This window comes from Paenibacillus sp. Paensp111 (assembly GCF_059492195.1).
In genome coordinates, this window is the sequence record NZ_CP168527.1 from 3,700,001 (window position 1) to 3,815,343 (window position 115,343).

The following is a 115,343-nucleotide window of genomic DNA, read 5'->3' on the forward strand; positions in this document are numbered from 1 at the left end:
TGGCTGACGAGCTGGGTTATAAAGTTATCCAGTGGGATACCGATTCTCAAGACTGGATGAATAACGGCGTTGACACGATTGTGAACCGGGTAGTTACAAAGTCTCATCCTGGGGATATTGTGCTGCTTCACGCCAGCGATTCAAGCAAGCAGACCCATGAAGCACTGCCCGTTATCATTGATGAGCTTCGCAAAAAAGGGTATGAGTTCGTTACCGTATCTGAACTGCTTAATCAATCGAGCGCCAAAGGCTCTGAAGTCCGGGATCAGGCTTGGGTAGATCAGCAGGTGGATACAGCGGCCGGACTTTAGTTCTGAATATCTCGGTTAAGACCTTAAGACCCCCGTTCTAACGGAGGGTCTCTTTGTATTTCAGCCTGTTATTCGGAGCTCCTATTCATACACAAAAGCCCGGCAAGAGTGCCGAGCTTTCCGGATACAGGTGCCTTAAGCACTCTTCTTCACTAACTTATGTAAAAGCAGGATTTGATAAGCATTACAAGCAATCAAAGGAACCAGAATTAATGTTGTAGCAAAATTCACCTGGATTTTGAGTACACCCACCATTTCAACAATGGTCCCGGCAATCATAAAAAACAGGGTCGGAATCCAGGCATTCGAGTTCGTAGCCTTGACTTTAAAATAAGAGATCACTGCGCCCACCAGTAGGATGATCACGCCCAAAGTGATATCTCTGTTATCCCCTGACTCGCCGCTAACAAAGATACGGAAGAACATCAGTTCAAGCAAAGCCAGTGCAGTAAGCACAAGCTGAATATACTGCCACGTTCTCCTGGAGAACACTCCAGTCCCCATATAGTTCATCATCAAATAGGCGAAAAAGCCCATTTGTGAGTAGACACTGACCATGATCCCTACACCTATAAGTATTCCCATATAAATAAAAAAGTCTGCTGTATTCTTAAATCCTGTACCCTGACTAAGTTTAAGAATTTCTCCCGCAATCAGTGCACAACCCGCACCTAATGCAAGCGTTGTCCAAAATAAATAAAGCCATCTTTTTAAGTTCAATGTCGCTTCGCCCCCCACTTCGATTTATTTTACCAACGTTTATGATAAAAAACCATTCCTTTACCGACATAATTCCTTTTTGACGTTCACATACTACCCACAATGATGCTTAGAAGGAGGCAAGGAACCATGAAATGGACGAAGTCCCGCCCATTATTGTGTATTGTATGTATGATTATTCTCCCGCTCACAGCATGCGGTTCAGACCAAGGGTCCTCCTCTTCTTCCCAAGGTGGGGGCTATAAAGACACCAAAACGATGGTTCTGGATATTCTCAAGACGGATGATGGCAAAAAAGCAATTATGGAGGCGCTAAGCTCTGGCAGCCAAGGCTCAAGCAGCGGTGAAAGCGGGGGAAGCGGAGGCGGCGGAGAATCAGGGTCTGGCGATTCCGGTTCCTCTGGCGGTGGCGGTGGCGGAGGCTCAGGCTCTGGAGGAGGAAGTATGGGAATTAAAATGCTCCTCGCGCCTCAGACAGCAGACCAGGTTCGAACTGCGGTGAAGGATACGATTACCTCCCCAGAATATAAGAAAGAAATCGAGAAAATTATGACTGATCCGAAATTTGCCGGTGATTTCGCTAAGGTCATTAATTCACAGAGCAAGCAGCTCCACATGCAGCTGATTAAAGATCCGACCTACCAGAAATCGATCAGTGATATTATGAAGTCCCCGGAAATTTCGAAAATGTTCCTCGACCTTATGAAGACACCGGATTACCGAAAGCAGTCCATGACTGTCATGCAGGAGTCCATGCAGAGTCCTCTTTTCAAAATGGAGGTTATGGACTTATTAAAAACTGTAGTTCAGGAGCAGTTAATACCTAAAATTGAGAAAGAGCAGGGCGGTGAGCAAGGACAAGGCGGGCAGGGAGGACAGGGAGATAATCAGTCCAAACAAAGCAACGGCGGGGGCAGCAGCAGTAAAAGTGGTGGCGGTGGCGGTGGCTAAATCGTCACAAAAAAACAAGACTGGCCCAAAGGGTCAGTCTTGTCCGCATTTTTGGATGACTTGAGCTGCTATGTCTGCGTAGATTTGTCCAACATTGCTGTTCTCTTTGTATACAGAAGGCGAGTAGTCCGCTTCCGAAATATGGTTATCCGGCGCTCCAAGCGGGATTTGGGCAAGCAGTTCGCTGTGAAGATTCTCCGCTAGCTTGGCTCCTCCGCCACGCCCAAATATATAATCGCGCTTTCCGCAGCCCGAGCATTCATAATAGGCCATATTCTCCACTACTCCCAGCACTTCGTGCTTCGTCTGTACAGCCATGGCTCCTGCCCGCGCAGCTACAAACGCTGCGGTAGCATGAGGGGTCGTAACAATAACCTCACGGCTCTGTGGCAGCATCTGATGCACATCCAGAGCAATATCACCGGTACCTGGCGGTAGATCAAGAAGCAGGTAATCTAGTTCTCCCCACTTCACGTCGGTTAAGAACTGGCGAAGCATTTTCCCAAGCATAGGTCCACGCCAAATTACTGGACTATTCTCCTGGATGAAGAAACCCATGGACATGACTTTAACGCCAAATCGTTCAACCGGTTTAATTGCTCCGTCCAGTACTACAGGAGACTCTTCAATTCCCATCATATCAGGAATACTGAAGCCGTATATATCGGCATCAATCAAGCCCACCTTCTTCCCCTTGCGGGCAAGAGCTACGGCCAGATTGACGGTAACGGTTGACTTCCCTACTCCGCCTTTACCACTGGCTATGGCAATAAAGCTCACCTTGGAAGCCGGATCAAGCAGCGGCAGATCCTCAAGGCCCTCCCCGCGTCCTTTATAGCGTTCAGAGGAGGATTCAGGCTGCTGCATGCCTGCTTCTTGTCTCTCATGTTCTGAAGCTTCTCTGAACCGGATGTGCACATCATGAACTTCAGCTGCAGCGAGCCGATCCTTGATCTCATGCTCCAGTGCGGACTTTGTCTCCTCATCTGCTTTAACACACACTACAGTCAGCGAGACGCGGGCTTCTTTCACCATAATATCCCGGATCCACTGCAATTCGACTAAGCTTCTCTTTGTTGCAGGCTCCATAACGGTACGCAGTGATTCCTGTACTTGTTCTCTTGATAACAATATCAGCACCTCGACTTTATTTCAGAGATATATGTCCTAGTCATACCCAGTCCATTATACCACTATGAGGCGCCTCCTGCGGAAGAGCTCGTTTTCTCGCCTGAACTATATCTGAGAATGCCCTTATAAATAGATGCAGCTACTTTACGCTGATACTCCTGCTCTGCCAGCAGCTTGGACTCCACCGGATGCGACAAGAAGCCTACCTCGACAAGTATGGAAGGAATCTTCAGTGACTGCAGGATATAAATATGATCCGCACTCTTAGCTACCCGATCGGTGTTCTCCAAATTCCTTCTGAGTTCCTGCTGAACGAAATCGGCCAGTGTTCCGCTCTCTGCCTGTTTATCCGGAAAGAACGTCTGAGCTCCACTCCACCTGTCCGAGGGAAAGCTGTTCATATGGATGCTGACGAACATTTTGGCTTCCTTCTCCTTGATAAAACGAAGCCGCTGCTGAAGATCTTCGCTCTTCCGCTTCTTATACCCTTTGGTGCCTGGATCCGCGAGGTCCTTGTCTTCTTCTCTGGTCATGACCACTATAGCCCCGGCCTGCTGCAGATAGTCACGCAAATAGAGCGCTACAGCGAGGTTAATATCCTTCTCGATCAATCCCTGCTTGCTCACCGCTCCCCCATCTACTCCGCCATGTCCGGCATCCAGAGCGATAACCTGACCCGCCAGCGGAAGTCCCCAATAGTTCCACACCTTCGAGGAAGGCACCTCATAAGCAGCTATTCCAATTATTACTGCCAGCAGAGCAAGTCCAATCAGGGCTCGCTTAATGTGACTCAGCTGTATCCAGACCGTAACCTGATCCTTCTCTCGTCTCATCAAAAAAGTCCACCTCCGCACCCATAAATGATTCTAATCATCTATATGGGACGAGGTGGACAAATATAACCTTAGGAATTCACGTGTTCTTTCATACCTTCAATGAGTACCTGGGCTACTTCAGGACGTGTAAACTCTGGTGGCGGGCAAATCCCTTCACGCAGAAGTCCGCGTACTTTCGTACCCGAGAGGGTCATATGATCTTCTTTCGGATGCGGGCAGGTCTTGCTTGAAGCCATATTCCCGCAGGTTGTGCAGAAGAAGCTGTGCTCGAAGAACAACGGGGAAATCCCTAGCTCATCAGCAGTAAAATTGGAGAAGATCTGCTGAGCTTCGTAGGTTCCGTAGTAATCCCCTACACCAGCATGGTCGCGGCCAACGATGAAGTGCGTACATCCATAGTTTTTACGAACCATGGCATGGAAGATCGCTTCACGAGGTCCAGCATAACGCATAGCAGCCGGGAATACTCCAAGGAATGCTCTGTCTTTAGGATAATAATTCTCAAGAAGAACCAAGTAGCTCTTCATCCGTACGTTAGCCGGTACGTCATCGGATTTGGTCTCGCCCACAAGCGGGTTCAGGAACAGACCATCCACAATTTCCATCGCACTCTTCTGAATGTACTCATGAGCACGGTGAACCGGGTTACGGGTCTGGAAGCCAACAACCGTTCTCCAGCCCTTGTCGGCAAAGATTTGGCGTGTCTCGGAAGGAGTGAAATAGAACTCTTCAAATTTAGCCGGCTTTGGACGGTTCAGGACTTGAATCGGCCCGCCCACGTAAGTCGAAGACTTCTCGAACAGCTTCTTGACTCCTGGGTGTTCCAGATCATCGGTCTTGAAAACGTTTCTGGCCTCTTCAGCTTGATCTACCTGATAAATGCTCTCGACATCAATCAAACCGTAGGTAATTCCGTCCTCACCGATTAAGGCAACCTTGTCCCCAACCGAAAGTGACGCAGCATCGGCTTCCTCGACTGCCAGAGTAATCGGAATACTCCACACCGTTCCGTCTGCAAGACGCATACGATTTACAACTGACTTATAGTCTTCTTCATTTAGGAATCCGGTCAGTGGAGAGAAGGCTCCCACTCCAATCAGATCCAGATCAGATATAGCCCAAGAGCTGATCGTCAGAGATTTAAGCTCCTTAGCAGTCTGTAAAAGCTTGTCCCGTTCGTCCCCCTCTACAACACGTTGTACGAGGGTGCCTCCATGCGGCAAAATGGCTGTCATATCATTCGCTCCTGTCTATTATTTATGAAGTCCACATTCTGTCTTCTCGGAGTTAGACCAGCGGCCTGCACGCGGATCTTCACCCGGCATTACAGCACGTGTACAATATTCGCATCCGATACTTGGATAGTTCTGATCATGAAGCGGGTTATAGGCAACGTTATTCTCACGGATGTAATTCCATACATCTTCTGTGGTCCAGTCAGCAATAGGATTGAATTTGATCAAGCCAAATTTATAGTCATATTCCACTTTCTTGGCATTAGCGCGTGTAGGCGCTTGGTCACGACGAATTCCTGTGATCCATGCATCATAACCGGACAGAACGCGGGTTAGCGGTTCTACTTTACGGATATTACAGCAAGCATTCGGATCACTCAGCCATAGTTGCTCTCCATGCTGAGCAGCCTGCTCTTCAGGTGTCAATTTCGGTGATACACGTACAAAATCGATGTTATACTTCTCAGCCATCTTGTCACGTGTCTCATAAGTTTCTTTGAAGTGGAAGTCTGTATCCAAATAAAAAATATCCGCTGTAGTGCTGATCTTGCGCAGCATATCCACAATAACTACGTCTTCTGCACCAAAGCTGCAGGCAAAAGTGATATTAGGAAAAGTCTCAACAGCCCAAGCGATAATCTCTTGCGGAGTAGCTGTTTCCAGCTCTTCTGCTTTGATCTTGACCAGTTCTTCTTTCTCCATCAAGTTCATATTGTATTCCCCCAAATTTGTTGTAATAAAGATCTAAAGCGATAAAGTCCAACTAAACGAATAAGAATTACTGTTAATAGTATAAAACACTTGGATTTGATGTCAATGGCTTAGCGCGAATTCGAATATAAATCCATAAGAATTGGACTCAAGTCTGTCAAAAAAATAGACACCTCCTAAGTCGTAGGGGCCGACTCAGGAAGGTGTCCATTAAATCCACAGTAAATTCCGGGCAAAGGAACTTACATTTTGTGAATCAAGTTATAGAGCACTTGGGAAGCCTCTGCACGGGTAGCCTGCTTTTTAGGTGCGAAAATATCTGTTGAACGTCCCTTAAGCAGTCCTTCCTTCACAGCAATACCCACGTAATCCTGTGCCCAAGTGCTGATGTCCTTGCTATCCTGGAAGGAAGCCGTTCCAGTGCCATTGTTCTTACCCGAGGTCATGTTATAAGCTTTGACAATCATTACGCTCATTTCTTCCCGTGTAATCTTCTTGTCAGGACCAAACTGAGTCTGGCTGATGCCGTTAACCAGACCGTTGCTGTAAGCAGCCGCAATGGCATCCGCATACCAGCTGCCTTGGCTTACATCATCCAACTGAACCGGCTTGGCAGCCTTCAGGTTCAGCTGTCTGACCAGCATGGCCGCGAACTCGGCCCGGGTGATCTCTTGTTCCGGGGCAAAGCTTGTATCGGTAACCCCATTCACTACGTGCTTGGCCGTAAGTTCCTTGATGACCTGGCTAGCCCAGTGGCCCGCTGACACATCACTATAGGATTTATCGAAAGCAAATACTCCATATTTACTGAAGTGGGTAACTTCCGCTGTCATCGTATTACCGGATAGCTTCCCGCCTACATATTGCATGCTTCCAGTGTCCGGGATGTAATACACCCCAAGCAGAGCTTGGTTCGCTTGTCCCGTTACCTGAAAGTTCAATACAACCGGCTTCGTGAATTGATCCAGCTTGGTTGTCTTCCCACTGCTGTCCTTAGCGGAAAGGGTTAGTTCCAGAATTGGACTCGCTGGCTGCACTGTTCCCCCGTTGGTGCTATTTGCTGATGAGATTTGGCTGGCCTGCTCAGAGGAAAGCTGATTAACCTGCAAGGAGATCTGCGAATCATTCTGCTTATCTGACGGAATTAGCTTCGACAGACTATCCACAACTTCTTTGGGAATCGTTAGCGAGGCCGTTCCCCAATTAAGCTGGACTGGGCTATCTCCGGCAAGCTGGCCTAGATTTCCTGGCAGCAGGACTTCTGTGCTAGTTTGGTTCTGAGGAATGCTGACATTGACACTGAGCACTCCATTCTGTGGCTTAGGCAGATCTGTTGGCTTGATGACCACCGAGATTGGAGTTTGATTCGGCTTAGGCGTTGTTGTATCAGTGCTTGGTGTAGTAGGCGTGCTTCCGCCATTATTAGGAGTACCCGGGTTTGCTGGGGGTGTGTTTCCTCCAGCCAGAGAAAGTGAGTAGACTCCAAATCCTTTATCATCTGTTTTGTTCGTATATTTGATATCAGAGTAGTTACCCAGATACTTCACCGCTTCCGGAGAAGTTGTAAAAGTAACGTTCACCTTGTTATTCACCGGGAGGATCGACCAGTTGTTATCTGCACTTGGGTTAATGTCCTTCTGCTCGGTGATATAGTTCATCAGAATTTGCCGGTTCTCATCAGCTGAGTCAACAACCAGCTCCGCACCCTTTAAGCCAGGGAAGTTACCACCGCCGCCTGCACGATAATTGTTCGTCACCACGATGAATTCCTGATTAGGATCGATAGGCTTGCCATTGTATTGCAAATTCACAATACGACTTGAGTTTGCGTTATTTACGGTGCCATCTGCGTTGTATTTAGCAGGCTTGGTTACATCAACCTGATAAGTCACACCATCAATAACATCAAAGTTAAATACCGCAAATTTAGGATTAAGGAGTGACTGTTCTTCTGTCTTGGCTGGGTCGATCTGATTGAACATTCCCGCCGACATTTCAAGCCATTCTTTTACCGTGGAGCCTTTGATTTTAACAGCTTTCAACGTGTTATCGTACAAATACAGATCGCTGGCACTCTTAATGGCAATGGGGCCTTTAGCGATATCTGTGTATTCCGCCGGACCATTTCTCCCTGCCTTAAAAGGAGCTCCTACCGATAAGACCGGCAGGTCCTTATACTGAGGGGCATTTTTAGCAATATAGTTCTTAACGAACCATTCTTGGGCTTTGGTCACGATTTGTACGGATGGGTCATCTTTCACCAATGCGAAATAACTATAAATTGGCGCCGACGTCTCTCCAATCGGTCCATTCGCGTATTGAATCGTAGCTTCATGCTCAGCCTTAACTGCATTCTCAACGGCAGGATCAGCGTCTACCAAAGGCTTCTTATTTACTTTGTCATAGATTTCTCTGTTAGAAGATTGAGAGTTGGATACTTTCCAGTGTCCTTCTCCATCTTTCGTCAGCGTTAGATCAATGATACCTAGTTCAGCACCGCCGTAACCCGCCTGCACAGCAGCTACACCATTAATGGTACCTTTTACATTATCGACACCAGCAACTGGATTGCCATTAGCATCTTTAAAAATAACATCAAGCGATTTGTTGTCGCCTGTAGGGAATACCTTATGGGTATGAGAGAAAGTAATGGCATCGATCCCTTTCACTTTGCTCAAAGGAAGGATGGCATTCTCAGCCATCGTGTTCGCCTCTGCATTTGCATCAAAACCGGAATGGGTCAGCGCGATGACAATATCGGCTCCTTCCGCTTTCATTTGTGGAACAAATTTCTCGGCGGTAGCTACAATATCCTTGGTTGTTACTTTCCCTTCAAGGTTGCCTTTATCCCAATCCATAATCTGTGGGGTAACTAGACCAAGCACCCCTACTTTAACAGTCTGGGTATTACCATTCTCATCAATATAGGTCTTGTCCAAAATTTTGTATGGAGTAAAGTTGTTCTTATCATTGTCGGGATTATTGTCATGGTCATCGACGTATACATTGGCATTCACATAAGGGAAGCTTGCCCCTTGAATGGACTTGTCCAGGAAATCAAGGCCATAATTGAATTCATGATTACCAAAAGTGGCGATATCGTAGCCCATCACATTCATGGCTTTGTACACAGGGTGAACCGCATTCTCGCCTTTTAGCTGATCGATCTTGGCCATATAGGTTCCAAGTGGAGTTCCCTGAATCAAGTCACCATTGTCGACAAGGAGGGTATTCTTCACTTCTTCACGCGCCTGCTTCACTAAGCTAGCGGTCTTGACCAACCCTACTGTAGGTGAAACCTGGTCCTTATAATAATCGTATGACATTAAATTCGTATGAATATCGGTTGTTTCCATGATCCTTAACTTAAGATCAGTGTTATCTACAGGAGTAGTGTCCGCGGTTGGGGTGTTAGTCGGGTCTTGATTAGCTGAAAGGAGGGCCGCAGATGATGTCTGCTCAGTTGACGATACTCCTGCATTGGAGGCAGCCGCCGCATGCATCTGTCCTGCTAGAAACTGAGTTGATAATACACAGACAGCAAGCGTACTGGTTGCTGCCTTCCTGAATCCTTTTCGAAAATTGAATTCCATTCCTTGTTATCCACCCTTCTAGGTTACTGTTACTTGGGGGAGTTATCCCTTATTATTAATTTAATTTTTGTATGTTAGCTAGGTTCTCTTTTATTGTTTATTAAAGTGGTTATGTAAGTAAAAATAAGTAAATCATTTAATCGACGACAAAAAAACCACTGTTTTGTTAAAATCAGCGGCATTAAATATAAATATACGGTTTATCTGCAGAGAACAAAAAAGCCCTTGACCGAATGGCCAAGGGCTTTGCTGTTGATTAACGTTTCGAGAACTGTGGAGCGCGACGAGCGGCTTTGAGACCGTATTTCTTACGCTCTTTCATACGTGGGTCACGAGTCAAGAATCCTGCTTTTTTCAAAGCTGGACGGAACTCAGGGTCTGCTTTAAGCAGAGCACGGGAGATACCATGACGGATCGCACCCGCTTGACCGGAAATACCGCCACCATGTGCAATAACGATTACATCATAGTTAGTCAGTGTTTCAGTCAGGTTCAGAGGTTGTTTAACGATAAGTTTAAGTGTTTCCAAACCGAAATATTCATTGATATCACGTTTATTGATGACAATGCGTCCTTCACCCGGTACAAGGCGAACACGAGCTACCGAATGTTTACGACGACCTGTCCCATAGTATTGTACTTGTGCCATGAAACTGTCCTCCCTTTTAATTATCCGCGAAGTTCGTAAACTTCAGGTTTTTGTGCTGCATGTGGATGCTCAGTGCCAGCGTATGCTTTCAGTCTCAGCTTCATTTTCTCACCTTGGCGAGTTTTAGGAAGCATGCCGTGAACAGCAGATTCAATCATGCGTTCAGGTTTAGTCTTGAGGAGATCCTGAGCAACTGTCACTTTCAAACCACCTGGGTGCAGGGAGTGACGATAGTATTTCTTATTCTCCAATTTCTTACCTGTCAAATGAATCTTCTCAGCGTTGATTACGATAACGAAATCACCAGAATCAACGTGAGGTGTGAATTGTGGCTTGTGTTTGCCGCGAATAAGAGCAGCAGCTTCACTTGCCAGACGGCCCAATGTTTTGCCTTCAGCATCAATAATGTGCCAATTGCGCTCTACTTCATTTGGCTTAGCCATATAGGTGGTACGCATGAAAAGATCCTCCTTCATTCTCGTCCGAAATCTAAGTTTCTATGATACAAATGTTCAGCTGTAAAGCTCATCATTCTATCATATATATCTTCGTTCGTTGTTAGTTGTTGTAGTTAGTAAAGCTAAAAAACGTTGTTATGGCGGTTTTCTTAATTGGGGGCTGTGGGATAGCCGTTAAGAAAACACAAACTTTATTTTACAGCATACAACTTTATTAAGCAAGTAGTTTTTCAAAACAAAGTGCGCGTTTTAGCAAAATTATTCAGGTTAATCGAATAAGTCTCCGAATACATCCAAAACGGACTTTTTCTTCTTAGGGTGTCCATAGTTCTTATGGTTGCCATTCTGAGGATAGTGAGAGTCACGGCGGTCTTTGCTGTAGTCAGATCTATAGTCATTCTCATGAGGTTTACGGTACTGCTCCCGGTCGCGTTCACCGTACCATTCATCAAAGGCGGGACGTGCCTCATTCACCTGACTCATCAGCTTATCCAGCTCTCCTCTGTCGAGCCAGACTCCTTTACAGCTTGGACAGACATCGATTAGAACCCCATTCTTCTCTACTTCCCTAAGCTGTACTTGATCACAAATCGGACAAAGCATATGAATTCCCTCCTAGAGTAGACGCATTTCTATCCTTCTGTATACGTCTAAGGCAGGCTCCAGGTTTCACTCAGGGGAATTAGCTGCATCCTCCTCCACCTCATCCAAGGCAAAAGAAGGCGGCTCTGGCTTGTCCTCCATAAAGTTGTACTCTACATTCCAAAGCATCAGGCCTTTCCCCTCTGCCGTAGGACCGGCGGCACTGCGATCTCTAGCCTCCAAGATCCGCTGGATATCCAGCGGATTACGCTTGCCTTCACCCACTTGAAGGAGCGTACCTACAATAATCCGGACCATATGCTGCAAGAATCCATTCCCGGTGATGAAGAGCTCGATGACCCCTTGATCTCTGGGATGACCCTCGCGGCACATAGATGTATCCACTTCGATATGGGCCTCGTATATCGTCCGCACATGATTCTGCTTGGTAGAGTGACGCGAAGCGAATGAAGTATAGTCAAACGTACCCACAAGGTAGGTCAATGCCTCTTTCATCGCATCAATATCCAGAATTCCTGGATGATGCAGCTGGAGATGACGTATGAATACATGCGGGTACTGGTTCGCGTTGATGGTGTACCGATAAGTTTTACGCTTAGCTGAATGCCGGGAGTGAAAGCCCGGCTTCACTTCTATAGCATCAAGAATAACAATATCTTTGGGCAGTCGGCCATTCAGGGCAAGACACCAGCGATCCAGAGGAATAGCTGATTGCGTATGAAAGTTAAACACCTGCCGGTAAGCATGAACACCCGCATCCGTTCTTCCCGAACCGATAATTTTGATCTCTTCTCCGGTAAGCTGTCGTATCGCCTCTTCCAAGTGATCCTGTATGGTATTACCATCGGGTTGTGATTGAAAGCCGTAATAGTTCGTTCCGTCAAAGCTGACGGTCATACAGAGATTGCGCATCGAAGTCCCTCCTTAGTCCCCCAAGGGGGGATTCCAAAGGGCTGCGCCCTCTGGACACCTATTAAAGGATGGTGATCCTTAAAACCTATTTTCACAACCCTCCCAAACCCTCCCTTGCCTAAGGGAGGGCCCCAAGGACTCTGCCCTCTGGACACCCTGGTGAGTGACTTAAGAGCAATAGAGATGGTTTTTGGCGAGTGCGTGCTTGGATTCGCTTGTCGTCCCCTACGGGGACCCGCTTGGGTTGGTGGTGCATAGTTACAAGCTGAATTGTGGCGGAGGGAGGCTTATTAGCGCGTGAAAGAGCTGCATGGTGCAGCGAGCCGCTTGCCGTCCCTCCGGGACCCGCTCCACTTCTTCGAATCCACCTGCAGGGTCTATCCCTCGGGAGGTCGGGTCCGCAGGACGCGCTGACCGGGAGGTGATCCGCTTCCCAGAATAGCCCACGAAGATTGCTCCTGCAGGTCGTGGCCGGTAAGCCACGCTGATCAGGGAGCCACACGCTCCCCTGAACTCACCCCCAAGATTTGCCCCTTGGGAAGTCGGGTCCGCAGGGCCCGCTGACCGGGAGGTGCCCTGCTTCCATGAATAGCCCCAGACAAACTAAAACTCTCTGGAAGTCGGGTCCGTAGGGCCCGCTGACAGAGAGTAACTTAGCTTCGGAGCTATACTTGTACAACATAGGAGCAGCTCTATAATAGAGCAAACCCCGCGCAAACCAGAAGGCTCGCCCGGGGCTGAAAGCCGCGGGATTGAGCCGGGCTCCACCGCGAAAGTCGCTCTCTATGAGTATCCCTTATCCATCCACAAGAAACTTGCGGGTGTCCAGAGGGCTGCCGCCCTTTGGGGTCCCCCTTACAAGGGGGATTTAGGGGGTAAGCTCAACATTATGCGCGGTCTACCAGTTCCAAGTAAACCATAGGTGCGCCGTCACCACGACGAGGTCCCAGTTTCAGGATACGAGTGTATCCGCCTGGACGCTCAGAGTAACGAGTTGCGATTTCCGAGAACAGTTTTTGGATTGCATCCTGTTCACCATCAACGGATTCGCGGCGTACAAATGCAGCTACTTGACGACGAGCGTGCAAGTCACCACGTTTTGCTTTCGTAATCAATTTCTCCGCAATAGAGCGAACTTCTTTCGCTTTTGCTTCGGTAGTTTGGATACGTTCATACAAGAACAAATCTGTTACCAAGTCACGGAACAATGCTTTACGAGCGCTGGAATCACGTCCCAATTTTTGATAAGCCATGTTTTTCCCCTCCTTTGCTAAACGTTAGCAGGCTATTCTTCTGTACGGAGTCCCAAACCGAGTTCCTCGAGCTTCTCTTGAACTTCTTCCAAAGATTTGCGGCCCAGGTTACGAACCTTCATCATATCTTCTTCAGTCTTCGTAGTCAGCTCTTGTACTGTGTTAATACCAGCACGTTTGAGGCAGTTATAAGAACGAACGGAAAGATCAAGCTCTTCTATCGTCATTTCAAGCACTTTTTCTTTTTTGTCTTCTTCTTTCTCAACCATGATTTCAGCGTCCTTCGCTTCGTCCGTGAGGCCCACGAACAAGAAAAGGTGCTCGGTCAAAATCTTAGCACCGAGACTAACCGCTTCTTCCGGTCTAATACTTCCATCCGTCCACACTTCAAGCGTAAGCTTGTCATAGTTGGTTACTTGACCAACACGTGTGTTCTCAATGGAGTAATTGACACGGGAAATCGGAGTATAGATAGAATCAACAGGTATCACACCAATCGGTTGATCGTCGCGTTTGTTCTTATCTGCTTGAACATAACCACGGCCACGATTGGCAAAGATACGCATGTGGAGTCTGGAACCCGGTGCCAGGGTCGCAATGTGAAGTTCTGGATTCAGAATCTCCACATCACTATCTGCACGGATATCACCTGCAGTGATTGCTCCATCGCCATCAGCATCAATCTCGAGAACTTTCTCCTCGTCAGAATGAATCTTCAGGGAAAGAGCCTTCAAGTTCAGAATGATTTCCGTAACGTCTTCCATAACACCTGGGATCGTAGCGAACTCATGCAGAACACCATCGATTTGAACCGAGGTTACCGCTGCACCTGGAAGCGAGGAGAGCAAAATCCGGCGTAATGAGTTGCCGAGAGTTGTTCCATATCCACGCTCAAGTGGTTCCACTATAAATTTACCATAGGTGCCTTCCACGTTAACGTCTACGGTCTCAATTTTTGGCTTTTCGATTTCTATCACTGCAATACCCTCCTTCGAAACGTCGTTTCTTCTGAAACTGTCACCTTTTTGTGAGTCTATCATGTAGTATGCCTAAACAACCATTCTTACCAAGTTGCGATGGGGTTATACCACACTAGAGGTTGACTTCATTAGACACGACGACGTTTTGGAGGACGGCATCCATTATGCGGCACTGGAGTAACGTCTTTAATCATGTTAACTTCGAGTCCTGCAGCTTGAAGCGAGCGGATTGCAGCTTCGCGGCCAGCGCCAGGACCTTTAACCATGACTTCAACGGACTTCATTCCATGCTCCATTGCAGCTTTAGCAGCGGTTTCCGCAGCCATTTGAGCGGCAAAAGGAGTCGATTTACGGGAACCTTTGAACCCTTGACCACCAGAACTTGCCCAAGAGATCGCGTTACCGTGTGGATCCGTAATAGTAACGATCGTATTGTTGAATGTGGAGCGAATGTGCGCCACGCCAGATTCGATATTTTTACGGTCACGACGTTTAGTACGTACGACTTTTTTCGGTTTAGCCATTGTCTGTTATCCCTCCTTCTTATTTCTTCTTGTTCGCTACAGTACGACGAGGTCCCTTACGAGTACGGGCATTCGTTTTAGTACGTTGTCCACGAACCGGCAATCCACGACGGTGACGAACACCGCGGTAGCAACCGATCTCGATGAGACGTTTAATATTTAAAGAAATTTCACGACGCAGGTCACCTTCAACCTTAACCGTTTTGTCGATAGATTCCCGGAGTTTGCTTACTTCGTCTTCTGTCAAATCCCGAACGCGAGTGTTCGGGCTGATGCCTGTTGTGCTCAAAATTTTCTGGGAAGTCGTTTTACCGATTCCGAAAATGTAAGTCAAGGCGATCTCAACGCGTTTATCACGTGGCAAATCCACACCAGCTATACGAGCCATTTTACGCTACACCCCCTTCTTAACCTTGTCTTTGTTTGTGTTTCGGATTTTCGCAAATAACCATTACATTGCCTTTACGACGAATGACTTTGCATTTTTCGCAAATTGGCTTTACAGAAGGTCTTACCTTCATATCAATTACCTCCTAAAAGTTTTACCTGAGTAAAACTAATTTCGAAAGCATACGGCTGGTTCTGACAAGCAGAACCCACCTCCAAAGTTGTTAACATGGTTTACATTAATTCACATTAATAAAACCCAACTTTGCTATCATACCACGAAACTATACTCATGCGGTATGGAATCTATTTACGGTAAGTTATACGGCCCTTAGTCAAATCATAAGGTGATAACTGTATAACCACTTTGTCCCCTGTCAGAATACGGATAAAGTGCATCCGCAGCTTACCAGAAACGTGAGCAAGAATCTGATGACCGTTCTCAAGCTCAACCTTAAAAGTAGCATTCGGCAACGGCTCAATTACCGTTCCTTCAACTTCAATGACATCTTCTTTAGCCATAAGTCAGTCTCCTTTCTCTTCAGCTTTGGTTTCGGTGAATTGGACAAACGTGCTTATTGCATGACGCAATTTGCCGTTCGTTACCCGACCACTTTCATTTAAACTATTAACAACTTCGCTGCTAATCAAGTCCAGAAATTCTAAATGCTGAATGTTCTTCCGTTTTGCCTGATCAAACTTTCGTTTGTTACCATCAGCGATCCGGACAAACTTGTCATCCAGAAGCTCAACAACAACTCCGATCCCTCCAGCATCTTTGCCTTTGAGAATTCTTGCGATTTGACCGATCTGCGGGTCTGTGCGGTGTGTCAAAAGGATCACCTACGCATTCAGTTTCGTAAGAATTTCGAGGCCATCAGCTGTGACAGCCACTGTATGCTCAAAGTGAGCGCACCAGGAACCATCAACCGTGACAACCGTCCAATTATCTTCCAGCGTCTTGACATAACGCTTTCCGATATTGACCATCGGTTCTATTGCAAGCACCATCCCAGGTTTAAGCCTAGGACCGCGATCGGGAACTCCGTAGTTTGGAATCTGAGGTTCTTCATGGAGCTTGGCTCCAATCCCATGACCTACATACTCTCTGACAACAGAAAAGCCTGCATCCTCAATAACTTTTTGAATCGCATGCGATATTGTAAATAAGCGGACATCCGGTTTGACAAGCTCAAGACCGGCATACAGGGAACGCTCTGTTACATCAAGAAGCTTTTGAACTTCATCAGTAATTTTACCTACTGGATAAGTCCAAGCCGAGTCACCATGGTAACCCTTATACTCCGCTCCGATGTCAAGACTGATGATGTCGCCTTCGTTTAATTTACGCTTGCCGGGGAATCCATGAACCAGCTCTTCGTTAGTCGAAGCGCATATGCTGTAAGGGAAACCATTATAGTTTTTAAAAGATGGCACTGCATTTTGACTCCGAATGTACTTGTCAGCGATTTGATCAAGTTCTCCCGTCGTAATACCGGGCTCGATCGCTTGTGCCAAGATCCGGTGCGTTTCCGCAACGATCCGCCCTGCTTCTCTCATAAAGCCAAGTTCCGTTTCGGATTTACAAATGATCATTCAGCTAACCTCTCAGTAAAGATACGATTTCTTTGGATACCGTATCGATTTCCAGTTCACCATCGACTTCGCGAAGCAAACCTTGCTGTTCATAAAAGTTAAGGAGCGGTGCAGTTTTGGTGATATATTCGTCCAGTCTTGTACCTACGCTCTCTTCGTTATCATCGGAGCGCTGATACAGCTCACCGCCGCATTTATCACATACACCTTCCTGTTTAGGAGGATTAAAGACCACATGATAGGTAGAGCCGCAAGATTTGCAAATGCGACGTCCTGTAAGACGCGCCAGCAGCTTATCACGATCTACCTTCAGGTTGACAACATGATCCAGTTTGCGACCGAGTTCCGTAAGCAGTTGATCCAGCGCTTCCGCTTGCGAAAGGGTTCTTGGAAAACCATCCAGTAAAAAACCTTTTTCGCAATCGGACTGCTGAAGACGCTCACGAACGATGCCAACTGTCACATCATCTGGTACCAACAGGCCCTGATCGATGTATTCTTTAGCTTTAATCCCAACGGGAGTTCCTTGTTTGATCGCTAGACGAAATGCATCGCCTGTTGAAATGTGAGGAATGCCGAATTCACCGATAATGACTTCTGCTTGTGTTCCTTTTCCTGCCCCAGGAGGCCCCATAATTAAAATGTTCACGTCTGCCACTCCCTCCAAAAATAGCTTGAGTGCAAGAACATAACAATAGGTGCCGGTTCGAGTCTAGAAGAGCCCGGCCGGAACCTATCGCCTACTTATTAATAAACCCTTTGTAATGGCGCTTCATCAATTGGCTTTCGATCGTCTTCATCGTATCCAGCGCAACGCCGACCACGATTAGAAGGGATGTACCTCCAATTTGAATTGAGCTAGGTAGTCCAGCCCAAGAGCCCAAGGCTATCGGAAGTAGTGAAATGAGTGCCAGGAAGATTGCACCGGTCATTGTCAAACGTGTCATAACACGAGTGAGGTAAGTGGCCGTTGTTTTTCCTGGACGAACTCCCGGAATATAGCCTCCGTTCTTCTTCATTTGGTCCGCCATTTGAGTCGGATTCATTTGAACAAAGGTGTAGAAGAACGTGAAACCAATAATCATTATGACATACAGCACCATAGCAAGAGGTGCAGCTTTCTGCATCGAGAAATTGTCGATAATCCACTGAGCCCATTTATGCGTAGACCAGAAACCAGCGATAATCGTTGGGAACTGAAGAAGGGATACAGCAAAGATAACAGGAATAACGCCAGCCGCATTGATCTTCAATGGGATATGCGTGTTTTGTCCACCGTACATCTTGTTGCCTACAACCCGTTTTGCATATTGTACCGGGATCTTGCGGATCGCCTGCTGAATGTAGATAACACCGACAATAATCAGTATTACTACCAGAGCGATGATTATGAATTTAGCAATATTCAAGAAGGTTTGCCCTTCTGCAATGAAATCAGAGTTAACCAAGCTTTGAATGTGACCTGGAATACCTGCAATGATACTCGCGAAGATAATCAGCGAAATACCATTACCGATTCCCTTCTCTGTGATTTGCTCACCCAGCCACATCAGGAATGCAGTTCCTGCTGTAAGCACGATGGCAATCAAGGCATAGTCCGCAAATGTAGCATTTGGAACCATTTGTGTGCCATAGATCCGGTTGAATCCGATCGACATTGCAAAGGCTTGAATCAGACCTAGCACAATCGTTAAGTAACGCGTAAGCTGAGCTGATTTCTTTTTCCCCATCTCACCCTGTTTGGCCCATTCCGCTAACTTCGGAACGACATCCATAGACAAGAGCTGAACGATGATGGAAGCCGTGATATATGGATAGATCCCGAGCGCCAGAATTGAGAATTGTTTCAATGCGCCGCCCGAGAACGTGTTCAGGAGGCCGAACAATGCATTACCTGCTTGATTTGTTGCCGTGAACACATCTGTGTTAACACCCGGTACCGGTACAAAGGTACCAATCCGGTAGATCAAGAAAATAAACAGTGTAAACAAAATCCGGTTGCGTAAGTCCTTCACATTCCATATATTCTTGAGGGTTTTAAACATTAGATCACCTCGGTTTTACCGCCGGCAGCCTCGATCTTCTCTACCGCAGATTGAGAGAACTTATTTGCTTTTACAGACAATTTGACCGTAACTTCACCGTTGCCAAGAATCTTAATTCCGCTTTTCGCGTTCTTAACGATCCCTTGTTCAAACAACAGTTCAGGAGTAACTTCTGTATCAGCCGCAAAGTTGTTAAGTTCCTCGATGTTCACAATCGCATACTCTTTACGGGTTGGGTTAACAAAACCACGTTTTGGCAAGCGACGATAGAGCGGGTTTTGTCCGCCTTCGAAGCCCGGGCGAACACCACCGCCGGAACGAGCGTTTTGACCTTTGTGACCACGTCCAGATGTTTTACCCATACCGCTGCTGGTACCGCGTCCTACGCGCTTGCGCTCTTTGCGGGAACCAGGAGCTGGGGAAAGCTCATGTAACTTCATCGTTCGTTGCACCTCCTTCATAATTGTAAGCTGAATCTATATGTCTTAGTCTTGAATTTCTTGTACAGATACCAAGTGAGTCACTTTGTTAACCATGCCACGAATAGCTGCGTTGTCATTGTGAACTACTTGTTGATTGATTTTGCGAAGTCCCAAAGTGTTAACGGTTGTACGTTGGTCTTCTGGACGGCCAATCAAACTCCGTACGAGGGTAATTTGAAGTTTTGCCATTTAGATTCCCTCCTTAACCGAGAAGTTCTTCGACGGTTTTGCCGCGCAATTTCGCAACATCTTCAGCACGCTTCAGACGGGACAAGCCCTCCAAAGTCGCGTTGACCATGTTCATGGAATTCGAAGAACCTAGGGATTTTGTCAAAATGTCGCCTACACCAGCAAGTTCAAGAACTGCACGAACTGGTCCGCCAGCGATAACTCCGGTACCTTCCGATGCCGGCTTCAAGAGAACGCGGCCGGCACCAAAGTGTCCGGTCACAAGGTGAGGGATAGTCGTTCCAACCAGGGGAACGTGTACCAGATTCTTCTTCGCATCTTCAATACCTTTGCGAATTGCATCTGGAACTTCGCCTGCTTTACCGATACCAGCACCAACCCAGCCATTGCCGTCACCGACAACTACTAGTGCGCTGAAACTAAAACGACGTCCGCCCTTTACAACTTTAGCTACACGATTAATATTTACAACTCTTTCAGTCAGTTCTAAAGCGTTAGGATCTACACGCAAGTCGTTAACCTCCTTTTAGAAATAGTCTTAGAATTCAAGTCCAGCTTCACGAGCCGCATCAGCCAAAGCTTGAATCCGTCCATGGTACAAGTAACCTCCGCGGTCGAATACCACATTTTTAACGTTTTTATCTTGAGCGCGCTTAGCGATGAGTTCTCCAACTTGACGAGCAGACTCAACACTACCGCCATTTTTAACATTAGCGCTAAGCTCTTTATCAACAGTAGAAGCAGACACAAGAGTTACGCCTGCTACGTCATCGATCAGTTGAGCATAGATATGTTTGGAAGAACGGTATACGTTAAGTCTTGGACGTTCAGCCGTTCCTTGGATTTTTTTACGCACACGCAGGTGTCTTTTCAGACGCGCTTTGTTTTTATCCGCTTTTGTAATCATGACTTCCATTTCACTCCCTTCGGTTTACCATACAAGCTGTTTCAATTCAAGCCGCAATCGGGTTAACTGAGTTAAGAAGCTTACTTCTTCTTACCAGCTTTACCTTCTTTACGAATAATACGTTCGCCTTCATACTTGATCCCTTTACCTTTATAAGGTTCTGGTTCGCGTACGGAACGGATTTTAGCAGCGTATGCACCTACGCGCTCTTTATCGATTCCTTTAACGATGATCTTTGTGTTAGCAGGAACTTCAAATTCGATGCCTGGTTCCGGAGAGATTTCAACCGGGTGGGAGTAACCCACGTTCAGGACGATCTTGTCGCCAGATTTGCTTGCACGGTATCCAACCCCAACCAATTCAAGGTTCTTAGAGAAACCGTCGGTTACGCCGCTCACCATGTTGCTAACAACGCTACGCGTTGTGCCATGAAGGGAACGGTGAAGTTTATTATCGGAAGGACGTTCAACTGTGATTTGGTTCTCTTCCACAGTTACTTTCATGTCCTTGTGAAGTTCACGAGTCAAAGTACCTTTAGGTCCTTTTACCGTAATTACGGTGTTATCAACTTTGATATCAACACCACTTGGTACATTTATTGGTTTGCGACCAATACGAGACATTTGCTGCACCTCCTTGTTTTGTGACTTTAATTACCAAACGTAGCAGACAACTTCGCCGCCAGCTTTGGATTGACGAGCTTCTTTGTCGGTCATAACTCCCTTGGATGTGGAGATGATCGCAATACCCAAACCGCCGAGGACACGAGGAACTTCATTGCTCTTCGTATACACGCGAAGGCCAGGCTTACTAATTCTTTTCAATCCGGAAATAACACGCTCGTTATTGGATCCGTATTTCAAGAAAATGCGGATAATCCCTTGTTTATTGTCATCGATATATTCTGCATCACGGATAAAACCTTCACGCTTCAAGATTTCAGCGATTTGTTTTTTGATCGTGGATGCAGGCATTTCCACAGTTTCGTGACGCACTACATTCGCGTTACGAATACGTGTAAGCATATCAGCAATTGGATCTGACATAGTCATTCGTGTAAACCTCCTTCCCGTTGTTGATTGTTTACCAGCTTGCTTTTTTCACGCCAGGGATCTGGCCTTTATAAGCTAATTCACGGAAACAAATTCTGCAGATTTTATATTTTTGCAGCACCGAATGTGGACGACCACAACGCTCGCAACGTGTGTATGCACGTACTTTAAACTTAGGTGTGCGTTGTTGTTTAACTTTCATTGAAGTTTTTGCCACTTAGCCTGACACCTCCCGAATCGATTCCAAGAATCGAATTTTTCCTTACTTTACAAAAGGCATTCCGAGTTGAGTCAGCAATTCGCGGGACTCTTCATCAGTTTTAGCCGTAGTTACGATAACGATATCCATACCGCGCACTTTGTCAACTTTATCATATTCGATCTCAGGGAAGATCAATTGTTCCTTGAGGCCGAGTGTGTAGTTACCACGTCCGTCAAACGCTTTGTTTGATACACCGTGGAAGTCACGTACACGTGGAAGTGTTACATTGAACAGCTTGTCGAGGAAGTAGTACATACGCTCACCGCGAAGTGTTACTTTCACACCGATTGGCATGTTCTCACGAAGTTTAAATCCGGCAATGGATTTCTTCGCACGAGTGATTACTGGCTTTTGACCAGAGATCAACTGAAGATCATTCACTGCAGAATCAAGTACTTTCGAGTTGGATACAGCGTCACCAACACCCATGTTGATAACTACCTTCTCGATTTTTGGCACTTGCATAACAGTTGTATAGTTAAACTTTTGAACCAAAGCTGGGGACACTTCATTCAAATAACGTTCTTTCAATCTTGCTGCCATGAATCATGGACCTCCTTTCATTCAATGCTGGATTAGTCGATCACTTCTCCGGACTTCTTAGCTACACGAACTTTTTTGCCGTTATCCAATACTTTGTAACCGATACGAGTTACTTTTCCGCTCTTTGGATCGACATGCATAACGTTCGATGCGTGAATCGGAGCTTCTTGTTCAATAATTCCGCCTTGTGGGTTGAGTTGATTTGGCTTTTGGTGTTTCTTAACCATATTCACGCCTTCCACAAGCACACGGTTCTCACGAGGATAAGCAGCGATGACACGGCCTTTTTTGCCTTTATCTTTACCACTGATCACGATAACCGTATCGTCTTTTTTGACGTGCAGTTTATTGTTGTGAGACTCCAGAATCTTTTTCAATCTAGGCATTTGTTACACCTCCCGGTTGCATGGATATAAGGGACTAACTTTATTTAGATAACTTCCGGAGCCAAGGAAACGATTTTCATGAAATCTCTATCACGAAGTTCGCGAGCAACAGGTCCGAAAATACGAGTACCACGTGGGCTCTTGTCATCTTTCACTACTACAGCTGCATTCTCATCGAAAGCGATGTAAGAACCGTCTTTACGGCGAACAGAACGCTTAGTGCGAACTACTACCGCTCTTACTACATCACCCTTTTTGACAACGCCGCCTGGTGTTGCTTGTTTCACCGAGCAGACGATCAAGTCACCGATTTGAGCAGTACGACGACCTGTACCACCCAGAACGCGGATACACATCAATTCCTTCGCTCCAGAGTTATCAGCAACGTGCAATCGTGTAAATGGTTGAATCATTCTAATTTCCTCCTTTCGACTTCACTAACGAGTTCAATTAGATAATAACCGCTTGTTCTACGACTTCAGTCAGTCTCCAGCGTTTATCTTTGGAAAGCGGGCGAGTTTCTGTGATTTTCACAGTGTCACCAATTTTCGCTGTATTGTTCTCATCATGCGCTTTGAATTTCTTAGTATGCTTAATGCGTTTATGGTACAAATCATGCTTTTTGTAGGTTTCAACAGCTACTACGATGGTTTTATCCATTTTGTCGCTGACGACTTTACCAATTTGAACTTTACGAGTATTACGTTCGCTCATGGTTAGCCTCCTTCCTGATTTCAAGCACTGCTATTGAAGCTGCACTTTGATAATTAGCTAGTTATGCCAAGTGCTCTCTCATGTAAAATGGTTTTAGCACGAGCTATATCCTTACGCACATCACGGATTCGAGTTGGGTTGTCAAGCTGGCCAGTAGCCAGTTGAAAACGCAGGTTGAAGAGTTCTTCTTTGAATCCAGTGATTTTTTGTTCTATCTCAACAGTGGTTAAGTTGCGAAGTTCATTAGCTTTCATTTGCTTCACCACCCAATTCTTCACGTTTCACAAACTTAGTTTTTACAGGCAGTTTGTGAGCGGCAAGACGCATCGCTTCGCGTGCGATTTCCTCCGATACACCAGCAAGTTCAAACATGATCTTACCTGGTTTCACAACTGCAACCCATTTCTCAACGTTACCTTTACCACTACCCATACGAACCTCAAGAGGCTTTTGAGTAATTGGCTTATCAGGGAAAATCTTAATCCATACTTTACCACCACGTTTGATGTAACGCGTCATGGCAATACGAGCCGCTTCGATCTGACGGTTCGTAATCCAAGATGGCTCAGTTGCTTGCAGGCCGTATTCACCGAAGTTAAGTTCAGTGCCGCCTTTAGCTTGACCTCTCAAACTACCGCGTTGTTGTTTGCGGTGTTTTACACGTTTAGGTACCAACATGATTAGTTGCCTCCTTCCTGAGCAGCTTGCTTCTTAGCTGGAGGAAGAACCTCTCCACGATAGATCCATACTTTAACGCCGATACGGCCGTAAGTAGTATGTGCTTCAGCTGTACCATAGTCGATGTCAGCACGAAGTGTATGAAGTGGAACAGTTCCTTCGCTGTAGCCTTCTGAACGAGCAATTTCAGCACCGCCAAGACGGCCGCTTACTGCTGTTTTAATCCCTTTAGCGCCGGAACGCATAGTTCTTTGAATCGCTTGTTTCAATGCACGACGGAAGGAAACACGACGCTCCAATTGTTGAGCAATGCTTTCTGCGACTAGAATTGCATCCAGTTCAGGGTGTTTGATTTCAGAGATATTGATGTGAACTTTTTTACCGCCTGCGATTTGGGTGATTTCGTTACGAATGTTCTCAACTTCAGAACCGCCTTTACCGATAACCATACCTGGCTTCGCAGTGTGGATAGTTACATTCACACGGTTAGCTGCTCTCTCGATTTCAACACGAGATACAGCAGATTCTTTCAATTTGCCTTTTAAGTGTTCACGAATTTTAACGTCTTCCATAAGAAGATCACCAAAATCTTTACCTGCATACCATTTAGATTCCCAATCACGGATAATACCTACCCGCAATCCGACGGGATTTACCTTTTGGCCCACACGTTTTCCCTCCTTATTTTTCGGATACCACCAAAGTAATGTGGCTGGTGCGTTTGTTGATCCGGCTTGCACGTCCCATAGCACGTGGACGGAAACGTTTCATTGTCGGACCTTGGTTAACGAAAACTTCCGAAATAACCAATTTATTTACATCCATAGAATAGTTATGTTCAGCATTCGCAATCGCCGAGTTCAAGAGCTTCTCCACTACCGGTGAAGCTGCTTTAGGAGTATGGCGAAGAATGGCGATGGCTTCACCCACTTGCTTGCCGCGGATCAGGTCAACAACGAGTTTAACCTTACGAGCAGCAATACGGATGGATCTTGCATGTGCTTTTGCTTCCATGTTTGTTACCTCCTCTCAAACGAAGAACTCATCTTAACGTCTTGTTTTCTTATCGTCGTCCGTATGCCCTTTGTAGGTACGTGTTGGAGCAAATTCACCCAATTTGTGTCCTACCATGTCTTCCGTAACATATACAGGCACGTGTTTACGACCATCGTATACTCCGAAAGTATGTCCGATAAATTGTGGGAAAATCGTAGAACGGCGGGACCATGTTTTGATCACGGTTTTTTTGTTGCTTTCGTTCACTTCATCCACTTTTTTGAGTAGGTAGCCATCAATAAATGGCCCTTTTTTCAAACTGCGACCCATAGCTTGAATCCTCCCTTCATGAAACCATCATAAGTCTCTATTCCGTTAGCCGGTGAAGTAATGCGCCTAAGCGTATTACTTCGTACGACGGCGAACGATGTATTTATCAGATGCTTTACCTTTTTTACGCGTTTTGTAGCCAAGGGTTGGTTTGCCCCAAGGTGACAATGGCGATTTACGACCGATAGGAGCGCGTCCTTCACCACCACCGTGAGGGTGATCGTTAGGGTTCATGACGACACCGCGAACTTCCGGACGTTGTCCGAGCCAGCGATTACGTCCAGCTTTACCGATTTTCACAAGCTCGTGGTCTCCGTTCCCTACGGAACCGATTGTAGCACGGCAAACTTTAAGGAGCTTGCGAACCTCACCGGAAGAAAGACGAACTGTGACATATTTTTCTTCTTTACCAAGAAGTTGAGCTTCAGTACCAGCTGCACGAACGAGCTGTCCGCCTTTACCTGGTTGAAGTTCGATGTTGTGGATAACGGAACCCACTGGAATGTTTTCCATTGGAAGTGCGTTACCGATTTTGATATCGGCTGTAGGACCTGATACTACAACGTCATCAACTTTCAAGCCTTTAGGAGCGATAATGTAGCGCTTCTCTCCGTCTGCATAGTGGATCAAAGCAATGTTGGAAGTACGGTTCGGGTCATACTCGATTGTAGCAACGCGGCCCGGTATTCCATCTTTGTTCCGTTTGAAGTCAATAATACGATATTTACGTTTGTGTCCACCACCGTGGTGACGAACCGTAATTTTACCTTGGTTGTTACGACCAGCAGTTTTGCTAAGTGGTGCAAGCAAGGATTTTTCCGGCACATTTGTAGTGATTTCTTCAAAAGTAGACACGGACATTGCGCGTCTTGCCGGGGAAGTCGGTTTATACTTTTTGATTGGCACTTATGTTCCCTCCTATCTTCAGAAATTTCTTATACCGATTCAAAGAACTCAAGCGGTTTGCTGTCTGCCGTAAGAGTAACGAACGCTTTCTTCCACTCTGGTGTATAACCAAAATGACGTCCGTAACGTTTAGGCTTCGCAGGAACACGCAAAGTGTTAACTTTACTTACCTTCACGCTGAAGATCGCTTCAATTGCTTGTTTGATCTCAGTCTTATTAGCACGGATATCCACTTCGAATACATATTTTTGTTCACCCATGTATTCAGCCGTACGTTCCGTAATCACTGGACGTTTGATAACATCACGAGGATCTTTCATTACGCGAGCACCTCCTCTACCTTCTGAACTGCTTCTTTCGTAATGATCAGTTTGTCGTACGTAAGTACGTCAAGAACATTGATGCCGTCAGCTGCTACGAACTTCACACCTGGAATGTTACGTGCAGATAGCGCAACTTTATCATCATAGCTAGAACCTACGATCAAAGCTTTGCGTTCTACTTTCAGGTTATTCAGGATAGCTGCGAATTCTTTTGTCTTCGGCGTTTCAAAGCTCAATTGATCTAGTACGATAATGTCGTTATCAACAACTTTCGAAGAAAGCGCGGATTTGATCGCCAAACGACGAACTTTCTTAGGAAGCTTGAATGCATAGCTACGTGGTGTTGGTCCGAAAACGACACCGCCGCCTACCCATTGCGGTGAACGGATCGAACCTTGACGAGCACGACCAGTACCTTTTTGTTTCCAAGGCTTACGACCACCGCCGCGTACTTCAGAACGTCCTTTAACTTTGTGTGTACCTTGACGAAGAGATGCACGCTGCATAACAACAGCATCATGAAGAACATGAACGTTTGGTTCGATACCGAATACCGCATCATTCAATTCAACTTCGCCCACTTGGCTGCCACTTACATTAAAAAGTGCTACTTTAGGCATTGATTGTTCCTCCTTTCTTCAGAAGATTATTTCTTCACCGTTTCTTTGATTTTCACGAAGCCTTGTTTAGGGCCTGGAATAGAACCTTTTACAAGCAATACGTTACGTTCAACATCGACCTTGATAATTTCAAGTCCTTGAATCGTAACTGTCTCGTTACCCAGATGTCCTGGCAGGTGTTTACCTTTAGGAACACGGTTTGCTTGAATGGAACCCATCGAACCCGGTCTACGATGATAACGGGAACCGTGAGCCATTGGTCCGCGGCTTTGTCCCCAACGTTTGATAACGCCGGCAAAACCTTTACCTTTGGAAATACCTGTTACGTCAACAAATTCGCCCTCAGCGAAGACATTAGCTTTAACCTCTTGGCCAACCTCATATCCTGCCAAATCAATACCGCGAATTTCGCGAACGTAGCGCTTAGGTGCAGTGTTAGCCTTTTTGGCATGCCCTGCTTCTGGTTTGTTTGCTCTGCTCTCTTTTTTATCAGAGAAACCTAGCTGAACCGCTTCGTAACCATCGTTATCTGCATCCTTTTTCTGCAAAACAACATTGGGGCCTGCTTCAATAACGGTTACTGGAATTACATTACCTTCAGCGGTAAATACTTGAGTCATTCCAAGTTTTTTTCCTAAGATACCTTTCATGTTGACACCTCATTCCCTTTTCTAATCAAATGCTTTTATTAGACTTACAATTTAATTTCGATATCTACACCGGACGGTAGATCCAAGCGCATCAAGGCATCCACAGTTTGTGGAGTCGGATTAACAATATCGATCAAACGTTTATGAGTACGCTGCTCGAATTGCTCCCGAGAATCCTTGTACTTGTGTACCGCACGGAGAATAGTAATGATTTGCTTTTCTGTTGGAAGTGGAATCGGTCCAGATACACCAGCACCCGAACGTTTTGCCGTTTCAACAATTTTCTCAGCGGATTGATCAAGAATTCTATGGTCGTAAGCTTTCAAACGAATACGAATCTTTTGCTTTGCCATTTTTAGTCCCTCCTTCTATCGCCCAATTTATTATCGGACATACTCCGTGAAAATTTTCCAAACACCTGCCTCATGGCAAAGGGGCCGGGTGTGTCGGTAACCTCTCACATCATCGCAACGTCACAGAACAACATATATTATTATATTAAAAAGATAGGCTCAATGCAAGCCTTATATACAAAAAGTTTTAAATTCCAATTGCAGGGAACGAGCCAATGTTCTCCTGACATAAAACAAGAAGGTTCATCTCCAAAGAGACGAACCTTCTCTTCTTTCGGTTACAGTACATTGTTACTCGTTACATCACACTGTTGCTTTATATCAATCAGGCTATCAGCGCCTAATTACTTTTGAATGCTTGCTACGGAACCGGCACCTACTGTACGTCCGCCTTCACGAATGGAGAACTTAGTTCCTTCTTCGATCGCGATTGGGGAGATCAAGGAAACAGTAACGGTGATGTTGTCACCAGGCATTACCATTTCAGTACCTTCAGGCAAGTTGATGATGCCTGTTACGTCAGTTGTACGGAAGTAGAACTGTGGACGGTAACCAGTGAAGAATGGCTTGTGACGTCCACCCTCTTCTTTAGTCAACACGTAGATTTGAGCAGTGAATTCTGTGTGAGGCTTAACAGAACCCGGCTTAGCCAATACTTGACCACGCTCGATCATGTTACGGTCAACACCACGAAGAAGTGCACCAATGTTGTCACCAGCTTGAGCGGAATCCAGCAATTTGCGGAACATCTCAACGCCTGTTACAACGGATTTCTTAGTTTCTTCAGTGATACCAACGATTTCGATTTCTTCGCCGACTTTAACAGTACCACGCTCTACACGGCCAGTTGCAACTGTACCACGGCCAGTGATGGAGAATACGTCCTCGACAGGCATAAGGAAAGGCTTGTCAGTTTGACGCTCAGGAAGTGGAATGTAAGTGTCGATAGTTTCGAACATTTCAACGATCTTCTTAGCCCACTCACCATCAGGGTTTTGAAGAGCTTCACGAGCAGAACCACGAGTGATTGGAGTATCATCACCAGGGAATTCATATTCGTTAAGAAGGTCGCGAACTTCCATTTCAACCAATTCCAAAAGTTCTTCGTCTTCAACCATGTCACATTTGTTCAAGAACACAACGATGTAAGGCACGCCTACTTGGCGGGACAACAGGATGTGCTCACGAGTTTGTGGCATAGGACCGTCAGCTGCGGATACAACCAGGATTGCTCCGTCCATTTGTGCTGCACCAGTGATCATGTTTTTAACATAGTCGGCGTGACCTGGGCAGTCAACGTGTGCATAGTGACGGTTGTTTGTTTCGTACTCAACGTGTGCAGTTGAGATTGTGATACCGCGCTCGCGCTCTTCTGGAGCTTTATCGATTTGGTCGAATGCTACAGCAGCACCACCATAAGTTTTGGACAATACAGTAGTGATTGCAGCAGTCAGGGTTGTTTTACCATGGTCGACGTGACCGATAGTACCGATATTAACGTGCGGTTTTGTACGTTCGAATTTAGCCTTTGCCATTTTGAACAGTTCCTCCTTAAAATATGGGATTGTTATGTTTTACTGTGCGGAGTGTCTCCCTAATGAAAAACACCCGAACAGCAGTTGAAAATTAATTAATCTGAACCTTTTGCTTTAGAAACAATCTCTTCTTGAATGGACTTCGGTACTTCCTCATAGTGAGAGAGTTCCATCGAGAACACACCGCGACCTTGGGTACCGGAACGGATAGTAGTCGAGAATCCAAACATTTCGGAGAGAGGCACTTTAGCACGGATAATTTGAGCTCCACCGCGGGAATCCATACCTTCGATACGGCCACGACGGGAGTTCAGCATACCCATTGCGTCACCCATGTACTCTTCAGGCACTGTTACTTCAACTTTCATAACAGGCTCAAGAATAACTGGCTTACATTTTTCCGCAGCAGCTTTAAGCGCCATGGAACCCGCAATTTTAAATGCCATTTCGTTGGAGTCAACATCATGGTAAGAACCATCAACGATAGTTGCTTTTACATCCACGAGTGGGAATCCAGCGATAACACCATTTTTCATTTGCTCTTCAATACCTTGCTGTGCAGGTCCGATATATTCTCTTGGTACCGAACCACCCACAACTTTGCTCTCGAACTGGTTACCAGTACCTGGCTCCAATGGTTCGAATTCAACCCATACGTGACCGTATTGACCACGACCACCGGATTGACGTACGAATTTACCTTCTACACGCGCTGGCGTGCGGAATGTTTCGCGGTAAGCAACTTGTGGTGCACCCACATTTGTCTCCACTTTGAATTCACGACGCATACGGTCAATGATAATATCCAAGTGAAGCTCTCCCATACCAGCCAAGATGGTTTGACCTGTTTCTTCATTAGTATGCGCACGAAGAGTTGGATCCTCTTCTGTTAGCTTACTAAGAGCAACACCCAATTTATCTTGGTCAGCTTTGGTTTTTGGTTCAACGGCGATCTCGATAACTGGATCAGGGAAGTTCATAGACTCCAGAATAACTGGACTCTTCTCATCACACAGTGTATCACCTGTACCGGTATCTTTCAAACCTACGGCAGCTGCAATGTCACCAGAATATACTTCACTGATCTCTTGACGGCTGTTCGCATGCATCTGAAGGATACGTCCAATACGTTCGCGTTTGCCTTTCGTTGCATTCAACACATAAGATCCGGATTGAAGCACACCGGAATATACGCGGAAGAACGTAAGTTTACCAACGTAAGGGTCTGTCATGATTTTAAATGCAAGCGCCGAGAACGTTTCTTCATCCGAAGACTTACGAACCGCTTCTGTACCATCTTCAAGGTGTCCCTTGATGTCAGGTACGTCAATCGGAGCTGGCAGGTAATCAATAACTGCGTCCAACATCAATTGAACGCCTTTGTTACGATAAGAGGAACCACAGATAACTGGGAAGATTTTTACTTCTACAACACCTTTACGAAGAGCTGCTTTGATCTCCTCAACAGAGATTTCTTCACCTTCAAGGTATTTCATAGTAAGATCTTCATCAAGTTCTGCAACTTTCTCAATCAATAACGAACGAAGTTCTTCGACTTGCGCCTTGAACTCTTCAGGAACATCAACCACTTCGATGTCTTGACCCAGATCGTCTTTGAACATGTGAGCTTTTTCTTCAACGATATCAATGATACCAATGAAATCATTCTCTGCGCCGATTGGCAGTTGAATTGCAACTGCATTCGCTTGGAGACGCTCGTGCATGTCTTTTACAACGTTCAGGAAGTCAGCACCAATGATATCCATTTTGTTAACATATGCGATCCGTGGAACGCCGTAACGGTCAGCCTGTCTCCATACAGTTTCAGACTGAGGCTCTACGCCTTCCTTCGCACTGAAAACGCCTACTGCCCCGTCCAATACACGAAGGGAACGTTCAACTTCAACTGTGAAGTCAACGTGTCCCGGGGTGTCGATGATATTAACGCGGTAACCCTTCCAAGCAGCGGTAGTAGCGGCGGACGTAATCGTGATCCCGCGCTCCTGCTCTTGCTCCATCCAGTCCATTGTAGCAGCACCCTCGTGAACCTCACCGATTTTGTGCGTACGGCCTGTGTAGAACAAGATCCGTTCTGTAGTCGTGGTTTTACCGGCGTCAATATGCGCCATGATCCCAATATTACGTGTATTTTTCAAGGAGAACTCTCTTGCCATGAATAAAGTCTCCCTTCAAAAATGAAGTTATTAGTTTAGGCCTTATCCTACCAACGATAGTGTGCAAACGCTTTGTTTGCTTCAGCCATTTTGTGCGTATCTTCGCGTTTCTTAACAGAAGCGCCGGTGTTGTTGGATGCGTCGATGATCTCAGCAGCCAAACGCTCTTCCATAGTCTTCTCTCCGCGATTGCGGGAGTAGTTCACGAGCCAACGTAAACCAAGGGAAGTACGTCTTTCCGGTTTAACTTCGATAGGCACCTGATAGTTCGCACCGCCCACACGGCGAGCTTTAACTTCAAGAACTGGCATAATATTTTTGATCGCTGCTTCAAACACTTCCATTGGGTCATTACCAGTGCGTTCTTGAATCAGTTTGAACGCATTGTATAGAATGCTTTGAGCAACGCCGCGTTTTCCATCGAGCATGATGCGGTTGATTAGGCGAGTAACAAGCTTGCTGTTATACACCGGATCTGGCAACACGTCTCTTTTTGTAACTGGACCTTTGCGTGGCATTGATTATCCCCCTTTCAGAAATAGTTCATTCTAGTTTGTTCAATCTTTCTTACTTCTTAACTTTAGGACGTTTTGCACCATATTTCGAACGAGCTTGCATACGGTTGTTAACACCAGCTGTATCCAAAGCACCGCGAACGATGTGATAACGTACTCCTGCAAGGTCTTTGACCTTACCTCCACGAATCAATACAACACTGTGCTCTTGCAAGTTGTGTCCGATACCTGGAATGTAAGCAGTAACCTCCAGACGGTTAGTCAAACGCACACGGGCATATTTACGAAGTGCGGAGTTCGGTTTACGCGGAGTCATAGTACCCACACGAGTGCAGACACCACGTTTTTGTGGAGCGCTCAAATCTGTAGTCTCACGCTTCAGGGCGTTGAACCCTTTTTGGAGAGCTGGTGATTTGGACTTCTCAACTTTGGCTTGACGGCCTTTACGAACTAGTTGGTTAATTGTTGGCATGTTGTTGCCACCCCCTTCCTCAATTTTTCATGTCTTTACAAACCTTTTAATTAAGCCCACAGACCCAGGCGGTTCATAAAAGAACAAAGGAAAGTTTCTGCCCCAAGCTTTCACCTGAAACAAAAACGTTTCATACCATTATTGTTTTACTATCGCAGCCACCGCTGCTCCAACTTCAATCCCACATGCCTTACCGAGTTCTTTCATCGTATCGACATAAGTGATCTTGATCGAAGCTTTGTTACAGAGCCCGATGATCTTTGACGTAACACGAGGATCTGCATCTTGTGCGATATAGACCTCTTCGGCTTGCCCAAGTTCCACTATCTTCGCAGCTTGCTTGGCACCGATCTTGACATGAGCATCCTGTAGTCCTCTATCATTAGACATCTTACGATACCTCCAAAAATACAGGGAATTACCGCTACTCACGCACCTTTACTATATTAGCATCTGAATTGGGCGATGTCAAGTGTTTATATTAATTATAACGGCGGAGAAGCCGCATATTGCTTAGATCCACAACATGGACTCCTCCGCCATTTCTTAATTTATAAATCTATTCTACTGAAACAGGCTCAAGATTCTCTGCAGAAACATCGCCTTCTTCTTGATCGTCAAACTGAACGCTGCGATAACGGTTCATACCAGTACCCGCTGGGATCAGCTTACCGATAATAACATTCTCTTTCAGGCCGAGCAGCTTATCGACTTTACCTTTAATAGCAGCATCGGTAAGTACCCGAGTTGTCTCCTGGAAGGAAGCGGCCGACAAGAAGGAGTCTGTTTCAAGAGATGCCTTCGTGATACCGAGCAGTACAGGCTTAGCAACAGCAGGCTCTTTATCCGACAGGATCGCCTCTTTGTTAGCTGTTTCGTATTCGTAGATGTCCACGAAGGAACCTGGAAGGAGAGTAGTATCTCCTGCATCCACAATACGGATCTTGCGCAGCATCTGCTTGATCATGACTTCAATGTGCTTATCGTTGATTTCTACGCCCTGGTTACGGTATACACGCTGCACTTCTTGCAAAATGTAGTTTTGTACGCCGCGAATACCTTTAATGCGCAGAATTTCTTTAGGGTCAATTGAACCGTCGGTAAGCTCATCCCCTGCTTCGATCTCTTGACCTTCGCTAACACGGAGACGAGAACCGTAAGTTACGGAGTAGACTTTAGTCTCTGCTTCACCTTGGATCTCGATTTCCCGGCGATCCTTAGCTTCGCGGATTTCTTTGACTACACCATCAAGTTCACTGATTGTGGCTTGACCTTTCGGATTCCGAGCTTCAAAGAGCTCCTGAATACGCGGCAAACCTTGGGTGATATCGTCTCCTGCAACGCCCCCGGTATGGAACGTACGCATCGTGAGCTGGGTTCCCGGCTCCCCGATGGACTGCGCTGCGATGATACCAACTGCTTCACCAATTTCCACGAACTTACCAGTAGCCAGGTTACGGCCATAGCACTTCTTACAAACACCATGACGGGCACGGCAGCTCAGTACGGAACGGATCTGAAGCTTCTCAACACCCGCATTTACGATAGCATTCGCACGATCTGTATCAATGAGCTCATTACGAGCTACAATGACTTCGCCAGTCTCCGGATGCTTGATCGTCTGGAACGAGTAGCGTCCTTCAATGCGGTCGAAGAGATCCTCGATGATTTCTTTACCGTCCTGGATACGGGATACGGTAATCCCTTTATCGGTTCCACAGTCATCTTCGCGAACGATAACATCCTGTGCAACGTCAACCAGACGACGGGTCAAGTAACCTGAGTCGGCTGTACGAAGGGCTGTATCCGCCAGACCTTTACGCGCTCCGTGAGTCGAGATAAAGTACTCGAGGACTGTCAGGCCTTCACGGAAGTTCGCTTTGATCGGAAGTTCATAGATACGTCCTGATGGTGTCGCCATCAGACCCCGCATACCGCCCAGCTGGGTGATCTGCGATTTGTTACCCCGTGCTTTGGAGTCAACCATGAGCATGATGGAGTTGAAACGATCCATCGATTTCATGAGGACTTCTGTCAGTTGGTCCTTGGATTTGGACCAGATGTCAATTACACGGTCATAGCGTTCTTCATCCGTAATCAAGCCGCGGCGATACTGGTTCGTAACTACACGTACTTTCTCATCGGATTCGCGCATGATGGTTGCTTTTTCTTCAGGTACTATAACGTCCGATACGGCAATACTTACACCGGCACGTGTAGAATACGTGAAGCCAAGCTGTTTGATTCTATCCAAAATCACAGACGTTTCAGTCGTGTGATAAGTCTCGAAGCAGCGTGCAATGATGGACCCTAGATATTCCTTACCAACAGCCCCTGCAATTGCAGGATCGTTGATACGTTCTGCGAGATCCGCACCTTTTTCATGAACGAAGTAGCGATCCGGTGTCCCGTTGAACAGGTTATCGCGAGTGGCTTCGTTAATGTAAGGGAAGCTGGATGGGAAGATTTCATTGAAAATGATTTTCCCGACCGTAGTCACCAGCAGCGCTTTTTGTTGCTCAGGTGTGAATCCATCTTTATTCAAGGCTTTAGCCGGAATAACAACACGTGCATGCAGGGATGCTGCTCCACGCTGGTAGGCGGACACGGCTTCGTTCACGCTTCCCAGAATCATACCTGAACCTTTAGCTTTGTTATCATCCATAGTCAGGTAGAAGGATCCAAGGACCATATCCTGAGATGGAGTAACAACCGGCTTGCCGTCTTTAGGGTTAAGAATGTTACCTGATGCAAGCATCAGGATCCGAGCTTCCGCTTGCGCTTCAGCTGACAGTGGAACGTGTACCGCCATTTGGTCACCGTCAAAGTCGGCGTTATATGCCGTACATACGAGTGGGTGAAGACGAATCGCGCGTCCTTCTACCAAGATCGGTTCGAACGCTTGAATACCAAGACGGTGAAGCGTCGGTGCACGGTTCAGAAGAACCGGATGCTCCTTGATTACTTCTTCGAGCACGTCCCATACTTCCGGGCTCACACGTTCTACTTTGCGCTTCGCGCTCTTGATATTATGAGCAAGTCCTTTGTTGACCAGCTCTTTCATCACGAACGGCTTGAACAATTCGAGTGCCATTTCTTTAGGCAGTCCGCATTGGTACATTTTCAGGTAAGGACCAACCACGATAACCGAACGTCCAGAGTAGTCAACCCGTTTACCGAGAAGGTTCTGACGGAAACGTCCTTGCTTACCTTTCAGCATGTGGCTGAGAGATTTAAGCGGACGGTTACCAGGACCCGTTACAGGACGGCCACGGCGGCCGTTATCGATCAAGGCATCTACCGCTTCTTGAAGCATACGCTTCTCGTTCTGAACGATGATATCCGGTGCACCAAGATCCAGCAGGCGCTTCAGACGGTTATTCCGGTTAATTACACGGCGGTACAGATCGTTAAGGTCAGACGTTGCAAAACGTCCACCATCAAGCTGAACCATCGGACGAAGTTCCGGAGGGATGACCGGAAGAACGTCAAGAATCATCCACTCCGGCTCATTGCCGGAGTTGCGGAAAGCTTCAATAACTTCAAGACGTTTGATTGCCCGGTTACGGCGCTGACCTTGAGCGGTACGCAGTTCTTCCTTGAGGAAATCAAGCTCTTTCTCCACGTCGATATCCTGCAGAAGCTTCTTAACAGCTTCGGCACCCATACCGGCTTGGAAACCGTAGCCGTATTTCTCACGGTAGCTGCGGTATTCCTTCTCGGACAGGAGCTGCTTTTTCTCAAGCGGCGTATCGCCAGGATCTGTTACAACATATGATGCAAAATAGATAATCTCTTCCAGAGATCTAGGGGACATATCCAAAGCCAATCCCATACGGCTTGGAATCCCTTTGAAATACCATATATGAGAAACTGGAGCAGCCAGCTCGATGTGGCCCATGCGTTCACGGCGTACTTTTGCACGTGTTACTTCAACGCCGCAGCGATCGCAGACAACGCCTTTGTAACGTACGCGTTTGTATTTACCGCAGTGACATTCCCAGTCTTTTGTAGGACCGAAAATTTTCTCGCAGAAGAGCCCTTCTTTCTCCGGCTTCAGCGTACGATAGTTAATCGTCTCCGGTTTCTTCACTTCTCCGCGGGACCAAGAACGAATTTTATCTGGGGAAGCAAGCCCAATTTTCATAAACTCGAAATTGTTGACGTCCAACAAAGAGCATCCCTCCTTAACCAAATCCTGATTTGTAATGCTATTCTACGCCGACTTCAGAGCCTTCCAGGTTCAAACTAAGTTTGTCGCCTGCAGCATCCTCTTCATCGTCTATTTCTCTCATTTCGATCTCCTCTTCATTTTCACTCAGGATTTTTACGTCCATACCCAAGCTTTGAAGCTCTTTGATCAATACTTTAAAGGATTCAGGAACACCCGGTTCCGGCACATTCTCACCTTTGACAATGGATTCGTAGGTCTTAACCCGGCCCACCACGTCATCGGACTTGACTGTCAGAATCTCCTGCAGGGTGTAAGCAGCACCGTAAGCCTCAAGCGCCCATACCTCCATCTCCCCGAAGCGCTGACCACCGAACTGAGCTTTACCACCCAGAGGCTGCTGAGTAACGAGAGAGTACGGACCCGTAGAGCGGGCATGGATCTTATCGTCAACCATGTGAGCGAGTTTGATCATATGCATGACACCAACAGTAACTTCACGTTCGAACTTATCACCTGTACGGCCATCATACAGCACCGTCTTACCGTTACGCTGCATACCGGCTTCTTCCATGGTATCGAATACGTCATACTCTTTGGCGCCATCAAATACTGGAGTTGCTACGTGGATACCCAAGTGCATAGCCGCCATACCCAAATGGATTTCAAGCACCTGTCCGATGTTCATCCGTGAAGGTACCCCCAGCGGGTTAAGCACGACTTGTACTGGTGTGCCATCAGGCAGGAAAGGCATATCTTCCTCAGGCAAAATACGCGCTACGACACCCTTGTTACCATGTCGTCCGGCCATTTTGTCACCTTCGGAAATTTTACGTTTTTGGGCAATATACACACGAACAAGTTGGTTAACGCCTGGCGGCAGCTCATCCCCGTTCTCACGAGTGAAGACCTTGACATCAACAACGATTCCGTCAGTACCGTGCGGTACTCGCAGAGAAGTATCACGAACTTCACGAGCTTTCTCACCGAAAATCGCATGCAGAAGGCGCTCTTCCGCAGTGAGCTCAGTTACCCCTTTAGGTGTAACTTTACCAACAAGGATATCGCCAGCACCAATCTCAGCACCTACGCGAATAATTCCACGTTCATCTAGATTTCTAAGCGCTTCTTCACCCACGTTCGGAATATCGCGAGTAATTTCTTCTGGTCCAAGCTTCGTATCGCGAGCCTCGGATTCATATTCCTCAATGTGGATAGATGTGTACACATCTTCTTTGACGAGCTTCTCACTAAGGAGAATGGCATCCTCATAGTTATAACCTTCCCAAGTCATGAAGGCTACGACCACATTGCGGCCCAGTGCCAATTCACCCATCTCTGTAGACGGACCGTCAGCAAGGATATCACCCTTCTTGACGACTTCGCCTCTTTTGACGATTGGACGCTGGTTAATACATGTTCCTTGGTTCGAACGCATAAATTTGTGTAATTTATATTTAACAAGGTCGCCTTTAACTTCCTTGCCTTCGACTGTCTCAACACGGCGGAGCCAAATTTCATTAGCTGCCGAACGTTCGATGATCCCGTCATGTTTAGCAACTATACATACACCTGAATCTTTCGCAGACTTATGTTCCATACCCGTTCCTACAAGCGGAGCTTTAGGAATAAGGAGTGGTACAGCCTGCCGCTGCATGTTCGATCCCATGAGTGCGCGGTTCGAGTCATCGTTCTCCAAGAAAGGAATAAGCGCGGTGGCTACCGACACAACCTGTTTTGGAGAGATATCCATGTAATCCACGCGATCGCTAGGCATTGTCAAAATGTTATCCGACTGTTTGTTATAACGAACGATAACCTGATCTTCCGCAAAACCACCGTCTTCATTCAACTCAACATTGGCCTGTGCGATAACATAGTTATCTTCTTCATCCGCAGTCAAATACGAGATCTGCTCCGTAACTTTACCTGTCTTAGGATCTACCCAACGGTATGGCGCTTCAATAAAGCCATATTCGTTAATGCGGGCAAATGTGGACAAGGAGTTGATCAGACCGATGTTCGGTCCCTCCGGTGTCTCGATCGGACACATACGGCCATAGTGAGAGTGGTGAACGTCACGCACTTCCATGCCCGCACGTTCCCGTGTCAAACCACCAGGTCCGAGTGCAGACAGACGGCGCTTATGCGTAAGTTCCGCAAGCGGGTTCGTCTGGTCCATAAACTGGGACAGCTGGGAGCTTCCGAAGAACTCTTTGATCGAGGCAATAACCGGACGAATGTTGATTAGAGCCTGCGGTGTAATTACATTCGCATCCTGAATCGACATTCTCTCACGAACCACACGCTCCATACGGGATAAACCGATACGGAATTGGTTCTGCAGCAGTTCACCAACAGAGCGCAGACGGCGGTTACCCAGATGGTCGATATCATCCGTGCTTCCGATTCCGTGCAGCAGGTTAATGAAATAGCTGATTGAGGAGATAATATCAGCAGGTGTAATGTTCTTAACTGATTTATCAATATCGCGGTTAGCGATAACTTTAACAACTTTACCATCTTCAATTGGCGAGAATACATCGATTGTCTGAAGAGGTACATCCTCGGATTCAAGCACACCATTAGCTACATGGTAGGTTTTGAAACCAACACCTTCTTCTAAGTTCTTAAGGATCTCATCCAGCAAACGACGATCAACCATTTGACCCGCTTCTGCAATAATCTCACCTGTTGATGTGTCAATCAGGGACTCTGCAAGACGTTGGTTAAAGAGACGGTTCTTAATATGAAGCTTTTTGTTGATTTTGTAACGACCTACGTTCGCGAGGTCGTAACGCTTCGGATCAAAGAAGCGGGCAACCAGCAAACTTCTTGCATTATCAAGTGTAGGAGGCTCGCCCGGACGAAGACGTTCATAGATCTCAATGAGCGCTTTCTCCGTGGAATCCGTATTGTCTTTATCCAGCGTATTGCGGATATATTCATCGTTACCGAGAAGGTCAAGAATCTCAGCATCTGTACCAAAACCGAGTGCGCGAAGCAGTACGGTTACTGGAATTTTACGAGTACGGTCGATCCGAACATAAATAATGTCCTTAGCATCCGTCTCAAGCTCAAGCCATGCACCGCGGTTAGGAATAACCGTCGCCGTGTAAGTCTTCTTGCCGTTCTTATCTATTTTGGTATTGAAATAGACGCTAGGGGAGCGGACCAACTGGCTGACAATAACCCGTTCTGCACCATTGATAATGAAGGTGCCGGTTTCGGTCATCAGCGGGAAATCCCCCATGAACACTTCCTGCTCTTTGACTTCGCCGGTTTCTTTATTAATGAGCCGGACTTTTACTCTAAGCGGTGCCGCATACGTAACGTCACGCTCTTTCGCGTCATCTACTGTATACTTTGGTTCACCAAGACTGTAGTCGATAAATTCCAGAATCAAATTGCCGGTAAAATCCTGTATCGGCGAGATGTCCTGAAACATTTCCCGAAGACCTTCCTCCAAAAACCACTCGTATGATTTTTGTTGGATTTCAATCAGGTTCGGAACCTCGAGTACCTCGTTAATTCGCGCATAACTACGCCGAGTGCGTCGACCATATTGAACAAGATGTCCTGCCAACTTAAACTCACCCCTCATGTCTACTCACTTAAAAATTTCATTGCGAACCCGTGTTTGTCCCTATATAATAAAGTCCATAGAAACGGATTCATGCACAAATAAAGAAAAGCCCTTATCGAATGCTTTCGAAAAAAGAGCATCATTATTAGTGCCTTTCCTGTCGATGTCCTCAATATCAGTAGATTTGCCAAAATTGGGCATAATATACGTTTATAGAAGATTAGAGAACCTCTACTCCCGAAATTATGCTTGACATTTCAGCAGACTAAAGCCATGTAGGGCATCCTAATACTGACATTTTACAATAATACCACACTCATATACTCAAGTCAACAGCTATCTTTTGCTTAATTCCATGATCTTTGTGGTTGCGGATTAATTTTTGGTAGCCTTAAAGATCCGGTATCCCTTCTCCTTTGTAACTTCCTCAACTTCCCCGAACAAGGATTCAAGCTTTTCTTTTGCCGAAGGAGCACCCTGCTTTTTTTGTATAACTACCCAGAGTGATCCGCCAGACTTAAGTCTTTCTGCAGCACCCTCAAAGATCGCGTGTACAGTCTGCTTACCTGCACGTATGGGCGGGTTCGTTAGGATCACATCAAACTTTTGATCACCAAGCTTCTCATAGAGATCACTTTGAATTACCGTTACATTCTTGATTCCATTATTAGATGCATTCTCTTTGGCCAATTCAACGGCACGTTCATTCACGTCAATCAAGGTCACTTTCCCCTGCGCGGCAAGTCCTGCAGCAGCAAGTCCCATCGGACCGTATCCGCAGCCAACATCCAGGACACTGGCTTCCTCCGGAATCTCCATGGCCTCAATCAACACCCGGCTTCCAAAGTCAATTCCCTGCTTAGAGAATACTCCGGCATCGCTCACGAACTTGTACATCTTGCCTCTTAATGATGCTTCCCATGTCTTGCGGTCATGAGCCGTCACCGGCTTACTGGAATAATAATGATCGGGCATACTTTCCCTCCAGCACTCAGTTTCGATATTCTATCTTGTATAGTCTCTACCCACTTATATAAAAACAAACCCCTTGAATATCTTCAAGGGGTTTGTGCGGGAGAAGAAGAATTACTTCACTTCTACAGAAGCGCCTGCTTCTTCCAATTTAGCTTTAACCGCTTCAGCATCTTCTTTAGATACTTTTTCTTTCAAAGCTTTTGGAGCGTTGTCAACCAAGTCTTTTGCTTCTTTCAAGCCAAGACCAGTGATTTCGCGAACCACTTTGATTACGTTGATTTTGGAAGCGCCAGCGCTTGTCAAAATTACGTCGAACTCGGATTGCTCAGCAGCTGCTTCGCCACCGCCGCCACCTGCTACAACTACTGGAGCTGCTGCAGTTACGCCGAATTCTTCTTCGATTGCTTTAACGAGATCGTTAAGTTCAAGAACAGTCATACCTTTGATTTCTTCCAAAATTGTTTCTTTACTCATGGTAGAACCTCCGTTATATAATTTTATAGTTTTTGTTAGATTACTAGTTCAAAAAGATCCTTACGCGCTAGCGCCAGTTTCTTCTTTATCAGCAACGGCTTTAACTGCAAGCGCGAAGTTGCGCACAGGAGCTTGAAGCACGCTGAGGAGCATGGAAAGGAGACCTTCGCGAGAAGGAAGTTCCGCAAGAGCTTTGATTTGGTCTACGCCGACTACACGGCCTTCAACCACGCCACCCTTAATTTTAAGAGCATCATTCTTCTTAGCGAAATCGTTAAGAATTTTAGCTGGAGCTACGGCATCATTCGTACTGAATGCGATTGCTGTAGGACCTGCCAGAACTTCATCAAGTTCTGTCAACTCTGCAGCTGCAGTCGCGCGGCGAACAAGCGAGTTCTTCAGCACTTGGAATTCGATACCAGCTTCACGAAGCTGCTTACGAAGTTCGGTTACTTGAGAAACATTCAGACCGCGGTAGTCAGCAACAACAGTTGTTACGCTCTCGCGCAGTTTAGAAGTTACTACATCAACGGCATCTTGTTTTGCTTGAATTACTTTTGCATTTGCCAAACTGTACACCTCCTGTTAGATTTACTGAGCTGCTAGGCTTATAACATTCTTGACCCAACAGCTCCCCTGCAATAAAGGGCAAGCCGTTTATATTAGGAAGTTTTTTTGTTGGGCTCAGATCAATACGTTAACCGTCCAGTCTGATCCCCATCAAAAAAGCCTCCGTAGAATCACGAAGGCCTGATAAATCATCATTTACAGAATACTGCAAAGTCCGAATCTCTATCACAACACCTCGGTAGGAAATTAAGCCGCAAGGCACCTACTGTCTACGGTAAGCATATTCACATTTAATTGTTGAAATCAATGCAACCACTTTACTATACCAGAGGGCTTATTCAAGAGTCAACCCTGAATTTATTACCAAAGGTAATAAATCTTATCTGTAAGATGCAGTGTTTACACGAGCGCTTGGTCCCATTGTCGAAGAAATCGCAATGTTCTTCAAGTATACGCCTTTAGCAGCCGCTGGTTTAGCGCGGTTCAGTGCGTCAATAAGAACTTTAAGGTTCTCATTCAGTTTGTCAGCATCGAAGGATACTTTACCGATTGGCGCATGAATTTGACCTGCTTTATCAAGACGGTACTCAATTTTACCCGCTTTGATTTCTTGAACCGCCTTAGCTACGTCAAACGTAACTGTTCCCGCTTTAGGGTTAGGCATCAAACCTTTACCCCCGAGAAGACGACCCAATTTACCAACTTCACTCATCATGTCCGGTGTAGCTACGCACACATCGAACTCGAACCAGCCTTGTTGGATTTTATTAATAACGTCTTGATCGCCTACGTAGTCAGCGCCAGCAGCTTCCGCTTCTTTTGCTTTCTCACCTTTAGCAAATACAAGGACGCGTTGAGTTTTACCAGTACCGTGTGGCAATACAACTACGCCACGAACAGCTTGGTCTTGTTTACGAGGGTCTACGCCCAAACGTACTGCAGCTTCAACAGTTTCGTCGAATTTAGCAGTAGCTGCCTTCTTAACCAGTTCAACGGCTTCAGCAGGCTCGTAAGTTGCTTCGCTGTCAATCAGCTTAGCAGCTTCAAGGTATTTTTTACCGTGTTTAGCCATTTAAATTTCCTCCTTTGTGGTATTAGCGGATATTCCTCCCACTTGTTAGCCGGACGTATCCGGCAGCATCCAAAAGATTAGTCTTGGATTGTGATACCCATACTACGGGCAGTACCTTCAACCATAAGCATAGCTGCTTCAACGGAAGCTGCGTTAAGGTCAGGCATTTTTTGTTCCGCGATTTGACGTACAGTCGCACGGTTCACAGTTGCTACTTTCTTCTTGTTAGGTTCACCAGAACCCTTCTCGATCTTAGCAGCTACGCGAAGCAATACTGCAGCCGGTGGAGTCTTGGTAATGAAAGTGAAAGAACGATCTTCAAATACCGAAATTTCAACCGGAATGATCAGACCTGCTTGATCGGCAGTACGAGCGTTGAATTCTTTACAGAATGCCATGATGTTGACACCTGCTTGACCCAGCGCTGGACCTACCGGAGGTGCTGGATTCGCTTTCCCCGCAGGAATTTGCAGTTTTACAACTTTAATGATCTTTTTAGCCATGTAAAACACCTCCTTGCACTAATAGTGGTACCCGGGATTAAACTCGTCAATCCCTCCCACAGAAAACCTAAAAGAACTATAACTTCTCCACTTGAGTAAAATCAAGCTCAAGCGGGGTTTCCCGTCCAAACATGTTGACGTGAACCTTGACCTTGCTCTTGTCGGTTAGAATTTCTTCTATAGACCCAACAAAGTTAGCAAAAGGACCAACCTTAATACGTACAGATTCCTTGAGTTCAAACTCAATAACCGGCTTCGGTTCTTCCATTCCCATGTGGTTCAGAATCTGTTCCACTTCTTCAGGAAGCAAAGGTGTCGGTTTGGAGCCGGAACCTGTCGAGCCGACGAAACCCGTAACTCCCGGTGTATTGCGGACAACATACCAAGAATCGTCAGTCTGGATCATTTCCACCAAGACATACCCAGGGTAAACTTTACGCATAACGGTCTTTTTCTTCCCGTCTTTGTTTACGATTTCTTCTTCCATAGGAACAAGAACCCGGAAAATCTTGTCTTCCATGCCCATAGACTCAACGCGTTTTTCCAAATTGGCTTTGACTTTATTCTCATACCCGGAATAGGTATGAACTACATACCATCTTTTTTCCATATCAAGCCACCTGGGACCCTTCTTAAATAATCGCGTTGATCACAGCGGAAATGCCGATGTCAAGAACCCAAAAATAAATTGCGACCACTACGATTGTACCGAGGACAATCAGCGTATAACTCGTCAGCTCTTTACGATTAGGCCAGCGAACTTTTTTAAGCTCAGCCCAGCTTTCAGAGAAAAAAGAAAACATCGACTTGAAACTACGTTTCATCCGCACCTACACCTCCAAAGACTATCTGGTTTCGCGATGAGGAAATTGCTCGTTACAGAACTTGCAAAATTTCTTCATCTCCATGCGGTCGGGGTGGTTACGCTTGTTTTTCGTTGTCGTGTAGTTTCTTTGTTTGCAGTTCGTACAAGCCAACGTGATAATTACCCGCATGATGTGCACCTCCCGAAGACATTCTTTCTTACAGAAGTCTCTATATTGATCCCGACGTAAGCCGGGCCGTTCAGAGAGACCTAAGGTCGCTCTGCCCAATCTGGAATTCAGGAAATATTAAGTAAATCCCTAAATCTCCTTAATTCAAAAAAAGCAAGCGCGAAATTTGGCCTACCTAAAACACTTTATCATAAGGGTATAGCCGTGTCAATGAAAGAATGGCCTTGCCCCTGTGCGGATCTAGCCTGTCGTTATCTTCTTTTTTCACTCTGATGCCGCTTTCCACTCACGTCTAAGTATGGACCCTTGTCCCTATCTCTAAACATCCTAATTATGAATCTATTGAATCGATTATAAGAGAAGCTGGTCTGTTCCGAGATCAATAGAAAAGAAAAAAAGACTCCATCTCGAGTCCCTTCTCTAAGTCATATTATAGGCCGTCACGAACCTCTAAATACCGTTCCAGCTTTCGCTTAACCCGTTGAAGCGCGTTATCGATTGACTTCACATGCCTTCTAAGATCAACCGCAATTTCCTGGTAAGATCTCCCGTCCAGATAGAGCATTAGCACCTTTCGTTCAAGGTCACTAAGAATCTCCGACATCTTATCTTCGAGTCCAACAAACTCTTCCTGGTTGATGATCAGCTCTTCAGGATCAGACACCTGAGTACCGCAAATCACATCCAAAAGGGTACGATCGGAATCTTCATCATAGATAGGCTTGTCCAATGATACATACGAGTTCAAAGGAATATGCTTCTGTCTTGTTGCTGTCTTGATCGCAGTTATGATCTGCCTGGTAATGCATAGTTCCGCAAAAGCCTTAAAGGAAGCAAGCTTATCGCCCTTAAAGTCTCTGATCGACTTATAAAGACCGATCATGCCTTCCTGGATAATATCCTCCCGGTCAGCTCCTATTAAAAAATAGGATCTTGCCTTGGCTCTGACGAAACTGCGATACTTATTGATTAAGTACTCCAGTGCTTCGCTATCGCCTTCCCGGACTGCCTCGACAATGTCTTCATCACTTTGGATCTCATAGTCAAATTTAATCATTACTTTGAGGTCGACACTCACCACAATCCCTCCGGCTGCAACGCACAGTGCCCCGTCACTTCAATCAAGTATACGATCAGTATATATGATGGGATGTAAGAGCGTCAACCACATAAGTCCTAAATTTTGTAAAGTCGAACTTTGTCAAGAGCTATTGGAAGCATATCGAGATGTGTCATTTTACTCTCTGCGCCAGCGTTCGAACATCTTTCTTATCTCTGGACTCAGCTTGCCTCCCAGTGTATTCCGGCTTGAATTCATACGATCCTCGGCAATTTTCGACTGAATCTCCTGTTCACTCTGTTCCACAAGGGTCAGCAGCTCTCTGGCCGGAATACGTAGAGCACCTTGTCCAAAGATGACGTGCTGTTCAACTAGGTCACTAGTCGCAACGTAAATCTGGCGGCGTCTGTGGCCGAGCTCACGCACAAGCCTCTCTATACACTCATCGGCGGTCTCTTTTTCACTTGTAAAATAGACCTGTACCTTGTTCTGTGCAAAAGATTTACCAAGTCCGGGTACCCGGTAGGCATCAAAAACAGCGATCACATGCAAGCCACTGTATGCCTGATAGTCCGCCAGCCGCTCCAGCAGCCTGTCTCTGGCTTCCTGCAGTCCAATCTTGGACAGCTTGGCCAGTTCCGGCCAATCTCCAATCATATTGTATCCGTCTACAAGGAGAACATCCCGCATCTCCCCCATCATAAGCCTATCCCTGACTCTGGCGTCTGCGAAGAGTCTCGTACATGATCACTCCTGCTGCTACAGACGCGTTCAGCGAATTGAGCCGGCCCACCATCGGCAACTTAAGCAGGACGTCACACTTCTCACGGATCAGCCGGCCCATACCCTTATTCTCATTTCCGATCACAATAGCTACAGGTCCGGTAAATACGCCATTATCATATATTTCTTCTTTTGCTGTTACATCCGTTCCTACGACCCACACTCCCGCTTCCTTCAACTGCTCAATCGTCTGAGCCAAATTGGTTACACGGGCTACCGGCACATACTCTACTGCACCCGCTGAGGTTTTGGAGACAGTGGAAGTTATCGATGCTGAACGCCGCTTGGGAATGATTACACCATGGACGCCCGTACATTCTGCGGTACGAAGGATGGACCCCAGGTTATGAGGATCTTCAATCTCATCTAGCAGCAGTAAAAAGGGAGCCTCTTCCTTCTCTGCTGCTTTCGCGAGAAGATCTTCCACTTCCGCATACGCGTACGGTGCCACTTGGGCCGCTACGCCTTGGTGCTGCAGATCTGGCACCAACTGATCCAGCTTCCGCTTATCCACATGCTGAACCACAACCCCATTCTTCTTGGCTTCAGCGATGATGGGCTGCGTTAAGTGCTTCTGAGCACCCTCCGCGATCAAAATTTTGTTAATTGTGCGGCCGGCGCGCAGCGCCTCAAGCAGGGAATGCTTGCCGCCAATCCAGTCTTCGTTAGTATTGTCCACCTGTATATCCTCCAGAGTAGGATCCGAGGGGGGCCTCGGGCTCCCATATATTTTTTCACAACCCTCCCAAACCCTCCCTTGCCTAAGGGAGGGCCCCAAGGGCTACGCCCTCTGGACACCCGGAATTGGAATAACGATAGGTGTAGACAGAGGCGGGATTTAGCCGCTTGGGTGGGAGGAGCGCTTGCCGCCCCTTTGGGGCCCGCTTCACTTGGTGCGGAGCTTGGTTAACTGATGTTGTTGGCGAGATGCGCTGGGCTTGGGCACCCGGGCAGGCTGCGAGCGGTTAGCCGCTTGCCGCCCCCTTGGGGTCCGCTTACTATCAGCGCTCCTGCACTTGGCGTGACTGCTGCTGATTATGCTGTAATGATCATGCGTGCTCGGAGGCGCTCTCCCTTACGGGATTCGGCTTATATCTGCGCGGTACTTGGTACTGCGCTTGTACTCTTCCTGTTCTTCCGTGCTGGGAATCGCTCTCCCTACGGGATTCGGCTTACGTCTGCGCGGTGCTTGGTGCTGCTGTTGTGTCTCTACTGGCCTTCCGTGCTCGGTGGCACTCTCCCTCCGGGATTCGGCTTACGTCTGCGCGGTGCTTGGTGCTGCTCTTGTACTCTCACCGGTCTACAGTGCTCGGAATCGCTCTCCCTGGGGGATTCGGCTTACTTCCGTGCAAAGACGGCTTGTCTGGCTAGGTCTTGGGGCCGGACACCATGAGGTCAAGGCCCCGAGTGATCAGATAGATCATCCGGTCTTGTTCGCCGCCATAGTACAGGTAGCCGATCAGTGCTTCGAACGCGGTGGCGTGTCGATAATCGATGACGTTCGCGTTCTTGGGGACGCTGCCGGATTTGGCGTTGCGGCCCTGGCGTACGACGTCAAGCTCAGCTTCCGTCAGCTCGGGCTCGATCAAAGAGAGCAGCGTGGCTTGGGCCTTGGCGGAGACGAACTTGGTCGACTGCACATGCAGATGATGCGGGCGCAGGTTAGGCCGCGAAATAACATATTGGCGGACCGCCACTTCGAAGATGGCGTCGCCGATATAGGCTAGTGCCAAGGGAGGGAGCAGCCGCGCCGGCTTGGATGACAGGTAAGGGAACCACAGCGGCGTCTCCGGGAGACCGCCGCTGTTCATATCGCCTGTACCTGTCATTTGCGGCGCCACCGCATACCCTGCGGCGTATCTTCAAGCATGATGCCCTGGGCGTCAAGCAGATCCCGGATTTCATCGGCACGTGCCCAGTTTTTATTTTTGCGTGCTTCGGTACGCTCCGTAATCAGCCGCTCAACGTCTTCGGAAGGCAATTCTGCGCTCTCATCCGTGTAGATCCGCAGTACTTTGTTCATCTCATCGAACACTTGTTTTGCAGCCATCAGATCCGCGCTGTTCACAACCGCCTGTTTGAGCAGGCTGTTCACTTCGTTCACCCATTCAAAAATAGCCGTGATGGCATCCGGGGTGTTGAAATCGTCCTGCATTTTATCGTGAAATAACTGACGGATTGCCTCAAGCTTGGTGATCAACTCGGGCGCTGCTTCGCCGCCTGTATCTCCAACCGCCTTAAGGCGATGATTCAAATTAACTACCGCATTGGCGATACGCTCTACGCTTTTCTCCGCTTGTTCCATCGTCTCTTCCGAGAAGTTCAGCGGATTGCGATAGTGGCTGGACAGCATGAAGTAGCGGATCGCTTCACGTTTGTACATATTCCGAAGGTCCTTGACGAGTATGCCGTTGCCGAGGGACTTCGACATCTTTTCCCCGCTGATATTAATAAATCCGTTATGCATCCAGTAATTCGCCAGCGGTTTGCCGGTAACGGCTTCGGACTGGGCTACTTCGCACTCATGGTGAGGGAACTGCAGATCCTGTCCGCCCCCGTGAATATCCAGTGTATCCCCGAGCAGCTCGCGAGCCATCGCAGAGCATTCGATGTGCCAGCCGGGTCTGCCATCGCCCCAAGGACTGGACCAATAAATTTCGCCCGGCTTTGCCGCTTTCCAGAGGACGAAATCCTGCGGGTTTTCTTTGCGCTCATCCACATGGATTCGAATTCCGAACTGTAGCTCATCGATATTCTGGTGGGACAGCTTACCGTATTCCTCGAATTTGCCTGTTCGATAAAAGACGTCGCCCCCCTGCTCATAGGCATATCCTCTACGCTCAAGCTCCTTAATAAACTCTATAATTAGGGTCATATTCTCCGTAACCCGCGGATTGGAGGTAGCCCGTGGAATGCCGAGTCCATCCAGGTCCTTGTAATAAGCTTCAATAAATGTCTCAGCGACCGCTGGGACTGTTGTGCCCATCTCGTCCGCTTTGCGAATCAGCTTATCGTCGACATCCGTGAAATTCACGACGTAATTCACGTCGTAATCCAGTGCCTCCAGATAGCTGCGAACCACATCGAAGAAAATGGCCGGACGCGCGTTCCCGATATGGATATAACCATAAACGGTAGGTCCGCATACATATACCTTAGCTTTGCCCGGTTCCTGGCTGACAAACCTTTCCTTCTTGCGGGTCAGCGTATTATAAATGTGAAGTGACATACTAACATCCTTTCATTTCTTAAAATACCGGCCTCTTCACCCGGCGATGATCTTAACCCCTGAAGCCTACCCCTTATCTCCATGAGACAGGGCTTCAGCACGGAGCTCTGCACGTTCTTGCTTCAAATTTCTGAGCTCTTCTTGGAGCTCCTCAATCTCACGTTGAAGCACGCGCATTGTATCTACAACCGGGTCGGGCAGCTGGTGGCTGAGCCGGTCCATGCGCACGCCTCCCTGCTTAACCACTTTACCCGGAATCCCTACAACTGTACTGTTCGGAGGCACCTCTTTAAGAACTACCGAGTTGGCTCCAATATTGCTCTGAGCCCCCACTGTAAAGGAACCCAGGATTTTAGCTCCTGAACCTATAACCACATTATTGCCAATCGTAGGGTGTCTCTTGCCTTTTTCTTTGCCGCTCCCCCCAAGAGTAACGCCTTGATAGATCACTACATCGTCCCCGATTTCACAGGTCTCCCCAATGACAACACCCATACCATGGTCGATGAATAACCGTTCCCCTATTGTCGCCCCGGGGTGAATTTCGATACCGGTGAAGAAACGACTGGCTTGGGATATGATACGGGCTACCGAGAACCACTTTCTTCGGTAAAAAGCATGGGCAATCCGGTGGCTCCATATCGCATGCAGACCGGAATAGGTGAAGACGACTTCAAACCAGCCCCGTGCCGCAGGATCATTATCAAGCACTGCTCCAATATCTGATCTCATCTTCTTAAACATAAATTATGCCCTCCTCCCCCGGTAAGTCCCTGTCTATACTAAAAAAGCGCCCCTGCAGCTGTCGCTGCAGAGACGCCTTACACGCGGTCCCACTCTGCTTAAATACCGCAGCCTCTCAGATCACAGAGTTCGGTATTTCTCTCAAACGTCCTTAACGGGGACGAGACGGCGGAATCTACCCGCGCACCTTAGCGCGCTCAATCCCACAGCTCCCGGGTGCATTTCCGCCGAATGCATTTGGATAACTCTCAGCCTGACAGCCGCAAGGCCGCCGGTTATCCTCTCTGAAAAATACATCAGTTAGCGTACTTCTCCCGATCTTTGCTTTTAGGTTGTAATTGAAGATATAACTGTTCAATAGCTTTCTTCTATATTAACCAATCGCACACAAACTGACAAGAATGATTTGCTTCGTCTAGGCTCCGCGAATCTGGGATTTGAGACGATCCAGCACACGGTCCTTACCGAGAAGGTAAATCGTCTGGTTCAAGTCACGTCCATGCACCTGCCCGGTAAGCGCAACGCGGATAGGCATAAACAGCTGTTTTCCTTTGTAGCCTGTCTCTTTCTGGACTTCCTTAATCAGTACGGCCACACTTGCAGCCGAGAACTCCGGCGCTTGTTCTACCTTGCTAAGGAAGGCCTGCAGTACCTCAGGCACCTGAGGTTCTGATAATATAACAGCCGCTTCTGCATCCAGCTCCAGATGCGTACGGAAGAACAGCTCAGACAGCTCAACAATATCCGATGCCGATGTCATTTGCTCCTGATAAAGCGCGACGAGCGACTTGGCCCAGCTCAGCTGTTCATCGGTAAGCTCGGCAGGAAGACGGGACGCCTTCTGCAGCTGTGGAATCGCAAGATCTGCGATCCGCTCCGGATCCGAATTCTTGATGTAAGTGTTATTGATATGAGCCAGCTTGTTCGTATCAAAGACCGCCGGGCTCTTCGAAAGCCGGTTTGCATCAAAGATCGAGATGAGCTGCTCCTGGGAGAAAATCTCTTCCTCCCCTTCCGGCGACCAGCCGAGTAGTGCGATAAAGTTAAACATCGCCTCAGGCAGGTAGCCAAGCTGGTCGTACTGCTCGATGAACTGAATCACCGATTCATCACGCTTGCTCAGCTTCTTGTGATTCTCACCCACGATCAAAGTCATGTGGCCGAACTTTGGCGGCTCCCAGCCAAATGCCTCATAGATCATCAATTGACGCGGCGTGTTGGAAATATGGTCTTCCCCGCGGAGCACGTGGGAGATCTTCATCAAGTAGTCGTCCAGCACAACGGCAAAGTTGTAAGTTGGGATGCCGTCTTTCTTCACAATGACGAAATCTCCGGATATGTTGGACTCGAAGGAGATCGGTCCTTTTACCAAGTCATCAAAGGCATAGGTCTTGTTCTCAGGAACACGGAACCTGATGCTTGCTGCGCGGCCTTCCGCTTCGTAAGCCTTCTGCTGCTCCTCAGTCAAATCACGGTGTCTGCCGGAGTAGCGTGGCGTCTCCCCCTTGGCGATCTGCTCTTCCCGCTCCTGCTCAAGCTCTTCTTCTGTACAGTAGCAGCGGTAAGCGAGGCCCTTGTCCAGCAGCTCCTGCCAGTACTGACGATAAATATCAAGTCTCTCCGTCTGGCGGTATGGGCCGTATTCCCCGCCAACATCCACACTCTCATCCCAGTTGATTCCCAGCCATTTCAGGTACTTCAGTTGGCTTTCTTCCCCGCCTTCAATATTGCGTTTTACATCAGTATCTTCAATCCGAATAATGAATTTGCCACCCAGATTACGGGCGAACAAGTAGTTGAAAAGAGCTGTTCTTGCATTACCAATATGTAAATGACCCGTTGGACTCGGCGCATACCGCACACGAACTTCTGTCATTGAAATCCCCTCCGCGTACTAATTATAATAAGTTCCTTTTCCATCCGTATCCCACGATCATAGCATATCTTTAACAAGGCAGACAACACACTGAGCAGCTATGCCCTCGCCACGTCCGGTAAAACCCAGCTGCTCTGTTGTCGTTGCTTTCACATTGACCTGATCAGCCTGAGCACCCAAGGCGGCTGCAATCACTTCTACCATTTGAGGAATGTAAGGTGCCATCTTTGGGCGCTGAGCGATAATCGTAGCATCAAGATTTCCGAGCACATAACCTTTGGCCAGCGCTTTCTCCCAGACTTCCTTCAGCAGCTTCAGACTGTCGGCATCCTTGAATTCGGGATCGGTATCCGGAAAATGCCGGCCGATGTCCCCTTCGCCAATGGCTCCCAGGATAGCATCGCTGATCGCATGCAGCAGCACATCTGCGTCAGAGTGACCCAGCAGCCCCTTCTCATAAGGAATCGTCACTCCGCCGATAATACAGGGTCTCCCCTGAACCAGCTGGTGTACGTCAAACCCTTGTCCTACTCTAATCATGTCAACCTCTCCCCATTCTATTCTTCTGTCTGATGAATTCGGCATAATCCAAATCCTCAGGCGTGGTGATTTTGATATTACTGTAGCTGCCTTCAACCACTCTGACAGGCACCCCTACCCGCTCAACCAGCATGGAATCATCAGTCCCCAGGAAGCCTTCCTCCATCGCCTTCTTATGCGCCCGCAGCAGATCGGAATGCCGAAAAGCCTGCGGGGTTTGAATAGCCCACAAGCTGCGGCGATCAGGAGTCGAGGTCACATAAGCCTGATCATTCACCTGCTTGACCGTGTCCTTCACGGGCACAGCCAGAATCGAAGCTCCATCCCGTCTGGCTGCCTCATAACATGCCGTGACCTGAGCCTCGGTGACGAAGGGCCTTACCCCGTCATGGACGAGAACCCATTCGCAGTCCGTTTCAAGCAGTCCTTTATAAACCGAGTGCTGGCGCTCAGCCCCGCCCGGTATCACTTTTACTGTATGTTCCATGGAGAATGACTTCACCCAATCCTGGCATCTGGGCACATCCTGTTCTCCGGTGACAAGAATAATCTCCTGTATGAAAGGAAGCCGGTCAAACACTTCAAGTGTATGAACGAAGATGGGCTTGTCCTCGAGCATCAAGTACTGCTTGCTCTCCTTGGTCCCCATACGGGTTCCCCTGCCGGCAGCCACCACGATGACCGCTGCTTCCTGATTGATACTGTTCACTGTCATCCCTGCCCCGCAAGTATAATAAGTAAGCTGTCATGTACAGCCATCCCCATCATACCGTGTTTACTGGGCTTTTTCCAACAGTTTCGGTTTGGCAAAAATCATCCGGCCCGCCGAGGTCTGAAGCACACTGGTCACGAGCACCTCGGTCACTGTACCAATGTAATCCCTGCCTCCTTCAACTACAATCATCGTGCCGTCATCAAGGTAAGCTACGCCCTGCCCATGCTCTTTGCCGTCCTTGATCACCTGAACCATGATCTCTTCCCCAGGAAGAACAACCGGCTTAACGGCATTCGCTAGATCATTGATATTCAGCACGGATACGCCTTGGAGCTCACAGACCTTGTTCAGATTGAAGTCATTGGTTACGACTTTTCCCTGCAGAACTTTGGCGAGCTTGACCAGCTTGCTGTCCACTTCGGAAATATCCTCGAAATCCCCTTCATAAATCAGCACCTTCACATCAAGCTCTTTCTGAATTTTGTTCAGAATGTCAAGACCTCGGCGTCCCCGGTTCCGCTTAAGCAGATCCGATGAGTCCGCGATATGCTGCAGCTCCTCAAGTACGAACTCCGGAATGACAATGGTTCCCTCGATGAAGCCTGTTTTACAAATATCAGCGATCCGTCCGTCTATGATCACACTGGTGTCCAAAATCTTATGTTCTTGTGTCCATGTCTCTTCTTCCCGGGAAGAGCCCCATTTCCCCGACTTCCAAAGCGAGGAGAGCTCGCCCTTCTTCTCCATACCGACACGCAGACCCATATAACCGCAGAGCCAGGTGATTATGAGCTGAACCGTCTCTCTAAGACTTCCAAGCCATGACAAGCCGGGGTAGAGCATTAACGAAAGAAGAAGTCCCGCAGTAAGACCTGCCGTACCCGCAGCCAAATCCCCCATAGGAATCTGGGTTAAGGCTTGAATCCCTGCACGAATCCGTCTGGACAACGTCTCCGCAAATAATGAAAATAGGAACATAAAGAGACTGGCACCGAGCACGGCAAACAGCAGATGTCCGCCAAAAGGGCCTAATCCATCCAGCCAGTCCTGCATCGAAGAAGGCAGAAGATCTAGTAAATGTTGTGAAGTGTAGCCGGACCAAGCTCCAATAAGGCCCGCAAGAATTAGAAAAATTCTCTTTAACATATGTTCCTTCACCTCCTCAAATTTTTATTTCGCTCATTACCAGTATGATCCATTTTTTGCAGGGGTAATCCAGTGATTAGAACTTTTTTTTCTCAGGCCTGGCACAGGGTTGAGTCTTCTGGAGGCTCATGGCTGTGCGATTTCAGCTTGAAAAGGCATCAAACCGTGGACTATAATGAACTCAATTCATAAAATAAGGTGGATGGACAATAATGAGCACACTTAGCTTACAGTCTTTTCAAGAACAAGTTTCCGAACTGCTACTCCGTCACCGCAGTCTGCTGGATGTCCTATCTAAGAATGGTCAAAGTAATTCTTCTGTCATTCGTTCGGTAACCAAGGCTGTAACCGAGTGCGGATGTATTGAACTTCATGCAACCAAGCAAACCTTTGAACCGAGCTTTAACCTGGAGCAGGCCAAAGAAGTAGTCGGCAAGCATGTGCAGGGTGAACTTTGCGAGAACTGTAAGGAAGCGATTAGCGCTGAACTTGGACGCAACTTGTTCTATATGTCCGCTCTATGCAATCTGCTCGATATTAATATGGATGAAGTCGTGGAGAGAGAATCGAAGAAATGCTCTACGCTTGGGCTGTTCAACTTATCGTAAGCCTCTATACAGACAGCAAAAAGCACCGAATCCCGAATAGGATTCAGTGCTTTTTTTATTATGGATATCTGAGAATTGGATTAATGCTTAGAGCGGTAAGGCTCTTCGGAAGAGTGCGAGTGTGAATTCGGTCCTCGTCTACCGAGCAATCTTTCCACATTCTGCTTAATGCCGTATAAGGCATAAATAACTAGGGGAACAAATATTAATTTGGTCAATTGATCCGGGAATCTAACAGCGACCACAACGGCAACCACAACGACCCATGGAGCGAACCAAAGCGCTTTTCTCGGCAGGCCGATCTTCTTGAAATTCGGGTATCTAACGGAACTGACCATCAAATAAGAAAGCAAAAGCATCGCTATGATAAAATAAGGGGCTGTAATCTCTTTGTGAAATAAGGACAGTGTTGCAAGAACGCTTCCTGCAGCTGGAATCGGAAGGCCAATGAAGTAACCCGGAATTCCCGGCTTCACGTTGAACCTTGCCAGACGGAGTGCACCGCACATCGGGAAGATGGCCGTTACAATCCACGCCAGTGCTTCCGGCATGTTCTGAAAAGAAATGGTATACATCAATAACGCAGGTGCGATTCCGAAGGAAATCACATCTGAGAGAGAATCGAGTTCTTTGCCAAATTCGCTTTGACAATTAAGGGCACGGGCCACGCGTCCATCCAGACCATCGAGCAGCATCGCAACAATAACCATAATCGCTGCCAAACTGTACTTCCCGTTAAATGCCAGCATAATCGCGACCATTCCGAGAAACAAGTTACCTAAGGTAAACATGTTCGGAATCGATTTAGTAATCATCTCTTCACCTCATATATATTATGCCTCAGGATCATCCTTTGATTGTATGGGAATTAGATTTGTCTGTCAATGAATACTTGTTCCTGTAGGCGTTTCAATCCATCTTTAATGGTACGTGCTCGAACCTCACCGATTCCATCGACCTCATCCAGTTCTTCTATGGAGGCAATCATCACCCCAGGCAGGTGCTCGAACCGTTCAATGAGGTTATGGATAATGACATTAGGCAGGCGGGGGATCTTATTAAGCACCCGGTAGCCCCGGGGAGAAATAAGCTCCTCGGAAGAGGCAGCAGATGCAGGATAGCCAAGCAGACGGGAAATATGAACTCCGTCCAGAAGCTCTTCATCCGAAGAACGCTTAAGTCCCATGATCAGCTCACGAATATATTCCTCGTGATCCTCGCGGGCATAATCCTTATACAGCAGCCAAGCTTCTTCTTCCATGTTACTGACCAGTTCTTCCATCTGCATACTGATTAGACGGCCTTCCGTGCCCAGCTCATTAATGAACCGTTTAATTTCAAGCTTGATACGGATCACCATTTCAACCCGCTGAATTACATTAATCACCTCAGGCAAAGTGACAAGCTCCTCGAATTCCGAGGCAGTCAAATTTGTAAGGGATTGATTCAGCACGGATCTGTATTTCTCAAGCGTTTGAATGGCTTGGTTCGCTTTGGTTAAGATCACGCCAATTTCCTTAAGTGCATAGCGGAGACCGCCTTGGTATAGCGTGATGATATTCCGCCGCTGGGAAATGGACACAACCAGCTTACCGGTCTGTTTGGCCACCCGCTCTGCGGTACGGTGCCGGATTCCTGTCTCGGCCGACGAGATGGAAGAGTCGGGGATAAGCTGGGTATTCGCATATAAAATGCGTTTTAAATCCTCACTTAATATGATCGCTCCGTCCATTTTGGCAAGCTCATACAAATAGTTCGGAGAGAAATCACAGTTAATGGAGAAGCCACCTTCCACCACTTCCATCACTTCCGGACTATAGCCAACCACAATCAATCCGCCCGTCTTGGCCCGCAGCACATTCTCGAGTCCGTCCCTGAATGCGGTCCCGGGTGCCACTAGCCTAAGCAAATCGTTCATTTTCTCCAGTTGGTTTGGTTCTTTCATCTTCAAGTGCCCCCTAATTTAACGCAACAGCTAATGCCTCTGCAACCGTATTTACTCCGATCAATTGAATGCCCTTCGGACTCTTCCAGCCCTTTAAGCTCTTCTCCGGGAGAATAACCCGTTTGAACCCTAACTTCTGTGCCTCTCTTACCCGCTGTTCGGCCCTGGAGACTGCCCGGACCTCTCCTGTCAAGCCGACCTCTCCAAAGATTACATCATCAGGCTTGGTCGGAATATCGCGGAAGCTGGATGCAATACTCACCGCGATCGCCAGATCCACTGCGGGCTCATCCAGACGCACCCCTCCAGCTACGTTAACGTAAGCGTCCTGATTCTGGAGGAACATGCCCATTCTCTTCTCAAGGACAGCAATAATAAGATTCATCCGGTGATGATCCACGCCGGTTCCCATTCGTCTTGGAGAAGGGAAATGGGTAGAGGAGATCAGCGCCTGCAGTTCTACCAGCATAGGACGGGTTCCCTCCATGCTGGCTACAACGGTAGAGCCTGCTACGCCAAGGGGACGCTCCGAAAGAAATAATTCTGAAGGGTTGACTACCTCTGTCAGTCCCACTTCATTCATTTCAAATATGCCAATTTCGTTGGTCGAACCGAAGCGGTTCTTAACCGCACGCAGCAGGCGATAGGAATGATGGCGCTCGCCCTCAAAATAAAGCACACAGTCCACCATATGCTCAAGCAGCCTCGGACCTGCAATGGCACCCTCCTTGGTAACATGGCCCACAAGGACGGTAGCAATTCCCTGTCCCTTCGCAATCCGCATAAATCTTGCTGTGCATTCCCGAACCTGAGATACACTTCCTGGAGCGCTTGTCACTTCAGGCAAATATACAGTCTGGATCGAGTCGATGACCAGAAAGTCGGGCGATACACTCTCTATCGCCTCTTCAATACTGTCCATATTGCTCTCACACAGCACGTAGAGCTCTGCGGACAAGGCACCTAATCGCTCAGCTCGGAGCTTGGTCTGCTTCACAGACTCCTCGCCGGAGATGTACAGAACACGTAGTCCCGCGTTGGCCATCTCATATGAAGTCTGAAGCAGCAGCGTGGATTTCCCAATACCCGGATCCCCACCAACTAGAACCAGAGAGCCAGGAACCACTCCCCCGCCCAGTACCCTGTTCAGTTCACCAATCCCTGTCTGAACGCGGGGCTCTTTACCGCTTTCTATATTAATTATGGGCTGGGCCTTTTCTTTAGTCTGAAAAAGTCCCGAAGTCAGCCCCTGAGTCTTGACTACTTTCTCGGTCTCCTCCACCATGGTATTCCAGCTGCTGCAGCCCGGACATTTACCATACCATTTAGGGGATTCATAACCGCATTCCGTACAATAGAACTTGGTCTTAATTTTGGCCATGTACCTCTCCTTAACCAACCTGAAAATTTTCAAACGATAATACTTTATCCATACGACAATCAAAGTTTACCATTTATATTGTTTTATCGTAAAGTTTAAATACATTTGTTAGAACAAACAGCAAGAGGCTGCGTCACTCGAACGTAAGTTCGAGCGGCGTTCAGCCCCTTGTCTATACATATTATGCTAAATTGTTCAATTTAATTAGGTGATAAAGTACCTGTTCTATTCACGGTTAGAGCCCCGTTCTCTTCGTCGATAACAAGGGAATCACCTTTCTTCACCGTGCCGGTCAAGAGCTCTTCGGACAACCGGTCTTCAATGTGCTTTTGAATCGCACGACGCAGCGGACGTGCGCCATAAGCCGGATCGAACCCTTCCTTGGCCAAGAAAGCTTTCGCTTTGTCAGTCAGAAGGAAATCAACATCATATTCACGCAGACGCTTGCGAAGCTCTTCGGACATGAGTGTCACAATCTCGGCGATATGCACTTCTTCGAGGGAGTGGAACACAATCGTCTCATCAATCCGGTTCAGGAATTCAGGACGGAAGCTCTTCTTAAGCTCTGCCATCACTTTGTCCTTCATCGTATTATAGTTCGCTCCAGCATCGCTTACCGCAGTAAAGCCGAGTGTCGTGTTCTTCTTGATCACATCAGCGCCCACATTGGAAGTAAGAATGATCAGTGTATTGCGGAAGTCAACTACACGGCCTTTGGAGTCCGTGAGGCGTCCATCTTCCAGCACTTGAAGCAGGATGTTGAATACCTCTGGATGAGCCTTCTCAATCTCATCAAGCAGGACTACGGAATAAGGCTTGCGGCGAACTTTCTCCGTCAATTGACCGCCTTCTTCATAGCCTACATATCCAGGAGGAGCTCCGACGAGACGGGAAGTGGAATGCTTCTCCATATATTCGGACATGTCGATCCGAATTACGGCATTCTCGTCACCGAACATCGCTTCAGCTAGTGCGCGGGCAAGCTCTGTTTTACCTACCCCGGTAGGACCCAGGAAGATAAATGAGCCCATTGGACGTTTAGGATCTTTCAGTCCGGCACGTGCGCGGCGAATGGCCCGGCTAACCGCTTTAACAGCCTCTTCCTGACCAATAACGCGTTCATGGAGAATCTGCTCCATGTTAAGCAGGCGTTCAGTCTCCTCTTCCTTCAGCTTGCTGACAGGGATTCCGGTCCAGCTTGCTACAACCTGGGCAATATCCTCAGGAGTTACCTCGGAATCGGTGCGGCCTTGTTTTTCTTTCCATTGATTCTTCGTTACATCAAGCTCTTCACGAATCTTCTGCTCTGTATCACGAAGGGCAGCAGCCTTTTCAAATTCCTGGCTTTGAACAGCTGAATCCTTCTCCTTACGGATATCATCCAGACGGTTCTCAAGCTGCTTCAAATTAGGTGGTACCGTATATGAGTTGAGCCTTACTTTGGAGCCCGCCTCGTCAATAAGGTCAATGGCCTTATCCGGCAAGAACCGATCCGGGATATAACGGTCAGAAAGCTTCACTGCCTGCTCGATAGCCTCATCTGTAATTTTCACCCGGTGATGGGCTTCATAACGGTCACGAAGACCGTGCAGGATTTGGATTGCTTCTTCCGGAGATGGCTGGTCCACTGTAATCGGCTGGAAGCGGCGCTCGAGCGCAGCGTCTTTCTCGATATATTTGCGATATTCGTCCAGTGTGGTTGCACCAATGCACTGAAGTTCACCGCGGGCCAAAGCCGGCTTTAGAATATTGGAGGCGTCAATAGCGCCTTCAGCACCCCCTGCACCGATAAGGGTATGCAGCTCGTCAATGAACAGAATAATATTGCCCGCTTGGCGAATTTCGTCCATGATTTTCTTCAAACGATCTTCAAACTCACCGCGGTATTTGGTACCGGCAACTACGGAGCCCATATCGAGCGTCATAACTCTCTTATCCCGAAGTGTCTCAGGGATTTCGTTGTTGATTATTTTTTGGGCAAGGCCTTCAGCGATCGCTGTCTTACCTACCCCCGGTTCCCCGATCAATACCGGATTGTTCTTAGTACGGCGACTCAACACCTGAATAACACGCTCAATTTCCTTGCTGCGTCCGATAACCGGATCCAGGCTGCCCTCCTTGGCTATAGCCGTCAGGTCACGAGCCAAGCTGTCCAGTGTTGGGGTGTTCACATTGGCCGGAGTCCCATGATGGCTGGATACCGCCTCACTGCTTCCAAGCAGCTGCAGCACTTGTTGACGAGCTTTATTCAGGCTGATTCCAAGGTTGTTCAGTACGCGGGCTGCCACACCTTCTCCTTCACGGATAAGGCCGAGCAGGATATGCTCAGTTCCCACATAGGTATGACCAAGCTTGCGTGCTTCGTCCATTGAAAGTTCAATGACTTTCTTGGCACGAGGCGTATAAGCAATATTCGTTGGCTGTTCTTGACCGCGGCCAATTAAGGTTTCTACCTCATCTTGAATTTTCTCAAGTCCAAGACCTAGACCAATCAAGGCTTTGGCGGCAATGCCTTCTCCTTCACGAATAAGACCCAGCAGTATGTGTTCAGTACCAATATTATTATGCCCCAAACGAACTGCTTCCTCTTGAGCCAAAGCCAGCACTTTCTGTGCGCGTTCCGTAAATCTTCCAAACATCATATCCCCTACACCTCCATGATTGGTAAAAATCTGGTTCTCCATTTACAACACTATTGCATTTATTTACCCAATTTCTCGCGAATGAGCTTGGCCCTGTACATATCCCGCTCAGCGCGATCCATGTGTTCATTGAATATCTTTTGCAAAAAACCAGGCTGTGTCAGCACGGTCAGTTCATTCAACTGCGATGCCGACAGGTGATCAATCAGCCCCAGATCAATGCCGAGTCTGACATCGGACAATCGCTGGGCTGCTTCCTTGGAATCAATAATCGCTGCATTGGATAAGATCCCGTAGGACCGCATAACCCTGTCTGTCATCCGCAGCCGCGACTCCATAAGCAGCTTCTGCCTTGCCGTTTTCTCATGCTCGATGATCTGTAAGACTACACCATGCAGATTCTCAATGATTTCTGATTCACTTTGTCCCAGTGTAATCTGATTTGAGATTTGAAACAAGTTACCCATGGCCTCACTACCTTCGCCATATATCCCGCGAACCGTCAATCCAACCTGCGATACCGCTGATAAAATCCGGTTAATCTGCTGCGTTAGCACTAAAGCGGGAAGGTGCATCATGACCGAAGCTCTAAGCCCAGTACCTACGTTAGTAGGACAACTGGTCAGGTAACCTCTTTTATCGTCAAAAGCATAATCCACATGAGCTTCAAAAATATCATCCACCGCCGTGGCACGCTCCCAAGCTTCCTGAACATGGAACCCTGGATACAAACACTGAATACGCAGATGATCTTCTTCATTAATCATAATGCTCAGGCTCTCATCTTCACTGATGAGAACCGCGCCATTGCGTGACTCGGTGGCAAGATTAGGGCTAATTAGATGCTTCTCAACCAGAATTCTTCGGTCCAAATCATCCATCTCATCCAAGAGCAGGAAATGCAGTACACCGTACTGACCCAAGCGTTCGTCCTCAAGGACCCCCTTGAGTCTTGTCAACACTTCTTCCGACTGCTGGTTCGTCGCCAGCATAGGGAATGCAAGATGTTGGAGGTTCCGCGCAATCCGCACCCGGCTGCTGATGACAATATCGGATTCATATCCTCTATGTCTCATCCATTCACTGAGCGGCTGTTCTGTAAACCGGAGATTAGGCATAACGCATTCCTCCTACTCTGATGAAATGTCTTTCTCAAGTTCTCGTATCTCATCCCGAAGCTTCGCTGCCTTCTCAAATTCCTCTTCGGCGATTTTCTGTTGAAGCTCCTGCCTCAAGCCTTCAATCTTGCGTTTGGCTTGAATATGGCTTCCTACCCGGACAGGTACCTTCCCCATATGGGTGGTGTTCCCGTGTACCCTTTTGAATAAAGGATCCAACCGGTCGTTAAAATATTTATAACAAGAACTGCAGCCGAACCGTCCCACTTTACTGAATTGGGAGTAGGTCATTCCGCATTCCTTACATTGAAGATTCTCCGTATTCTTGCCTACCATTTGTCCTTTTCCACTTGGGCCAATATCCAGTAGACCGGATAATAAGCTGTGTATAGAAAAGCCTCCTGAGGTTCCAGGTATCATCTCGCCTTTTTCTCTCGCGCACGCTTCACAAATATGAAATTCCGTCTTCTCGCCATTCACAATTTTGGTGAAATGAAGCGAAGCCGGACGCTTACCGCATTCCTGACAAAGCACAAGATGCCCCCCTTTATTCCTGGCCTATTATTTGACTATTTGACTAATAACGCAATCAACATGGCCTTCATAATTCTGGCACGAATCTCATCCCGATAAGGCAGCTTAAGCGCCAAGACCTCCCTTGAAGTTACCGACCTCATCAAATTCGCTTCGCGCTCGGTAATGATCCGAGCCTCCAGTAATTGATAGATCAGCCCCTCCGCAGCAGCTTGACCCATTTCATTCCCAATGGTCTGATGCAGATGCGTATGCAGCGAGGTTGGACCAGGCAGTTCAATCTTTCTGATCCTGACGTACCCGCCTCCGCCGCGCTTGCTTTCTACAAGGTAACCCTTCTCCAAAGTAAACCGCGTACTAATTACGTAGTTAATCTGGGAGGGAACGCAGGAGAATTTATCGGCTAAATCATTGCGCTGAATCTCAATGGTTCCTTCAGGACTTTCATGCATAATACTCTTGAGATACTTCTCAATAATATCGGAGATATTTCGCATTCACTCATCCCTCCACTGCTCGAAGCGTTTAGCCATTACGAAGCGGCAAAAATGATCTCCTGATAAAGTCACACTGCAGTCATATTAGCGACTACGTTTAAATTTTCGAATTATAAGCAAAGGTTAAAGAAATTACTGATTTTCATCAAGTTGACTTTGACTTTCTTTGACCTTGAATTTATTATATCATATTTTCCTGGTTTGCCAAGAGCCCTTTTATATTTAGTCTAAAAACCTGTGAAGTCCATACTCTTGATCAGGATCTCTAAGCAAGTCCGTTATAATCAGCCCTAAATATACTTTACCCATCCTGCTGCGTGTCCATTCGATTCTCTGGTTAATTTAACACCTGTTCACATTTCAACTTCCACTCAGTGGCTTTTCCTTGCTGATTTAACATCTACTGAAGACATCATCAGGAACTTCAAATTTAACGGATATCCATTTTAGCCTATTCCTGCAGGCTTCATTAGGACGGACACTACAGGACTAACCTTCTGTCATTAAAAGGCTAACAAAAAAAAGAACCATCAGGTTTCTGACGGTTCTTGGCTTGATTTGAGTTAGTCTCCTTCTTTCTCCTGCGGCACATCGTACTTGTTCATATGTGCTGTAATGGCTTCTACTGCCTCGTTAACATCGGTAGTAGCTGGAACTGCTTTGACTTCATCCTCCGTTTTGTCCAGAAAGTTCTGGTGATCCGCACGAATGGCTTCTATCTTGTTGCTCATCTGCAATCAACCTCCTATATTTAAAAATGCCGTCTTATTATTTCATAATCAACTGGTTCTATCCCTGATTAATGGAGCCGGAATATTAAAACAAAACAAACAAAAAAACCTTATCGAATATCGATAAGGTTTCTTCTATTGCTTGGCGGCGTCCTACTCTCCCAGGACCCTGCGGTCCAAGTACCATTGGCGCTGGAGGGCTTAACGGTCGTGTTCGGGATGGGTACGCGTGGAACCCCTCCGCCATCGCCACCAAACATGATTTTTCGAAGCTTCCGCTTCTCGAAATCGCTGCGAGAAAATATCAGGCCTTAATAAAGACCCACATGTTCTCTTCAGGCTTGATCGCCTGAAAACTAGATACGAAACGAATCTGCGTATGCTCTTCTTGGACTACGTCCTTCCGAGCTTGTTGGATAAGCCCTCGACCGATTAGTACTGGTCAGCTCCATGCATTGCTGCACTTCCACCCCCAGCCTATCTACCTCGTCGTCTTCAAGGGGTCTTACGAATTGGGAAATCTCATCTTGAGGGGGGCTTCACGCTTAGATGCTTTCAGCGCTTATCCCTTCCGCACTTAGCTACCCAGCTGTGCTCCTGGCGGAACAACTGGTGCACCAGCGGTGCGTCCATCCCGGTCCTCTCGTACTAAGGACAGCTCCTCTCAAATTTCCTACGCCCACGACAGATAGGGACCGAACTGTCTCACGACGTTCTGAACCCAGCTCGCGTACCGCTTTAATGGGCGAACAGCCCAACCCTTGGGACCTACTTCAGCCCCAGGATGCGATGAGCCGACATCGAGGTGCCAAACCTCCCCGTCGATGTGGACTCTTGGGGGAGATAAGCCTGTTATCCCCAGGGTAGCTTTTATCCGTTGAGCGATGGCCCTTCCATGCGGTACCACCGGATCACTAAGCCCGACTTTCGTCCCTGCTCGACTTGTCAGTCTCGCAGTCAAGCTCCCTTATGCCTTTGCACTCTTCGAATGATTTCCAACCATTCTGAGGGAACCTTGGGGCGCCTCCGTTACTCTTTAGGAGGCGACCGCCCCAGTCAAACTGCCCACCTGACACTGTCCCCATACCGGATCACGGTACCAGGTTAGAACTCCGATACGATCAGGGTGGTATCCCAACGTTGCCTCCACAGAAGCTGGCGCTCCTGCTTCTTAGGCTCCCACCTATCCTGTACAAATCGTATCAAAGTCCAATATCAAGCTGCAGTAAAGCTCCATGGGGTCTTTCCGTCTTGTCGCGGGTAACCTGCATCTTCACAGGTATTAAAATTTCACCGGATCTCTCGTTGAGACAGCGCCCAAGTCGTTACGCCATTCGTGCGGGTCAGAATTTACCTGACAAGGAATTTCGCTACCTTAGGACCGTTATAGTTACGGCCGCCGTTTACTGGGGCTTCGGTTCATAGCTTCGGGTTACCCCTAACCACTCCCCTTAACCTTCCAGCACCGGGCAGGCGTCAGCCCGTATACTTCGCCTTGCGGCTTCGCACAGACCTGTGTTTTTGCTAAACAGTCGCTTGGGCCTTTTCACTGCGGCCCCCTCGTGCTATTCACACTACCGGGGCACCCCTTCTCCCGAAGTTACGGGGTCATTTTGCCGAGTTCCTTAACGAGAGTTCTTCCGCGCGCCTTAGAATTCTCTTCTCGCCTACCTGTGTCGGTTTGCGGTACGGGCACCTTCTCCTGGCTAGAGGCTTTTCTTGGCAGTGTGAGATCATGACCTTCGCTACTGTAATTTTCGCTCCCCATCACAGCCCAGCCTTACGATGTGCGGATTTGCCTACACACCAGCCTCACTGCTTAGACGGACATCCATCAGTCCGCGTCACTACCCTACTGCGTCACCCCATCGCTCATAACGGATTACGGTGGTACAGGAATTTCAACCTGTTGTCCTTCGACTACGCCTTTCGGCCTCGCCTTAGGTCCCGACTTACCCTGAGCGGACGAACCTTCCTCAGGAACCCTTAGGCTTTCGGCGGATCAGATTCTCACTGATCTTTTCGTTACTCATACCGGCATTCTCACTTGTATGCTGTCCAGCGCTCCTTACGGTACACCTTCAACCTACATACAACGCTCCCCTACCCCTGATGCAATGCATCAAGCCATAGCTTCGGTGGTGTGTTTAGCCCCGTTACATTTTCGGCGCAGAGTCACTCGACCAGTGAGCTATTACGCACTCTTTAAATGGTGGCTGCTTCTAAGCCAACATCCTGGTTGTCTGTGCAACTCCACATCCTTTCCCACTTAACACACACTTGGGGACCTTAGCTGATGGTCTGGGCTGTTTCCCTTTTGACAATGGATCTTAGCACTCACTGTCTGACTCCCGGATACAAGTTTATGGCATTCGGAGTTTGACTGAGCTTGGTAACCCTTGGCGGGCCCCGCACCCAATCAGTGCTCTACCTCCACAACTCTTTATTCCGAGGCTAGCCCTAAAGCTATTTCGGGGAGAACCAGCTATCTCCGAGTTCGATTGGAATTTCTCCGCTACCCCCACCTCATCCCCGCATTTTTCAACATACGTGGGTTCGGGCCTCCAGTGCGTGTTACCGCACCTTCACCCTGGACAGGGGTAGATCACACGGTTTCGGGTCTACGTCCACGTACTTAGTCGCCCTATTCAGACTCGCTTTCGCTGCGGCTACGGCTCTTCACCTTAACCTTGCACGGGAACGTAACTCGCCGGTTCATTCTACAAAAGGCACGCCATCACCCATATAGAGGGCTCTGACTTCTTGTAAGCACACGGTTTCAGGATCTCTTTCACTCCCCTTCCGGGGTGCTTTTCACCTTTCCCTCACGGTACTGCTTCACTATCGGTCGCTAGGGAGTATTTAGCCTTAGCAGATGGTCCTGCTGGATTCATACGGGGTTTCACGTGCCCCGCACTACTCGGGATCCGTCTCGGAGGGATCAGAATTTCAGTTACAGGGCTTTTACCTCTTCTAGCGGGCCTTTCCAGACCTCTTCGCCTACCCTAATCCTTTGTAACTCCATGTGAGACGTCCCACAACCCCAAGGGGCAAGCCCCTTGGTTTAGGCTGTTCCGCGTTCGCTCGCCGCTACTGACGGAATCACTCTTGTTTTCTCTTCCTCAGGGTACTTAGATGTTTCAGTTCCCCTGGTCTGCCTCTTCGCAACCTATGTATTCAGTTACGAGTGACTGCGAATTACCACAGCCGGGTTTCCCCATTCGGACATCCCCGGATCAAAGCTTGCTTACAGCTCCCCGAGGCCGTTTCGTTGTTCGCCACGTCCTTCTTCGGCTCCTAGCGCCTAGGCATCCTCCGTGTGCTCTTAGTAGCTTAACCAAATGCTCCGGGCTTTCATTTTTGGGCTCTGTTGCAGAAATCGCAAAGGGTCCCAAAAACGAAACCCCTTCGCGCTACCTTTGACTGCAATCTTGCTTACACAAGATTGGCTTAAAGGAATTCTAATTTACGCAAATTCGTTTCGTTATCTAGTTTTCAAGGATCAAGACATAACTAATAGATGCAATTATGGTGGAGCCAAGCGGGATCGAACCGCTGACCTCCTGCTTGCAAGGCAGGCGCTCTCCCAGCTGAGCTATGGCCCCATGCAAATTCCATCAAAACCGAACAAATGGAGATACGTTAAGTTAAAAGCTTTACGAAGTAAAGTTACTTCGAAAGCATATGCTTGCTTTGCAATGCAAAGCGGTTCCGGCTGCCTTGCGGCAGACCGTATTTGAATGTTACCGTTGCAGGTAACGATTCTCCATAGAAAGGAGGTGATCCAGCCGCACCTTCCGATACGGCTACCTTGTTACGACTTCACCCCAATCATCTACCCCACCTTCGGCGGCTGGCTCCTTGCGGTTACCTCACCGACTTCGGGTGTTGTAAACTCTCGTGGTGTGACGGGCGGTGTGTACAAGACCCGGGAACGTATTCACCGCGGCATGCTGATCCGCGATTACTAGCAATTCCGACTTCATGCAGGCGAGTTGCAGCCTGCAATCCGAACTGAGACCGGCTTTTCTAGGATTCGCTCCACCTCGCGGCTTCGCTTCCCGTTGTACCGGCCATTGTAGTACGTGTGTAGCCCAAGTCATAAGGGGCATGATGATTTGACGTCATCCCCGCCTTCCTCCGGTTTGTCACCGGCAGTCATTCTAGAGTGCCCACCTTAAAGTGCTGGCAACTAAAATCAAGGGTTGCGCTCGTTGCGGGACTTAACCCAACATCTCACGACACGAGCTGACGACAACCATGCACCACCTGTCACCAATGCTCCGAAGAGGGACACCATCTCTGGTGCTTTCATTGGGATGTCAAGACTTGGTAAGGTTCTTCGCGTTGCTTCGAATTAAACCACATACTCCACTGCTTGTGCGGGTCCCCGTCAATTCCTTTGAGTTTCAGTCTTGCGACCGTACTCCCCAGGCGGAATGCTTAATGTGTTAACTTCGGCACCAAGGGTATCGAAACCCCTAACACCTAGCATTCATCGTTTACGGCGTGGACTACCAGGGTATCTAATCCTGTTTGCTCCCCACGCTTTCGCGCCTCAGCGTCAGTTACAGCCCAGAGAGTCGCCTTCGCCACTGGTGTTCCTCCACATATCTACGCATTTCACCGCTACACGTGGAATTCCACTCTCCTCTTCTGTACTCAAGTTACCCAGTTTCCGGTGCGACCCGGGGTTGAGCCCCAGGATTAAACACCAGACTTAAATAACCGCCTGCGCGCGCTTTACGCCCAATAATTCCGGACAACGCTTGCCCCCTACGTATTACCGCGGCTGCTGGCACGTAGTTAGCCGGGGCTTTCTTCTCAGGTACCGTCACTCCGGTAGCAGTTACTCTACCGGACGTTCTTCCCTGGCAACAGAGCTTTACGATCCGAAAACCTTCATCACTCACGCGGCGTTGCTCCGTCAGACTTTCGTCCATTGCGGAAGATTCCCTACTGCTGCCTCCCGTAGGAGTCTGGGCCGTGTCTCAGTCCCAGTGTGGCCGTTCACCCTCTCAGGTCGGCTACGCATCGTCGCCTTGGTGAGCCGTTACCCCACCAACTAGCTAATGCGCCGCAGGCCCATCCGTAAGTGACAGATTGCTCCGTCTTTCATCACGCTGCCATGCAGCAACGTGAATTATCCGGTATTAGCTACCGTTTCCGGTAGTTATCCCAGTCTTACAGGCAGGTTACCTACGTGTTACTCACCCGTCCGCCGCTAAATTAATCGGGAGCAAGCTCCCTCATAACTCCGCTCGACTTGCATGTATTAGGCACGCCGCCAGCGTTCGTCCTGAGCCAGGATCAAACTCTCCATAAAGTGTTTGACTTGCTCATTTTGAAACTGACGATTCTTAATAAGAATCTGTTATTCTTAACGTATTCCATTTGTTCAGTTTTCAAAGAACTTGCTCTATCCTATCAAGCGACTCATTTAGCTCACTCAACCGAACAGAATATTAGTTTATCTCATTTCATTCGCTTTGTCAATAACTTATTTCGACATTCATTTCTGCAATTCAGCAAGTTAGCTTCCGAAGCGACAAGAAATAATTTATCATGTTTCGAGTTTTTGTGCAACCACACAAAATATCCCAATTACCTTTTTGCAGGTGACTTATTTCTTAATCAAGTTATTTTTAAAGTATCATAGGGTTAAACAACCACTTAAGCAGCAGCTTACAAGGAGGTCATACATTGAAAGAATGGTTGAGTCAGATACGGAAAGGCTATGGCAGAAAGCTTATCTCGATTCATGCTTGGAACGGCTGGATGGTGCTATTTCTCTCATTATCCGGTCTTGTCCTGATGAGTGGTTATTGGCGCCAAATCCTCGGGGTGACAAGAGGCTGGGTAAAGTGGATGCATCTTGGGGTCGGGCTTGCTCTTCTTGTTCCGGTATTGCTTTATCTCCTATTAGCGGCAAAGCATTGGAAGCAGCTCAAGGATCGGCCGCTGCAAAAGCTCAATGTGATGGTTATATTCATCCTGCTGGGAGGCTGGCTGTTGTCGGGAATTATTTTGTGGCAGCTTAAATTAGCGTGACCTACATGGACTAACAACGCTCTGATCGTTCATGACCTTCTTACCTGGCTGGGTCTGCCCTATATCATTTAACATTCCATTACACGTACAAAATGGCTGAAGGAACCCGGGCGCCGGACTGTGGTGTTGAACTCCTCTCGGAGAGTGGTTGAGACGAATTCGATAGACGGAAGGCGGTCATTTTTGAAATGGACGGTGGCACTTGGTCTTGCGGCCATACTCGGGCCATCTTTTGTTAAATGGATGGGACGTTCTTTGGGAAGCGGTTCAAGCTCTACGGAAGATTATGTGCAAAAAAATGCAAATCGGCTTCTGTCTGCCCCAAGTCCGCTCCCTGCCTCCTTACCGCCAGAAGGTGGAGGCGCTGTAGGTGAATTCCGTGTCTACACGGTGACTCCCATTCCGGCCTTTGACAATACGAACTGGTCATTTACCCTTGACGGTCTGGTCGAACGAAAGCTGGAATGGAACTGGGAAGAGTTCGTCAAGCTGGGGAGAAGCGTACCGGTCAGCGATTTTCACTGTGTAACAGGCTGGTCAGTGTATAAGAACACTTGGGAAGGCATCCCTCTCAAAACGCTGTTATCCATTGCTGGCGCAAATTCGAATGCCGCTTATGTGAAGTTCTACTCCGGGGATGGTACGTATACCGACTCTCTAACGATAGATCAGGCTCATTTGGATGATGTGATGGTGGCCGTTATGCATGATGGCAGACCTATCCCGAACGAGCTCGGTGGTCCCGTAAGACTTGTTGTGCCTCAGATGTATGCCTACAAATCTGTAAAATGGCTGAACCGGATTGAACTTATTGCGGAGGAGCATGTAGGCTACTGGGAGGTGCGGGGATACGATAAGGACGCCTGGGTTCCTGCGGATCGCAAAGCTTGAAAGACAAGTCAAGCGTGAGGTTCGAACGACGGTGCCTAGTGGCATGCTTGAACGCAAGCTGCTTAGCGTTGATCCTGAACGAGGTGCGTTGAATAGAGTAAAAATAAAGGCTGTGCTATTCACTAAGAATGAATAGCACAGCCTTTTGGTTGTGGGAGAACGAGACCGTTAATCCTAATTTGACTGCGATAACGGTAAATGTAAATTGTTAAGATGATGCTGAAGCAGGTTCTTCCGATCAGCCCTGCAGCAGCTTAATGAACTCATCTTCATCCTCAATAACCTGAATTCCGAGTTCCTTTGCTTTCGTCAGCTTACTGCCTGCCTTCTCACCCGCTATAACAAGATCTGTCTTCTTGGAGACACTTCCGGTAACCTTGGCTCCCAGCGCTTCAAGCTTCTCGGCGGCATCATCACGGGTCAACTTGTGCAGGGTTCCTGTAAGCACGACCGTCTTCCCACTGAAGAAGGAATCCGTAGCGACAGGCTGCGGCTTCTCAGGGGCTTTGGCCTGTACACCCAAGGACAGCATCTTGTTGATCCCTGCCTGCATGAATGGATCCGCAAAAAAGCTCACTATGCTGTCGGCCACAATGCCTCCAATATCAGGCAGAGCGGTCAATTCCTCCGCCGCTGCGGACATGATGGCCTGGAGGCTGCCGAAATGCTCGGCTATCACTTTGGTTGTCGACTTGCCCGTGTTCGGAATTCCAAGTGCAAACAGAAATGCAGCAAGGTCGCGGCCCTTACTTTGCTCAATCGCCTCAAGCAGATTGGTCGCCTTCTTGGCTCCGAAACGCTCCAGCTTCACCAGATCCTCATAGGTCAATGTGTACAGATCAGCTGACTCGCGTACCTCAAGCTCATCATAGAGCTGCTCCGCAGTCTTGTCGCTAAAGGTCTCAATGTCCATAGCATCCCGTGAGGCAAAGTGCGTAATCCGCGCGACGATTTGCGGCTTGCAGCCAAATCGGTTGTTGCAGAATAGGTGGGCACCGCGCTGCTCAAGCGGGAAACCACAAGCCGGGCATTTCTCCGGATAAATGATCTCCTCTCCATCACTCTCCTCCGTAACCTTGCCCAGAATTTCAGGGATTACGTCATTGGAGCGGCGGATGAATACACGTGTGCCGATCGCGAACTTCAAATTCTTCCGTTCAATGTCCCCGACATTGTTGAGCGTACAGTTCTGTACCGTAACTCCAGCCAGCTCAACAGGCTCAACCTTCGCTAACGGCGTTATTTTGCCAGATAAGCATATTTTTTATTTCGGACTTTTGTTTAATATAGTTTTAGACAAGGTTATGTATTAACTGACAGGTGAATATTTTGGCGTAACAGTGCCACGGGTTCTTGTGTGAGAACGCGAAGTTACAAACTATCGTTTCCCATTACTCGAACCTCATTTACTCAATACAATGAAAGCGTTGATTATGAGGTGCCGCACATCACACAGTTTAGATTAAAAATACTTATATTCTTTAATAAATCCAGTGAAGCAATTTGTAATAATCGCCAGCTTCGTTCCATTCAAAGCAGTAATCCCGCGTCAACACTATTGGATCCCCATATGGTTTATCCGTGCGATAAGTAAGGATAGATCCTTGCTTGTAGGTCGCACCATGAGATAGGTCAAAATCATTAGTCTGTGATGATCTCGGCTTAATGATGTAATGAATATGATCCGTGATAAGAATGAAAACACCTATATCAGCTTGTTTTGCATCCACATAAGCTTCAAGATTTTTTAGATCCATAAATGCGTCGTATCGATTATTCGGTTCACGTTGATTTTTTGCTTGGTAATGTTTCAACTCAATAGCAGCTGTCACAGTTTGTTCAGCATGCTGCAAATCTTGAAAGGTAACAACTAGATCGATCAACGCCTTTTTTTGTCTTACTTTTCATAAGCGTTGTCGCTGAAGTAAATGGCACCTCTAGCCCCACATGAAAAGACTCGCTCTTAGAAAAGCAGTATGTATCGCCAATCTGATGAAGGATCATACCCAGGTGCAGTTGTAGAGAGGCTTCACTTGTCAGCGATAAGCGGCCGCATGCTAACTGCGTAGTGATCAAATCCACACTTTGTGAAATAACAATTTTGAGCTTTTCGATTTGCGATAGGGAGAAGGATGAGATCGATGGCATATTTTGAAGCATTGGAACCCCCCCTGTTAACCTTATTCAAAAACGCTGCCATAATCATATCTAACATGTGATTTCTTTTAAATAACCACATTTCAATGAAAATGTTACAGATAGCTGTAAAAAAACGGCTTGTGAAGTGGGCAGGACTAGATCTGTATTATCCTAATCCTGACTCGCTACCTTAACGATCTTATTACCCTTAAAAAACTCCGCAATGGTGTAGTACCTCGGGCCAGCATTATTTGCCTCCGGTTTTGGAAGATGCCTTAGATGAATTACCTCGTGCTTATTCAAGTTGTAAAAGCGGTACTCTTCGTCCTTATGTTCAAAGCCAAATTTGGTTGCTGATCGATCTGCTATGTACCCTTTTATTCGTTTAGCAAAGTCTGCTTCAATACCGTCCAGAACCACCTCAAGGTTCGGTGAAAGCGGGTCTAATACTACAATCTCTTTAATCTTGTACAAAAACTCCATCTCACCGCCACCGGCTGAGCGAAATGTAATATAGATCGGGGTTTTATAGGTAAATCCTCTGCGATGATGAGGGCAGGCATGAATAAAGTGATCCTTCGTTAATTGAAGGGTTTCGCCAGCCGCTACAGACAATACCTCTACCTCATAGAAGTTCATCCCGTTATTCACTCCTGTCAGAAAATCTGTATACTCACGAGCAATATCCAGATCAATGTTTTGATTTTGCTTTGACCGCATAAAATCATTCAGCAATGTAATAATCTCATTCCATGTGATACTAATGAATCCAGTCTCGGTTGGGTGCATCATCCGGTATTTCGTGATCGTAATACCTATGATCGGGATACCTTGTTCTCCCGGAAAGTATTCCGGATTAAGATACGACGATAATTGCAACGTGAGATCATTGTCCTTTACAAGTCCCTTCTTCGAACTCTTCGCTTCCATAACGATGACAAAACGCTTGGCATTCCCCCGGTAAAAGGAAAGAGTAATGTCCCTACGGATATTTACATGGCCCTCCGAAAGCATTTCGGCGTCAACCTGCACATAATCAATCTCACTTAAAGTAAGACCTCCCAGAGTTGCAGGGGAGAGGACGGACTTAATAAACATGAAAACTAGATTTGGATATTTTGAAAAGGTATATGCCAGTCCCTTGGTTTGTTTGGTCTCATTGTCCCCATCAATAAGATCGAAAAAAGATGAATATCGTTTCGAAGAGTGGGTTTTATATACGCGGAAAGATGTTTTCACTAATACCATCACCTTATTCTATCAACTCGAATTGAAGTTAGTTATTAAAGAAACAGCGGTGCCACGGACTGAAATATATAGTCCTAGACTCCCGCCGCGTTAATATTGTACTATCGTTCGCTGTCTTGCTTTAATATACCGTTTACATCTTGCCACATATATGTGGTTCACCGCACTGTCTGTTCTGTAAGCCTGTTCCTTGCTTATATTTACTTCAATAACTTTACCCAGTCTAGGGCATCATCACCAGAGTTAATAGATTTAATTACGAAATCACAAATAGAATATTGCCCCAGTTTAAGTAATGCTAAATTGTATGAATTAAATATTAATTCTTTTGAATTCTTAGATGGAAGCTTGTTTAACCTACATGCTACAATAACTTCAAGTTTTTTATTGCAGTACTCATGCTCCCCAGTATATGGAATTTTGGGGACGCGAACATAATTCCATGAATTAGAGGTATAACCTTTTGCTTTCATCACAGAACAGAATGCGCTTGAACTAGTTGTTGCATTAGATTTAATCAAATCTTCGGCAATAATAGCTTCCTCTGCCCACATTGTAATTGGTGGATTGCTCTCGAACGGATGGTCTCCACGAGATATTCCACAATCAAACTTCACTGCAAGAGTAAGTTTTTTATAACAATATTGTATGATTATTTCTTGAATTATCTTAGGCAATGCGAGGTTCTCATTCACTTTTAAAACATCAAATTTATCATAAAGCTCATTTAGAATCTCTACCCTATTTTCTCTTACAAGTCTTAACGTCCGTAGATCATCATTGAATTTAACTCTATCATGTCTTTGAAGTAAAAAGGCTTCAACAAAAGTGGAGTGTTCCTCGACAGGCGTTGCTACATTGTAGGTACTTAGTGTTGCTTTAATAAATTCAATTATTTCTTCTTGAGAATATTCGGGGCTATTTAGAATCTCCGCAATATCTTGTTCAGCTAGAAAGTTAGGATTTTCATGCAACACTTTTTTTAGTGATTCTATTAATTGTTCATTAAATTTCTGTTCTGCAAAATTGACTTTCCTGTCATTGAAACTGCCCATAGGAATTACAGTTGCAGCTGGATTGAGCACTTCAATTGATGAACTTATAATTGATCCACTGCTCAGTTTCGCCAAATCTTGGGAAAAATCGTGCATGGCTATCTGAGCGTGTTGCGTCATGCTCTCATAATCTGTATCATCTTCTACACTAGTCCCCATATTGTAAATAAACATGGTTTTTGAGCCAGCAAGTACAGGCAACATTTTATTTATTGATTCAGTAAATTCACTCCCATTGTCCGATCTCATTACAAATATGTAAACATCAGCATCACTTACACTTTGTAATCCTTCAACATCTCCGGATACTCCAGGAGTATCTGTTACAATCAGCCCTTCATCAGTTTCGCTCATTATGCTAACTGCGAGGTCACTTGCTTCTGTAGTAATCTCAATAAAATCTTCTTTCGGATCTAACTCCTTCTTCTCTCCAGCTTTTTCATGATTTCTTGAGTAACTGTTATGATTGTTGATGTTATCAAGGAATCTAATTACCCCATCCTCATCAAAATTCTCTTGTATGCCATTAATCGTTGAGTTAGGACTAATAAATCTGATGTGATTGCCCTGATCAGAGCAATTTTTTTTCACAACAAGTCGCACATTAACTTTTGTAAAGTCACGTCCAGGCCCAACAAAATACTTGAAAAAAAGTTGCTGGTAACGTGTGAACCTCGCGGCAATCCTGCTTTTCCCTAGCCTAGCCCTTCCAATAAGCACTATTTTTTTAAACACATTGTTCCCTCCCATAGTTTTTAGTGATTCCGAAGTGATATGTCCTCTTCTATCTAGCCATAAATCTATCTCCCAGGCATTGAATATGGGACCTGACTTCAGCTCCGCAACTGCCTTAGGGAAATCTGAATACCTCTTCCTCCAATTCGTCACGGCCGCATTTGTTACATTTGCAATTTTTGCTATTTCATACATGCCGACAAATTGATCACTCATACCCCTCACACACTTTCTTTAGTTATCAAAATAAACAATCTTGTTTATTTTATAAACGATATATGTTTTGCTTGTATCATAACCCGTTTCATTCCAAAAAGCAAATACCTTCCAACATAACAAAATGATAAAAATAATTAGTCCCTTCTCGGTATACGGAATCCAAGAAGGGACTAATTATTCGTCATAATTTAAATGTCATATAGAGTAAATCGACTTTTTACCTGCGCAATACGGGCACTTTGAACCTTTTACCCTTCGTTCCGTTGGAGCAAGCCAACTATGCCCCTTTATGCACTTCCACCAGATCATTTTATTGGAGCCTGTTGAAATTGAATTTATATTTATCCCAACGTTTTTATCATGATCATATTCGGTTAAAAGTACTGGATATTTATTGAATGCTGAGTCCTCTTCTGATATTCTTGCCCCAGAGCAATATGGGCATGTTTTTCTTTTTGTCATTGCACCAATAGTTTCTTCCCAATCATGCTTTCCACAATTCCAAAAAACCCTTAAATTACTATGGGGCGTATAGTTTTCCGGCTTTAGATCACCATTTGAATCATAGTCCCAGTAACTTGCTGCTTCCGGTTCTAATGCTTTAAAACTGTTTACATCAGGTATTACAACAGTATTATTACAGAACGGACATTTTTTCTTATTAATTACCCTTTCAGATATAACGTCTTCCCATTCATGTCCTTTCTTACACTGCCACCAAACTCTTTTGCTACTCTTTGCTTTAAATTCATAGGGTTTTAATTGCCCATTCTTTATAGGATGCCATTCGGAAGCTAGGTCCTTATGTAAAGTTTCTAAATCGTTTACGCCCCTTATCGCTATTCTTCCAGAACAGTACGGACATCCATTTCCGCAAGACCTAGAATATATCGCCGCTTCCCATTCATGGCCCTTTCCACATTCCCACCAAACTTTTTTAGAAGATCCACGCATTACCATCTGCGGTGCAAATTCCCCGTTTTTGGTTGGGTGCCATTCTTTTGCCAATACGGGGTCAGTGGTTGAAAAATCGTTTTCTCCAACTACCGGCACATGGCCAGTACAATAGATACAACCATGACCACGAACCGTTCTATTTTTAACAAAGGTTTGCCATTCGTGGCCTTTTTCGCATTTCCACCAAACGGGGTCCGGGTAACCAGAATAAATATTTTCCACTGAAACTGAATTCTTCTCTTTATGATATTCCCTCGATAAATGTGGATAATCGCTTACTATGTACTTCCTTGATCTCATATTTAACTCCTATATGTTTTTAATTCGGTTTATTAATTCAAAACTTATTTTTTCATCTTCAACATTGTGAAAAGTATCTTTCACCACCCCTATGATGTCAGTATCGACATCTGAAATAACCCTATCTTGACTTAGTTCAACGCCATCATCTTCAAAAACACCATTTTTCTTTAATATTTTTTCCGCTTCCCTATCCCACAAAATATGTGTCAGATCGTCTTGCTCCCTTACTTTTACAGTTAATTCCTGTACCTTTTGTTTTTGTGCATCTAGCATTTCTTTAGAACTTTTCTCACGGTTTTGATATTCAGCATATTTTTCGGCAACCTCTTTACTCATTCTTCTAATTTCTAAATCTCTTTCTTGAATCCGAGTTTTTAGTTTTAGATTTTCTTTAATAAGTTCTGTATTTGCATTTGACATATCTTCCAACAAAACGTTGAGATTGTTTAATGCAACCTTCAAATCATCCTTCTTCATAGAAAGATAACTGTTTATTTCGATTTGTTTAAATACAGTTTTTGTAATTGGTATTTTTTTATTAGTCAGCCCTATTATCCTCTCATTCAAACCTTCTAAATATTCTTTTGCTTCTGTATCCCTATTAATTATGTAGTACTTGAAATTGGATAATTCCAATTCGTCATTCGCATATTTAGCAATTTTAGAGGCGTTTAAGAAGACTGTTCCTCCCGTATACGCCAAATATGAATCAATTATGTTCTTTATTTCTTCTGTTGCATAAGCTTTAGGTCTCCCTATTTTATTTGTCATACATGTCCCCCTCCCCCCAGTTCCTCAGCATACGCATTTATTAAATTTTCAACACTTGCCTTTAGTTGACTTTTCAAAACCATATACTCATCCGTATCTCTATATTCCTTTTCAGAAGATATCCATTCTTTGAGTCTTTTCAATTTTTCCTCCACTTTAAGTTCCTGTTTTTTAATCAATTCTTTTCGGTTCTTATAACCCTGAAAGTACTTGCATATTTCGCAATCACCCGCAACTGCATAGCAGTCCCCCAAATCTCCTCGAGCAAATAATGTTGAAAAGCATTTTCCTTGGTCAACTTCAATGAATTTTGATAATTCTCCCCCACGTATGATAAAATCCTTACCGTTGCCTACTACTGTTTCAACAATAATTTCATTTCTTTTAGACAACTCAAATAAGCTGTGCGCCTTACATTTTATGAGGTTTTTCATGTTACCTGAATAGTGAAATATCATTTTTACATTTTCATGACCGGTAATTTCTTTTGCCATAAGAATATTGGCTCCGTTAAGAAGCATATTTTGCATAGCTATATGTCTAGAATCACCTAATGAGATCTTCACTATTTCATTAAGTTTTAATTTATACGCCTCACCAACAATAGTTGTCTCCTTTAGTTTATCCTTTGGAATTATTCTATAATTATATTTTTTCTCGATAACATCACAATAAAAAACATCTAATAACCTCGAAAAATGTTTCGTATGAAAGAAACCATGATCTTTAAGCTTGTTACTTGCATTTACATATACTTCATTAACAAACAATGAATCTATGTTTGATTCTTTATATTCCTTAACCAGTTTCTTATAGTCAGAAATCATCGTTGCTATGTTATCCGAAACAGCATATTCATAAATTTTATAATCTTCATCTATCTTATAAGTAATATTTCTTTTTCTACTTGCGTTACCTTTCATTGTTGATCTTCTTATTTTAAGGTACTGGACCCCCTCCCTGTCCTCTATACAGTCTTTTGGTATTAAGGTAAACTCAGTAACCCGCACCGGAAGTATCATGGTGATATTCCACCATAAATAAATCGGGTAAAAGAATATTTTTTCATCAACAGTCGAACTTTCCCAATATTCTTCCAGTATCCTTCCAAATAAAAAATAACTTTGGTATTCTGCTAATTCACGCCTTCTTATATAATTATTTTGATTCCTTTCTTCCTCCAAGATAATCTCTTCTGAGGCAAAAGGCATTAACTCAATAAAATCTTGTATTCCTGTTTTAATTAGCAAGTTGCGATTTTTAGGGGTCTTTGATAAACATTCTGTATTGTATAACAACTCTTTTATGTTATACACCAATTCCTGTAAAGTGCCTATAACGTATTGACCTATACAAAAACTAACATAGCATTTTAGTATTTCTTTGAATTCCGTTATAGAATAATAATTCATATACTTTTTTACGTACACTTCATCAAAAGTAAAATCTAAAGTAATCGAATCCTTTTCGTCAGATAATACCCATGCATCTTCGTTAAATTCACTTTGTATAACCCCATCCTTTTGATAAATTTTAAACTTCTCCAAAGCAATATTTTTTTCTTCAATGCCAATTGTTGTAACCACTTTATGCCGGTTTATTTTTTTATTCTGAGTAATTAACGCCAACATGCTCTAATCGTCTCCCAAGAAAAGTCTTTGGTATTCTGAAATATCCTGTTTATAGATATACTTCATTGATTTCAAAACTTCATAGACTGCAGGATATAACTTTTCTTCCAAGATAGACTTCCATTTATATCTTTCGGCTTTTGTCTTTGCATTTTGGAATTTTACTTTATCGGCTAATATCTCACTATGGAGATCGTTCAAGAACGTTTTTAAATACATTTCCGAACCACAACCTATGCAATGTTCTCTATTAGGCATGTTACATTCTTCTCCAAATGCCTTTCTGATGCAATATACATCTTCATTCTTCCCAATGCACCTACCATCAGCAATTTCCTTCAATGCATTTTCTACAATCTCTGTTATATTTCCATCATCTATATACATAATTAGTTCCGATATTGTCTGTTTTGCTTTTAATTCGGCCTTTTCATCTGTTATCAATAGCAACTCTATTTCATGCGGTATCATTCCAAGCTCTTTTATGGTTTTTGTTTGTTTGTCTATATGTTTTTTATCAAATTCATCATTATACAAGGCACTGCAAAGTAAATAAGGGACAAAACTACAAACACCTCGTTCAAAAAGAATTCTTGTAATATCATCAACAGAATACCCGTCCATCTTCGCCTTGAGATATTTAGATGTTACTTCTGGTATTGAGCCTAAGCCCCCCTTATGGCTCCTGGCATACGATGCTAGTAAATATCCATTGTTATTATTTTTATCGCCGCTTTCCATGATTCTTTCCATATATGCCTTATTCGCTTTTCTGTTTGATATTAATCTTCCAGCAAATAAACTATTATAATCTGTGCCAAATAATTCGACAGCGTACTTGACATTATTAGGATGCTTGCATATAGGTCTTCCTTCTCCCTCCAATATCGAATGAGCTTCGCATAATGCTAGAAGCATGCCAATTGTTGATCTTAAACCCTCAGGGATATACATTTTTAAATTAGGGGAGCTCTGACGGCTTTTTGATTTTCGTGGCCTTTTACTTTCAAGCCCAATTCTTACTATTAATTCATTAACAAATGGAATCCAAGTTGCATCACTATAATCACGCTCTTTGACCATTCTAATTATCTCGTTCGGCTCAACGTTTAGAGTTACGTGCGGAATGTTATTTACAATATCTGCTTTACGCCAAGCGCAAACATAGTGCATTGCATGATATAACCACGTTGTCGCTAAAGGCTTACTGTCTGATGCTTTAACCAACATGTTTCCTTGTTTCCAATATTCCTCATTAAAAACCATATATGCCAACCTTAAATAAACAGCATCATCATATGCACTATTATCTTTTCTAACTATTCCCACATTTCCATTAAACTGATTAACAATGGAGAAAGAGCATTTTTCCGTTTGTTTTATATCAAATATTAGTTTCGAGAATAGCACGTTGGCATTCTTTGTAATATTATCTGCTGCAAACTCCATATATTTTGTGATTTCATCATCGCTATATTGATTTATGTCTTTTTTACAAGTTAATCTTAAAAAGTTTGCCAGCTCATTAATAGCGTTTTCCATATCGTGAGGGCTATTCTCTGCAAGTTTAATCAAAGCCGTTTTAGTTTTATGATTACTACAAAAAAAATCATCCTCTAAAAGAATTTTAAGTTTCTCAATTTTTGTTTTATTATATAATCTAAGTTTTAAAACGATTTTGCTCTTAAATTGTTCCTTATTGTTTTTATTTATATAAAAAACTATTGGATTATATGGTTTTGAAATTAGTCTGTGTCTTACATTAATTCCGAAATAGTTCAACCCTGAAAAAAAGGAATGAAGTTCACTGTATTTCGCTTGACTCTCTCTACTTGTAAAATCGACCGTTATGTCTTCATTTTCGCTGATACATTCAGCTATAACATCCTTTAAGCCAATCATAGATTTATCTAATTTGTCAGCTTCTTCAAAATCTACTTTAGATATATATGCCACATTCTGATACTCGACAATACTGATCCCCATCGCTTTCATGTTACGCTTCAATGTTGCTGCGGATATACCAAAATGCGCCGACGACATATTTATTGAAATAAATTCAGTTTTATCAATCATTTTATATTCCATAGAAGTCTTCCTTATTAATAGCATTTATAATGTCATTACCAACTTCTTCACTTGCTTTTTGGTAAAGACGCATTATCTCCCCTTTATTTTGTAAATATACAAATGCCGTTTCAAGAGAAGAATCACCGCGCCAGAAAGCAATTCCGTTTATATCTTCACTATTTAATACGAGTTGCACAGTGTACCAATGCCTAAATGCGTGTAACCCCCAATTACTCTCGTTAAGCATCATACCAAACACTTTTAGTTCGATATCGTCAGATCCAAGCAACTCAGGAAGAACAATTTCCCGCATAATATTAACAATCTTTTTGCAATATGACTGTTTAGAAATAGCCATTCTTTTTCCGGTTTTTGCATTTATGCTATTATTAACAAACAACGGAGCCTCTGGTTCTAAATACTTTTCATTTATCATTTTCAAATGCTCTTCATATGCTTCTTGGATCACTTCAAGAAATATCGGATAAACTGATTGCTTGCGTTTAATTTTAATTCCACCAGTTTTCTTCCCGTCGCTCCTTAATACGTATTCATTCAATAAATCGACTTCAAAAGTTTTAAATTTACCATTTTCTTTTACATAGCGGATTCCATTAGGGAAAATACTATTTGCTCTACGAATATTAACGATTTCACCTTCTCTAATCCCCGCACAAAGCTGAAGCAAAACGGCTAATAATAACTCTGGCTCTTGTCGTTTTACTGCTCTTAGAAGGATAGGTATCGCCTTCTGTGGAATATCCCTTAAAAGACCTTTATTTTCGTTTCCTAAATAATTGGCCGTTATCTCATATTCCCAAACAGCGCTGCTTCTCTTCTTACCTGTCATTTTGTTTACACTAGACTCCATCGAAACCTTTTTGACATAAAAATGATCATCATAATCTGATCTTTTTTGATTTAAATTCTTCATGAAATGACAAATAGCAAATCTCTCTTTATCGACAGATTGTCTGCTTGGGTAAGTCCCCATAGAGTTTTTTGTCCTAGCATATTCATTCAAATAGTCCACAACAGATTGAAACGGTATGTCCGAAATTCTTTTTGCGTTATATTTTCCATAATGTATAAAAAGGGCATATGTGAGAAACTTACATACTCTTCTGACGGAATCATTATCAATATAATAAGCATGTTTAGAACCATTAACCGCACCTACATACTTATGGTAGTCGGTCAATCTGATCATTTTTTTATTAAGTTGTAGCGAAATTAAGGACCAATCATGCCTTGTTCCGTTTTCATCTATCCAAGAGTATTGATATGGAGTAAACATCAAATGTTCAGATATCTGGATCTTGTTCATGATACAAATCATTTTCCTCCCTCAGTATACAGGGGTTACGGCGGTCCATTTCTATTCTGACAATTCCTTAAGCTATTCATAAATATTTCCGGACAGGACCGACTTCACTTCTGTATTTATCCAACGTGAGTATTTATCCAACGTCAACCTGTTGATATCCTTCCTTCTGTCGAAAAAAAAGTTAGAAGCTTTGAAAGCATGTATGGAATCCATCCACTGCGTGCCTTCGCATATAACTCTAAGCTTGTGTGAAGTTAGTCTAGTTAAGTCTTTAATAAATACTTCGCGGCCTCGACTGATTTATATCGAACGTCAAACATGTCCATGAACATTGCCAAACGAAGTCATCAACTTATGTAAGTCTATGGGACAGCAGAAACAGTTCGGTCTATATCTTCTCCTGTGTCCCATAACGCGTTGCCCGACAAAAATTTAATGGGAGTCATTTGTTTCTTCTCGATTCCATGCCCGTTCAAATTCATCAACTAATCTGGCGAATTCAACTACATTTGGCTCGAGCCCGAAGGCTCGTTTTAGGTCTTTGTAATGACGAAGAAACACTTCTTTTGCTGTACCGTTTAAATAACCCATTTGCTGCAGTTCAGCAATTACCCCTTGTGCATAATGCTTATACATCGTTCGCCGGCTAGCCCCCCCTCCCACGATTTACACCCCCCTTAATTATTCTTAACTATGCTTTTAGCCAAACTTCCCGATAGATCTTTTCAGCTTCTTCTCTGCTTAGTTCGCTAAGCAACTCCTCAAACGTTATGACGACGTATGCAGCATCCATCGCCTCTGGGAATTGAACTTTTTCAACTGTTGCAATTAAATATCCAATCGCTTGGGCTTGAGTTATTATCATCTAATCATCCTTCCCCTTGCGCATCAATCGATTATTATATTTACTCCTTCACCTTGATGCCTGCTACCATATCTGACCATTCGAACGATCACTAATGCATGCTTAATTCCTTTGATTTTCCCTTTCAAAAAATGATTGTCCTGATCCTCTTGCTGTTCTGCCTCCAGCTCTTCCAAAAATCTTTCAAAATAGATAATTATAGAGTCAATTTCGGAAATACCGTGTTTAAGGTTATCAAAAAACAGAATACTATTTGAGATTGCTGCTTTCTGAAGAATTGCATCATCGGTTTTTAAAAAGCCTTGAATTGACTCGATGTAGTTTTTAAGTGAACCCTCGTTCGAAAGTTCTGCCATATGGTTGTCAAACAAGCTGATCAAATACTGCACTTTTTCTGTTTCATTCAAAAATGACATTTCATCACTCCTCTTGGCACTGGGGCTTTCTCAAGAAATAAAAAATAGACTGCCCTTCAATCAGGAAGACAGTCTGGCAACATCTCGTGTTACTTGATTAGCACCTCATCAATTTTACAAAGTGGGCGTATAATCATATCTAAGCACCACTTTCCTTGCTGATCCTCGGTTTTAAATGCCAGGCCCAAAGCCACATAGAGATCAATAACTTCAACTGTCGATTTCGGATACAGAAACCCATTAAGCTGTAATTTCCGCTTGATCTCAGCCTCCCTTTCATACAAAAACTCAATATCTTCACCTTCATAATCCCTTTCATCTAGGACTTTAACGTCGAGATCAATAAATGTATTCTGTCTAATCCTTTTATCCATAAAAGCGATTGTTTCTTCCCTATTAAAACCGCTTGATATGGAGACGCTAAAAAAGGGTAATAACGTAATACTTGGCATAGGAAGCCATCTCCCCCAACCCCCCTCAAAAAATTGGTTGGGAATTACACATTGCCCTTCGGGTATAAGCCCTAGTTGCGAAAGCCCCCTTACAGTAACCCTGCCATTCGTTATAAAATTCATAGCATCACTCTGAAAAGAACACATGTTCTTCACCCGTCTGGATAATATAAGGCAGTATATCAAGCGGCACTTCGTTTGAAATCCTAAATTGTGAAGACGAGCCGTTTATATTATTAATTTTATTGTAACTTATGCCCACAACCCAGTACTCCTTTTCCCTATCATAATCCAATATATTCTTTACATCCTCCTCGTGAAAGTAATCATTCAGCTCTTCGAACTCATCATTTTTAGGTTGAATGAGTTTTAAAGTATCCCCGTAAAATTCTACTTTCAAAACCTTTTGTTTTTCCTTCTGCTTAAGAATTAGAAACTGAGAGCCTTTGTGAAATATGATTTTCTGAAATCCAACAAGAAATTGTTTAGACGATTGACTCGTTAGAACCAGTGCTTCCACTGATCTGACTTTTTGAATCATTTTCCTCACCTCTAAGCATAATAATATCACTCATTAGTGATTTATACAATTTTAATCACTTATATTGTTATATATTTTTTTGGTGTTAACACTTACCCTTATGTAGGGAGGTTGTATCAATGTCTGAATTAAGAAAATTGATCGGCGAAAAAATTCGTAGCATTCGCAATAATAAAGGTCTGACTTTACTTCAATTAAGCCAACTTACGGGACAGCAACCTTCATATTTGACTGAAGTTGAACTTGGCAAAAGGAATCTCTCCGTTGATTCATTAGAAAAAATCATGGACGCCCTTAATATAAAATCTGGGGAACTTTTTGATTTTCGAGAAATTAATCCAGACTCTCAGGAATTTGAGACTAGATCTATCCTGGAGGTCCACTACCAATTCTTAATAGAGAAAAAAAGCAAAGACGTAAAGATGATCCATAAGATAACAACGGAGATTTTTAAATCTATTGATGCATCTACCGATTCGGAATAGTTATTTTATCCACAAACAAAAAAAAGAGCGATTCCTACTCTTCGGAAGTAGGAATTCGCTTCTTTTCAATCTTTATAGAAAATTATTGATGGTCCATATACGATTATCAAAGCGTCTTGAAGATAACTGCATGGGCATCGGCCCCCCACAACAACAACTTTATACGGTCATAACAACTTCAGCATTGTTTTTGAAATCCCCTGCGCTGTTGAATTTGTTTGGCTTAGTGACTTTTGGGTGACTTAAAGTGACCTTTGGGTGACCTTTGGGTGACCTTTGGGTGACCTCTGGGTGACCTTTGGGTGACTTAAAGTGACCTTTGGTTATTATCAGGGAAAATGAATATTATTGAAAATCCCTGTTGCTAATTATCAGCACAAATGTTCTGTTTTTAAGTCTTTTCCTTTCCGTGTTCCCTTTTTCCAAGAAACTCATCTTCTCTAGCTATTATCGGATCATACCAATCGGCTTTCCTCTTTGCCCATTCGATCCAATGTATAATTTCCCCTGTCAAAGTACCGGACGATTCCAAAGCCGAAATATATGCTCTGATCCTACACGCTATCGCGTAATCTTGAGCTAAATTTGATAAAGCAGCTGTTCGTTCGACCTCAAGCATATAACGTTCTCGGCGCTCTAATCTCAACCTCTCGGCTTCCTCGAGTTTACGACGCTCTTCTTCACGCGCTTCCCGCTCTTTTCGAATTGTTTCAGATGTTTCGTACATTTCGATCAGAAGAGTCTCCAGTTGTCCTTCCACGATAGAAGAGTTGGTATCACGAAATTTTTTTTGATTATGCTTTATATTGATGCACAGCTTCCCGTTAAACACATAATCGTATTTACGTAAATTTGGCTTCGAGGCCCAGGAATACCGTTTTTTATCTTCCTCATATTTACGAAGCTTATTTTCTTCTGACTTTGTTATTACATGATCAACTTTATCCTGCATTTCATATATTTCTAGAGATACTGACTCGTTCCGAATAATAAACGTGAGGGAATCCGTCACTGATCCCCCCAACTGTTCTATAGCATGAATAAGCACTCCAAGGATTCGGTAAACACGAGGAAGTGTCTCTTTCGAAATCACACCTGCTAAAAATGGAGGAGGGGAGTTATATGAACTGTAGTTTTGAAGGCTCCTTTGGGCGCCAATTTCCTTCTTATCGTTCTTGTTCCATTCGCCGACAATACTCCTATGTGAAGTAACTTTAGGATGTAGCTTGGCCTTTTCATAAAGAATCTGTATCCGGCTCATTATTTCAAAAACCTTGTTCCTTTCAAACTCGACGAGGAATGTTAACTTATTTAAAAGGTGATCGTGCACGAATTCAAGATGTGCTCGATTGTCGATATATTGTTCAGGTTTACTTGAATTGGATAGTAACAATGCACCATTATCCAAGCCTGCTTTTAAGACATCATCAGGACTGACATCTGTATAGTTTTGAACTTCTTCATTTTGCTCCATGTACTCAATTTTAGCTTGTAGAATGGCTGCCATATCCTTATTAACTTTCTGTACTCTTATCCGCGGCGCTTTCGCCCGGGGAATAGCAACTTCTTTTATAGAAGAGCCAGGCAGAGGTGGTTTCGATACCGTTTTTCCGAAATTTAACTTTGTCCAATATCCTGAAGGAGGTATGGGCACACTAACCTCTTTACAAAGCTTATATATTAAGCCGTACGATACACCGTACTTTCTAGCCACTCCAGCAAGCGACATCTCCCACACCTCATAATAAAACTGCTCGCGAGACAGGATTATATGTTGTTCCTCGGCCATCACAATGACCTCCTCCTCAAATTCAAAGGATTTCTACCCTATATCCCCTTGTCCGTGTATTTCCCACTCGAATTACCACTATATCTTGTGGAAATACAGATTTAAATACAGGTACTATTTTGATTCATGTAATCATCTTCCTCCCACTATAAATTAATGTTTTCTTTCATTTGCTTCCGTTTTCTTAGATTTAAAACATCGACTTTCCAAAGAGATGGGAAAACCATGCTAGCATGACATATTTTTCTGAAGGAGCCGGTGGCGGGAATAGAGTTTGGAACCCATTTTCCAATCTGTGGATGGCACTTATGGTCGCACCTTGGATATCCACACCATTCCCTCGACGGTTTACCCTCCCATGTCACACTGGGTCTAAGCCCTCACATTCCTTCGTTCTACCTCTCAAGGGGTGGACGCCGCTTCTTGCTCCTTTACTGGGTCGCTGCCCTTATGGATAATGATCTGCGGCTGCTCCGTGCTTCTATTGTCGTTCGTTCAAATCCAAAATCGTGGTAAGCAAAATGTAGATGTTTGAATTAAGCAGCCATCTGAAGCTGGGACTGGCGTACCGGCCCCAAAACATCTGTTGCGTTGTAACGAATTTGTTTGGTCCCCAATGTGTGCAAGACTCGAATGAGCTTTCCACACAGGGCCACAATCGATTGTTTCTTCTTCAGCGGATTCTGACTTCGTTTCGTGTAATAGTGATGCAGGGCTTTAAACTCCTTGTTTTTTGCCACCATGGGCATAACCGCGCGGAACAACAACGCCCGAAGCCGGGATCGTCCCCGTTTGGTTATGGTGGATTTGCCTTTCTTCTTGCCGGAGCTGTTCTCTCTTAGATTGAAACCTGCAAGTCGTATGATCTGTTGACTGTGATCATAGCCTCGCAGATCACCTACTTCAGCTAAAAATCCAGCCAATGTAACCACTCCAACACCCGGAACCGTGAGCATTTCTTCAGTACCTGGGATCTGTTCCAGAAGCTGCTTCACCTGCTGCATGATGTCGTCGCTCTGCCGCGCAAACAGGGTATATTGCTCCAGCAGATCCTTCAACTCGATCTTGGCTGCCGTTAAACCCTCTGTAAGGCCGATCGAGTTCTGAGCGACTTGAACCAGTTTCTCCGCTCGCTTCATGCCAACTGCCCGTTTGACGTCTTGTTTCCACCGTTTCAAAACCATGAAGGCACCAAGCGTGACGACCTCCTGCGGGGTAGGAAATTCCGAAAGTGTGATGAGAGAGGCTTTTCCTTCCCAGTCTGAAAATACCTTGTGGTATTCGGGGAAGAAACGATCCAGCCAATTTTGTATCCGTCTTTGGACTTGGCCCAAGTTCAACATGACCTTTTCCCGATGGTTCATAAGGATCCGTAAATCCGCATAAACGTTCTTCGGAAGCCTTGGCTCCGAATAGTGGCCATTGCGGACGAGATCCGCAATGACCTTGGCATCCTTGTAGTCGTTTTTCGTTGGCGAATTGTCTTCAAGTTCTTTACTCTTGTTCACGTGGTGAGGATTGACGATAACAAGTTTTATGCCCTCAATCTGCAGAAATTCCGCTAGGGTAAACCAGTAGTGTCCAGTCGGTTCGATGCCGAAGATGACGTCGGTCTTGGCATGCTGCCGTTGTAACTCCTTCATCCACGATACTAGTTTTTCCAGGCCGGAACGGTCGTTTTGAAACACACAATCTTTACCCAACTCGATTCCACGGAAGTCGATCCCGCGTGCCACGTGTGTTACTTTAGCGATGTCTGCTCCGATCACTAGGGTATTCTCAGTAATTCGTGTAATCCGTTGATTCTGCTTCTTTGATTGCTTATACTTCATTGTAGAGTGCCTCCTGTGCTGGGATTGTTCTTTGGACGGAACGTTCCCCAGTATACAGAAGGTGCTTTTTTCATTCAAACCTCAAATTAATTCATTACAGGAATAGCTCCCTTATATGGATTTGCTTCAGTCAAATCCCTGTCATATTCAAATCTAATAACAATAACCCCTTCAGACATCTTTCATCTAAAGGGTAGCATTAAAAGTAATGTAGTTGTGTTTTAACAACACCTCCCACCTTAAAGGAGGCATGATCCTTGGGTTTAACAGCAGCTTTCAGCCACGTAGACTAGACTGTTTGATCATATCTGTTATTTTTAGCATAGTACTCTCAAAGTCGTTCTTAACTTCGTGCTCCCAGATTCTCAATACCATCCACCCCAAATTTGAATAATATAGGTTAACTTCATTATCCCTTTCAACATTTCTCTGAAGTTTCTTTTCCCAGTATTCTACGTTTGAAGAAGGCTTATTTCCGTGTACTGGACACGAATGCCAAAAACAAGAATCAATAAAAATAACTATCTTATACTTTTGGATAGCGATATCAGGGTTACCCATGAGCTTTCTAACGTTTTTTCTGAATCTGAACCCCCTATTCCATAACTCCTTTGTAACCTTGCTTTCCAGTGAAGACCCCGTAGAACGTATTGCCCTCATATTTTTTGAACGTTGTTCTTTTGTAAACATATCCATTCTAAATTCCCCCAAGATAGAACCGATTTGCTATCAGTAGAACTTACATTAGGATGAAGAACCAAGTGTTGACAATCTTCCCAGATCAACAAGGACTTTCGACCCTGATTGTCGAATGCAATTGTTGGATCATTAATAACCCATAACCAATATTATTGACAACCGAAACCCACATACAACCAATGTACTGCTTATTTTATTAAGTGGTTTTGAATAGCAATTAGTTGGTGCAACGTAATGAAGTTAAATTATAATAAGCTCAAAGGAGTAATCTAATGAAACTGTTATATTCCAATATTCTGCCTCTTGGTGTACCGGAAGACCAAAACACATTTATTGACTGTTTTAATGAGCAAATTGCAAAAGCAGATCGTGTGGAAATTGCAGTTGGATATGTGTCACGTGCCGCACTAGAGGAGCTTAATTTTCTAGTTGAGAAATATAACATATCTAATATATGCCTCACTATCGGCATGTACTTTATAGAAGGAATGCCAGAAGGGTCATATAACGCTGCCCTCGAACTGAACAGGAAATGGAGGGATTCTGGAATTGGGGAAATTAGGATTGTAAAAGCTTTTAAGTATCACGGCAAATTGTACTGCTTTTATCATGAAGGGCAACCTTTTTCCGCGATCATTGGTTCCGCAAATTTAGGAGCAATCAAAATGGAGGCCAGTAATCGCCGACAATATGAAATCTCTTCGATTACTGTCGATTCTGCCGAGTGCAGAGAAATCGCCGAGTTTATTAAAAAGCTTGGAGAACAGAATTGCTCTTCTAACATTGCTTGCATAGAAGGTATGCCGATAATTAGAGAAATTAATACATCTCTTAGCGGCATCGATAGGGTAACGCAAATCCCTCAAACAGGTGTACAGCTTTATGAAAAACATAAAACAGAAGTCTCATTTGTGTTGCCTTTAAAAGTCCCGGCTTATGATGAACGGCATTTGGATGATGGTAAACATTATACGAAATCAAATATTAACGTCTGCTATGCAGCACCACGAAGCAAGAGAAAATCCCGTGATTGGTATGAGACCCAACTGACCGTAAGTAAAGAGATTACTCGCTCCGACGGATACCCTGAAAAAAATAAAACTTTTTTTGTTGTTACCGATGATGGCTATTGGTTTAAGGCTCATACCACAAGTGACGGTAATAAACAGTTCAGTGCCGTTGGTGATGAACTTATTCTTGGTCGTTGGATTAAAGGTAGACTTGCGGCCGCGGGACTTGTAACACCTGTTAACGATACCCAAGCTGATATTGACCGAAAGGGAATGATAACTAAAGAAATGTTTCAAGCATACGGTTGCGATAGCCTTGTACTTTCCAAAACAGACCAAAAAGCTTTGGACGAAGACGGCTCTGAGCTTGATGTGTGGATTTTATCGTTTGAAACAATAGCTCTGAATGATTGAGAGGTGCCACGCGGCTATGCAATACTTAAAAACATACCTTAGAAAGATTACAGACCGAGGCAATATAAAATTGGCAGAGTCCGTCGCAAAAACTGCTGAAGATATTGGTAATCAATATATTCGTAATTTTTCATTTACAAGTCATGAGATTGGACTGTTGTTCGGGAATGTACAGTCAGGAAAAACGGGCCAAATGTTTGGAATCATATGTAAAGCAACAGACTTAGGTTTGCCTGCATTTATCTTGCTAACAACAGACAATGTTGTTTTACACCAACAAACCTTGGAACGTGTCAGGAACGATCTGGACGGTTTCTGTATTTGCGGCGAGAACGATTCCGGGTTGTTCATTGAGAATAGCCTTCTCAAGCCAGTAATTGTTGTTCTAAAGAAAAATGCACGAGTGCTGAGGCTATGGGCGAATGTATTTAATTCTACGGGATTTATGAAAGGTAATCCGCTCTTCATCGTTGACGATGAGGCAGATGCCGCATCATTGAACACACTTGTAAATAAAAATAGTCAGTCATCGATTAATAAGTATTTGGATTCTATAAAGAATGGTTCATCAAGCAGTTTATATCTACAAGTCACCGCTACCCCTCAAGCTATTTTACTTCAGACGCTCGCTTCAGGCTGGCGCCCTTATTTTTCATACTACTTCCGTCCAGGTGATGGTTATTTGGGTGGGGATTTTTTCTTCCCGAATGCCGGTAAGCCCGAATGTATTGACTATCTGGAGACAATTTCACGACCAACGAGAAATGTTGTTATTCGTCACCTTGTTGTTTCTGCACAGATATTAGCAGCTGGTGGGAAAGTATCAAATTGCCTTTTACATCCAAGCGTGCGGCAAGCTGTCCACCAAAGTTTCGCAGACGATGTAATAAAAGAACTTAGCTGGTGTGTTGAACACATCAATGATGATTTTATACCAGAACTACAAGTTCAGTATGCTTCTTTAGCACCCGAGAAAAGTGCTAAACTTCCTTTCAATGATATCTTGAAGATTATCAGGGGAATGCTGGAGAATAGGAGTATAAAAACCCTTGTCATGAACGGTAAGACAGACGTTGACAGCTCAGAATATGAACGAGGATGTAATTTTATCATCGGCGGAAATACCCTTGGCCGGGGTGTCACATTCCCTGGTCTGCAGACAATTTACTATACAAGAACAAGTAAAAACCCTCAGGCTGACACTATGTGGCAACATAGTCGAATGTTCGGTTACGACAGGGATTCCGGCATGATGAAAGTTTTTATAGAAGAACGACTTTATAAATTGTTTTCGGATATTAACGCTACAAACAATTCCATAATCGCTCAGATAGAGCAAGGCATTGATGATATAAAAATCTATTATCCAATTGGAATAAATCCAACAAGAAAGAATGTGCTTGATAATAAGCATGTTGAGATTATATCGGGTGGAACAAACTACTATCCGTTTTATCCAGATAATGACTCGATTGAAGGTATTTCAAAACTATTAGAATCCTTTTCCGATGATGAGCAATACTATCAAGTTAACTTGAGATTCATTAAAGAGATATTATCACATATTATTCCCAGTCCAGATTTTAAGCTGGGTGCATTCCTTTCTGTAATTGATACTATTCTTTCGGAGCATCCTGCAGGACAAGGTATCCTAATAGTTCGTAGAGAAAGAAATGTAGCTCAAGGAACAGGGGCGCTGTTGTCCCCCAACGACTGGAAATTAGGTGGTACATTCCTCAACAAAGTAGTCCTTACTATGTACCAAGTAACGGGAACTAAGGGATGGGGCGGAAAGGCCCTTTGGGTGCCCAATATTAAACTTCCTCATGACACCATGTATTATGATGTGGTTGAAGATGATCCGGAAGTGTAGGAGGGTCGTCAGGTATGTTCACTAATAATATAGCGCAAAGAATCTTATTTGGTCCTTCTCTTCAGGGAGCAGATACTTTACTGATATTAAGTGGATATGCTACTCCCAATATGGCATCATGGTTGATAAAGGGTTTTCAAGAGCAGAGTATGTCTTCTGTAAACATTTCATTGCTGATAGGAATGGCTCCTTACGACGGGCTTAGTGTTCCTATACATGAGGGATTTAAAGAGCTCCATGGCAAGGCATATCCAAATGCAGTGGAGAGTTTTACCTGCAGCTACGTTTGTGAAAACCCTCCAGTCCACGCCAATTTATACATTTGGCTAAAGGATGGAACGCCAATGTTGGCTTTCACCGGTTCCGCTGATTTTGTACAAAACGCATTTGTTTCATCACGAAAAGAAATCATGGAGTGTTGTGACCCAGACGAAGCATTAATATTTTTTGAGAATATTGAAGCGAATTCTATTTATTGTAACCATTCAGAGGTTGAAGAACATATCGTTCTCCGCCCATCACATCAAATTTTAGACGCAGAAAACCAGCCTATAACCACTCTGGCTGGGGAGGGTATTTTTTCAACAACACTATCTCTTCTTACGAATAAAGGTGATGTTGGAGAAAAGTCCGGTCTAAATTGGGGACAACGTTCGGGGCGAAATAGAAACCAGGCCTATATACATCTTCCTGCACGAATCGCGAAAACAGGCTTCTTCCCACTCAACAAACAACATTTCACTGTAATAACAGACGATGGTCACACACTCCTTTTAAGGGTAGAGCAACAAAACAATAAGGCTATTACTACACCTCTTAGCAATGCTCAACTTGGTGAATATTTTCGAAACCGTTTAGGTCTTGGAAATGGTGCATTCATAACGAAGCAGGACCTGCTGAATTATGGGAGGACAGACATTACCTTTTACAAGATTGATGATGAACAATACTTTATGGATTTCCATGTATAAAAAAGCAGTTACTTTGTTTTGGGACATTCCAACAAAGTAACTGCTTTTTTTATTCTTTTATACTTGGAGTAATACTTTCATATTCAACTCCAGCAAAGCACTTCAAGATTGCCTCGAAAATAATCCTCGCACCTTGGCAAGGTACTGCCATACCAATTTGCTTCCGCACACTTTCTTTACTTCCTAAGAATCTATAGTTATCAGGGAAAGTCTGCAATCTTGCCCGCTCTCTATTAGTCAATGCACGCGGCTCTTCCCAGTGATAAATATGTGTTCCGCCGCCACCGCTTCCTGTAACTGTATAGGAAGGCTTTGTTGGGTCAAGTCTTTTGTATATTTGACTTATTTTCGCACCTGTAACATTAAGCTGTAAATCCTCTGGCAGGTCTGCTGTGAATGCATTCTGGCCAGGAAGGATATGTTCTAGTCTTCTAACAACTGTTGCTGATTGTTTTGTTAATTCATTGTTAAAGGCATCTTCTGGAATAGGGGGATTTTCTATTGCGTTTCTACAAGTATTATCAATTCCGACATATGGAGCAATTGACGGAACTTTGTATTCAACGTTGATATCGTTCCGGATACCTACAATAATCAAACGATGTCTTGCTTGAGGTATACCGTATTCCTCAAATTTATATAGATGAGGAGTGACCTTATAGCCGGCCTCTCTCAATTCTTTGAGAATCATAGTAAAGGCCTTACCATCATTTGCATTTCTAAGCCCTCCTACATTCTCTGCTAAAAACCATTGTGGTCTAAAAATTTTTAAAGCTTTGACCCCATACGAATATAGAGGACCGTAAACTCCATCCATGCCTTTTTGTTCACCAACAACACTGTAATCATTGCAAGGGAAACCAAAGGCCAAAGCGTCTATCGGAGCTAGTTTTGACATATCAAGTTTCCGTATATCCTCATGGTAAACAGTATTAGGTGCATCAGGACAAATATTAAATCTATAAGTTTCACAAGTGTCCGCATCATAGTCATTTGCCCACTGATGGATAATTCTAAATTCGTCATTATCAATACTCGCATTTATGGCCCCCCAAGCTATACCTCCTGGACCACAAAATAACTCTCCAAGCCTAAAAGTCATATCAAATCAACCTTCCTTTTTTTTGTTGAGAAAATCGATTTGTGCCTGGATGTGTTGTATTTCTTCCTTATCAAGTGAAGAAACTCCTCGAAACACAAACTGATATTCTTTTACATCCTCTTCAGTCAGGTAATCTGCTAGTACATAAAGAGGAATCAGTTGAATGTTATATAAATTTGCAAGTTTTTTTAAATCATCAGGTGTACAGCTAATCTGCCCTCTTTCAATCTTGCTAAGTCTTGAATCTGTTATTCCGGTTAATTCATATGCTTTTTTCAGACTTAAGCCACAATTCTCGCGACTTTTTTTCAATCGGTCACCTAATGCGAACATATGATCACCCTACTTTAGAATAACATCATCGCTGCAATAAAGCAATAAAAAATTAAAAACCGCTGCGATAGCGCAGCGGTTTTTAATGAATCGAACATCTCGGACAAGTTTTGCACGGTATTAGTTTTGATAAAGAAAACAGAGAAGCGCCGGACGGCTAGATAATTCAGTCTTAGACTGCCGCCGTCTTTGTTTAACTAACATCTTCCGTTATTCGGAACATGCCCAGGTAGCGACCATTCTCAAACAATAGAGAACGGAAGTAGTGCAGGAAACCCGGAGAAGACGCTCATTATCGGAAAAGACAGAAACGAATATATCATTGACTGATCTAGGATGTCAGCCAACCATCAAATAATAAATATTGAGTCTTACCCAAATGAACGATTAGATGTTACATTTATTATTGTTTTGATCATGCTCACAGCGGAGAGGAAATAGGCCATTAAGCACTTGCATGAATCGACAACATGCAGCAGGGTTTTACAACAAATCATCGAATACTCATTTTTAACGCTTAGCCTAACGAAAGGGAAGATTTCAATGGACTTCAACGGACTTATTTCGAACTTAATCGCATTGGATACGAAAGACCTCCAATCTATGCAACGAGTACTTGACCTATTTACGGACTTATCCGATCTTACAACACTCACGCTACTTAACGATCTAAAGGCGCACGAGAAAATTTATCAACTGATAAACGCATTGGACAAAATAACCACAATTCCACCGGATATGATGACGCAATACGAGAGGTTTCTTAATCGCATCGAGCGGCTCGCCGAATGCGAAGGTAAGGCAATCGGACATATTTCTACGTTCCCCGCTGGTGCGGATAAACCTTACTTTCAACCCTTCGATATGATATATGTATGTTTTGGCGGTGTAGGAATGGAATACGATGAACCGCATTATGCGCTTGTTTGGGAGGACAATCATTCCGAAGGCGAGATCACCATCATTCCGACAACAAGTCAGTACGAGAAAGATTTCCCAACTGAGTTCTCGATTGGCGTTATTAGTGGATTACCAGCTACAAAGACAATTCTTAGCGTCACAAAGCTGACCCGTGTATCGAGGAAGCGTGTCATATTCCATCGTGGAAAATACCTTCAAGGGAAAGTACCAAAAGCGCAAACGAGTGAGCTTAAAACCCGCATCCAAGAAGCCGTTGCGATTTGGCTGCAGGGTTACCAGCCGCTTGAATATTTTATTAAACATTCAACTGGTAACGGCGCCTTACCTGCAGATCTCTTGTCTGATAAATATAATCGCTTTATTCGCTTCACTCCCGTTAAGCTCGAAGAATGCGAATGGGATTCGACGGTCATGACAGTTAACTATCGCCCTTGGAATGAGACGGAGAAAAAGTCAATCGCCATGAAGAATCCAGTTTCGTTCATTACAAAAGAGCACAAGATTAACAGCATTTACGAAAAAATCTTTATGAATGACCTAGTGATTAGACAAGCTGGAAGAGATGAATTTAAACGACTGTATACAGCGCCCGCTTTGGTTACTTAAAAACATTAAATTATATTCTTTGTTGCTCAGTATCCTTGACACCAAGCATAAAATACTCTAATATTTATAAGTGAATAGTCCCTCATATAGAGGAAACCTGCAAGAAAAGTGTATGAAACCCTCATTTAGAGGAAAACCCGCATCAAAGCTAACTAGGAGTAGGTTGCGCACCTACTCCTTTTGCTTTTTCTTGAGTATTTAAATGACGCTCAGCTCTGAGCGTTATTTTTCATTTCCCCCATTGTGTTTCCTGATGGTTCACTTGAGAATCGAAATATGGTTTACCAACCTTTACTAATAATAAATTCAAGACTTACTTGGCTTGTTTTTTAATAATATCTCTAACAGGATTTATAGTTTTACCGAAGTCATATGGTTGCGAATAATAAACTTTTCCGCAATCATGGCACTTTACGTTACAAAGTCGATCATAAATAAGTTTTTCATGTTTGGGCAAAAGTTCCGGTGGAGTTTCGATATCCACAACGAAGAGCATCCCTCCACATTCTTTGCACAACATTATCATCATCCTCTTTCCGAATAAATCTATTACTGCATCTTTTACTGCCTAATCTAATAAATCGCCTTCCACATTTCTACCGGTGATTTCATTCATTCAGAACGTTAAAATGAACAGACTTAAAGGAGTTATTTAATACTCCATTGACATGAAACATCTCCCAGTATAAGATAAAAACAAATCCGAAAGCATCGGTCTAAGAGTCTTGATGAGGAGGCACCTCTCAAGACTCTTTTGTTTATTCCACCCACTTATGTATTCGTTTAATAGTTAATAGTGGTAGAACATTATAAGGAATCATAGCATCTTAGTAATGGGTGCTATCGCATAATATCCGCGACAGTGTGAGAGATATCCTGTTGCAAGCTACTAGGTTGCAAAGGGGGCTGAATTACGCCCGCAAGCGACATCAACGATGTAACTATGTCTTTACTTCATAAAATTCCATTAACACTTACCTGTTTATCGAATCAAATTCGTCTACTGAGTAGACTCTCTAAAATCCCGTTTACTGAAGTTTACCCAGTCCTTATTAGTCTACTTGGGTCAACTCAAAATTCTATGATACATGATTACAAGCTTATGACATACCGCTTTTTGTATCCTACCTATTGTAATTGTCCTACTTTGTAGTCTCCTTCATTACTCTCCCCTATTAACAAGACAATGTAAGCTGTTTATCATCGTGCTAGGAATCTGGAATATGGAGGGTTCATGCTCGAACTCTGACTCAATGTCGTATATCCCTGAAATAACTGTTATTATTGCGGGATTCCCCCCATCAAAAAGATCCTTTAGAACGTACAATCTATATTGAAAGCCATTGTACTCTTCATTCAAGCATTCAAAGTCTGCCAAACTGTCAAATCCACCTCTTAGGTTATCCTCAATAAATCGATGTAGTTTTAACCACTTTACTTTCATAGATACACAACCTATTTCAATTGGGATCGTTATTATCGTTCAAATGCTCTTCAAATTTTGAGCTAAACCAATATATTCCATAAATCAAGATTCCTATTAATCCACTTTCCAGCGCCTGGAGATATTCACTAACGAGCAATAGACCAGTCCCAAACCCTAAGAATATAATGCTAACTATTTTTAGCAGTATTCCCTCATTTTGGTCTAACCATCTTATCAAGTTAGGTCACCTCTCTTAGGTTTGATTTACCCTTAGTTATGACTATTTCGGTGTTCGAAAACCATTTGGTTAATCAACCAGAGCCAGCATCTTAACAGTGAGAGCCACCTCTGAATTTGTGTGAATAACCCCTTCCGTCCCCTTGAGGGGATACGCAAGAAACATGCCCCCTGCACCTCACTAGCCGTGCGGTAGCCCCAGCAAGAGCTTGCTGGGTACGAAAGAGTGTCATGCCGACACGATATCCCCATCAAGGCTAAAATGAACGCTTCGCGGCCTTGAGTGGCTTACTTTTTATGCCTGGCTCTCCACTCTGAGAGGGTGGCTCTATTTCGTAAACAAACTGGCTCTCACTCATTAACCAAGCGGCTCTTTCAGACCGAAATAATCAGTTATAATAAACATAAAATAAACCTAAAAGGTGTGTCACATTTTAAGTAAACACACCTTGAGAACGTTACTAGCTTTTCTTTTTTACTTTAACATATTAGTGAATTCTTCTTCATCTATTATTTTAACGCCTAATTCCTCTGCTTTCGTTAATTTACTTCCTGCTTCTTCTCCGGCGAGGACAAATGACGTCTTCTTGGAAACGCTACCCGATACTTTCCCGCCATGCATTTGTACTAATCGAGTAGCATCGTCTCTCTTTAGAGTCGGAAGCGTTCCGGTAATGACAAATGTCTTTCCAGCAAATCTCTCATCTTTGCTTTTTTCTGATACTTTTGATTTGGTATTAACACCTGCATTTTTTAGTTTCTCAATTAAAGTCTTGGTACTGTTAAGATCAAAGAAATTCAAAACACTGTTGGCAACCGTCTCACCAAAATCCGGTAACATAATTAATTGATCGTAGGTAGCATTACTAATTTCGTCTATGTCTGCAAAACTAGAAGTTAGCGCTCTTGCCGTCTGCTTTCCTACATTTTTTATTCCAAACCCTGTTATTAACTGGTCCAGATCGTTTTCTTTAGATTTATCAATAGCATTTAGAAGGTTATCAACCGATTTCTCCCGTCCAACTATCCCTTTTTCAATTAGCTCATCACGGTATGCTTTAAGGTAATAAATATCTGCGATATTTTTTATATACCCTTCAGACATGAGTGATTCGACTGAACTTGGCCCAAATCCTTCTATATCCATCGCATCTTTAGAAGCAAAATATGTGATTGCCCTGCTCAATTGGGCTAGACATTCGTCTCCCATACAACGAATATCCGCCCCGTTTTCATCTCTAACAGTCGGAGAATTACAGATGGGACAATTTTGAGGTATTGAGTATTTAACCGCATTCTCCGGTCTCTTCTCCGGAATGCTTCTTACAACTTCAGGAATTATATCGCCTGCTTTTTGTATAACAACAGTGTCACCAATTTGTATATCCTTAGAATCGATAAAATCTTGGTTGTGTAATGTTGCTTTAGAAACTTCAGTACCTGCTAATAAAACCGGTTCTAGAAGAGCTAAAGGCGTTAATCTGCCCGTCCTGCCTACTTGCACTTTAATGTCTTTAATGACCGTTTCCTTTTGCTCTGGTGGATATTTAAAGGCAACAGCCCACCTTGGCACTTTACTTGTTGATCCCAATACTTTCCTGTCACTCAGATTATCAACTTTTATAACAGCCCCATCGATACCAAATGATAAGCTGGATCTTTTCTCTCCTATATCTGATACATACTTCCATATTTCATCAGCTGTTGTGCAAACTTTAAAGTCAGGAATTATTTTAAATCCTTGTTCCTCAAGCCATTTCAATGTTTCACTATGTGAAGTGAAGTCTTTACCTTCTGATATCTCAAGGTTAAAAACGAATATATCCAAATTACGATCTCTAACTACTCTTGAATCTAACTGCCTTAAAGTTCCTGCAGCAAGGTTCCTGGGTGTTTTGTACTTTTTACCATTTGTATCTCTTTGTTTCTGAATTACTTTTTCAAAGGTTTCATTGGACATATAAACCTCTCCACGAACCTCTAGATAAGATAATTTAGTTGGAATCTCTTTAGGGATTGACTTTATCTCTAAAAGATTTTCGTAAACTGATTCTCCAACCTCACCATCACCTCTTGTGATTCCCTCCGTTAATTTACCATTATGGTACCTTAACATTACACTTAAACCATCAATTTTCAACTCGACTACAAATTTAGGGTTAGGAATTTGCAGGCTTACTTTGTTTACAAAATTATATATTTCCTCTTTTGTAAATACATCTTGCAAACTTATTACTGGTACATCATGTTCTACCTTTCTTAATTCACGTTTAACAGAACTTCCTACTTTTTGTGTGGGGGAATCTGGAGTAATGAACTCCGGAAATTCTTCTTCAAGCCTTTTTAATTCTTTGTAAAGCTTGTCATACTCATAATCAGATATCTCTGGTTGATCCATATCATAATATTTTTCATTGTGGTATTTTACCTGTATTCTTAAATACTCAATCTGTTCTTTCACATTCAAAATAATCACACCCCCACTTTCTTAAACAAAAGTCATCGAGGAAACGGTATATATTTCGTTCATTCCGTTTATTCTCACTTGCACTAAACAAAAGTCCCATATTCCTTATGTTTGCTATATTATTTCAACATAATACCAGTTCATTACTTTTGTTTGTAAAAGTATACTTACTACCAGTTCGACCTACATTCCAGACTACGGACTCCAGCACTGTGGTTGTCTCTTCCGCCTCAAATTTGAAGGCCACCGCCCAGCGCGGGAATTTGTCCGTATAACCGAGAACCTCGCGTGTGCGCATATCGGTGATTTTGATGACGGCCCCATCAATTAGATAATCCAGTGAGCTGCGGCGCTCCTGAATGAGATGAAGCTCATGCATAACTTGATCGAAGCTGTCGAAGTAGGAGACGAACGGATTGACTTTGAAAAAATTATCTTTGAGGAAAGTCATCATTTCCTTATGATTCCCGAAACTGATCCCCTCTGCATAACCGACGTTATAGAAGAAAGCGCTCAGCTTGCGGTCTGCCGTGACCTTCGGATTAAGATTCCGCAGGGCTCCAGCTGCTGCGTTCCGTGCATTCTTCAGCGGGTCAGCACCAGATTCGTTATGTGCGGCTAGTACAGATAGATTCATAATCCCTTCACCCTGGACTTCAATCGTTCCGCCTGTGTAGGGGATCCTCAGAGGGACCGACTTGATCGTCTTCACCTGGGCAAGAATGCCTTCGCCTACAACTCCATTCCCCCGCGTAGATGCCTGAACCAGCTGTCCATCTGTGTAGGTCAAATTCAGGGTAAGTCCATCAAACTTCAGTTCAACTACGTAGGAAGGTGCTGGCAGAGGCGTATCCGGATTCTTCGTGTTATAGTCTCCAACCAGCTTTAGCACACGGTTATTCCAGCTTTGCAGATGCTCCTCATTCTGGGCTTTATCCAGACTCCACAGGGGTGTTAAGTGACGATGGGGCTTAAAGCCTTTCAGTAACTCGCCGCCCACCCGCTGGGTAGGGGAATCGGGCAGTGTTACTCCAGTCTCCGCCTCAAGCGCCACCAGCTTGTCATAGAGGACGTCATACTCTTTGTCACTAACGAGTGGAGTATCCAGCGTGTAGTAGTGATAGCTATATTTGTTGAGTTCCTCCACAAGCTGCTCCATCGAATGCATTGGATCCATGCAGGCAACCTCCCATAGTCAATGAATGATAAATATGTATTCACGGCTATCGGGACTTGGTTATAAGAATCACTCGCCCAATAGCCGTCTTTTATGTTAAATTTCACTTTCACCTTGCCCAGGAAAGTCTATTCAGCTTCCACTTTCGTAATCGGGGCAAAGCCCGCAAGCAGACGCTTCACACCAACCGGAGCTGGAAAAGCGATCTGCAGCTCCATATCATTGCCCGAGCCTTTGACTGCCACAATGGTTCCCGTGCCCCACTTGCCGTGGGCCACTTTGTCGCCTGCCTTGAAATCTCCGGAGCCCGCTGCTCCAGCAGGCTTAGCTTGTACTGCACCTGGCACACCAGTTGTCACCGTCACGCGGGAAGCGGTTGGAGCCGCCTTCGCCGTGCTTCCTTCAGTCCGGCGACCGAAGTTGCCTCCGCTACCGCTGCCGCCAAAACCCCGGCCTCCGTAAGCGCCGCCGGCGTTGGCCCCGCGACGATAACGGTCGCGTGCAATATCCGTATCTTCCTTGTACTCGTCCGGAATCTCATTCAGGAAGCGAGACGGCGCATTGGCCGTGGTCCGTCCAAACAAAGTCCGCATCTGGGCACAGCTGAGGAAGAGCTGCTCTTCCGCACGTGTAATCCCTACATAAGCCAGACGCCGTTCTTCCTCAAGCTCTTCCTCGTCCAGGAATGCACGGCTGTGCGGGAACACGCCTTCTTCCATCCCTATGATGAATACAACCGGGAACTCAAGGCCCTTGGCGCTGTGCATCGTCATCAAAACAACGGCATCGCTCTGTTCTTCTTCCGAGTCATTCATACTGTCGATATCTGCGATAAGTGCCAGATCCGTAAGGAACGAGACGAGAGACTTGTCCTCATTATTCTTCTCGAACTCCATCGTAACGGACAGGAACTCATCAATATTCTCCAGACGGGAGCGCGATTCGATCGTGTTCTCGTTCTGCAGTTCCATCCGGTAGTGAGTCATCTCCAGCAATTTTTCGGTAAGTTCGGTAACAGACAAATACTCAACCATCCGATGAAGTCCCGCGATCATATCGAAGAAGTCCACCAGGTTATTACGTGTCCGTCCCGCAAATCCAAGGTCGTCTACATACTCCAGGACTCGGTAAATGGAAGTTCCCCGCTCTGCGGCAGCCGTGGCCAGCTTGGCCACGGTGGTGTCCCCAAGTCCCCGCTTCGGTACATTAATAACCCGGGTCAAGCTGATATCATCGTCCGGATTGGAGAGGAGGCGCAGATAGGCCAGGATGTCCTTGATCTCTTTGCGATCATAGAACTTAATGCCGCCCACAATCTGATATGGAATATCTGACTTGATCAGAATTTCCTCAATTACCCGGGACTGGGCATTCGTCCGATATAGAATCGCATGGTGTCCGTAGCTTTTGTTCATCTTAATGTTCTTGTGGATCTCCGAAGCCACGAAATATCCTTCATCATGCTCGGAATCGCCGCGGTATACCTTAATCTTGGCCCCGCCTTCTTTGTCCGTCCACAGTCTCTTCGGCTTCCGGCCGGTGTTCAGGCCGATCACCTCGTTGGCTGCATTCAGGATATTGGAGGTTGAACGATAGTTCTGCTCGAGCAGAATGGTTCTGGCTTCCGGATAATCCTCTTCAAAATTAAGGATGTTGCTGATATCCGCTCCGCGCCAGCGGTAAATGGACTGGTCGCTATCCCCAACCACGCAGATGCGGTGGTGGCTATCGGCCAGCATTTTACAGAGCATATACTGGGCCCGGTTCGTATCCTGATACTCATCAACATGAATATATTGAAATTTGCGCTGGTAGAAGTCCAGCACCTCGGGCACCTCTTTGAACAGATCAATCGTCTTCATAATCAGATCATCGAAGTCAAGGGAGTTGTTGCTTCTGAGACGCTTTTGGTACATGGTATACACTTTGGCCACAATACCTTCAAAATAATCTCCGATCTTCTGCTCATACATCTGAGGACTTACCAGCTCATTCTTGGCGTTGCTGATCATAGCTTGAACGGCTTTGGGTTCAAACTTCTTGGGATCGACGTTAAGCTCCTTCATGCAATTACGGATGACCGATAATTGGTCGGTAGAGTCTAAAATTGAGAAGTTCGATGTAAATCCGATGCGTTCAATATCCTTGCGCAAAATACGCACACACATGGAGTGGAAGGTGGATACCCAAATGTCACGGCCCTGCGGCCCAACGAGCTTGGATACCCTCTCCTGCATCTCCCTTGCAGCTTTGTTGGTAAATGTAATGGCCAAAATACTCCACGGCGCCGCCTTGCGCGTCGCAATCAGGTGGGCAATACGGTGCGTCAGCACCCGGGTCTTGCCGCTTCCTGCGCCGGCCATAATCAGGAGCGGGCCGTCGGTTGCCAGCGCGGCTTCCTTTTGCTGGGGATTCAGCTTGTTAATTGCTTGCTCTATATCAATCATTGTGAACATCCTTTCGGGGGAATCTACCCTCCCAAACCCTCCCTGACAGGGAGGGCCCCAAGGGCTACGCCCTCTGGACACCCGAAATTGGGCGAATGAGAACGAGCACAGGGACTTGGTTAGGCTGGATTTGGGATCGCTTGCCGTCCCTTACGGGACCCGCTTGAATTGTAGCGGTTCTTAGTTACTGAAAGTTCCTAGGCTGTGAGAGCTGCTATATATAAAGTGAGATTGTTGGGATTAGGGAGCCGCTTGTCGTCCCTGCGGGACACGCTCTACGTTAGTGCAAGGCTCGAGGGTGCTACTTCGGCGCCTGGTGTTGCTGCGTGCTGGGAGCGCTCTCCCTGCGGGATTCGCTTTAGGCTTGTGCAACGCCAGGGGGCGGCGCTTCGGTGCTGTTGGTGCTACTCCGTGCTGGGAGCGCTCTCCCTACGGGATTTGCTTTCAGTCTTTTACTGCAGATACGGTCGATAAGGCTTGGGGCAGGTTCGTATAGATGATGTTGCCAACGACGATCGTGTCGGCTGCATCAGCAGCCATGCGCGCGGTCTCGGTGTCCGTAATTCCACCGCCGTAAAACAGACGGGATCTGGACAAAGATCGGCGGACAGAGGAGACCAGCTCCATATCACCAAAGGTTCCACTGTACTCAATATATACGACCGGAAGGGACATCAGCTTGTCCGCCGTCTGAGCGTATGCCGTGCTCTCGGAGATGGACAGTCCGCCGGCGGCGCCAGTCAGCTTGGCTGCTGTAGACTCCGGATTAAGTATGATATAACCTTCCGGAACAACAAGATCCCAAGGAATTAAATACCCATAACGTTCAATGGCCTGCTGATGACGGCCGATGATCCACTCGGGACGGCTTGTGTTGAGTACCATGGGGATCATATACAGATCAAACCCTGGAACTACAGCTTCGAGTTCCGATATTTCCAGCACACAAGGAACCTCATACTGCCGGACACGCGACAAGAGGTCTACCGTATTGTCGTAGGTAACTCCGCTGGAGCCGCCGATCATGATGGCATCGGTACCCGACATACACACAGCCTCCAAATCCTCATTCGAAATGTCCTTGTCCGGATCCAGCTTAAATACGTGTCTCCACTCATCTATTATTTGCTTCAAAACCATTCCTCCAAAAACGCAGCGGTGTACATGATCACCTCAAAAAACGGAGCATCTGGTTCTGACCGCTCCGCCAACTGAGATTATGAGAAAATGGAGCCAACTGCTCCACCCTGAATCATTTTTAAAAGCTTAATTCAAGTCTATGATACCCGCGTGTCAGTGTCAATGTTCGTATTAAAGGGGAACACAATCTGTCAGAATAGTCTCTACTATCCAAGAAAAGAAAACCACTGCTGCGCGAGCTCCCAGGAGCTCCCATTCCACTTGAGCAAGTTGGTAATATAACCGAACCGGTCGGCATGATAAAGCCCGCTGACTCCCTGGAGTGCCATCAGCTCATAGGTTCCATCGCGTTCCAGATCAATGGGGTACAAGCCGCTGAGCGGGTCTACAAAGCCTTGAACAGGCTTTTTCAAAGTGCCGTCGGGATTATAGACTTGATCCAAATATTCCTTGCCCCTTGATGAAATATCTACCGTAAAGCTCTTTCCAGAATGCGGGCTGTTCACTTGAAGTCGGTAGAAATCCAGGTAATTAACTGTGTAATTCCACTGCTGGTTGTACTGCTCGGAGTCGAACAGCAGCTTCGGCTGTTCCCCCGTGAACGTATAGACATAATCAAAGGTTATCGCACCCGAACCGCCGGAATCTATGCGTACCAGCACATCGGAGATCGCGTCTCCGGTAAAATCGCCCAGGAACAATGTAGGCTGATACCCCACATTATTGCGAAGCGGGACCCGGTACTTGCGGCGGTCCCCCCAGCTGTGAACGACTAAGGTAATTCCTGTAATAAAAGGACTTCCTGCCGCTCCTGTCTGCCCCGTAAGGGTAACGGTATCCGGCACCCCGTCTCCCGTCACGTCTCCAATCTTCCGGTCGATAACCTTCTCCGTTCCAGCAGGGCGTACCTGATCCCCTGAAAAATAATTCATCATCGTCCAATCTCCTTATGGATCTATTTGAAGCAGTATATGATCAGAGACTGGGCGGGGTGAGTCATGCAGCCGGACAGGACTTCAGCTGGACAAGAGAGAGGGACGGAGCTTGGGTAAGGGTTGCGTGGTGAGATGCTAGACCAAGGTATGGTAAAGATGAGGAATTCTTGGGTACGAGATAGGAGAGTCAGATACCATGAGGATTTTGAATTCAATATAAAAGCTACGAGGACGCGCGATCGAATTCATAGTCCTACTAAAAAGGCCGCCCCTAAGGGCGGCCTTGACTTTGTGGATGAGCCAGAGAGACTCTGTCTCTCCTATCCACGGTTCTTATTTCACCAGCTGTCCGCGGGTAACCCCGAGCTGGTTCGTAGCTTTGAGCTGCTTCCATACCTGGGTTCCGCTGATCTCTCCGCGCAGCGCACGGGTATACAGATCAATTACCTCGAGCACCTGATCCGGTGTCTCTTCCAGGAATTCTACCCGGTAGCTTGGCACGCCAGACTCCAGAAAATGGTTCAAATATTCCGCGCCCGACTGCTCAATCGCATTGTACACGGTATTCCGGCAGCCTTCATCGACCCGTACCGGGTGAGACATGCCGATCCGGTCCTGCAGGGAAGCTCGGTGATCTTCACAAGGCCGTCCGCAGTTCGTATAGTCCGTTCCCTCGCTCAGGAAGGTACAGTACACACAGTGCTCCGTATGGAACATCGGCAGATGCTGATGAATGACAATCTCCATGTCAGCCGTGCGGCTCTTGCCGAGCAGGTCAACCATCTGCTGAATGTTCAGGTCATAGGAAGGGGTCACCGTATCGAGACCCGCTTCCAGGAACAACTCAACCGCTTTATGGTTCGCGATGTTGAGGGAGAAGTCGCCGATCAGCTTCGGCTGCGGCGCCAAAGGATTCTCCAGCCGGTGGCGCAGGTAGAAGTACAGCGCACCGGTGTTGCGAACCAGCACCGCGTCGGGCTGAAGACGCAGGATGTTGTTATGGTAGCCGTTCTCGCCAGGCATATGAATGCGCGGCGTAGCCAGCGCGATCTGCTTGCCGGCGCTCCGAGCGGCGTCTACCGCTGCCGGGAACTGCTTGATAAATTCAAAGTCGCCATAGATCATGTCGACGCCGGTCTTCAGTGCAGCCTGAACCTGATCCAGGCTGCGGCACAGCGCGGTCAGCTTCGCCTGACCGCGGGGGATCGGCTGCGCGGAGTACGCCGCGTCGCCGTAGACCTCTACCGCCCGCTTCACGTAGACGGGCGGCTTGGGACGCTCGCCGGCAAGCTGCTCCACCGCACGGCGGCGGATGCTGTTCAGCTCGCGCATAGGCACGATCACGTCGCCATGAAGCTCCGTATCCAGCTCTTCGAGCTGGAACACCGTGCCGCCCAGGCGGCCGAACTGCTCTTCCAGCAGTTCATGATCCATCGGGCGCTTCTGTGCTACTTCAAGCTCCATCTCGGAATCCACCCGCACGGTAGTTCCCTTCTGAACATCCGTCCAGAAGGTCACGAGCGGCTGACCGGGATGACCAATCGCCCGAACACGAACCGGGAACACCCGGTATGGCTTCTCCGTCTCATACGTCTGACGCATCCGCTTATCCAGCGCCGGGTCACTCGTCTTCCAGATCCGGTCGCCCACATGCAGCTTGCGCAGGTCTACGTCATTGCGGCCAGGAATAATATCGATAATCCAGCCTTCGCCTGCTTCCCCTTCGATCTTCACGCCTTTGCGGCGCAGATCGTAGACGCGTCCGCCCTCTTCCTTCTTCGTAGGGTCTCCGGCATCAAATACAATTCCGTCACCACGTTTCACCGGAGCATCCAGACGGCAGACGACGCCATCCCTTAGAATCTGTTCCACACGGCCGAGATATACGCCACGGCTCTTGGGAAAAGTCCCCTCTACGAGCTTCTTATTATTCGTACCCTCCAGGAAGCCATGGGTGAACCCACGCGAGAAGCTCTGCTGCAGCTCACGAATTTCTTCCTTGGATATACGTTCTTCATTACCGTCAAAATAAAGGTCAATCGCCTTGCGGTACTTGCTGACCACGTTGGCCACATACTCCGGACTCTTCATCCGTCCTTCAATCTTGAAGGACGTTACGCCGGCTTCAATCAGCTCAGGCATAATATCCACCGCAGCCAAATCCTTAGGTGACAGCAGGTAAGCCACATCACCCATCGGCTTTTGTTCGCCATCCACCATCAGGTCATACGGCAGACGGCAGGCCTGCGCGCACTCTCCGCGGTTCGCCGAGCGTCCGCCCCACATTTCCGAGGTCAAGCATTGACCTGAATAGGATACGCAGAGTGCCCCGTGAACAAATACCTCCATCGGCAGCTTGGCCTGTTCGCCAATCTTCTGAATCTGCTTCAGATTATTCTCCCGTCCGAGTACCACACGCTCCATATTGAAAGGTTTGGTGAACTCGACGGCTTCCGGAGAGGTGATCGTCATTTGCGTAGAACCATGAATCGGGAAGTCCGGGGAGATCTCGCGGATCATTTTGACCAGACCCAAATCCTGCACAATGACCGCATCCACGCCCGCATCGATACAAGCTTCAATCAGTTCTTTGGCATCGGCCAATTCATTCTCGAATACGAGAATGTTGAAGGTCAGGAAGCCTTTGACTCCATAGCTGTGAAGATACGCCATGATCTCAGGCAGCTCTGCCATCCGAAAATTGTTCGCCCGTGCCCGCGCATTGAACTTCTCCACACCGAAAAAGATCGCGTCTGCCCCGTTCGCCACTGCGGCACGCATACAATCCCAATCTCCTGCGGGTGCCAGCAGCTCCACGTCTTGTCTTGTTAATGCCGTACTGCTCATTTATGTCCTCCTGGATCGGCTAACCGATCAGATATATTTTAAAAGGCAAACCATGAATTTCAAGCTAACGTCAGTGTAACTAATATAGTTTATCAGAAATCCGGGGAATGCTCTAGTGAAAAGAAATTAGCAAAAAGCAGATCCCTTTAAGGATCTGCTCGTCGACTTCTGCTATAACTGCCTGCACCATTGCTTCATATTACCGCCGTACCTACTTTATTTTACAAATTTAAAAGATTGGACGGCTTTCTCGATCGCGGACTTCTGCTCCGGGGTGCTGTTGGCATCATTTAAAGTAGTGGTAATCCGGTATAATTGGCCGCTGCCATCGCTAAATAGAATCACTTGCTTGGACTGCCCCGCGCCCTTCACAGTCTGATGAATACGGATTACCGTAGCCGGAGCTCCGTTCAGGGTCACATTGTCTATACCCTGCAGCGTAAAGTCCTTAACGCTCTTGGCGGCTTCCGTATAATAGCTTCTCAGCTGCCAGATCGTTAAATCCGGATCACTGCTCGAATCCGCTTCGAGCCTGAAGCTTCCGCCCGGGAACTGGTATTCAGCCTGAGATTGCTCGTAGCGTTCATTTACAGCTGTCCAGTACCGCGGGATGTTCACTGTGTATTGGTAGTTATTCGAGGTTTTGAGTACACTTCGGGTCGTATCCGTTAGGAAATAATAATCCTCAAGAGACCCGAGAATTTCGGCATTGCCCTCAAAGTCAATATCCAGCGATGCCAGAATATCCTGGAAACGGTCTTGCCCAGCCTCCGGACCCTTTGGTGCCGAGTAATCCAGAAGGTAACGGTATCCTCCGTTAATCAGCAATAGCTGCTGCTCTTGATACCACCCGTCCCCGTAGGAATATTCGGACCGCTGGAGCAGTGCCTTCTCGCCTGCAGCTTCAACGGGAGTGGTCCCTCCCCATTTATAAGCATCTGGAAGGAACATTCGCTTCGACTGCTCTTGCAGCTGAGCAGCCCAGCTGTCCAAGGTCAGACCCGCAGGAGCAGAGGCCGCGTGTATACTTAGTGTCGTGCCGTCCTTGCCTGTGTACACGCTGTGCGAACTATCGGCCGTCCACTCAGCGGGAATTTGCAGTGAAATTCCAAAGTCATCGTTATAGGTTGTCGTCATCCCGTTCTTGACTTTGGATAAGTCTTTAACAGTCTTGTCCGCCCGGTCGAACCCCGGCTCAAAGGTATTCAAAAGAGCGTCATACTTCTGCAGATCCTTATAGCTCTTGGCCGTTTGGGAGGCCAGGTACAGCGTATATATTCGGCCTTCCCCATAGTAAGCCCGCTCCTGCCACATGGACCCATCTTTATCTGTAGTCACAATTCTGGCATATGGAACCTTGGCCTGTGGGAAAACCTGCTGATCCAGCACGGTCTCCCCGCTGTTCCTGGCGCTAGTGAGCAGTGTATCCATCAGAGTATCCACATCGGCAGTCTCGCTGATTCTTGATCCGGCATGAACTTCCAAATAGTAGGTATCTTCACTATCGGAGAAGGTGGCCATGCTCTCATCGCCGCTGCTACCCGGAATGAGCCCGCTAGGATACTGCATCGTCCACCCATAGTAGCTGTTGCCGATTCTGGTCTTCCCGGTATCGATATCTATACCTCCATCGCCACCAGGATCTGCGGCTTCATCCTGCCCAAGCCGGACAATAATCTGTCCACCTTCTCCCGTGCTCAGCTTGGCTCCAAGCCCGCTGGCAACGATCCGCAGAGGAGCCATAAATGTATTATGAAGCATCGCTGGCGCGGCTTCCGATCTGAGCTTATGCCCATCTACCCAAATTACCGGGCTTCCTAGCGTGAGCGTAATCGTGTGCTTGCCTTTCATAATTTTGACCGTATTGCCGTCCCCCAGCTTGATGTCGGCTCCGAACGCTTTCTTGAATACACTAAGCGGAACCATGGTAACGCCGTGTGTCTGATAAGGTTGAATAATGGTCTGGGCGGAGCCGTTGATCTCCGCGTTCTTGCTGCCCACTTTGATGCGCAGCTCCTGTCCCTGTACCTCAGCGGCATGTGCCGTGTTGTGTACTCCAGCAGACACGATGGTTAGGGCCAGGCTAAGAAGGAGGACACCTGTCTTGTGAAATTTTTTCATACCGAGATTCAACCTCTTCTCCTCAGAATCTATTAAAGTTGAACAATTGATTACAAATAAGGCCGCTGCGTTAAATGTTCCTCCCGAATTAATCCTACATTTAAAGGCCGCCTGCTATGCATCGTCACCCTCGCTCCCCGCGTCTGCTGAAGAGCCCGTATCCTTGGAAAGGACCAGCTTGCGGGTCAAAATGTCTCCATCCGATTCCAGCCACAGCGTCACGGTCTGGCCGGGACTGAACGATTTCAGCAGCTCATTCAGGTCAACTACCGAGGATATTTTCTTCCCATTCACCCGGTAAAGCACGTCTCCTTCATGCAGTCCGGCCTTGCGGGCCTCTGCGGAATTCACCTTGGTGATCGTCATAGGCTCGTCTCCCGGCAGTCCAACTATAGCTGACCAGCTTTCCTCCAGACTGACTCCGAGCGAAGGTCGATTCACCTCTCCATATTTAAAGAGCTGTCTCACCACATACTGAACCGTTTCCGCTGGTATGGAAAAGCCCATATTCTCTACGCCTACGGCTTCAAATTTCATGGAATTGATCCCGATGACCTCACCCTTCATATTTAAAAGAGGACCGCCGCTGTTACCCGGATTAATGGCCGCATCGGTCTGTATCAGTCGGTATGCCGCATTCACAGCCCGGTTTAGTCCGCTGACAATTCCTTGAGTCGCTGAGTTACGCAGGGAGAAGGAGATCGGTGTCCCTAGAGCGATTACTTTTTCGCCGACCAGTACATTTTGAGAAGAGACCGCAAACTTGGCGGGCTGGAGGTTCTTGGCGTTTATTTTGATAAGTGCAATATCACTGACCTCATCTTCATAGGACTCCGCGATACTGTAAGACTTCCCGTCCGAAGTAACAACGAGGGCGTTCGTGAGGCCTTGTACCACATGGGTATTCGTGACGATCCATCCATCGGACTTTATGATGACTCCTGTTCCGTGAGCCAGGTCGTACCTACTGTCCCCTTGATCCTTGTTCTCCGCATTTGTGGTCCTCCCAATAATACCTACAACTGAGGGAGAGACCTTCTTAATGATCTGAGGAATGATATCCGTCTGCGTAGTTGTAACCCCAGCTGCCTTCGGCTTGGACGGAGCAGCCTTGTTCGCAGCTTTTGTCTTGATTGCAGCAATCGATATCGTGCCAGTCAGTGATGCCTTCGGGTTATTCTCAGCTGATGCAGTCACACAACCGCTCACCCCGATCACGGTGCCCAACAGCAATCCTACAGCTGCTTTACTCTTCACTTTCATCCTCTCACCGGCCCTCTCTCACTAAATCGAAACTCTACTACCCACTTCTATGAAAATGGGATGTATTGGTAGATTCAATGTATCACAGTTTGATTGCCCTCACAATTCGTCTCTAAATAAGTTAAACTATTGATTTCTTTTGTTAAATTTTTTATTCGATTCTCCAGAATCATTTCACACGCTTGCCTATAGGAATTTTTAAGTTCAACTTATATATAAGGGTCTTTAAAGCACCTGATTGCACCCAGTAAAATTAAAAGACACCCTGTCTGCTTGTGTGCAGACAAGGTGCCTTGAAGTTCATCGTTATTAAATCAGAACTCTCTAATGTTCGTACTAATTAGCTGCTAAACCAAGCTTTGATCATGGCAAAGTCCGATGCCAAGAAGACGAGCAAGCTAACAATTCCGAAACCGATTGCAAAAAGATTCTTGTCACGGGCCTTAATCAGGCGATACACCCCGATCAGGATGAGAACAGTGAACAGCAGCATAAAAATATCAAACATATTAAAGGTTGTTGTTGTTTCTCCTGGCTCGATGGCAAGCAACCACATGCTGGGACCCCCTCTGAATTCACAAAATTTACACATCTTCTTATATGTTATCTTCACAATAAGGCAGATGCAAGAGAAATCACGAAAAAATTCAAAATCCGCCTTAAAAAATGCAAAAGAAAGCTCCCTCATCAGAGTTGATGC

Annotated in this window: 110 protein-coding genes, 1 tRNA gene, 3 rRNA genes, 2 pseudogenes and 1 other annotated feature (1 of these 117 cut by a window edge); of the genes and pseudogenes, 10 read left to right on the forward strand and 106 right to left on the reverse strand. The window is 45.6% G+C overall.

The genetic code is table 11. The features are described from left to right. Window positions 1–311: the 3' portion of a polysaccharide deacetylase family sporulation protein PdaB gene (gene pdaB / locus ACEN86_RS17450; RefSeq protein ID WP_495631795.1), read on the forward strand. Its footprint begins 496 nt before the window's first position; 311 of the gene's 807 nt are visible here — the last part of the coding sequence; its start codon lies off the left edge, out of view; it ends in the stop codon at window positions 309–311. A gap of 135 nt (window positions 312–446) precedes the next feature. On the opposite strand, the gene ACEN86_RS17455 is transcribed toward pdaB, so the two are convergent. Continuing rightward, entirely contained in the window at window positions 447–1,031 is a 585-nt protein-coding gene (locus ACEN86_RS17455) for a KinB-signaling pathway activation protein (RefSeq protein ID WP_495631796.1), read from the reverse strand. Window positions 1,032–1,160: 129 nt separating this feature from the next. Between ACEN86_RS17455 and gerD the strand changes: the two genes are divergently transcribed. Then, complete coding sequence (gerD, locus tag ACEN86_RS17460; RefSeq protein WP_495631797.1) at window positions 1,161–1,982, forward strand: spore germination lipoprotein GerD; 822 nt, start codon at window positions 1,161–1,163, stop codon at window positions 1,980–1,982. 33 nt (window positions 1,983–2,015) lie between these two features. Here the strand turns inward: gerD and ACEN86_RS17465 are convergent, their stop codons facing one another. From ACEN86_RS17465 to ACEN86_RS17785, 65 genes are all read right to left on the reverse strand, one after another. Further along, window positions 2,016–3,113 carry an Mrp/NBP35 family ATP-binding protein gene (locus ACEN86_RS17465; RefSeq protein ID WP_495631798.1) on the reverse strand — a complete coding sequence of 366 codons (1,098 nt, stop codon included), beginning with the start codon at window positions 3,111–3,113 and terminating at the stop codon, window positions 2,016–2,018. A gap of 62 nt (window positions 3,114–3,175) precedes the next feature. Next, on the reverse strand, window positions 3,176–3,946 hold the full coding sequence (gene cwlD / locus ACEN86_RS17470) for an N-acetylmuramoyl-L-alanine amidase CwlD (RefSeq protein WP_495631799.1): 771 nt from the start codon (window positions 3,944–3,946) through the stop codon (window positions 3,176–3,178). A gap of 71 nt (window positions 3,947–4,017) precedes the next feature. After that, complete coding sequence (gene sat / locus ACEN86_RS17475; RefSeq protein ID WP_495631800.1) at window positions 4,018–5,184, reverse strand: sulfate adenylyltransferase; 1,167 nt, start codon at window positions 5,182–5,184, stop codon at window positions 4,018–4,020. An 18-nt stretch (window positions 5,185–5,202) separates the two neighbouring features. Further along, complete coding sequence (locus ACEN86_RS17480) at window positions 5,203–5,895, reverse strand: phosphoadenylyl-sulfate reductase (RefSeq protein ID WP_495631801.1); 693 nt, start codon at window positions 5,893–5,895, stop codon at window positions 5,203–5,205. A gap of 242 nt (window positions 5,896–6,137) precedes the next feature. Next, complete coding sequence (locus ACEN86_RS17485) at window positions 6,138–9,488, reverse strand: bifunctional 2',3'-cyclic-nucleotide 2'-phosphodiesterase/3'-nucleotidase (RefSeq protein WP_495631802.1); 3,351 nt, start codon at window positions 9,486–9,488, stop codon at window positions 6,138–6,140. 256 nt (window positions 9,489–9,744) lie between these two features. Beyond that, a complete protein-coding gene (rpsI, locus tag ACEN86_RS17490) occupies window positions 9,745–10,137 on the reverse strand; it encodes a 30S ribosomal protein S9 (protein ID WP_068620356.1) in 393 nt (130 codons plus the stop codon). Between the two features lie 20 nt (window positions 10,138–10,157). Continuing rightward, on the reverse strand, window positions 10,158–10,595 hold the full coding sequence (rplM, locus tag ACEN86_RS17495; RefSeq protein ID WP_251376308.1) for a 50S ribosomal protein L13: 438 nt from the start codon (window positions 10,593–10,595) through the stop codon (window positions 10,158–10,160). A 267-nt stretch (window positions 10,596–10,862) separates the two neighbouring features. Next, entirely contained in the window at window positions 10,863–11,198 is a 336-nt protein-coding gene (locus ACEN86_RS17500; protein ID WP_495631803.1) for a TFIIB-type zinc ribbon-containing protein, read from the reverse strand. A 66-nt stretch (window positions 11,199–11,264) separates the two neighbouring features. Then, on the reverse strand, window positions 11,265–12,110 hold the full coding sequence (truA, locus tag ACEN86_RS17505) for a tRNA pseudouridine(38-40) synthase TruA (RefSeq protein WP_495631804.1): 846 nt from the start codon (window positions 12,108–12,110) through the stop codon (window positions 11,265–11,267). Between the two features lie 887 nt (window positions 12,111–12,997). Next, complete coding sequence (gene rplQ, locus ACEN86_RS17510; RefSeq protein ID WP_068620364.1) at window positions 12,998–13,363, reverse strand: 50S ribosomal protein L17; 366 nt, start codon at window positions 13,361–13,363, stop codon at window positions 12,998–13,000. Window positions 13,364–13,395: 32 nt separating this feature from the next. Next, window positions 13,396–14,340 carry a DNA-directed RNA polymerase subunit alpha gene (locus ACEN86_RS17515; protein ID WP_127200951.1) on the reverse strand — a complete coding sequence of 315 codons (945 nt, stop codon included), beginning with the start codon at window positions 14,338–14,340 and terminating at the stop codon, window positions 13,396–13,398. A gap of 131 nt (window positions 14,341–14,471) precedes the next feature. Further along, window positions 14,472–14,867 (reverse strand): 30S ribosomal protein S11, encoded by a 396-nt coding sequence (gene rpsK, locus ACEN86_RS17520; RefSeq protein WP_127200950.1) that lies wholly within the window; start codon window positions 14,865–14,867, stop codon window positions 14,472–14,474. A 19-nt stretch (window positions 14,868–14,886) separates the two neighbouring features. Further along, on the reverse strand, window positions 14,887–15,255 hold the full coding sequence (gene rpsM / locus ACEN86_RS17525; RefSeq protein WP_127200949.1) for a 30S ribosomal protein S13: 369 nt from the start codon (window positions 15,253–15,255) through the stop codon (window positions 14,887–14,889). A 19-nt stretch (window positions 15,256–15,274) separates the two neighbouring features. Beyond that, a complete protein-coding gene (rpmJ, locus tag ACEN86_RS17530; protein ID WP_021296640.1) occupies window positions 15,275–15,388 on the reverse strand; it encodes a 50S ribosomal protein L36 in 114 nt (37 codons plus the stop codon). A 172-nt stretch (window positions 15,389–15,560) separates the two neighbouring features. Further along, window positions 15,561–15,776 (reverse strand): translation initiation factor IF-1, encoded by a 216-nt coding sequence (infA, locus tag ACEN86_RS17535; protein ID WP_028559500.1) that lies wholly within the window; start codon window positions 15,774–15,776, stop codon window positions 15,561–15,563. A 3-nt stretch (window positions 15,777–15,779) separates the two neighbouring features. Next, window positions 15,780–16,088, reverse strand: a complete 309-nt coding sequence (locus tag ACEN86_RS17540; protein ID WP_495631805.1) for a hypothetical protein — start codon at window positions 16,086–16,088, stop codon at window positions 15,780–15,782. A 9-nt stretch (window positions 16,089–16,097) separates the two neighbouring features. After that, window positions 16,098–16,850: a type I methionyl aminopeptidase gene (map, locus tag ACEN86_RS17545; protein WP_495631806.1), complete on the reverse strand. Its 753-nt coding sequence runs from the start codon at window positions 16,848–16,850 to the stop codon at window positions 16,098–16,100. 4 nt (window positions 16,851–16,854) lie between these two features. Continuing rightward, window positions 16,855–17,499, reverse strand: a complete 645-nt coding sequence (locus ACEN86_RS17550) for an adenylate kinase (RefSeq protein ID WP_495631807.1) — start codon at window positions 17,497–17,499, stop codon at window positions 16,855–16,857. A gap of 91 nt (window positions 17,500–17,590) precedes the next feature. Then, window positions 17,591–18,895, reverse strand: a complete 1,305-nt coding sequence (gene secY, locus ACEN86_RS17555; protein WP_495631808.1) for a preprotein translocase subunit SecY — start codon at window positions 18,893–18,895, stop codon at window positions 17,591–17,593. Continuing rightward, entirely contained in the window at window positions 18,895–19,335 is a 441-nt protein-coding gene (gene rplO, locus ACEN86_RS17560; protein ID WP_127200944.1) for a 50S ribosomal protein L15, read from the reverse strand. The genes secY and rplO overlap by 1 nt, the downstream gene beginning before the upstream one ends. A gap of 45 nt (window positions 19,336–19,380) precedes the next feature. Next, on the reverse strand, window positions 19,381–19,566 hold the full coding sequence (rpmD, locus tag ACEN86_RS17565; protein ID WP_127200943.1) for a 50S ribosomal protein L30: 186 nt from the start codon (window positions 19,564–19,566) through the stop codon (window positions 19,381–19,383). Window positions 19,567–19,579: 13 nt separating this feature from the next. Then, complete coding sequence (rpsE, locus tag ACEN86_RS17570) at window positions 19,580–20,077, reverse strand: 30S ribosomal protein S5 (RefSeq protein ID WP_127200942.1); 498 nt, start codon at window positions 20,075–20,077, stop codon at window positions 19,580–19,582. Between the two features lie 27 nt (window positions 20,078–20,104). Continuing rightward, window positions 20,105–20,473: a 50S ribosomal protein L18 gene (gene rplR / locus ACEN86_RS17575; protein WP_127200941.1), complete on the reverse strand. Its 369-nt coding sequence runs from the start codon at window positions 20,471–20,473 to the stop codon at window positions 20,105–20,107. An 80-nt stretch (window positions 20,474–20,553) separates the two neighbouring features. After that, window positions 20,554–21,096: a 50S ribosomal protein L6 gene (gene rplF / locus ACEN86_RS17580; RefSeq protein ID WP_127200940.1), complete on the reverse strand. Its 543-nt coding sequence runs from the start codon at window positions 21,094–21,096 to the stop codon at window positions 20,554–20,556. A gap of 30 nt (window positions 21,097–21,126) precedes the next feature. Next, window positions 21,127–21,525, reverse strand: coding sequence for a 30S ribosomal protein S8 (rpsH, locus tag ACEN86_RS17585; protein ID WP_127200939.1), 399 nt, complete (start codon window positions 21,523–21,525; stop codon window positions 21,127–21,129). A 31-nt stretch (window positions 21,526–21,556) separates the two neighbouring features. After that, window positions 21,557–21,742, reverse strand: coding sequence for a type Z 30S ribosomal protein S14 (locus ACEN86_RS17590; RefSeq protein ID WP_009226651.1), 186 nt, complete (start codon window positions 21,740–21,742; stop codon window positions 21,557–21,559). Window positions 21,743–21,787: 45 nt separating this feature from the next. Further along, window positions 21,788–22,330 (reverse strand): 50S ribosomal protein L5, encoded by a 543-nt coding sequence (rplE, locus tag ACEN86_RS17595; protein WP_127200938.1) that lies wholly within the window; start codon window positions 22,328–22,330, stop codon window positions 21,788–21,790. A 32-nt stretch (window positions 22,331–22,362) separates the two neighbouring features. After that, window positions 22,363–22,716 carry a 50S ribosomal protein L24 gene (gene rplX, locus ACEN86_RS17600; RefSeq protein WP_082927007.1) on the reverse strand — a complete coding sequence of 118 codons (354 nt, stop codon included), beginning with the start codon at window positions 22,714–22,716 and terminating at the stop codon, window positions 22,363–22,365. A gap of 44 nt (window positions 22,717–22,760) precedes the next feature. Continuing rightward, entirely contained in the window at window positions 22,761–23,129 is a 369-nt protein-coding gene (gene rplN / locus ACEN86_RS17605; RefSeq protein WP_127200937.1) for a 50S ribosomal protein L14, read from the reverse strand. 37 nt (window positions 23,130–23,166) lie between these two features. Next, window positions 23,167–23,430, reverse strand: a complete 264-nt coding sequence (gene rpsQ, locus ACEN86_RS17610; RefSeq protein ID WP_127200936.1) for a 30S ribosomal protein S17 — start codon at window positions 23,428–23,430, stop codon at window positions 23,167–23,169. Between the two features lie 53 nt (window positions 23,431–23,483). Beyond that, on the reverse strand, window positions 23,484–23,684 hold the full coding sequence (gene rpmC, locus ACEN86_RS17615) for a 50S ribosomal protein L29 (RefSeq protein WP_127200935.1): 201 nt from the start codon (window positions 23,682–23,684) through the stop codon (window positions 23,484–23,486). Continuing rightward, the gene (gene rplP / locus ACEN86_RS17620; protein WP_068620409.1) at window positions 23,674–24,108 is read right to left on the reverse strand and encodes a 50S ribosomal protein L16; all 435 of its coding nucleotides are present in this window, start codon (window positions 24,106–24,108) and stop codon (window positions 23,674–23,676) included. The genes rpmC and rplP overlap by 11 nt, the downstream gene beginning before the upstream one ends. A gap of 2 nt (window positions 24,109–24,110) precedes the next feature. Further along, on the reverse strand, window positions 24,111–24,776 hold the full coding sequence (rpsC, locus tag ACEN86_RS17625) for a 30S ribosomal protein S3 (RefSeq protein WP_127200934.1): 666 nt from the start codon (window positions 24,774–24,776) through the stop codon (window positions 24,111–24,113). A gap of 13 nt (window positions 24,777–24,789) precedes the next feature. Beyond that, a complete protein-coding gene (rplV, locus tag ACEN86_RS17630) occupies window positions 24,790–25,122 on the reverse strand; it encodes a 50S ribosomal protein L22 (protein WP_127200933.1) in 333 nt (110 codons plus the stop codon). Between the two features lie 33 nt (window positions 25,123–25,155). Next, complete coding sequence (gene rpsS, locus ACEN86_RS17635; RefSeq protein WP_251376319.1) at window positions 25,156–25,434, reverse strand: 30S ribosomal protein S19; 279 nt, start codon at window positions 25,432–25,434, stop codon at window positions 25,156–25,158. A 75-nt stretch (window positions 25,435–25,509) separates the two neighbouring features. Beyond that, window positions 25,510–26,340: a 50S ribosomal protein L2 gene (gene rplB, locus ACEN86_RS17640; RefSeq protein ID WP_495631809.1), complete on the reverse strand. Its 831-nt coding sequence runs from the start codon at window positions 26,338–26,340 to the stop codon at window positions 25,510–25,512. A gap of 29 nt (window positions 26,341–26,369) precedes the next feature. Then, window positions 26,370–26,660: a 50S ribosomal protein L23 gene (gene rplW, locus ACEN86_RS17645; RefSeq protein WP_495631810.1), complete on the reverse strand. Its 291-nt coding sequence runs from the start codon at window positions 26,658–26,660 to the stop codon at window positions 26,370–26,372. Then, window positions 26,660–27,283: a 50S ribosomal protein L4 gene (rplD, locus tag ACEN86_RS17650; protein ID WP_495631811.1), complete on the reverse strand. Its 624-nt coding sequence runs from the start codon at window positions 27,281–27,283 to the stop codon at window positions 26,660–26,662. The genes rplW and rplD overlap by 1 nt, the downstream gene beginning before the upstream one ends. Before the next feature lie 26 nt (window positions 27,284–27,309). Then, window positions 27,310–27,933 (reverse strand): 50S ribosomal protein L3, encoded by a 624-nt coding sequence (gene rplC, locus ACEN86_RS17655; protein ID WP_495631812.1) that lies wholly within the window; start codon window positions 27,931–27,933, stop codon window positions 27,310–27,312. A 44-nt stretch (window positions 27,934–27,977) separates the two neighbouring features. Next, window positions 27,978–28,286, reverse strand: a complete 309-nt coding sequence (gene rpsJ, locus ACEN86_RS17660) for a 30S ribosomal protein S10 (RefSeq protein WP_017692074.1) — start codon at window positions 28,284–28,286, stop codon at window positions 27,978–27,980. A 344-nt stretch (window positions 28,287–28,630) separates the two neighbouring features. Further along, the gene (gene tuf, locus ACEN86_RS17665) at window positions 28,631–29,821 is read right to left on the reverse strand and encodes an elongation factor Tu (RefSeq protein ID WP_127200927.1); all 1,191 of its coding nucleotides are present in this window, start codon (window positions 29,819–29,821) and stop codon (window positions 28,631–28,633) included. Window positions 29,822–29,916: 95 nt separating this feature from the next. Next, window positions 29,917–31,995: an elongation factor G gene (fusA, locus tag ACEN86_RS17670; protein WP_495631813.1), complete on the reverse strand. Its 2,079-nt coding sequence runs from the start codon at window positions 31,993–31,995 to the stop codon at window positions 29,917–29,919. Window positions 31,996–32,042: 47 nt separating this feature from the next. Further along, entirely contained in the window at window positions 32,043–32,513 is a 471-nt protein-coding gene (rpsG, locus tag ACEN86_RS17675) for a 30S ribosomal protein S7 (RefSeq protein WP_007432586.1), read from the reverse strand. Between the two features lie 49 nt (window positions 32,514–32,562). Next, window positions 32,563–32,982, reverse strand: coding sequence for a 30S ribosomal protein S12 (gene rpsL / locus ACEN86_RS17680; protein WP_127200925.1), 420 nt, complete (start codon window positions 32,980–32,982; stop codon window positions 32,563–32,565). 138 nt (window positions 32,983–33,120) lie between these two features. Further along, window positions 33,121–33,372 (reverse strand): ribosomal L7Ae/L30e/S12e/Gadd45 family protein, encoded by a 252-nt coding sequence (locus tag ACEN86_RS17685; protein ID WP_495631814.1) that lies wholly within the window; start codon window positions 33,370–33,372, stop codon window positions 33,121–33,123. Between the two features lie 169 nt (window positions 33,373–33,541). Beyond that, window positions 33,542–37,156: a DNA-directed RNA polymerase subunit beta' gene (gene rpoC, locus ACEN86_RS17690; RefSeq protein ID WP_495631815.1), complete on the reverse strand. Its 3,615-nt coding sequence runs from the start codon at window positions 37,154–37,156 to the stop codon at window positions 33,542–33,544. Window positions 37,157–37,193: 37 nt separating this feature from the next. Beyond that, window positions 37,194–40,739, reverse strand: a complete 3,546-nt coding sequence (gene rpoB, locus ACEN86_RS17695; protein ID WP_495631816.1) for a DNA-directed RNA polymerase subunit beta — start codon at window positions 40,737–40,739, stop codon at window positions 37,194–37,196. A gap of 375 nt (window positions 40,740–41,114) precedes the next feature. Then, window positions 41,115–41,714 carry a class I SAM-dependent methyltransferase gene (locus tag ACEN86_RS17700; protein ID WP_495631817.1) on the reverse strand — a complete coding sequence of 200 codons (600 nt, stop codon included), beginning with the start codon at window positions 41,712–41,714 and terminating at the stop codon, window positions 41,115–41,117. Between the two features lie 111 nt (window positions 41,715–41,825). Beyond that, window positions 41,826–42,188 (reverse strand): 50S ribosomal protein L7/L12, encoded by a 363-nt coding sequence (rplL, locus tag ACEN86_RS17705; RefSeq protein ID WP_127200920.1) that lies wholly within the window; start codon window positions 42,186–42,188, stop codon window positions 41,826–41,828. Window positions 42,189–42,248: 60 nt separating this feature from the next. Further along, the gene (gene rplJ / locus ACEN86_RS17710) at window positions 42,249–42,758 is read right to left on the reverse strand and encodes a 50S ribosomal protein L10 (protein WP_127200919.1); all 510 of its coding nucleotides are present in this window, start codon (window positions 42,756–42,758) and stop codon (window positions 42,249–42,251) included. A gap of 143 nt (window positions 42,759–42,901) precedes the next feature. Further along, window positions 42,902–43,051, reverse strand: a sequence feature (ribosomal protein L10 leader region). An 86-nt stretch (window positions 43,052–43,137) separates the two neighbouring features. Next, a complete protein-coding gene (gene rplA, locus ACEN86_RS17715; protein WP_495631818.1) occupies window positions 43,138–43,830 on the reverse strand; it encodes a 50S ribosomal protein L1 in 693 nt (230 codons plus the stop codon). A 77-nt stretch (window positions 43,831–43,907) separates the two neighbouring features. Then, a complete protein-coding gene (rplK, locus tag ACEN86_RS17720; protein WP_127200917.1) occupies window positions 43,908–44,333 on the reverse strand; it encodes a 50S ribosomal protein L11 in 426 nt (141 codons plus the stop codon). A 76-nt stretch (window positions 44,334–44,409) separates the two neighbouring features. After that, window positions 44,410–44,943, reverse strand: coding sequence for a transcription termination/antitermination protein NusG (nusG, locus tag ACEN86_RS17725; protein WP_495631819.1), 534 nt, complete (start codon window positions 44,941–44,943; stop codon window positions 44,410–44,412). A gap of 22 nt (window positions 44,944–44,965) precedes the next feature. Then, window positions 44,966–45,157, reverse strand: a complete 192-nt coding sequence (gene secE, locus ACEN86_RS17730; RefSeq protein WP_495631820.1) for a preprotein translocase subunit SecE — start codon at window positions 45,155–45,157, stop codon at window positions 44,966–44,968. Window positions 45,158–45,178: 21 nt separating this feature from the next. Continuing rightward, window positions 45,179–45,328 carry a 50S ribosomal protein L33 gene (gene rpmG / locus ACEN86_RS17735; protein WP_127200915.1) on the reverse strand — a complete coding sequence of 50 codons (150 nt, stop codon included), beginning with the start codon at window positions 45,326–45,328 and terminating at the stop codon, window positions 45,179–45,181. Between the two features lie 430 nt (window positions 45,329–45,758). Further along, entirely contained in the window at window positions 45,759–46,406 is a 648-nt protein-coding gene (sigH, locus tag ACEN86_RS17740; RefSeq protein WP_433944250.1) for an RNA polymerase sporulation sigma factor SigH, read from the reverse strand. Window positions 46,407–46,565: 159 nt separating this feature from the next. After that, the gene (locus ACEN86_RS17745; RefSeq protein WP_495634342.1) at window positions 46,566–47,087 is read right to left on the reverse strand and encodes an NYN domain-containing protein; all 522 of its coding nucleotides are present in this window, start codon (window positions 47,085–47,087) and stop codon (window positions 46,566–46,568) included. Window positions 47,088–47,094: 7 nt separating this feature from the next. Beyond that, entirely contained in the window at window positions 47,095–47,850 is a 756-nt protein-coding gene (rlmB, locus tag ACEN86_RS17750; protein WP_495631821.1) for a 23S rRNA (guanosine(2251)-2'-O)-methyltransferase RlmB, read from the reverse strand. A 688-nt stretch (window positions 47,851–48,538) separates the two neighbouring features. Beyond that, window positions 48,539–49,000, reverse strand: coding sequence for a Mini-ribonuclease 3 (locus ACEN86_RS17755; RefSeq protein WP_495631822.1), 462 nt, complete (start codon window positions 48,998–49,000; stop codon window positions 48,539–48,541). Continuing rightward, complete coding sequence (gene cysS / locus ACEN86_RS17760; RefSeq protein WP_495631823.1) at window positions 48,997–50,400, reverse strand: cysteine--tRNA ligase; 1,404 nt, start codon at window positions 50,398–50,400, stop codon at window positions 48,997–48,999. Before cysS ends, ACEN86_RS17755 begins: the two co-directional genes overlap by 4 nt. 66 nt (window positions 50,401–50,466) lie before the next feature. Then, window positions 50,467–51,144: a serine O-acetyltransferase EpsC gene (epsC, locus tag ACEN86_RS17765; protein ID WP_495631824.1), complete on the reverse strand. Its 678-nt coding sequence runs from the start codon at window positions 51,142–51,144 to the stop codon at window positions 50,467–50,469. 415 nt (window positions 51,145–51,559) lie between these two features. Continuing rightward, the gene (gene gltX, locus ACEN86_RS17770) at window positions 51,560–53,020 is read right to left on the reverse strand and encodes a glutamate--tRNA ligase (protein ID WP_495631825.1); all 1,461 of its coding nucleotides are present in this window, start codon (window positions 53,018–53,020) and stop codon (window positions 51,560–51,562) included. Between the two features lie 57 nt (window positions 53,021–53,077). Then, window positions 53,078–53,560: a 2-C-methyl-D-erythritol 2,4-cyclodiphosphate synthase gene (gene ispF, locus ACEN86_RS17775; protein WP_495631826.1), complete on the reverse strand. Its 483-nt coding sequence runs from the start codon at window positions 53,558–53,560 to the stop codon at window positions 53,078–53,080. A 1-nt stretch (window position 53,561) separates the two neighbouring features. After that, window positions 53,562–54,260 carry a 2-C-methyl-D-erythritol 4-phosphate cytidylyltransferase gene (gene ispD / locus ACEN86_RS17780; protein ID WP_495634343.1) on the reverse strand — a complete coding sequence of 233 codons (699 nt, stop codon included), beginning with the start codon at window positions 54,258–54,260 and terminating at the stop codon, window positions 53,562–53,564. A 75-nt stretch (window positions 54,261–54,335) separates the two neighbouring features. Next, on the reverse strand, window positions 54,336–55,421 hold the full coding sequence (locus ACEN86_RS17785) for a PIN/TRAM domain-containing protein (RefSeq protein ID WP_495631827.1): 1,086 nt from the start codon (window positions 55,419–55,421) through the stop codon (window positions 54,336–54,338). 212 nt (window positions 55,422–55,633) lie between these two features. Between ACEN86_RS17785 and ACEN86_RS17790 the strand changes: the two genes are divergently transcribed. Beyond that, window positions 55,634–56,029, forward strand: a complete 396-nt coding sequence (locus ACEN86_RS17790) for a nucleoside triphosphate pyrophosphohydrolase family protein (RefSeq protein WP_127200905.1) — start codon at window positions 55,634–55,636, stop codon at window positions 56,027–56,029. A gap of 80 nt (window positions 56,030–56,109) precedes the next feature. Here ACEN86_RS17790 and pssA read toward each other — a convergent pair whose 3' ends face one another. The 12 genes from pssA to ACEN86_RS17850 all read right to left on the reverse strand — a co-directional run bounded on the left by pssA (window position 56,110) and on the right by ACEN86_RS17850 (window position 70,203). Continuing rightward, window positions 56,110–56,844 (reverse strand): CDP-diacylglycerol--serine O-phosphatidyltransferase, encoded by a 735-nt coding sequence (gene pssA, locus ACEN86_RS17795; RefSeq protein WP_495631828.1) that lies wholly within the window; start codon window positions 56,842–56,844, stop codon window positions 56,110–56,112. 53 nt (window positions 56,845–56,897) lie between these two features. Next, a complete protein-coding gene (gene disA, locus ACEN86_RS17800; protein WP_495631829.1) occupies window positions 56,898–57,974 on the reverse strand; it encodes a DNA integrity scanning diadenylate cyclase DisA in 1,077 nt (358 codons plus the stop codon). Window positions 57,975–57,987: 13 nt separating this feature from the next. Next, window positions 57,988–59,355 carry a DNA repair protein RadA gene (radA, locus tag ACEN86_RS17805; RefSeq protein WP_495631830.1) on the reverse strand — a complete coding sequence of 456 codons (1,368 nt, stop codon included), beginning with the start codon at window positions 59,353–59,355 and terminating at the stop codon, window positions 57,988–57,990. Window positions 59,356–59,555: 200 nt separating this feature from the next. Then, the gene (clpC, locus tag ACEN86_RS17810) at window positions 59,556–61,997 is read right to left on the reverse strand and encodes an ATP-dependent protease ATP-binding subunit ClpC (RefSeq protein ID WP_495631831.1); all 2,442 of its coding nucleotides are present in this window, start codon (window positions 61,995–61,997) and stop codon (window positions 59,556–59,558) included. Window positions 61,998–62,056: 59 nt separating this feature from the next. Next, window positions 62,057–63,115, reverse strand: a complete 1,059-nt coding sequence (mcsB, locus tag ACEN86_RS17815) for a protein-arginine kinase McsB (RefSeq protein WP_495631832.1) — start codon at window positions 63,113–63,115, stop codon at window positions 62,057–62,059. A gap of 12 nt (window positions 63,116–63,127) precedes the next feature. Continuing rightward, entirely contained in the window at window positions 63,128–63,649 is a 522-nt protein-coding gene (gene mcsA / locus ACEN86_RS17820; protein WP_495631833.1) for a protein-arginine kinase activator protein McsA, read from the reverse strand. A gap of 35 nt (window positions 63,650–63,684) precedes the next feature. Beyond that, on the reverse strand, window positions 63,685–64,146 hold the full coding sequence (locus tag ACEN86_RS17825; protein WP_495631834.1) for a CtsR family transcriptional regulator: 462 nt from the start codon (window positions 64,144–64,146) through the stop codon (window positions 63,685–63,687). Window positions 64,147–64,709: 563 nt separating this feature from the next. Further along, window positions 64,710–64,877: a hypothetical protein gene (locus ACEN86_RS17830; RefSeq protein WP_495631835.1), complete on the reverse strand. Its 168-nt coding sequence runs from the start codon at window positions 64,875–64,877 to the stop codon at window positions 64,710–64,712. Window positions 64,878–65,017: 140 nt separating this feature from the next. Further along, a 5S ribosomal RNA gene (gene rrf, locus ACEN86_RS17835) occupies window positions 65,018–65,134 on the reverse strand. Window positions 65,135–65,289: 155 nt separating this feature from the next. Then, window positions 65,290–68,216: ribosomal RNA gene (locus ACEN86_RS17840) — 23S ribosomal RNA — on the reverse strand. Window positions 68,217–68,406: 190 nt separating this feature from the next. Beyond that, window positions 68,407–68,482, reverse strand: a tRNA-Ala gene (locus ACEN86_RS17845). A gap of 167 nt (window positions 68,483–68,649) precedes the next feature. Beyond that, window positions 68,650–70,203: ribosomal RNA gene (locus ACEN86_RS17850) — 16S ribosomal RNA — on the reverse strand. The 16S, 23S and 5S rRNA genes sit together here with 1 tRNA gene alongside, the layout of an rRNA operon. A gap of 377 nt (window positions 70,204–70,580) precedes the next feature. On the opposite strand from ACEN86_RS17850, the gene ACEN86_RS17855 reads away from it, so the two are divergent. Together ACEN86_RS17855 and ACEN86_RS17860 are read left to right on the forward strand one after the other, a co-directional pair. Next, window positions 70,581–70,928 carry a hypothetical protein gene (locus ACEN86_RS17855; protein WP_495631836.1) on the forward strand — a complete coding sequence of 116 codons (348 nt, stop codon included), beginning with the start codon at window positions 70,581–70,583 and terminating at the stop codon, window positions 70,926–70,928. A 183-nt stretch (window positions 70,929–71,111) separates the two neighbouring features. Then, entirely contained in the window at window positions 71,112–71,819 is a 708-nt protein-coding gene (locus ACEN86_RS17860) for a molybdopterin-dependent oxidoreductase (protein ID WP_495631837.1), read from the forward strand. A 238-nt stretch (window positions 71,820–72,057) separates the two neighbouring features. Here the strand turns inward: ACEN86_RS17860 and ligA (ACEN86_RS17865) are convergent. The 14 genes and pseudogenes from ligA (ACEN86_RS17865) to ACEN86_RS17930 form a co-directional block, all read right to left on the reverse strand. After that, window positions 72,058–73,071: pseudogene (gene ligA / locus ACEN86_RS17865) on the reverse strand (NAD-dependent DNA ligase LigA); the annotation flags it as partial. A 229-nt stretch (window positions 73,072–73,300) separates the two neighbouring features. Continuing rightward, complete coding sequence (locus tag ACEN86_RS17870) at window positions 73,301–73,702, reverse strand: hypothetical protein (RefSeq protein ID WP_495631838.1); 402 nt, start codon at window positions 73,700–73,702, stop codon at window positions 73,301–73,303. 427 nt (window positions 73,703–74,129) lie between these two features. Further along, the gene (locus tag ACEN86_RS17875; RefSeq protein ID WP_495631839.1) at window positions 74,130–74,972 is read right to left on the reverse strand and encodes a hypothetical protein; all 843 of its coding nucleotides are present in this window, start codon (window positions 74,970–74,972) and stop codon (window positions 74,130–74,132) included. A gap of 434 nt (window positions 74,973–75,406) precedes the next feature. Continuing rightward, a complete protein-coding gene (locus ACEN86_RS17880; protein ID WP_495631840.1) occupies window positions 75,407–77,212 on the reverse strand; it encodes a hypothetical protein in 1,806 nt (601 codons plus the stop codon). Window positions 77,213–77,410: 198 nt separating this feature from the next. Beyond that, the gene (locus tag ACEN86_RS17885) at window positions 77,411–78,472 is read right to left on the reverse strand and encodes a zinc-ribbon domain-containing protein (protein ID WP_495631841.1); all 1,062 of its coding nucleotides are present in this window, start codon (window positions 78,470–78,472) and stop codon (window positions 77,411–77,413) included. Window positions 78,473–78,481: 9 nt separating this feature from the next. Then, the gene (locus ACEN86_RS17890; protein WP_495631842.1) at window positions 78,482–79,246 is read right to left on the reverse strand and encodes a vacuolar protein sorting family 37 protein; all 765 of its coding nucleotides are present in this window, start codon (window positions 79,244–79,246) and stop codon (window positions 78,482–78,484) included. Beyond that, window positions 79,243–80,877, reverse strand: a complete 1,635-nt coding sequence (locus ACEN86_RS17895; RefSeq protein ID WP_495631843.1) for a hypothetical protein — start codon at window positions 80,875–80,877, stop codon at window positions 79,243–79,245. Before ACEN86_RS17895 ends, ACEN86_RS17890 begins: the two co-directional genes overlap by 4 nt. A 3-nt stretch (window positions 80,878–80,880) precedes the next feature. Beyond that, a complete protein-coding gene (locus ACEN86_RS17900; protein WP_495631844.1) occupies window positions 80,881–82,965 on the reverse strand; it encodes a hypothetical protein in 2,085 nt (694 codons plus the stop codon). Then, a complete protein-coding gene (locus tag ACEN86_RS17905) occupies window positions 82,955–84,274 on the reverse strand; it encodes a site-specific integrase (RefSeq protein ID WP_495631845.1) in 1,320 nt (439 codons plus the stop codon). The genes ACEN86_RS17900 and ACEN86_RS17905 overlap by 11 nt, the downstream gene beginning before the upstream one ends. A gap of 432 nt (window positions 84,275–84,706) precedes the next feature. Further along, window positions 84,707–84,937: a hypothetical protein gene (locus ACEN86_RS17910; RefSeq protein ID WP_495631846.1), complete on the reverse strand. Its 231-nt coding sequence runs from the start codon at window positions 84,935–84,937 to the stop codon at window positions 84,707–84,709. A gap of 28 nt (window positions 84,938–84,965) precedes the next feature. Continuing rightward, window positions 84,966–85,139 (reverse strand): hypothetical protein, encoded by a 174-nt coding sequence (locus ACEN86_RS17915; RefSeq protein WP_495631847.1) that lies wholly within the window; start codon window positions 85,137–85,139, stop codon window positions 84,966–84,968. Between the two features lie 23 nt (window positions 85,140–85,162). Further along, window positions 85,163–85,555, reverse strand: a complete 393-nt coding sequence (locus ACEN86_RS17920; protein WP_495631848.1) for a hypothetical protein — start codon at window positions 85,553–85,555, stop codon at window positions 85,163–85,165. Between the two features lie 89 nt (window positions 85,556–85,644). Beyond that, window positions 85,645–86,154 carry a DUF6042 family protein gene (locus ACEN86_RS17925; RefSeq protein ID WP_495631849.1) on the reverse strand — a complete coding sequence of 170 codons (510 nt, stop codon included), beginning with the start codon at window positions 86,152–86,154 and terminating at the stop codon, window positions 85,645–85,647. Further along, window positions 86,135–86,548: a hypothetical protein gene (locus ACEN86_RS17930; RefSeq protein ID WP_495631850.1), complete on the reverse strand. Its 414-nt coding sequence runs from the start codon at window positions 86,546–86,548 to the stop codon at window positions 86,135–86,137. Before ACEN86_RS17930 ends, ACEN86_RS17925 begins: the two co-directional genes overlap by 20 nt. Window positions 86,549–86,667: 119 nt before the next feature. On the opposite strand from ACEN86_RS17930, the gene ACEN86_RS17935 reads away from it, so the two are divergent. Then, window positions 86,668–87,033 (forward strand): helix-turn-helix domain-containing protein, encoded by a 366-nt coding sequence (locus tag ACEN86_RS17935; RefSeq protein WP_495631851.1) that lies wholly within the window; start codon window positions 86,668–86,670, stop codon window positions 87,031–87,033. Window positions 87,034–87,424: 391 nt separating this feature from the next. On the opposite strand, the gene ACEN86_RS17940 is transcribed toward ACEN86_RS17935, so the two are convergent. The 3 genes from ACEN86_RS17940 to ACEN86_RS17950 form a co-directional block, all read right to left on the reverse strand. Continuing rightward, window positions 87,425–88,822 (reverse strand): hypothetical protein, encoded by a 1,398-nt coding sequence (locus ACEN86_RS17940; RefSeq protein WP_495631852.1) that lies wholly within the window; start codon window positions 88,820–88,822, stop codon window positions 87,425–87,427. A gap of 536 nt (window positions 88,823–89,358) precedes the next feature. Next, on the reverse strand, window positions 89,359–90,654 hold the full coding sequence (locus ACEN86_RS17945; RefSeq protein ID WP_495631853.1) for an IS110 family RNA-guided transposase: 1,296 nt from the start codon (window positions 90,652–90,654) through the stop codon (window positions 89,359–89,361). Between the two features lie 276 nt (window positions 90,655–90,930). Beyond that, a complete protein-coding gene (locus tag ACEN86_RS17950) occupies window positions 90,931–91,350 on the reverse strand; it encodes a very short patch repair endonuclease (protein WP_495631854.1) in 420 nt (139 codons plus the stop codon). Window positions 91,351–91,625: 275 nt separating this feature from the next. On the opposite strand from ACEN86_RS17950, the gene ACEN86_RS17955 reads away from it, so the two are divergent. Genes ACEN86_RS17955 through ACEN86_RS17965 form a run of 3 tightly spaced genes read left to right on the forward strand, consistent with a single transcriptional unit; the run spans window position 91,626 to window position 95,621 of the window. Beyond that, window positions 91,626–92,777: a restriction endonuclease PLD domain-containing protein gene (locus ACEN86_RS17955; RefSeq protein ID WP_495631855.1), complete on the forward strand. Its 1,152-nt coding sequence runs from the start codon at window positions 91,626–91,628 to the stop codon at window positions 92,775–92,777. A 16-nt stretch (window positions 92,778–92,793) separates the two neighbouring features. Beyond that, complete coding sequence (locus ACEN86_RS17960; RefSeq protein ID WP_495631856.1) at window positions 92,794–94,650, forward strand: Z1 domain-containing protein; 1,857 nt, start codon at window positions 92,794–92,796, stop codon at window positions 94,648–94,650. Window positions 94,651–94,664: 14 nt separating this feature from the next. Further along, complete coding sequence (locus tag ACEN86_RS17965) at window positions 94,665–95,621, forward strand: restriction endonuclease PLD domain-containing protein (protein WP_495631857.1); 957 nt, start codon at window positions 94,665–94,667, stop codon at window positions 95,619–95,621. 49 nt (window positions 95,622–95,670) lie between these two features. Here the strand turns inward: ACEN86_RS17965 and ACEN86_RS17970 are convergent, their stop codons facing one another. Both ACEN86_RS17970 and ACEN86_RS17975 read right to left on the reverse strand, forming a co-directional pair. After that, window positions 95,671–96,723 (reverse strand): DNA cytosine methyltransferase, encoded by a 1,053-nt coding sequence (locus ACEN86_RS17970; RefSeq protein ID WP_495631858.1) that lies wholly within the window; start codon window positions 96,721–96,723, stop codon window positions 95,671–95,673. A gap of 6 nt (window positions 96,724–96,729) precedes the next feature. Then, window positions 96,730–97,056 carry a helix-turn-helix domain-containing protein gene (locus ACEN86_RS17975; protein WP_495631859.1) on the reverse strand — a complete coding sequence of 109 codons (327 nt, stop codon included), beginning with the start codon at window positions 97,054–97,056 and terminating at the stop codon, window positions 96,730–96,732. A 543-nt stretch (window positions 97,057–97,599) separates the two neighbouring features. On the opposite strand from ACEN86_RS17975, the gene ACEN86_RS17980 reads away from it, so the two are divergent. Next, window positions 97,600–98,583 (forward strand): hypothetical protein, encoded by a 984-nt coding sequence (locus ACEN86_RS17980; protein ID WP_495631860.1) that lies wholly within the window; start codon window positions 97,600–97,602, stop codon window positions 98,581–98,583. 2,138 nt (window positions 98,584–100,721) lie between these two features. Here the strand turns inward: ACEN86_RS17980 and ligA (ACEN86_RS17985) are convergent. From ligA (ACEN86_RS17985) to ACEN86_RS18025, 9 genes and pseudogenes are all read right to left on the reverse strand, one after another. Next, entirely contained in the window at window positions 100,722–102,707 is a 1,986-nt protein-coding gene (gene ligA / locus ACEN86_RS17985) for an NAD-dependent DNA ligase LigA (RefSeq protein WP_495634344.1), read from the reverse strand. Between the two features lie 178 nt (window positions 102,708–102,885). Further along, window positions 102,886–103,890, reverse strand: a pseudogene (ligA, locus tag ACEN86_RS17990) (NAD-dependent DNA ligase LigA); the annotation flags it as partial. 128 nt (window positions 103,891–104,018) lie between these two features. Beyond that, entirely contained in the window at window positions 104,019–106,346 is a 2,328-nt protein-coding gene (gene pcrA, locus ACEN86_RS17995) for a DNA helicase PcrA (RefSeq protein ID WP_495631861.1), read from the reverse strand. Between the two features lie 435 nt (window positions 106,347–106,781). Continuing rightward, window positions 106,782–107,477 (reverse strand): heptaprenylglyceryl phosphate synthase, encoded by a 696-nt coding sequence (pcrB, locus tag ACEN86_RS18000; protein ID WP_495631862.1) that lies wholly within the window; start codon window positions 107,475–107,477, stop codon window positions 106,782–106,784. Between the two features lie 206 nt (window positions 107,478–107,683). Beyond that, entirely contained in the window at window positions 107,684–108,412 is a 729-nt protein-coding gene (locus ACEN86_RS18005; RefSeq protein WP_495631863.1) for a YybI family spore inner coat protein, read from the reverse strand. Between the two features lie 333 nt (window positions 108,413–108,745). After that, a complete protein-coding gene (locus ACEN86_RS18010; protein WP_495631864.1) occupies window positions 108,746–111,259 on the reverse strand; it encodes a U32 family peptidase in 2,514 nt (837 codons plus the stop codon). 216 nt (window positions 111,260–111,475) lie between these two features. After that, window positions 111,476–113,380 carry a stalk domain-containing protein gene (locus ACEN86_RS18015; RefSeq protein WP_495631865.1) on the reverse strand — a complete coding sequence of 635 codons (1,905 nt, stop codon included), beginning with the start codon at window positions 113,378–113,380 and terminating at the stop codon, window positions 111,476–111,478. 114 nt (window positions 113,381–113,494) lie between these two features. Further along, window positions 113,495–114,643, reverse strand: coding sequence for a S1C family serine protease (locus ACEN86_RS18020; RefSeq protein ID WP_495631866.1), 1,149 nt, complete (start codon window positions 114,641–114,643; stop codon window positions 113,495–113,497). A gap of 340 nt (window positions 114,644–114,983) precedes the next feature. Further along, window positions 114,984–115,199: a DUF2759 family protein gene (locus tag ACEN86_RS18025; protein WP_127198347.1), complete on the reverse strand. Its 216-nt coding sequence runs from the start codon at window positions 115,197–115,199 to the stop codon at window positions 114,984–114,986. Window positions 115,200–115,343 lie beyond the last annotated feature (144 nt).

What these genes read in the sequence shown, in the direction of transcription:
- ACEN86_RS17890 (WP_495631842.1), bottom strand. Translation starts at nt 79,246, where the DNA reads ATGACAAATAAAATAGGGAGACCTAAAGCTTATGCAACAGAAGAAATA.
- epsC (WP_495631824.1), bottom strand. Translation starts at nt 51,144, where the DNA reads ATGTTTAAGAAGATGAGATCAGATATTGGAGCAGTGCTTGATAATGAT.
- ACEN86_RS17485 (WP_495631802.1), bottom strand. Translation starts at nt 9,488, where the DNA reads ATGGAATTCAATTTTCGAAAAGGATTCAGGAAGGCAGCAACCAGTACG.
- ACEN86_RS17880 (WP_495631840.1), bottom strand. Translation starts at nt 77,212, where the DNA reads ATGAGTGATCAATTTGTCGGCATGTATGAAATAGCAAAAATTGCAAAT.
- ACEN86_RS17830 (WP_495631835.1), bottom strand. Translation starts at nt 64,877, where the DNA reads ATGAGCAACAAGATAGAAGCCATTCGTGCGGATCACCAGAACTTTCTG.
- ACEN86_RS17480 (WP_495631801.1), bottom strand. Translation starts at nt 5,895, where the DNA reads ATGAACTTGATGGAGAAAGAAGAACTGGTCAAGATCAAAGCAGAAGAG.
- ACEN86_RS17790 (WP_127200905.1), top strand. Translation starts at nt 55,634, where the DNA reads ATGAGCACACTTAGCTTACAGTCTTTTCAAGAACAAGTTTCCGAACTG.
- rplR (WP_127200941.1), bottom strand. Translation starts at nt 20,473, where the DNA reads ATGATTACAAAAGCGGATAAAAACAAAGCGCGTCTGAAAAGACACCTG.
- ACEN86_RS18025 (WP_127198347.1), bottom strand. Translation starts at nt 115,199, where the DNA reads ATGTGGTTGCTTGCCATCGAGCCAGGAGAAACAACAACAACCTTTAAT.
- rplQ (WP_068620364.1), bottom strand. Translation starts at nt 13,363, where the DNA reads ATGGCTTATCAAAAATTGGGACGTGATTCCAGCGCTCGTAAAGCATTG.
- rpsQ (WP_127200936.1), bottom strand. Translation starts at nt 23,430, where the DNA reads ATGAGCGAACGTAATACTCGTAAAGTTCAAATTGGTAAAGTCGTCAGC.
- rplN (WP_127200937.1), bottom strand. Translation starts at nt 23,129, where the DNA reads ATGATTCAACCATTTACACGATTGCACGTTGCTGATAACTCTGGAGCG.
- ACEN86_RS17700 (WP_495631817.1), bottom strand. Translation starts at nt 41,714, where the DNA reads ATGCCCGATCATTATTATTCCAGTAAGCCGGTGACGGCTCATGACCGC.
- ACEN86_RS17905 (WP_495631845.1), bottom strand. Translation starts at nt 84,274, where the DNA reads ATGAACAAGATCCAGATATCTGAACATTTGATGTTTACTCCATATCAA.
- rpmC (WP_127200935.1), bottom strand. Translation starts at nt 23,684, where the DNA reads ATGAAAGCTAATGAACTTCGCAACTTAACCACTGTTGAGATAGAACAA.
- ACEN86_RS17970 (WP_495631858.1), bottom strand. Translation starts at nt 96,723, where the DNA reads ATGACTTTTAGGCTTGGAGAGTTATTTTGTGGTCCAGGAGGTATAGCT.
- ACEN86_RS17945 (WP_495631853.1), bottom strand. Translation starts at nt 90,654, where the DNA reads ATGAAGTATAAGCAATCAAAGAAGCAGAATCAACGGATTACACGAATT.
- rpsH (WP_127200939.1), bottom strand. Translation starts at nt 21,525, where the DNA reads ATGACTATGTCAGATCCAATTGCTGATATGCTTACACGTATTCGTAAC.
- ACEN86_RS17825 (WP_495631834.1), bottom strand. Translation starts at nt 64,146, where the DNA reads ATGCGAAATATCTCCGATATTATTGAGAAGTATCTCAAGAGTATTATG.
- ACEN86_RS17940 (WP_495631852.1), bottom strand. Translation starts at nt 88,822, where the DNA reads ATGGCCGAGGAACAACATATAATCCTGTCTCGCGAGCAGTTTTATTAT.
- rplV (WP_127200933.1), bottom strand. Translation starts at nt 25,122, where the DNA reads ATGGAAGCAAAAGCACATGCAAGATCCATCCGTATTGCTGCTCGTAAG.
- ACEN86_RS17685 (WP_495631814.1), bottom strand. Translation starts at nt 33,372, where the DNA reads ATGTCTAATGATAGAGGACTACAGGATGCTCATGTCAAGATCGGTGCC.
- radA (WP_495631830.1), bottom strand. Translation starts at nt 59,355, where the DNA reads ATGGCCAAAATTAAGACCAAGTTCTATTGTACGGAATGCGGTTATGAA.
- ACEN86_RS17950 (WP_495631854.1), bottom strand. Translation starts at nt 91,350, where the DNA reads ATGGATATGTTTACAAAAGAACAACGTTCAAAAAATATGAGGGCAATA.
- rplK (WP_127200917.1), bottom strand. Translation starts at nt 44,333, where the DNA reads ATGGCTAAAAAGATCATTAAAGTTGTAAAACTGCAAATTCCTGCGGGG.
- tuf (WP_127200927.1), bottom strand. Translation starts at nt 29,821, where the DNA reads ATGGCAAAGGCTAAATTCGAACGTACAAAACCGCACGTTAATATCGGT.
- rplM (WP_251376308.1), bottom strand. Translation starts at nt 10,595, where the DNA reads ATGCGTACCACCTATATGGCTAAGCCAAATGAAGTAGAGCGCAATTGG.
- ACEN86_RS17965 (WP_495631857.1), top strand. Translation starts at nt 94,665, where the DNA reads ATGTTCACTAATAATATAGCGCAAAGAATCTTATTTGGTCCTTCTCTT.
- ACEN86_RS17785 (WP_495631827.1), bottom strand. Translation starts at nt 55,421, where the DNA reads ATGTTAAAGAGAATTTTTCTAATTCTTGCGGGCCTTATTGGAGCTTGG.
- truA (WP_495631804.1), bottom strand. Translation starts at nt 12,110, where the DNA reads ATGCGCAATCTCTGTATGACCGTCAGCTTTGACGGAACGAACTATTAC.
- ACEN86_RS17920 (WP_495631848.1), bottom strand. Translation starts at nt 85,555, where the DNA reads ATGTCATTTTTGAATGAAACAGAAAAAGTGCAGTATTTGATCAGCTTG.
- gltX (WP_495631825.1), bottom strand. Translation starts at nt 53,020, where the DNA reads ATGACAGAAGTTCGTGTGCGGTATGCGCCGAGTCCAACGGGTCATTTA.
- nusG (WP_495631819.1), bottom strand. Translation starts at nt 44,943, where the DNA reads ATGGAAAAAAGATGGTATGTAGTTCATACCTATTCCGGGTATGAGAAT.
- pssA (WP_495631828.1), bottom strand. Translation starts at nt 56,844, where the DNA reads ATGATTACTAAATCGATTCCGAACATGTTTACCTTAGGTAACTTGTTT.
- rplD (WP_495631811.1), bottom strand. Translation starts at nt 27,283, where the DNA reads ATGCCTAAAGTAGCACTTTTTAATGTAAGTGGCAGCCAAGTGGGCGAA.
- cysS (WP_495631823.1), bottom strand. Translation starts at nt 50,400, where the DNA reads ATGTCACTTCACATTTATAATACGCTGACCCGCAAGAAGGAAAGGTTT.
- ACEN86_RS17885 (WP_495631841.1), bottom strand. Translation starts at nt 78,472, where the DNA reads ATGAGATCAAGGAAGTACATAGTAAGCGATTATCCACATTTATCGAGG.
- ispF (WP_495631826.1), bottom strand. Translation starts at nt 53,560, where the DNA reads ATGATTAGAGTAGGACAAGGGTTTGACGTACACCAGCTGGTTCAGGGG.
- clpC (WP_495631831.1), bottom strand. Translation starts at nt 61,997, where the DNA reads ATGATGTTTGGAAGATTTACGGAACGCGCACAGAAAGTGCTGGCTTTG.
- rpsG (WP_007432586.1), bottom strand. Translation starts at nt 32,513, where the DNA reads ATGCCACGCAAAGGTCCAGTTACAAAAAGAGACGTGTTGCCAGATCCG.
- ACEN86_RS17975 (WP_495631859.1), bottom strand. Translation starts at nt 97,056, where the DNA reads ATGTTCGCATTAGGTGACCGATTGAAAAAAAGTCGCGAGAATTGTGGC.
- rpsM (WP_127200949.1), bottom strand. Translation starts at nt 15,255, where the DNA reads ATGGCTCGTATAGCTGGTGTGGATTTGCCACGTGATAAACGCGTTGAG.
- ACEN86_RS17895 (WP_495631843.1), bottom strand. Translation starts at nt 80,877, where the DNA reads ATGTTGGCGTTAATTACTCAGAATAAAAAAATAAACCGGCATAAAGTG.
- ACEN86_RS17935 (WP_495631851.1), top strand. Translation starts at nt 86,668, where the DNA reads ATGTCTGAATTAAGAAAATTGATCGGCGAAAAAATTCGTAGCATTCGC.
- rplX (WP_082927007.1), bottom strand. Translation starts at nt 22,716, where the DNA reads ATGCCTAGATTGAAAAAGATTCTGGAGTCTCACAACAATAAACTGCAC.
- ACEN86_RS17925 (WP_495631849.1), bottom strand. Translation starts at nt 86,154, where the DNA reads ATGTGTTCTTTTCAGAGTGATGCTATGAATTTTATAACGAATGGCAGG.
- map (WP_495631806.1), bottom strand. Translation starts at nt 16,850, where the DNA reads ATGATCATTTGTAAATCCGAAACGGAACTTGGCTTTATGAGAGAAGCA.
- rplE (WP_127200938.1), bottom strand. Translation starts at nt 22,330, where the DNA reads ATGGCAGCAAGATTGAAAGAACGTTATTTGAATGAAGTGTCCCCAGCT.
- fusA (WP_495631813.1), bottom strand. Translation starts at nt 31,995, where the DNA reads ATGGCAAGAGAGTTCTCCTTGAAAAATACACGTAATATTGGGATCATG.
- mcsB (WP_495631832.1), bottom strand. Translation starts at nt 63,115, where the DNA reads ATGCCTAATCTCCGGTTTACAGAACAGCCGCTCAGTGAATGGATGAGA.
- rpmJ (WP_021296640.1), bottom strand. Translation starts at nt 15,388, where the DNA reads ATGAAGGTAAGACCTTCTGTAAAGCCAATTTGCGAAAAATGCAAAGTC.
- rplL (WP_127200920.1), bottom strand. Translation starts at nt 42,188, where the DNA reads ATGAGTAAAGAAACAATTTTGGAAGAAATCAAAGGTATGACTGTTCTT.
- cwlD (WP_495631799.1), bottom strand. Translation starts at nt 3,946, where the DNA reads ATGAGACGAGAGAAGGATCAGGTTACGGTCTGGATACAGCTGAGTCAC.
- rpsL (WP_127200925.1), bottom strand. Translation starts at nt 32,982, where the DNA reads ATGCCAACAATTAACCAACTAGTTCGTAAAGGCCGTCAAGCCAAAGTT.
- rpmG (WP_127200915.1), bottom strand. Translation starts at nt 45,328, where the DNA reads ATGCGGGTAATTATCACGTTGGCTTGTACGAACTGCAAACAAAGAAAC.
- ACEN86_RS17930 (WP_495631850.1), bottom strand. Translation starts at nt 86,548, where the DNA reads ATGATTCAAAAAGTCAGATCAGTGGAAGCACTGGTTCTAACGAGTCAA.
- infA (WP_028559500.1), bottom strand. Translation starts at nt 15,776, where the DNA reads ATGGCTAAAGAAGATGTCATTGAAGTTGAAGGAACGGTAATTGAGCCG.
- ACEN86_RS17745 (WP_495634342.1), bottom strand. Translation starts at nt 47,087, where the DNA reads ATGGGGGAGATGCGGGATGTTCTCCTTGTAGACGGATACAATATGATT.
- pcrB (WP_495631862.1), bottom strand. Translation starts at nt 107,477, where the DNA reads ATGGTTTTGAAGCAAATAATAGATGAGTGGAGACACGTATTTAAGCTG.
- rpmD (WP_127200943.1), bottom strand. Translation starts at nt 19,566, where the DNA reads ATGGCAAAACTTCAAATTACCCTCGTACGGAGTTTGATTGGCCGTCCA.
- rpsJ (WP_017692074.1), bottom strand. Translation starts at nt 28,286, where the DNA reads ATGGCAAAGCAAAAGATTCGTATTCGTTTGAAAGCTTACGACCATAGA.
- ACEN86_RS17500 (WP_495631803.1), bottom strand. Translation starts at nt 11,198, where the DNA reads ATGCTTTGTCCGATTTGTGATCAAGTACAGCTTAGGGAAGTAGAGAAG.
- disA (WP_495631829.1), bottom strand. Translation starts at nt 57,974, where the DNA reads ATGAAAGAACCAAACCAACTGGAGAAAATGAACGATTTGCTTAGGCTA.
- rplW (WP_495631810.1), bottom strand. Translation starts at nt 26,660, where the DNA reads ATGAAAGATCCTCGTGATGTTATCAAACGTCCAGTGATTACGGAACGT.
- sat (WP_495631800.1), bottom strand. Translation starts at nt 5,184, where the DNA reads ATGACAGCCATTTTGCCGCATGGAGGCACCCTCGTACAACGTGTTGTA.
- ACEN86_RS17755 (WP_495631822.1), bottom strand. Translation starts at nt 49,000, where the DNA reads ATGACAGGTACAGGCGATATGAACAGCGGCGGTCTCCCGGAGACGCCG.
- ACEN86_RS18020 (WP_495631866.1), bottom strand. Translation starts at nt 114,643, where the DNA reads ATGAAAGTGAAGAGTAAAGCAGCTGTAGGATTGCTGTTGGGCACCGTG.
- secE (WP_495631820.1), bottom strand. Translation starts at nt 45,157, where the DNA reads ATGAAACGTAGTTTCAAGTCGATGTTTTCTTTTTTCTCTGAAAGCTGG.
- gerD (WP_495631797.1), top strand. Translation starts at nt 1,161, where the DNA reads ATGAAATGGACGAAGTCCCGCCCATTATTGTGTATTGTATGTATGATT.
- ACEN86_RS17955 (WP_495631855.1), top strand. Translation starts at nt 91,626, where the DNA reads ATGAAACTGTTATATTCCAATATTCTGCCTCTTGGTGTACCGGAAGAC.
- rplP (WP_068620409.1), bottom strand. Translation starts at nt 24,108, where the DNA reads ATGTTGGTACCTAAACGTGTAAAACACCGCAAACAACAACGCGGTAGT.
- ACEN86_RS17915 (WP_495631847.1), bottom strand. Translation starts at nt 85,139, where the DNA reads ATGATAATAACTCAAGCCCAAGCGATTGGATATTTAATTGCAACAGTT.
- rplC (WP_495631812.1), bottom strand. Translation starts at nt 27,933, where the DNA reads ATGAAAGGTATCTTAGGAAAAAAACTTGGAATGACTCAAGTATTTACC.
- rpsS (WP_251376319.1), bottom strand. Translation starts at nt 25,434, where the DNA reads ATGGGTCGCAGTTTGAAAAAAGGGCCATTTATTGATGGCTACCTACTC.
- ACEN86_RS17875 (WP_495631839.1), bottom strand. Translation starts at nt 74,972, where the DNA reads ATGCTTTCGGAGGGCCATGTAAATATCCGTAGGGACATTACTCTTTCC.
- rpsI (WP_068620356.1), bottom strand. Translation starts at nt 10,137, where the DNA reads ATGGCACAAGTACAATACTATGGGACAGGTCGTCGTAAACATTCGGTA.
- ACEN86_RS18005 (WP_495631863.1), bottom strand. Translation starts at nt 108,412, where the DNA reads ATGATGAATTATTTTTCAGGGGATCAGGTACGCCCTGCTGGAACGGAG.
- pcrA (WP_495631861.1), bottom strand. Translation starts at nt 106,346, where the DNA reads ATGTTCACAATGATTGATATAGAGCAAGCAATTAACAAGCTGAATCCC.
- rplF (WP_127200940.1), bottom strand. Translation starts at nt 21,096, where the DNA reads ATGTCTCGTATTGGTCGCAAACCAATAAATGTACCAAGTGGTGTTGAT.
- rplA (WP_495631818.1), bottom strand. Translation starts at nt 43,830, where the DNA reads ATGGCTAAACACGGTAAAAAATACCTTGAAGCTGCTAAGCTGATTGAC.
- ACEN86_RS18010 (WP_495631864.1), bottom strand. Translation starts at nt 111,259, where the DNA reads ATGAGCAGTACGGCATTAACAAGACAAGACGTGGAGCTGCTGGCACCC.
- secY (WP_495631808.1), bottom strand. Translation starts at nt 18,895, where the DNA reads ATGTTTAAAACCCTCAAGAATATATGGAATGTGAAGGACTTACGCAAC.
- ACEN86_RS17960 (WP_495631856.1), top strand. Translation starts at nt 92,794, where the DNA reads ATGCAATACTTAAAAACATACCTTAGAAAGATTACAGACCGAGGCAAT.
- ACEN86_RS18015 (WP_495631865.1), bottom strand. Translation starts at nt 113,380, where the DNA reads ATGAAAAAATTTCACAAGACAGGTGTCCTCCTTCTTAGCCTGGCCCTA.
- ACEN86_RS17980 (WP_495631860.1), top strand. Translation starts at nt 97,600, where the DNA reads ATGGACTTCAACGGACTTATTTCGAACTTAATCGCATTGGATACGAAA.
- rpsK (WP_127200950.1), bottom strand. Translation starts at nt 14,867, where the DNA reads ATGGCTAAACCGAAAAAAGTCGTACGTACTAAACGTCGTGACCGTAAA.
- ACEN86_RS17900 (WP_495631844.1), bottom strand. Translation starts at nt 82,965, where the DNA reads ATGGAATATAAAATGATTGATAAAACTGAATTTATTTCAATAAATATG.
- rplO (WP_127200944.1), bottom strand. Translation starts at nt 19,335, where the DNA reads ATGAAGTTACATGAGCTTTCCCCAGCTCCTGGTTCCCGCAAAGAGCGC.